The organism is Thermophilibacter immobilis (assembly GCF_015277515.1).
Classification (GTDB): Bacteria; Actinomycetota; Coriobacteriia; order Coriobacteriales; family Atopobiaceae; genus Thermophilibacter; species Thermophilibacter immobilis.
In genome coordinates this window covers 1,551,024-1,666,104 of the sequence record NZ_CP063767.1, presented here as the reverse complement: position 1 = coordinate 1,666,104, position 115,081 = coordinate 1,551,024, and the positions used below count along the sequence as shown (strand labels likewise).

The window sequence follows — 115,081 nt, the reverse complement described above, 5'->3', positions numbered from 1 at the left end:
TCAACTGCCCGCGTGATGCGGCAGGGCTTGGCATTGGCATGGTCCACCAGCACTTCATGCTCGTCGAGGCCATGACAGCCCTCGAGAACGTGGTGCTTGGCGTCAAGGGGGAATCGCCCCTGCTCTCCCGCTCCGCCGATCGTGCGAGAATCGGGGCTCTCTCCGAGCGCTATGGCCTCGACGTCGAGCTTGACTCCCCCGTGCGCGAGCTCTCGATTGGCGCGCAGCAGCGCGTCGAGATCCTCAAGGCCCTCTACCGCGGCGCGGATCTGCTCGTGCTCGACGAGCCAACTGCCGTCCTCACCGACCCCGAGGTCGAGAGGCTGTTCGACGTCATGCGCTCGCTCACCGCCGAGGGCAAGTCCGCCGTCTTCATCTCGCACAAAATGCGCGAGGTCATGAGAATATCCGATCGCATCACCGTCCTGCGCGCGGGCAAGTCCGTCGCCACGGTCGAGGTCGGGCGGGCCTCCGCGCAAAGCCTCGCGAACCTCATGATCGGTCACGAGTTCGTGGAGAGCGTCTACGAGAAGGCGAAGGCCCCGGGCGAGGAGGTCATGAGACTCGCTGACGTGTCCCTGCATCCCTCGCTCAAGCACGGCGGCCTGCGCGACGTGTCCCTCACGCTGCGTCGCGGGGAGATTCTGGGCGTCGCGGGCATCGACGGCAACGGCCAGTCGCAGCTCGCTCGTGTCATCACGGGCCTGGAGGCTCCCGAGGGCGGTACGGTAGTCGCCCCCGACGGCCCGGTATCCGTCTTTAGCCCCGAGGCGTTCATCGAGGCCGGCATGGCCGACATCCCCGAGGATCGCAACGCGATGGGGCTCGTGGGAGACATGTCCGTGGCCGAGAACCTTGTGCTCAAGAAGACGGACAGCAAGCGCTTCTCCTATGCGCGTGGTGCCTGGCTCAAGACCGGCGCGATTCGCGCCTTCGCCGAGGAGATGCGCGAGAAGAACGACATTCGCTGCGTCTCTGTTGGCCAGGCGGCCCGCAGCCTCTCCGGCGGAAACCAGCAAAAGGTCATCCTGGCCCGTGAGCTCTACGGGAATCCCTCGATCCTCGTGGCGGTCTACCCCACACGTGGTCTTGACGTGAGCGCTACGAACTTCGTCCATGACGTCATGATCTCCGAGCGCGACAACGGCTGCGCGATCATCCTCATCAGCGCCGACTTCGACGAGGTTCTCAAGCTCTCCGATCGCATCATCGTTCTGTTCGAGGGACGGGTCATGGGCACGTATCCCGGAAAAGGCGCCCCGGTCAAGGAGATCTCCCTGGCCATGGCCGGCAAGTAGGGGGAAGCATGGTTGAAGAGAAGTTTGCCGAGGGGGCAGGCCAACGCCGCGAGTGCCTGCTCACGGTACTCGTGCCGCTGGGGTCGACGCTCCTGGCATTCGTTGCGTGCGGCATCATCATCGCGTGCCTTGGAAAGAACCCGCTCGAGGGCTACGCGCTGCTGTTCTCGGGGTCCATCGGATCGCCCCAGAAGATTGCGAGCTCTCTCGTGGCGGCGTGTCCCCTCATCTTCACCTCGCTGTGCGCCGCGTTCGCGTATCGTTGCGGCGTGTTCAACCTTGGCGGCGAGGGGCAGTTCATCATCGGCGGCGTGGCCTCCGCCTCGGTGCTCGTCGTCACCGGCTCCACCGGGCCCGCCGGCACCGCTCTGGCAATCGTCTCCGGAATCGCCGCCGGAGCCCTGTGGGCCGCCATCGCGGGGGTCATGAAGATAGCCCGAGGGCTCAACGAGATGATCACCTCGATCATGCTCAACTACGTGGCGACCCTGTTCATGGGGTATGTGTACACGAGCCTCTTTCGCGACGGGGGCAACCCGCAGACCCCCTCCGTCGCAGACTCGGTCATGCTCTGCAAGATTCCCGGCCTACGTATGCATGTTGGCGTCGTCATGGCGATCGCGCTCGGTCTCGTGGTGGCCTACGTGATCACCAGGACCTCGTTCGGCTTTAAGATACGGGCCGTCGGCCTGAACCCGGTGGCCTCGCGTGTCAACGGCTTCCCCGTGAAGAGGCTCGTCATGCTCTCGTTTGTGATCTCCGGCGCTATCGCGGGTATGGGAGGAGCCGTGGAGCTCCTTGGCAAGCAGTATCGGCTCATGAGTGGATTCGGGGCGGGCTTTGGCTTCGATGGCGTGGCAATCGCGTTGATAGCACAGCTCAATCCCATCGCGTCGGTCGTGGTGGCCATCTTCTTCGGCATCCTGCAGACGGGGGCCTCCTCCATGCAGGTGGGCATCTTGGTGCCCACGGCTATCGTCGAGATCATGCGCGCCCTTATCATCATCTTCTCGGTGGCGGGCATGGCCCTGCTCAGGCTCCCCCAGATCAAGCAGCTCCTTTCTCAGGCGCGCTCGTCGAGAAAGAGCTCCGAGAGGGCGGAGGCGAGCGCCTGATGGGAGACCTTGTCTCGATGGGCCCCGACGTCCTCTCCGCGACCATCCGCATGGCCGTCCCGCTTCTGCTCGTGGCCATTGCCGAGCTGTTCAGCGAGCGGGCAGGCCTGGTCAACATAGGCCTCGATGGGCTCATGTCCATCGGCGCGCTCTTTGGCTTCCTCGCGGGATACTACACCGGCAACGCCTGGGTGGGCCTCGCCGTGGGCATGGTTGCCGGTGTCCTCTTCAACCTCATCTACGCGCTCTGCACGGTGACGCTCTGCGTGGATCAGGTGGTCACCGGCATGGCCCTGAATATCCTGGCCCCCGCAGTGGCGACGTTCGTCTACAAGGTTGCGTTCGGCGACTCGTCGACGCTCGTCCAGGGCACGCAGATGGCCGTCGCGGGCATCCCGCTCTTGAGCGGCATTCCGGTCGTCGGTCCTGCGTTCTTTCAGCAGACGCCGCTGGCCTACTTCGCCTATCTGCTCGTGCCCCTCTCGGCCGTCTTCTTTGGTCACTTCCGCGCGGGGCTGTCGTTTCGCTCCGTTGGCGAGAATCCCCATGCGGCCGAGACGCTTGGCATCGATGTCCTCAAGACGAAGTACGTCGCGTGCGTCATCTGCGGCGCCCTCGCCGGTCTCGGTGGTGCGTTCCTGACGCTGTGCTATACGAGTACCTACGCCGAGGGCATCGTGGCCGGTCGCGGCTTCATCGCCCTCTCGGCGGTCATCTTTGGCCGCTGGCGTTCTCCTGGCGTCCTCTGCGCCTGCCTGCTCTTTGGCTTCTGCGACGCCCTACAGATCGTGCTGCAGATTCACGCGCAGGGGATTCCTTACCAGTTCTTTCAGATGATCCCCTATGTGGTCACGCTCGTTGTCCTCGTCTTCTTTGGGAGCGGGCGGGCGGGGCCCAAGGCCAACGGCCGGCCTTACTTCCGCGAGGAGCGCTAGCTCGGCGCGCGGGGATCTGGGAAGCGACACTTCGACGAAGGGATTCACCATGCTTGACAGAAGACAGTTCATTGGCGTCGTGGGCGCCACCGTCCTCGGGCTAGGCCTTGCTGGCTGCGGCTCGGACTCCGGCACGGACGCCCAGGAGGGCACGGGCGCCGCCGACACGACCGCCAAGCGGAAGATCGCGATCTTTCTCGATGGGCCGATCAACGACGGCGGCTGGGGGGCGAGCTGCTACAAGGCCATGGTCGACGGGGCTGCCGAGCTGGGCTGGGACACGGCCTACTCCGAGTCCGTCGCGCAGTCCGACTGGGCCACCACGATGACGAACTACGTCGACCAGGGCTATGACCTCATCTTCGCGCCCGGCAACCAGTACAGCGACACGGTCGAGCAGGTGGCCTCCGACAACCCCGACGCCCGCTTCGTCATTCTGAACGACACCGTCCAGACCGACAACATTGAGAGCCTCATGCCCAACACCGAGCAGATCGGGCTGCTCGCGGGCGCCCTCGCGGGCGTCCTGTCCAAGAAGGAGAGCATAGGTTTTGTGGGCGGAGTCGAGCTTGATACCACGAAGAGCAAGCTCGAGAACTACACGAAGGCTGCGCAGAAGGTCAACGCGGCCATCCAGGTCACAAGCGCCTACGCAGGCTCGTTCTCCGACGCGGCCAAGGGCAAGGAGCTCGGAACCTCGATGGTGACCGGCAGCGGCGTCGACGTCATGTTTGGCGACGCCTCCATCGTGGACACGGGCGTGCGCGAGGCGCTCAGCGGCTTCGACGGCGTCTATGACATCGGCCAGCCGGCCGACCTGGGCGGTCCAGACGACCCGCTAATCGCCAACAGCGTCGTAACGGACAACAAGACTATGCTGCTCCAAGCCATGAAGGACGTTGAGGCCGACTCCTACGGCAACAAGGTTATCAACGGCGACCTCTCCAACGGGGGCGTCTCCGTAGGGACCTTCTCCAGCATCGTGACGACCGACCAGCAGGCCGCCTACAACGGCTACGTCGATCAGATCAAGGCGGGAACCTTCCTGTAGGGAAGGCATTTACGGCCGCCATCCGCCTGGGGTCGCGCCTCAGGCGGCGGCCGACGTAGCCAAGTCAGAGAACGTCGGCGAGAGCGCCGAAAAGAGTGTCTTGAGTGATTTTTCGCGGCTATCCGGTCGCTGAGTCTCGCTCGCCCCGCCGTGGGCACCCGTGTGCGTCGGGTGCCCACGGCGGGGTTTTCTGGAACGGGGGCACCGTCACAAGGGCCACCAAACGCGAGGCGGCGGCTACCCGGTCTTGTCAGACGAGAGATTGAGGACGTCCCAGGCAGGAGTGGCGCGCCTGCCCCGTCCGGGCACAACGTGCGGGAGCAGACCTCGCCAAACAGAAAACTAAAAGCACGTGGATGGCCGTACGCGTTTGTCTCGGGGCTCCCTCGGCCCCGTGCAACGCCTCTGACGGTCGTCGTCTGGGACCGCCCACGGGCGCAAATGTGACGTTTGCCGGGTCAGGGAAATAGGGCTTGCAACAAACAAAAAATGTGCCAACATATGGAGTAACAAACTTTCTGTTTGATAATCAGACAAAAAGTAGGAAACACGCGAGTCGGGGAGGACGCCGTGAGCGAAAAGATCGAGTGGGTCACCAACCACATGCCCAAGAGCGAGGATGAGAAGCTTGCCGTAATGACGACGGACAACGTCGCCAAGGCGCAGGCCTTTCACCGTGGCTTTCCGCAGTACTCGGTGACGCCGCTTGCCAACCTGTCTGGCATGGCCAAGCACGTGGGACTGGGCGGGCTCTTCGTCAAGGACGAGAGCTACCGCTTTGGTCTCAACGCCTTCAAGGTGCTCGGCGGTTCCTTCGCCATGGCGCGCTACATCGCCCAGGAGATGGGCAAGGACGTGTCCGAGATGACCTACGACTATCTCACCTCGCGGCAGTTCCAGGACGACTTCGGCCAGGCGACGTTCTTCACCGCCACCGATGGCAACCACGGGCGCGGCGTCGCCTGGGCGGCCAACAAGCTGCACCAGAGGGCCGTCGTGCACATGCCCAAGGGCTCGACCAAGACGCGCTTCGATAACATCGCCAAGGAGGGCGCCGAGGTCACCATCGAGGACGTCAACTACGACGACTGCGTCCGCATGGCCGCCGCCGAGGCTGCCAAGACCGAGCACGGCGTCGTGGTCCAGGACACCGCCTGGGACGGCTACGAGGAGATTCCCGCCTGGATCATGCAGGGCTACGGCACCATGGCCGCCGAGGCCGCCGAGCAGCTCCGCTCGCTCGAGGTGAACCGCCCCACGCACGTCTTCGTCCAGGCCGGCGTGGGCTCGCTCGCAAGCTCCATGGTGGGCTACTTCACCAACCTCTTCCCCTCCAACCCCCCCAAGTTCGTCATCATGGAGGCCGCCGCGGCCGACTGCCTCTACCAGGGTGCCAAGGCCGCCGACGGCAGCCCCCGCATCGTGGGTGGCGACCTCCAGACCATCATGGCCGGCCTCGCCTGCGGCGAGCCCAACACCATCGGCTGGGACATCCTCAGAAACCACGCCACGGCCTTCCTCTCCTGCCCCGACTGGGTCAGCGCCGAGGGCATGCGCAAGCTCGCCGCTCCCGTGAAGGGCGATCCTGCGGTCACGTCCGGCGAGTCCGGAGCCGTGGGCATGGGGGCCATCAGCGCCCTCATGTGCGACCCCGCCTATGCCGAGCTGCGCGAGGCCCTCGAGCTGGACAAGAACTCCCAGGTTCTGCTCTTCTCGACCGAGGGTGACACCGATCCCGAGCGCTATCGCCAGATCGTCTGGGACGGTGCCTGGGCCAAGTAGGTCAACGTATGCTGCGAGCGAGGCGCCGCCTCGCCTTGCCCGCAGCTCCGCATGACACACATCCGAGGGAGGGGCGAGGCGGTCCCCATCCAACGTTTTACGAGAAAGGACATGAACTATGGCAAGGGAACTGGACTACGAGCTCATCAAGAAGACCGCCGAGGGCTACCGCAAGGACATGACGGCATTCCTGCGTGCGATGATCGCCATTCCGTCCGAGAGCGCCGAGGAGGAGGGCGTCATCCGTCGCATCAAGCAGGAGATGGAGAAGCTCGACTTCGATGAGGTCCAGATCGACGGCCTCGGCAACGTCATCGGCTTCATGGGCACCGGCGACAAGATCATGTGCCTCGACGGCCACATCGACACCGTGGGCATCGGCAACCGCGACAACTGGACGCATGACCCCTACGAGGGCTACGAGACCGACGACCTCATCTACGGCCGCGGTGGCTCCGACCAGGAGGGCGGCCTGTGCGCCTCCGTCTACGCCGCCAAGATGATGAAGGACCTCGACCTCATCCCCGAGGGCTACAAGGTCATGGTCTCCGGCGACGTCATGGAGGAGGACTGCGACGGCCTCTGCTGGCAGTACATCGTCAACAAGGACGGCATCCGCCCCGAGTTCGTCATCTCCACCGAGCCCACCGACGGCGGCATCTACCGTGGTCACCGCGGCCGCATGGAGATCCGCGTCGACGTCCGCGGCGTGTCCTGCCACGGCTCCGCGCCTGAGCGCGGCGACAACGCCATCTACAAGATGGCTGACGTCGTCAACGACGTGCGTGAGCTCAACAACAACGGCTATGCCGAGTCGACCCAGATCAAGGGCCTGGCCAAGATGCTCGACCCCAAGTTCAACCCCGACCACTACGAGGACGCTCGCTTCCTCGGTCGCGGCAGCTGCACCGTCTCGCAGATCTTCTACACGAGCCCGAGCCGCTGTGCCGTGGCCGACTCCTGCGCCATCTCCATCGACCGCCGCATGACCGCCGGCGAGACCTGGGAGGGCTGCCTCGAGGAGGTCAAGAACCTTCCGGCCGTCAAGAAGTACGGTGACGACGTCAAGGTCACCATGTACATGTACGACCGTCCAGCTTGGACCGGTGAGGTCTACGAGACCGAGTGCTACTTCCCGACCTGGATCAACAAGGAGAGCGCGCCGCACGTCAAGGCCCTCGTCGACGCCCACAAGGCCCTCTTCGGCGACAAGCGCATCGGCTGCGAGGCCTCCATGGACCTGCGCAACCGTCCCCTCGTGGACAAGTGGACCTTCTCGACTAACTGCGTCGCCATCCAGGGTCGCTACGGCATCCCCTGCGTGGGCTTTGGTCCTGGCGCCGAGAGCCAGGCGCACGCGCCCAACGAGATTACCTACAAGGACGACCTCGTGACCTCTGCCGCCCTCTACGTGGCCGCGCTCAACCTGTATGACGGCTCCGCCGCCAGCGACGACGACGCGACCGAGTTCCGCGCCGACCTCACGGACAACGACATCAAGTAGTTTCCTAGGGATGCGTCCGGGCGGGGCCCCTCCTTTCAGGGGAGAGGAGCCCCGCCCGGACGCCCCTGCCCTCGGGCGCATGACACCAACCTTGGAGAGGAATCAGACATGAGCAAGTTCCGCACCTATCTTGACCAGCTTTCTGGCCTTGACTTCTCGAACATGTACGAGAACGACTTCCTGCACACGTGGGACAAGACCACCGACGAGCTCCGCGCCCTCTACGCCGTGGCCAACGCCCTGCGCGACCTGCGCGAGCGCAACATCTCCACACGCATCTTCGACTCGGGCCTCGCGGTGTCACTGTTCCGTGACAACTCCACGCGCACGCGCTTCTCGTTCTCCTCGGGCACCAACCTCTTGGGCATGCAGCTCCAGGACCTCGACGAGGGCAAGTCCCAAATCGCCCACGGCGAGACCGTCCGCGAGACCGCCACGATGATCAGCTTCATGTCCGACGTCATCGGCATCCGCGACGACAAGTACATCGGTGCCGGCGACGCGTACATGAAGGAGGTCTCCGAGTCCGTCGCGCAGGCCTACGCCGACGGCGTGCTCGACCACCGTCCCACGCTGGTCTCCCTGCAGTCTGACTCCGACCACCCCACGCAGTCCTCGGCCGACCTGCTCTACCTCATCAACGAGTTCGGCGGCCTCGAGAACCTGCGCGGCAAGAAGGTTGCCGTGACCTGGGCCTACTCCCCCTCCTACGGCAAGCCCCTGTCCTGCCCGCAGTCGCTCATCTCGCTGCTTCCCCGCTTTGGCATGAACGTGACGCTCGCGCACCCCGAGGGCTACGACCTCATGCCCGAGCTCGTCGAGAAGGCCAAGGTCTACTCGACCGAGTCCGGCGCCACCTTCGCGCAGACCAACTCGATGGCCGAGGCCTTCGAGGGCGCTGACATCGTGATTCCTAAGAGCTGGGCCTCATATGCCGCCATGGAGCGTCGTACCAAGCTCTACGCCCAGGGCGACGACGCCGGCATCAACGCGCTCGAGCAGGAGCTTCTCGCCCAGAACGCCACGCACCAGGACTGGTGCTCCACGCAGGAGCTCATGGCCACGACCGCCAAGGGCGACGACACCATCTTCATGCACCCGCTGCCCGCCGACATCTCCGGCGTCTCCTGCGAGCACGGCGAGGTCATGGCCGACGTCTTCGACCTGCACCGCGACGGCATGTACAAGGAGGCCTCCTACAAGCCGTACGCCATCGCGGCCATGGTCTTCCTGCAGAAGGCCAAGGACCCCGCGGCCACGCTCGCTGCCCTCGAGGGGGCTGCGAAGCCTCGCTGGCACCAGGCATAATAGCTAGATTCGTTCGGGTGGTGGCCACCGAGCGTCTCGCGCTCATCTTCGCGCTTTGCGCTCAGAATGTCGCGTGCGATGCTCGGTGGCCCCGCCGTTCACAATCCAGCGGAGAGGAAGTTACATGAGTAGAAGAATCGTGGTTGCACTGGGTGGCAACGCGCTGGGCAAGAACCTACCCGAGCAGATGAAGGCCGTCCAGGTGACCTCCAAGGCCATCGCCGACCTGATCGAGCGGGGCAACGAGGTCATCGTCGTGCACGGCAACGGCCCGCAGGTGGGCATGATCGCCAACGCCATGACCGAGCTCACCCGCTCGGACCCCGAGAAGTACATCCCGTGCCCGCTTTCGGTCTGCGGTGCCATGAGCCAGGGCTACATCGGCTACGACCTGCAGAACGCCCTGCGCGAGGAGATGGAGCGCCGCAGCATCGACCACGGCGTGGCCACGGTCCTCACGCAGGTCGAGGTCGATCCCGAAGACCCCGCGTTCAAGGAGCCGACCAAGCCCATCGGCTCGTTCATGACCAAGGAAGAGGCCGACGTTCTGACCCGCGAGCGCGGCTACGAGTTCATGCACGACGCCAAGCAGGGCTATCGTCGCGTCGTGGCGTCGCCCCTGCCCCAGCGCATCGTCGAGCTCGACACGATCACCTCGCTCGTGGCGGCCGATCACGTGGTCATCGCCTGCGGGGGCGGCGGCATCCCGGTCTATCGCACCGAGGGAACCCACCTCAAGGGCGCTGCGGCCGTTATCGACAAGGACTTCGCGGCCGAGCTTCTCGCCGAGTCGCTTGATGCCGACTACCTCGTGATCCTCACCGCCGTCGAGAAGGTCGCCATCCGCTTTGGCGCCCCCGACCAGGAGTGGCTCTCCGAGCTCGCCCCCGAGCGCGCCCACGAGCTCGCCGCCGCAGGCGAGTTCGGCAAGGGCTCTATGGAGCCCAAGGTCCTCGCCGCTTCCAAGTTCGCCGAGTCCAAGCCCGGGCGCTCCGCGCTCATCACCCTACTCGAGAAGGCCGCCGACGGCCTGGCGGGCAAGACGGGCACGGTCGTGCGTGCCGAAGAGGCATAATGACCTCATGAGACCGTATGTGAGGACATACCTCGTCGACGACAAGGGGGAGCGCGCCTTTGGCTCCGGCCCCGCTGAGCTTCTGCGCCGCATACGCGAGCACGGGAGCCTGCGTGCCGCTGCCCAGTCGATGGGTATGGCCTACACCAAGGCCCTCGCGCTCGTGAAGAACGCTGAGGCCGCCGTCGGCCACCCGCTCACCACGCGCGTCGTGGGAGGGGCGGGCGGCGGCGGCTCCACGCCCACGCCCGAGGCGGACGCGCTCCTGGAGGCCTACGAGCGGTGGACCTCCGTCGTGGAGGCCACGGCCGCCGTGCGCTACGCCTCCGCGTTCGCGGGGCTGGACGACCTGTCTCGCGACGATGCCTCGAAGGAGGCGCGGCGCACCGTGGGCGTGGCGGTCCTTGCGGCCGGTCACGCCACGCGCTTTGGCGCGGACAAGCTCGTGGAGCCCCTTCTTGGCGAGCCCGTGCTCGCCCGTACGCTCGGTTGCGTGCCCAGCGCGTTGCCCCTGGTCGTGACCTCTGTCTCGTCCGAGGTCGACGAGCTCGCTCGCGGGCGCGGCGCGGACGTCGCGCGCCCGGGCGGGCCCGATCAATCGGACTCCACGCGCGCCTTGGCCGCCTATGCGCTCGAGGCAGGCTGGGACGCCTGCCTGTTCGTGCCCGGCGATCAGCCGCTCGTCGAGCCTGCCAGCGTGCGCTCGCTGCTTGGTGCCTCCCGTGCGAACCCGGACGCCTGCGTGCGCCTTGCGTGGCGCGGGCGCGCGGGCTCTCCCATCCTCTTTCCGGCGCGGGTTCTGCCTCGGCTCGAGGCGCTCACGGGCGACGTGGGCGGACGGGCGGCCCTGGGAGACGCCGTGGCGCGCATGAGCGTCGAGGCGACGTGGCCCTGGGAGCTCTGGGACGTTGACACGCCTTCGGACCTGGAGCGCATTCGCGAGGTTATGGAGGCTGGCCTCGGGCGTGCCTGAGGCCCGTTGAAGGGAGACCGCATGGTCATCATTCAAAACGGGGCGCTCGTCTGCCCTGACGGCATGCGCTACGGCGACGTCGCGCTCGAGGGGGGCCACATCGCGCGCATGGCCGCTGCGGTCGAGCCCACGGAGGCGGACGAGGTCTACGATGCCTCGGGCTGTTGGGTGTTCCCGGGTTTCATCGACGCCCACACGCACATGCAGTGCTGGACCGGCATGGACTGGACGGCCGACAGCTTCGAGACGGGCACGCGCGCCGCTGCCTGCGGCGGCACCACGACGATCGTGGACTACGCCACGGCCGACCGTGGCGTGACCATGCCCGACGGCCTCGCCGAGTGGCACCGCCGCGCCGATGGCACCTGCACGGCCAACTACGCCTTTCACATGGCGCTCGCCGAGTGGAACGAGCGCAACCGCGCCGACCTCAAGGTCATGCGCGACGCCGGCGTGGCGAGCTTCAAGGCGTACCTGGCTTACGACCACCTGAAGCTCGAGGACTCCGAGCTCCTCGAGCTCATGGAGGCCCTGAAGCCGCTGGGCGCCACCCTGTGCGTGCACTGCGAGAACGGCAGCATCATCGACGCTATGCAGAAGCGCGTGGTGGCCCGGGGCATCACCGGTCCCGAGGGCCATCCCCTGAGCCGCCCCGTCGAGGCCGAGGCCGACGCCGTCTCGCGCTTTCTCTACCTCGCCCATCTCGCGGGAGACGCGCGCGTGAACGTGGTGCACCTCTCCACCAAGATGGGCCTCGACGCCATCCGCGCGGCCAAGGCGCGCGGCCAGAAGAACATCTTCGTGGAGACCTGCCCGCAGTACCTGCTGCTCGACGACACCTGCTACCTCGAGAGGGGCGCCGATGGCTTCGCGGGCGCCAAATACGTGATGAGCCCCCCTCCGCGCAAGCCCTCCGACCGCGCGGCCCTGCGTGAGGCCGTGCTCACGGGCGAGATCGACACGATCGCGACCGACCACTGCAGCTTCAACCTGCACGGCCAGAAGGATCGCGGCAGGGGCGACTTCAGGAAGATCCCCAACGGTGGCCCCGGCGTCGAGCACCGGCCCGCGCTTATCGCCACGAGCTTCGCCGGTGAGCTTGGCCCCACCGACCTGTGCCGCCTCATGAGCGAGATGCCCGCCAAGGTCTTCGGCATGTGGCCCCAGAAGGGCCAGCTGGCCGAGGGCGCGGACGCCGACGTGTGCGTGTGGGACCCCACCGCCGAGTGGACCATCAACGCGGCCACGCAGCATCAGAACGTGGATCACACGACCTACGAGGGCTTCGAGTGCTGCGGGCGCGCGCACCTCACGTTCGTGAACGGCGTGCTTGCGGCCCAAGACGGCGAGCCCACCGGCGCCCAGCCCGGCCAGTACGTGGCAAGATAGGCATCCCTGCCCGCCGGACGACGGGCAACAAAAGGAGAAGGAGAAACACCATCATGGCAAACGAGGCAATCGTCACCAACAACGCTCCTGCGGCCATCGGCCCCTACTCGGCGGCCATCAAGTCCGGCAACGTCATCAACGTGTCCGGCCAGCTGCCCATCGACCCCGCGACCGGCGAGTTCGCCGGCGACGACATCACGTCGCAGACGCGTCAGAGCCTCACGAACGTGAAGAGCGTCCTCGCGGCCGCCGGTGCCACGATGGCCAACGTGGCCCAGGCCACGGTCCTCCTGGACTCCATCGCGGACTTCGGCGCCATGAACGAGGTCTACGGCGAGTTCTTCTCTGCGCCGTACCCCGCCCGCGCCGCCTTCGAGGTCGCCGCGCTGCCCAAGGGCGCCAAGGTCGAGATCGAGGTCGTCGCGTACCTGTAGCGATCGCTCTGGTCCAGATACGTGGATAAGCCCCCGGGACCTCTAGGCAAGAGAGCTCTTGTCGAGAAAGCTCGGGGGCTTCTGCTCTCTTGGGCACCCCTGAATGACCCGTCTCGGACGAGTTTGCCGTGGGCGCTACCGCCTACGTTGCTCTGTATGCCACAGACGGTTTTTCTCTTGACTAATCGCGATTATCAAACAAGAATGAGCTTTACTCGTACATGAGGGAATTTTAAAAGTGACAGGGGGGCACGTGGGCATCTACGCAGACAACGCATGTACGACGTTCCCCAAGCCTCCCTGTGTTGTCGAGGCCATGACGCGCTTTATGACTGAGGGCGGCTACAACGTTAACCGCGGGAGCTACGGTGGTGCCTTCGACGCGGAGGACGGCGTGCTCGAGTGTCGCGAGCTGCTCTGCGAGCTTCTCGGCGGTCCCGACCCAAGCGACGTTGTGTTCACGCGCTGCATTACCGAGTCCCTCAACCTCGTGCTCAAGGGGCTTCTCACGCCGGGAGACCACGTCGTGGTCTCCTCGATGGAACACAATGCCGTCATGCGCCCGCTCACGCAACTAGCGCAGAGGGGCGTCACTTTTACGCGCATCGCCTGCGCGGCCGATGGCAGTCTGGACCCTGTTGACGTAGTCCAAGCTCTCACGCCCGCCACGCGCATAGTCGTAATGACCCACGCAAGCAACGTCTGCGGAACCATGCTCCCGCTCGCCGAGGTGGGGGCCCTGTGCCAGGAGCGCCACATTGCCTTTATGGTGGACTCCGCTCAGACGGCGGGCTTCGTGCCCACGCGCATGGACGAGCTTCATGCTGACGCCCTTTGCTTCACGGGTCATAAGGGACTCTTGGGTCCTCAGGGGATAGGCGGTGTCGTGCTCTCTCCCGAGCTCGCCGCCACGCTCGAGCCCCTCGTGGTGGGAGGCACCGGATCGGTGAGCGACTCTGAGGAGACCCCTTGCTTCATGCCTGACCGCTTCGAGGCGGGCACCCTCAACCTGCCTGGGATCATGGGCCTGCGCGCGAGTCTCCTGTGGCTGCGCGAGCAGGGGATAAACGCCATCCGCGCTCACGAGCTCGCGCTGACGCAGCGTTTCCTCGACGGGCTCTTCCCGCTCGAGGAAGACGGGCTCGTACGCATCGTGGGAAGGCGCGACACAACCAATCGCACGGGCGTCGTCTCCGTGTGCACGCCTCTTCTCGACGAGGCCGAGGTCGCCCGCCGCCTTGACGTCGACTTTGGCATCCAGACGCGCGTGGGCCTGCATTGCGCCCCGAGTGCCCACAAAACGTTGGGCACCTTCCCCGTGGGGACTATTCGCTTCTCGTTCGGCTTCGCAGGTACCGAGGCTGATGTCGACGCGGTTCTGACCGCGCTTCGAAAAATCTGCTCCCAACTAAACCATCCAATCGATTAGGACGCATCGGCCAAGCGTGTCTTGGCCGTCGGTCGCGTAGGTGGCAATCCTGCCTACGCCCTCGTTGCCTGACGGTGGTCGGGCAATGCGTGCGGCTCCTTGTCGAATCGGGTTTGCAGAGCACGATCACACACCTTCCACGGCTCTTCGAGCGAATACTTTGCTCTTTTTCGTTTGTCTGCGGAACGGTCATGACAGGTCATTGGGAAGCGAAGGGAAGCATGCGATGAACCTCACGAAGGAACGGGCTACGATCATTGGGGGAGGGCTTGTCATCGGCGTCATAGCCGTCATGCTGGTCTTCTTTGGCAACCCCGCCAACATGGGCTTTTGCGTCGCGTGCTTCATCAGGGACACCGTGGGCGGCCTGGGGCTTCATAGGGCCGCAGCCGTACAGTACATCAGACCCGAGATCTTTGGGCTGGTACTTGGGAGCTTTCTTCTCGCCGTGGGCAAGGGCGAGTTCACCGCGCGTGGTGGCTCGGCCCCCATTACTCGTTTCGTGCTCGGCTTCTGCGTCATGGTGGGCTGCCTCATGTTCCTGGGCTGTCCGTTTCGCATGATTCTGCGCCTTGCCGGCGGTGATCTCAACGCCTTGGTGGGCCTCGTGGGCTTCACGGCGGGAATCGCTGCGGGCACCTTCTTCCTCAACAAGGGATACTCGCTTGGTCGCACGTATCGCGCGAGCAAGCTCGAGGGCGTTATCTGGCCCATCATCCAGGTGATTCTGCTCGTGCTCGTCATAGCGGGTCCCGCGTTCATCTTCTTCACCGAGGCCGGTGCCGGTCCCGGCGCCAAGCACGCTGCGATTGCCATTAGCCTTATCGCGGGCCTTATCGTAGGTGCCATCGCCCAGCGCACGCGCCTATGCATGGTGGGGGGCATCCGCGACATGATCCTGTTCCGTGAGAACAAGCTCCTCATGGGCTTCATCGCCATCTTCGTCGCGGCTCTTGTGGGCAACCTCGTGCTCACCGCTGCCACCGGCACCTCGTACTTCAACCTTGGCTTTGAGGGCCAGCCCATCGCTCACGCCGACGGCCTGTGGAACTTTCTGGGCATGTTCCTCGTGGGCTTTGCCTGCGTGCTTCTGGGTGGCTGCCCGCTGCGCCAGCTTGTGCTCTCCGGTGAGGGCAACGGCGACTCGGCCATCGCGATCCTGGGCCTCGCCGTGGGCGCGGCCTTCTGCCATAACTTCGGTCTTGCCTCGAGTGCCGACGGCACCACGATGGCGGGACAGATTGCCGTGGTTCTCGGACTTGTGGTGGTCATTGGCATCGCGTGTGCCAACACCTTCGGAAAGGAGAAGTAGACATGGAAACGCTTGATGCGCGCGGGCTCTCGTGTCCCGAGCCGGTCGTGATGATGAGCCGTGCTTTGGAGAAGAAGCCCGATTTCTGCCGCATGGTGGTCGACGCGCCCGCCCCGCGTGAGAACGTCACCCGCTATGCGGAGCACCAGGGCTATCAGGTGAGCATGAGCGAGTCCGACGGCGAGTGGACCCTCGACGTCACGAAGGCCTAGAGGCGTGATGCGCAACGTTGCCACCTTCTATTCGCACTTTGGGGCGCTGCGGTTTCGCCGCTTCTGTCGGGATCGGGGTGTGGCGTGCGAGCTTGCCCCGGTTCCCCGTTCGCTCTCGAGCAGCTGCGGCACCTGCGCCTTCTTCGAGGCCTCACCGCTCGATGAAGGCGAGGACTGGCCCGAGGGGATAGAGCTCGTGGCCCGTACGGTTGGCGAAGGAGCGGCAGTGACGTACGAAGAGATCTACCGGAAGGGTGGCAGCTAAAAGATAGGAGTGCACTCTGTATAAGTTCAGTCTGTTTAGGGTTCTACCTCTAACAACAGTTGCTATTTTAATTTCTCTTGGGCAAATCGTGCGTGTTTAGTTCGACACCAATTGTCGACGCCTGGGTTTTTACAAGGAGTGTTCATGAGTTATGTAAGCATAGACCACGTTTCATTTTCTTACCCAGGCTCGGAAAAGCTGGTTCTTCGTGATGTGTGCATGGAGGTTGACCAAGGAGACTTCGTCTGTCTTCTGGGGCAGTCGGGTTGTGGCAAGAGCACGCTTCTACGTCTGCTTGCGGGACTTGAGGACCCGACCATTGGATCGCTTTCCGTCGGGGGAGAGTCCATATGCGGGACCAGCTGCCGTGAGCTTGGGAGACCCGGCGAGCCTTATCGAGGTTCCCGCTGGTATGACTCATCATGGTGTACCCGAATCCGTGCGCGAAGAGATGGGAATCACTGACGGACTCATTCGACTCTCGGTGGGTCTCGAGGACGTTAAGGACATCATCGCTGATTTTGATCAGGCATTTTCTGCTTTGACTAAAAAGTAGGTAAGCGTCCGGTGCCTGAGGGGTGGCACCGGACCAGAAGACAGGAGAGAACCATGGCAGAGACACTGGTGGAGAACGAGCAGCAGCCGGCGCAGGAGTACGACTACCATCCCATGTGGAAGTCGCTCGGCATGAACGTGGAGGATCACGACATGCTCCTGGGTGCCGTGGGGCAGATGTACGGTGACATGTTCCTCACGCAGAGTAACCGTCCCAAGGCCACGTCCTACCTGGACTTCGTTGCCTCGAACATCCACTCGGGGCGCATCAGGGAGATGCTGGACAAGAAGGAGAGCGGAGAGGCGACCAAGATCGTGGGGTCGTTCTGTCTCTACGTGCCCGAGGAGGTCGTGACGGCTGCGGGCGGCATTGCCGTGAGCCTGTGCTCCGGCGCGGACTGGGCCACCGACAAGGTCGAGGAGCACCTGCCGCGCAACACCTGCCCCCTCATCAAGAGCTTCACGGGCTTCAAGCTCGGGCACGTCTGCCCCTACATCGAGTCGAGCGACCTCGTGGTGGGCGAGAATACCTGCGATGGCAAGAAGAAGGCCTACGAGTACTTCTCCACGCTCGCCAACATGTACATCGTGGACATCCCCAACGTTCACAACGACGCGACGGTCGAGGTCTGGAAGGGCGAGGTGAAGAAGCTTGCCCATAAGATTGAGGAGTTCTGCGGCCAGCCCATCACGGCCGAGTCCCTGGCCGAGGCCATCCGCATCGCCAACGACAAGCGCCGCGCCCTCCAGCGCCTCTCGGCAACGCGTGCCGCCGACCCCGCGCCCATCTCGGGCCTTGACAGCTTGCTCACGGTACAGGCTGCCCTCATGGATGACCCCGTACGCCTCACCGGCGCCGTCAACGACATGGCCGCCGAGTGCGAGGCACGCGTTGCCGTAGGCGAGGGCGTCGTGCCCAAGGGCACCAAGCGCATCCTCTACACGGGCACGCCCATGGCCGTTCCCAACTGGAAGTTCTTCAACATCATCGAGAAGGCCGGCGGCATCGTGGTGGGCGAGGAGTCCTGCACCGGCTCGCGCTACTACAGGGACCTCGTCGACGAGTCCGGCACCACGGTCGACCAGATGCTCGACGCCATCGCCGAACGCTACTTCAAGATCTCCTGCGCCGTGTTCACCCCAAACGACCAGCGCATGGCGGACATCGTGAACATGGCGCGCGACCTTCACGCCGATGGCATCATCGACTGCTCCCTGCAGTTCTGCACCCTTTACGAGACGGAGGCGTTCACGGTGGAGAAGGCGGCCGAGGAGGCCGGCATCCCCTTCATGCACGTCACCACGGACTACGCCAACGAGGACGCGGGTCAGCTCACCACGCGCGTCGAGGCGTTCCTGGAGACGATCTAACATGCCTGAGGCCCTGACCCGACCTAGGACTACAGCTCTTCCGCCGCTTCCTCGCACCTTCGAGGAGTTCAACGAGCAGCGCAAGGCAAGCTTCATCAAGGTGAAGGACTTCAAGCAGGGTGGCGGCCGACTTATAGGCTACCTCTGCAGCTATACGCCGCTCGAGATCATTGAGGCGGCCGGCGTGAGCGCGGTCGGCCTGTGCGGCACGTCCGACGAGGTGATTCCCGCGGCCGAGGAGGTCCTGCCGGCCAACCTCTGCCCGCTCATCAAGTCTACCTACGGTTTCGCCTACTCGCAGAAGTGCCCGTTCACCTACTTCTCGGATCTCATCGTGGGCGAGACCACCTGCGACGGCAAGAAGAAGATGTACGAGCTCCTGAACGAGCTCAAGCCTACCCACGTTCTGCACCTGCCCCAGAGCCGCGCCCGCACCTACGAGCGCGAGGGCTGGTACGAAGAGTGCAGGCTGCTCAAGGAGCACCTCGAAGAGATCTACGGCATCACCATTACCGACGACGACCTGCGTGTCGCCGCGCGTCAGCGCAACCGCCTGCGCCGCGCCCAGCTCGCCCTCTTCAGCCTGCAGGAGCAGCAGCCGCCTGTGATCAGCGGCGTGGAGCTCATGAGCACGATGTTCGCGGGCACGTTCAACTTTGACGTGGCCGCCTACACGGAAAGCCTCGAGAAGCTCTACGAGGAACGCAGGGCCGAGGCCGTCAAGAACGGTTCTAAGGTCGACCCCACGGCCAAGCGCGTCCTGATCACGGGCTGTCCGGTCGGCGGCGTCATCAACAAGATCGGCCGCACCGTGGAGACTAATGGCGGCGTGATCGTTTGCCAGGATGACTGCGCCGGCGAGCGTACCGCCCGCATGATGGTCGACGAGGATGCCGACGACATCCTGCGCGCCATCGCCGACCGCTACCTGGAGATCAACTGCGCGGTTATGACGCCCAACGAGGGACGCTTCGAGAACACGCTTGGCATGATCGAGAAGTACCACGTCGACGGCGTCATAGAGAGCGTGCTCCAGGCCTGCCACCCCTTCAACGTGGAGTCCTCCAAGATGGAGCGCGCCGTCGAGGGGAAGGGCGTCCCGTACATGAAGATTGAGACCGACTACAGCTCCGGTGACCAGGGCCAGATCGACACGCGCATCGCCGCGTTCATCGAGACGCTGTAGCGGCGCGAAGGGATTATATTCATCATGAAGAGAGTGGACATCAAAGGCCTCGATTTTTCATACGCGGGTAGTAAGTGCGTGCTGAGTGGCATTGACCTAGATGTCGACCCCGGGGAGTTCGTCTGCATCTTAGGCCACTCAGGCTGTGGCAAGTCTACATTGCTACGTCTTATTGCTGGTCTTGAGCAGCCAACGGTTGGATCGATAATGCTTGATGGAAGTCCCGTTATGGGGGCTGGACTCGATCGTGGAGTGGTCTTCCAGGATTATGGACTCTATCCTTGGATGAGCACAGGCAAGAATATCACTCTTGCTCTTGAACAGAGCTCTCCAGAAATGTCCCGAACTGCGTTAAAGATACGTGCTACCGAGATGCTGTTACATGTGGGACTGACTCCGGATGTACTTAACAAACTACCCAAGGAGCTCTCCGGTGGTATGCAGCAGCGATGCGCCATTGCTCAGGCGCTAGCCATTGATCCTCCCGTATTACTTATGGATGAACCGTTTGGCGCGTTGGACTCTATCACACGTGCAAAACTTCAGGATCTCGTTCGCAGGCTGTGGGGGGGATCCGGGGAGCGAAAAACCGTCTTCTTTGTGACACATGACGTCGACGAGGCACTGCTTCTGGGTACGCGCATCGTCGTGCTTGGACAAACGCCCAGTAGCGTGATCTATGACACTCACATTGACGAGGCGAATCGACCTACGCGTCAAACTCTCTTCAGGAATGAACGGTTTCTGGACCTGCGCAATGAACTGCTTGAGAAGATTAACGACAACGTTTCCGAGCGGATGGAATAGGGGGCTGTCTAGCTGGCTGTTCACGAGTGTGCAAAATGTGATCCCACAAAAAGAAGGGCTCTGTATGCTTACCAGAAGGAATTTCGTAAAGGTCGCCCTTGGTTCTATGACGGCGTTACCCCTGGTGGGTTGTAGTTCACAGGCAGCATCAGATTTTGGAACCACTTCTGATGGCGGTTCTTCATCAGACAGGATCGCAACTGTGAACTGGAACGCGGGCACGAGTGGCAATGTCTTGCTCACTATCGCTAACGCCAAGGGTTACTTTGATGAGGCAGGCATAAAGATAAATATGGTACAGGCCAATGCCAACTCAGATGCCCTTACCATGCTCTCAACAGGGAAGACCGATGTTGTCTCCAATGCGGGAACAGCTGCTCCCCTACAGCAAATTGCAGCTGGGCAGGACTTCACTATCTTTGGTGGCCATATGCTCACGGGATGCATGCCCATCATTGCCAAGAAAGGAACAACATGGAATGGGGTCCAGGACTTTATCGGCAAGAAAGTAGCCGCAAATCCCAGCTATTTTGCCCTAACCGGAGCGGTGATGGACTTAGGCTATGACGATCCACTGACGGCTGTGGACTGGCAAACATACACTGACTATACCGAGGCCATGGCTGCTGTGGTGCGGGGCGATGCTGACTATGCACTCATGGGTACTGGACAAGTACAGGCGGTGAAAAATTCCCAAGATGTCGACATTATGTGCTATCAAAGTGACATCATGGCCGATTACTCCTGTTGTCGCATGGAATGCCAAGGCTCTTGGCTTGAAGAAAACAAAGAGACTGCCCAGAAACTCCTGGTCGTTTTACTACGTGCTCAAGCCTACTATGAGGCCAACAAAGAAGAAGCCGTTTCTCTGCATGCTGAAGCAACTGGTACTGATGATGATTACGTCTCTGCCTTCATGCTTGATGACCATTATCAGGTAAATGTTGACCCCCTTAGGGCGTCAGTCAATCGTGCTTGGGATATTCTTGATGAGACAGACTTTCTGGACGAGAAAGCCAAGCAGATGGACATTAATGACCATATCAACACTGAGCTCTACAGGTCGGCTCTCGACGAGGCGAAGCAATCCTATGGTGATGATTACGCCGACTTCTTTACTAAGATGGAGTCCTTCTATACGGAGCAAAATATAGATACTCAGACTACGCAGCCAGCATCTAGCTGCTGTGTCTAAGAGATACATAGAATTATTATGATAAAATTTATAAAAAAGTATTGGATAACTGTAGTCGTAATCGCCGCATTAGTGACCATCTATGTGGTGACTACTGAGACTGGCGTGGCTAACTCGTTCCTTTTCCCAAAAGTCGAGGCAATAGGGGCGGCATTTGCGCAAAACTGGCAGCTCATGATTAGTAACATGTTCTTCTCATTCAGTCTGATTATTCCCGCTATTGCCATATCGCTTCTCATTGCTCTTGCGATTGGGACACTGCTTGGGCTCAATAAGAGACTTCGGGATGCTCTTCATCCAATTATCTATATCTTTAGCGTAATTCCTGCTATCTTGCTTTCACCGTTTGCCTTGCTCCTCTCGCCCAGCTTTACGGTTGCCTCAATTTTTTTGATCGTGTATGGGACGATTTGGTCAACACTGTTCGCCACTATAACAGGTATTATGACAATTGATAAACGTTATCTTGATAAGGCGAAGACGCTCAATCTTACAGGAATAAAGCTGGTTTTTCGGGTTATTCTGCCAGCAGCAAGCCCATCGATCATAGCTGGGTTTGTCAATTCGCTTCGTAGCTCATTTGTCATGCTTGTATTTGCTGAGATGTATGGTGCTCAGCAGGGCATGGGTTTCTTTGTTAAGAAGTACGCCGAGTTTGGCATTTATGCCAATACATGGGCCGGCGTGATTTTTATGGCATTCATACTTGTAATTATTATGCAAATTTTTGAAAATATCAAGACGCATTTGCTGCGTTGGACCATATAGGATGGCATTAAAGAGTCTCAAGTAAGAACATATAGAAGGATTTGCACAACGTAATTACTCGAAAATGCAGAAGCGAAGTTACTAAAGGTGAATTGGTCATGGCAGTAGGCATAGGCATTGACATCGGGTCCACGGCGACGAAGGTCGTGGTGGCGGGGGAGGGCGGTGCGATCAGGCAGCAGCTCCTCATGCCCACGGGCTTCTCGAGCGTCGACGCCGCCGAGCGGGCGCGCGCCGGTCTTGCCAGTAAGGGCATCGAGCTCGGTGAGGACACGCGCGTGGTGGCCACCGGCTACGGTCGTGTAGCCGTGCCGTTCGCCGACAAGGTCGTGACTGAGATCACCTGCCACGGGCGCGGCGCCGTGCGGCTCTTTGGCCCGGACGGCACCGTCATCGACGTGGGCGGCCAGGATACCAAGGTCATCCGCCTCAAGGCCGGGCGCGTCATCAAGTTTGCCATGAACGACAAGTGCGCTGCCGGTACGGGGCGCTTCCTGGAGGTCATGGCCGACCGCTTGGGCGTCTCGCACGACGAGCTCGCCGACCTTGCGCGCTCAGGTGAGCTCACGAAAATCTCCAGCATGTGCACCGTGTTCGCCGAGAGCGAGGTCATCAGCCTCGTGGGTCGTGGCGAGCCGCGGCCCAACATAGCCAACGGCGTGATCGAGAGCGTGATCTCTCGCGTGGCCACGCTCGCCGGGTCGACGGGCGGCAAGGCTCCGTACTATCTCACGGGTGGCCTCTGCGAGAACGACTACGTGGTGGAGCGCCTGGGTGCCGCCCTTGGCTCTCCGGTGACGACGTGCCCCGAGGCACGATACGCTGGGGCTCTCGGGGCGGCGCTCACCGCGCTCGAGCTGCCCTAGCGCATGAACGAGGTGTCTTTTGTCGCGTCGAGGGGTTGCGACAGAGGCGATAGGAGCGTCGCGACACCCAAGCAGTCGCGACCCGAAAAGACAGGAGAAGGCTATGCACGTTACGCAAGAGGTCGATCTGACCAAGCTTCAGAAGGACGCGGAGGACAACTTTCGCGGTGGCTTCTACTGCTGCGAGGCGCTCATGAGCGCCGTCGTCAAGGACCTTGAGCTTGACGTTTCCCCGGAGATCGTGCGCATGACCTCCGGCATGGCCGTGGGCGTGGGCCATTCCGGCTGCCTGTGCGGTGCCCTCAACGGAGGGGTCATGGTGCTCGGCCTGCTCTTCGGGCGCGACGAGCCCAAGGGGCCCAAGGACCCGCAGTCGGTCAAGGTCATGCGGCTCACCAACGAGCTCCACGACTGGTTCCGGAAGGCTACCGGCAAGAACGCCGTATGCTGCCGGATCCTCACCCGTGAGTTCGACATGGGTAAGGGCGAGCACAAGGAGCAGTGCATTCGTTTCACGGGGCTCGCTGCCTGGAAGGTCGGTCAGATCGTGGCGCGCGAGCTCGGCCTCACGGTCGTTAACGGCGCCGAAGACCCGACCCTTCAGCTCCAGAGCGCCTAGACAGATAAGGACAGCGAATGAACCTCATCAAGAAGATTCCCCTTCCCGTCTGCGGCGTGGCCCTGGGGCTGGCCGCCCTCGGGAACCTGCTACAGAGCTACTCCGAGGGGATGCGGGCGGCGTGCGGCGTGATAGCGGGCCTTCTGCTCGTGCTCTTCCTCATCAAGTGCTTGGCTTATCCCAAGACGCTCGCCGACGATCTCAAGAGCCCGATCATGGCGAGCGTGGCGGCGACGTTTCCCATGGCGCTCATGCTCCTCGCCGCCTACCTCAAGTCCGTGCTGGGAGCTGCGGCCCAGGTGCTGTGGTTCATTGCCATTGCGATCCACCTGGCGCTCATCGTGTACTTCACGATTAAGTTCATCCTCAAGCTCGACCTCTCGAAGGTGTTTGCGAGCTACTACATCGTGTATGTGGGCATCGCCGTGGCAGGTGTCTCTGCTCCGGCCTTCGGGCAGGAGGGGGTTGGCGCCCTCTCGTTCTGGTTCGGCCTGATCACGCTCGTGATCCTTCTGGTCCTCGTCACGGTGCGCTACGTCAAGAAGCCCGAGGTTCCCGCGCCCGCAGTACCTCTCATCTGCATCTACGCGGCTCCGACCAGTCTCTGCGTCGCCGCCTACGTGCAGAGCGTCACGCCCAAGTCGATTGGGCTGCTCCTAGTCCTCTACGCGGTGGCGAGCGTCCTGTACGTGTTTGCTCTGGCGCAGGCGGTTGGCGTCTTGAGGGGGAAGTTCTTCCCCAGCTGGGCGTCGCTCACCTTCCCGTTCGTCATCAGCGCCATCGCCTCCAAGCAGACCATGGCCTGCCTGGCCAACTTGGGCTCGCCGCAGGCCTGGCTTGCCCCGGTGGTCCTCGTGGAGACCGTAATCGCGGCCGCACTGGTGATTTACGTGCTCGTGCGCTACGTGATGTTCGTCCGCGCATCCGAGGAGACCTCCAATCCGGTGACAAATCGGGCCTAATCGAGTCGTTTGGAGACTTGTCAGTAGTTTTTGGAGGACAGCCCGAATAGCAGCAAAATCAGCAAAGCGTCTAACTGCAATTTCTTCAGTAATGAAGCGGCCGCTACTCGGGAGGTATTCGAAAATCTATTGACAAGTCCAAAGTTGCTCTGAGACACCCTCGTTCGGATTCAAAATCCTGGGGTTTCGCACATCCCGAAGGTGCTGATGATACGTTACATCAACAAGAGAGGGGAACGTGGTGGCAATGGCGGCAACATTCAAGGTGAGCGTCCGTAAGTGCGTCGAGGGCAAGGACAAGGTCGAGGCCAACGCGCGCGGGCTTCGCATGATCATGGACGAGCCTAAGGAGTCGGACGGCGACAACGAGGGCATGAACCCCGTTGAGGCACTCCTGAGCGCGCTTGGCGGCTGCCAGGTGATAGGCGCGGTCGGCATTGCTCGTGAGATGGGATTTGCCTATGAGGAGTGTCACATCGAGATAGAGGGCGACTTCGACCCGGACGTTCGGCCCGGCATGAAGGAGATTCGCTATGCCTTGCACTTCATGACCGATGAGCCACAGGAGCGTGTCGACGAGCTCGCCGAGCGTGTCGCTAAGCTCTGTCCCGTGGCACTGACGCCCGAAAAAGGCGTCAAGCTCGTGCGCAGCACCGCGGTCAAGGACTAGACTTTCCGGCCGCGTATCATCTGGCATAACAGTTTGGCTCCGCTGGCCCCGAGCAGACCTCGTCTGCTCGGGGCCTTTCTGTGGAAATACCTCCCGAGAATCTGTCGCCATTCGTCCATGCGTTTCTACCGTCTGCCAAATTCATTGGTGAATAAAGCGGTTCTGGCTTGACTAATCACGGTTAGAAAACAAACAATAATCGCGGTTAGAAAAACTGTTGGCCGAAGGGTCAACAGGGAACTGCCATGAGCGATGTCGACTCGAGCTGTCGCGGGGAGACGCGTACGGAGGTTGCTGGCTGTCAAGGGTGTGGCCACGGTCTTCGGCAATCGCGCGCGTGCGGGAGACCACATGCCATGGTCCATTGGGAAGCCGCCCGGTACCGGAGGCTTGGGGCTCGCAACCCCGCATAGAACGTACGTCTCGAGGAGAAGGGAGTGCAATCGGAAGCGCCAGTTCTTAACAAAGAGAGGAGTGCCATCGTATGAAGCTTTCTATTGGAAACATCTATGTCAAGGATGTTGTGCTCGGCGAGGCTAACGGCTTTGCCGGCGGCGTGCTGACTATCGACAAGCAAGCCGCCATCGACTATCTGATGGGCGAGGACGACCACATCACCTCACTAGACATCGTCATCGCCCATCCGGGTGATGACACGCGCATCGTCCCGGTTATCGAGATCGTCGAGCCGCGCGTGCGCACGGACGGGCGTTGCCTGTTCCCCGGCGTCACCGACGAGCTCGTCCCCGCGGGAGACGGTGAGCTCAAGGCCTTCAAGGGCTGCTGCATCACCTCCGTGGGTGGCACCTATGGCTCGTTTGGTGACGGCGTCATCGACATGGGCGGGGAGGGTGCCAAGTTCACCTACTGGTCCCAGCTCATCAACATCTGCCTCGTCGGCGAGACGGACGAGGAATTCGAGTATCACGAGCAGCAGAAGTGCAACCACGCCATGCGCTGGGCGGCTCACCGCCTAGCCGAGTACGTGGGCAAGATTGCCACCGACGTCGAGGTCGAGGACACCGAGACCTACGTGTTCGACCCGGTCCTCAAGCGCTCGGCAGAGCGCAACGCCCTGCCCAACGTGGCCATCGTGCTGCAGCCTCAGTCCCAGATGGAGGCCATGGGCTACAACGACCTCATCTACGGTTGGGACATGAACCACTTCGTGCCGACCTTCGTCAGCCCCACCGAGATTCTCGACGGCTGCCTGATCTCCGGCTCGTTCATGCCCTCTTCCTCCAAGTGGGCCACCTATGAGATGCAGAACTTCCCCACCATCAAGGAGCTCTTCGCCGAGGACGGCAAGACCCTCAACTTCGTGGGCGTCATTCTGTCCAACCTCAACGTGGCGCTGGACCAGAAGGAGCGCTCGGCCATTATGGTGCGCAACATCGCGCTGAACCTGGGCGTCGACTATGCCATCGTGACCGAGGAGGGCTACGGCAACCCCGACGCCGACTACGTGCGTTGCCAGGTCATCCTGGAGGATGCCGGCATCCCCGTCGTGGGCATCTCCAACGAGTGCACCGGCCGCGACGGGATGAGCCAGCCGCTGGTCACCCTGGACGAGAAGATGACCGCGCTCGTCTCCACGGGCAATGTCTCCGAGCTCTGCGAGCTTCCGGCCTGCAAGACCGTCATCGGCAACCTGGAGGCCATGAACCGCGACGGCATGTCCGGCTCCTGGGGCTATGACGAGAAGCTGGGCAAGTCCGGACGCGACGACGGCTCCATCATCATGGAGGACAACAACTGGTTCTGCGGCGATCACATCGCAGGCTATTCCGTCAAGACGATGCTTGAGGTCTAAACAAGCCGAGCTAGCGAAGGAGGTAAGAATCAATATGAAGAGTGTTATCTGCTATCTCAACCAGTTCTTCGGCGGCGTGGGCGGCGAGGACAAGGCCGACACCGAGCCCTATATCGTCGAGGGCGTCGTAGGCCCCTCCATGGCCATCAACGCTGCACTCAAGGACGCCGAGGTCACCTATACGGTCGTCTGCGGCGACAACTTCATGGGCTCCAACACCGAGGAGGCCGTGAGCCGCATTATGAAGATGCTCGAGGGCAAGCCCTGCGACTTCTTCATCGCCGGGCCTGCGTTCCAAGCCGGCCGCTACGGTGTGGCCTGCGGAAACATCTGCAAGGCCGTTCACGAGCAGCTCGGCGTGCCGGTGGTCACCTCCATGAACGAGGAGAACCCCGGCGTCGACATGTTCAAGAAGGACGTCATCATCTTCAAGGGCGGCAACGGCGCCGTGAAGATGCGCAAGGACGTCAAGATCATGATTGGCTACGTGAACAAAGTTCTCGCCGGCGAGCCCACCGGTGGCGCCGAGGCTGAGGGTTACTTCGTCCGCGGCTGTCGCCACCAGGCCTTCCTAGAGAACACGCGCGAGAACACCGCTGCCTATCGCGGCGTTCAGATGCTCATCAAGAAGATGAACAAGCAGCCGTACCAGACTGAGCTCGTCATCCCCAAGAAGGACATCGTGCCCATCGCCGAGCCCGTGGCTGACCTCTCCAAGGCCAACATCGCGCTCGTTACCTCAGGCGGCATCGTCCCCGTGGACAACCCTGACCGCATCCAGTCCGCCTCCGCCACCCGCTGGGGCCGCTACGACATGACCGGTCTGGACAAGCTGCCCAACCGTGCCGCGAACGGCTTTAAGACCATCCACGCCGGCTACGACCCTGCCGCCGCCGACGACGATCCCAACCGCGTCGTGCCGCTCGACGCCATGCGCGCCTACGAGCGCGAGGGCAAGATCGGCAAGCTCCATCCGTACTTCTACTCCACCGTGGGCACGGGAACCACCGAAGCCGAGGCCGCACGCATGGCCACCGAGATGATTCCGTATCTCAAGGAGGATGGTGTCGACGCCATCATAGTCGGCAGCACTTGAGGCACCTGCACTCGTTGCGGCGCAACGATGGTGAAGGTGTTCGAGCGCGCGGGTTACCCCGTCGTGCACATGTGCAACCTCGTCCCCGTCTCCACGACGGTGGGCGCTAACAGGATCGTCCCGACGATCTCCATCCCGTACCCCCTCGGTGACCCTGCCACTCCGATGGAGGAGCAGTGGAAGCTCCGTTACTACCGCGTGGGCGTCGCGCTTGACGCGCTCGCCACTCCGGTGACCGAGCAGACCGTGTTCAAGGTACGCAGATAAAGGAAGAAGAGGGGGGCGTTCCGTGGCTAAGATTTACGACGTTATCATTCTGGGTGCCGGTCCCGCTGGCCTGTCTGCTGGCCTGTACTCCGGGCGAAACCGTCTTGACACGCTCATCATCGAGAAGAGCCAAGACGGCGGCCAGATTGCCATCACGAACGACATCGAGAACTATCCCGGTCAGGAGCTGGAGGGCGAGAGCGGTCCGTCCCTCGTCGCCCGCATGACGCAGCAGGCGGCCAAGTTCGGCTGCGAGCGCGTCAGCGACACCATCAACTCCGTCGAACTTGACGGAGACGTTAAGACGCTCACGGGCTCCAAGGCTACCTACCAGGCAAAGGCCGTGATTCTGGCCACGGGCGCCCACCCACGCTCGATCGGCTGCAAGAACGAGGCGACGTACGTGGGTCGTGGCATCTCGTTTTGTGCCACCTGCGACGCCAACTTCTTCGAAGGCCTTGAGGTCTACGTGGTGGGCGGCGGCGACGCTGCCGTCGAAGAGGCCATGTATCTCACCAAGTTCGCTCGCGAGGTCACCGTCATCCACCGGCGCGACGAGCTGCGCGCCGCCAAGTCCATCCAGGAGAAGGCCTTCAAGGTCAAGAACCTCCACTTCATGTGGAACTCCGTGGTGGACGAGGTCGGCGGCGACGAGATCCTCCAGTGGATGGTCGTTCGCGATACCAAGACCGGCGAGCTGCGCCGGATCGAGGCGGACGAAGATGACGGTCTCTTTGGTTTGTTCGGCTTTATCGGACTGCTCCCGTCCACGACCCTTCTGGACGGCAAGGTGAAGACGGACGAGCGTGCCTACGTCATCACCGATGACGATATGCACACCGACGTCGGCGGCGTGTTTGCTGCAGGCGACATGCGCGTCAAGAGCCTGCGCCAGGTGGTCACGGCGGCCTCCGACGGTGCCATAGCCGCTATGCAGGCCGAGAAGTACCTCTCACGGTAATAACCCTCGCGCGGGCCGCCTGCGGCCCGCGCCCCGGTCGAGAAGAAGGAGGATTTTCATGTCCATGCTCGAAGTTGACAAGAAGACCTTTGAGGATGAGGTCCTCAAGGCAGATGGCAAGGTGCTCGTGGACTACTACGGCGACGGCTGCGTGCCCTGCGCCGCGCTGATGCCGCATGTGCACGAGTTCGCCGAGACCTACGGTGACAAGATTAAGTTCTGCCAGCTCAACACCACCAAGGCACGTCGTTTGGCCATTGGCCAGAAGATCTTGGGCCTGCCGGTCATCGCTATCTACGAGAACGGTGAGAAGGTCGACGAGTGCGTCAAGGATGACGCCACGCCCGAGAACGTCGAGGCCATGATCAAGCGTCACTACGCGTAGGGTGGAACCGCCGCATCTGCGGCGACCACATAGTAAGGTACGTTTTGTTCGATAGAAGAGGGAAGGAGGGTAAAATGGCCATTCTAGCTGGTAAGAAGGTTGTCATTATTGGCGATCGCGATGGTGTGCCCGGTCCTGCGATTGCTGCGTGCGTCGAGAGTGCGGGTGGCGAGCCTGTGTTCTCCTCGACGGAGTGCTTCGTTTGAACGGCCGCCGGTGCAATGGATCTGGAGAACCAGAGGCGAGTTAAGGAGTTCGCCGAGCAGTACGGCCCCGAGAACGTAGTTGTTGTCGTGGGTGCTGCCGAAGGCGAAGCTGCCGGTCTCGCTGCTGAGACGGTCACTAATGGTGACCCGACGTACGCCGGTCCATTGACAGGGGTCCAGTTGGGACTCAGCGTGTATCACGTGTGCGAGCCTGAAATCAAGGCGGAGTTTGATCCTGCCGTCTACGACGATCAGGTAAGCATGATGGAGATGGTCCTGGATGTTGACGACATCGTTTCCGAGATGACGGACATTCGCGACCAGTATTGTAAGTACAACAAGTAGTCGTACTTGCGTCTGGGGGCGGCGGCCTGCGCCGTCGCCCCCTCTGCTAGAGGAAAATCTATGCGTCTCGAGGGAGAGCGTCCAGGCACCTGGGGTTCTCCTCGTTCAGGCACCATCTAATCATCCCAGTTGAAACAAGATGGAGGATTCATGAGGAGCGTCATCAAGGGAGCGGGTTACGTGCTTGTGCACACCCCCGACATGGTGATTCACAACGGCACGACCCAGACCACCGAGCGCATCGTCAATCCCGACGGTGAGTACCTCAAGGAGCTCCCGAGCCATCTGCGCTCCTTCGAGGAGGCGCTCGCGTACTGGCCCAACCAGGTCTACATTGGCAACAAGACGCCCGACGAGCTCGCCGAGGTCGCTGAGCCCTGGTACGACAAGCCCTGTGACGTGACCGGGCGCTACGGCCGCTTCGGCCAGATGATGCCCGAGGACGAGTTCACGCTGCTTCTCGCCGCGTGCGACGTCTTCGAGCTCGTCGAGCTCGGGGCGGACTTCATCGAGGCGACCCTGCCCGCCCTCAAGGCCAACCCCCTGATTGACGAGACCATCGTCGCACGCATCCCCAAGCCCTGTGACGCCGCGCAAATCAAGAAGTTCGTCGACGAGGAGCAGGCCGAGGCCCTCTACTTCAATGACAAGATGGTGGGCTGCGTCAAGCGCGCGCACGAGATCGACGTGAACCTCTCGGCCCACGTGATGCTCGAGAACCTCGTTGCCAAGGCGTCGAGCGTGCTCGCTCTACTCACCGGCGTGAAGAACGCCGGCATCGAGAAGGGCGAGGTCGAGTACGTCATCGACTGCTGCGAGGAGGCCTGCGGCGACATGAACCAGCGCGGCGGCGGCAACTTCGCCAAGGCCGCGGCCGAGGTCGCGGGACTCATGAACGCCACCGGCTCCGACGCGCGCGGCTTCTGCGCCGGCCCCACGCACTCGCTCATCGAGGCGGCCGCCCTCGTGCAGTCCGGCGCCTACAAGTGCGTCGTGGTCACCGCCGGCGGCTGCACCGCCAAGCTCGGCATGAACGGCAAGGACCACGTGAAGAAGGGCCTGCCCATCCTCGAGGACATGCTCGGCGGCTTCTCGGTGGTCGTCACCCAGAACGACGGCGTGAACCCCGAGATCAACCTCGACATCCTCGGTCGTCACACGGTGGGCACCGGATCGGCCCCGCAGGCCGTCATCCAGAGCCTCGTCTACGACCCGCTCGAGCGCGCCGGCCTCAAGGTCACCGACGTCGACCGGTTCTCTCCCGAGATGCAGAACCCCGACATCACCAAGCCCGCAGGCGCCGGTGACGTGCCCCTGGCCAACTACAAGATGATCGCGGCCCTGGGCGTCAAGCGCGGCGAGCTCGCCCGCACGGACATCCCGACGTTCGTTGCCGAGCGCGGCATCAAGGGCTACGCCCCCACGCAGGGCCACATTCCCTCCGGCGTGCCCTCCATCGGCTTTGCCCGTGATCGCATGCTCGACGGCTCCATGAAGCGCGTGATGATCGTGGGCAAGGGCTCCCTGTTCCTGGGGCGTCTCACCAACCTGTTCGACGGCGTCTCCGTGATGATCCAGGCCAACGAGGGCGTCCAGGAGGACAAGTCAGCCGGCGTGAGCGAGGACGAGGTGCGCTCCATGATCGCCTCGACCATGCGCGACTTCGCCGCGTCCCTGCTCGCCTCCGACGCGGACAAGGAGTAGGGGGTAGGCATGAGTAACCTTCAGAAGACCGTTGCCGAGGCCTTCCAGCTCATGGCGGACGGCCTCGAGAGCGGAAAGCTCGTCCCTGCGCCGCGCATCGCCCTCACGGGCATGGGCTCGGAGCACGGCGAGACCAACGCCATCGAGGCCGCGCTCGCGGCCCAGGAGCGTGGCGTGCACGTGGTCTACATCGGGAGCCAGGAGGTCGAGGGCCTCGAGTGCGTTCACGTGGACGACGACGAGGCGGGTCACGCCAAGATGGTCGAGCTTCTCGACGCACACGAGATCGACGGTGCCGTCACGATGCACTTCCCGTTCCCCATCGGCGTCTCCACCGTGGGGCGCGTGGTGACGCCCGCCCGCGGCCGCGAGATGCTCCTGGCCACCACGACCGGCACCTCGAGCGCTGACCTCGTGGAGGGCATGATCTTGAACGCCGTCTACGGCGTCATCGCCGCCAAGGCGTCCGGCATGTCCGACCCCAGCGTGGGCATCCTCAACGTCAACGGGGCACGTCAGTGCGAGATGGCGCTCAAGCAGCTCGCCGACGGCGGCTACCCTCTGCGCTTCGCCGAGTCGAGCCGCGCCGACGGCGGCTGCGTGCTGCGCGGAAACGACGTGCTGCAGGCCACGGCTGACGTCTTGGTCTGCGACTCGCTCACGGGCAACGTGCTCACCAAGATGCTCTCCAGCTGCGCCACCGGCGGGAGCTTCGAGGCCGTGGGCTCCGGTTACGGCCCCGGCATCGGGCGCGGCTACGACAAGCTCGTGCTTATCGTCTCGCGCGCCTCGGGTGCTCCCGTGATCGCCAACGCCCTCGTCTACGCGGGCGATCTCGTGCGCAACCACGTGTTCGACGTGGTCGAGCAGGAGCTCGCCGCCGCCGACGCTGCCGGGCTCCAGGACATCCTGACCGCCCGTCGCGAGGCCTCCAAGCCCGCAGCGACGGCCGAGGAGGTCAGCGCCCCGCCCAAGGAGCCGGTGCCCTCGGGCATCCCCGGCATCGACGTCATGGACCTCGAGGACGCGGTCAAGGTCCTCTGGCGCGAGAAGGTCTACGCCGAGAGCGGCATGGGCTGCACCGGTCCCATCGTCCTCACGTCCGAGGCCAACCACGAGCGCTCAATCGAACTTCTTCGTAAGGCCGGATACGTGGCGTAGAGCCCCACGCATCTTGGTCACCCCCCAACCCCGGGCCGGACGCCCTGCCATGCCGTCCGGCCCGGGGCGTATACTGAACATGTCTATGAGCTGAAATCGAGCAGAGGGAGGAGGTGCCGCATGAGCTCCAAGAAGGTCCGTCTCACCCAGATGACCACCGCCTCCGGTTGAGCCGCCAAGCTGGCCCCCGGGGCCCTCGCTCAGGTTCTGAGCGACTTGCCTAACGTTCAGAGCGACAACCTCCTCATCGGCTTCGACACGGCCGACGACGCCTGCGTCTACCAGGTGGGGGACAACCTCGGCCTCATCGAGACCGTGGACTTCTTTCCGCCGATGGTGGACGACCCGTACCTCTTCGGGCAAATCGCGGCGGCCAACTCGCTCTCAGACGTCTACGCCATGGGCGGCAAGCCGGTTCTGGCCATGAACCTGCTGTGCGTCCCCGACTGCCTGCCCATCGAGGTCGCAGGGCAGATCCTTAAGGGCGGTGCCGACAAGTGCGTGGAGGCGGGCTGCCCGGTCGCCGGGGGCCACACCATCGAGGACAAGGAGCCCAAGTACGGTCTGTGCGTCTCGGGGCTGGTCCCGCTCGACAAGGTGCTCGCCAACGGCGGTGCCCGTTCGGGAGACGTGCTCGTGCTCACCAAGGCTATCGGCACGGGCGTGCTCACCACAGCGGTGAAGGGCGAGCTCATGTCGGAGGCGGAGGCCGCCTACGTCTGGGAGGCCATGCGCACGCTCAACGAGGCGCCCATCCGCCTCGCTGAGGGGCTTGACGTGCACGGGTGCACCGACATCACGGGCTTTGGCCTGGCGGGGCACACCTGCGAGATGGCCGAGGCCAGCGGCGTCACGATCGAGCTCACGGCGAGCTCCGTGCCGCTCCTGGACCAGGCCATGGACTTCGCGCAGATGGGCATCATCCCCGGAGGCACCTATCGCAACCAGGACTACTTCGCCTCGCGCGTGGCCATGGACGAGGGGCTCCCGGACGCCATGCCGGAGCTGCTCTACGACCCCCAAACCGCGGGCGGGCTGCTCGTGTCCTTGCCTGAGGATGACGCGCGCACGCTGTGCGGCCGCCTTGAAGCGGAGGGTCGCCTTGCCGTGGTCATAGGCCGTGTCGAGGAGCTCGGCGCGCATGCGGTGACGGTTCGTCCGTAGAATCCGACCGCTTGCGAGCTTCATTTTCTAATCGCGGTTATTCTATTGACAGGTCACCCGCCTGCGATTAGGGTTTATGAGGTGCCCGCGAGGGATAACCACATATGAGAGTAGAAGGGTAACTGGTGTGCCTTCTGGTCTTCAAAACCAGTGCGGGCAGGACAGCCTGCTCGGGTGGGTTCGATTCCCACCTACTCTCGCCAACTGCTAGGGGGCGCCGGGTGATCGCCCGGCGCCCTTCTTTAATCCGAGACGGAGTGTGTGATGGTAAGCGACGTGCTGCGTCAGATTCCCAAGACCGATGTCGTGCTGGCACTTCCCGAGGTCGCTGCTGCCTGCGATCGCTACACGCGCGCACAGGTGCGCGGCGTGGTCCAGGCCGTTCTCGATGACGCACGCGAGAGCGTTCTTAAACGTGGCCGCACAGATGTGCCCAACCTGGACGAGGCGGGCGCCGAGGTGCTGCGTCGCCTGCGCGACCAGGGGGTCTGGAGCCTGAGGCGCGTGGTGAACGCTACTGGCGTGGTGCTGCACACCAACCTCGGACGCGCCCCCCTGGGTGACGAGGTCGCCGCGCACGTGGCCGAGATCGCGCGCGGCTACTCTAACCTCGAGTACGACCTCGAGGCCGGAGCGCGCGGAAGCCGCTTCACGCATGTCGAGCGCCTTGCCTGCGAGCTCACGGGGGCCGAGGCCGCCATGGTGGTCAACAACAACGCCGGCGCGGTCTTTCTCATGCTCAACACCCTGTGCGCGGGCTCCGAGGTCGCCGTCTCGCGCGGGGAGCTCGTGGAGATCGGCGGATCGTTCAGGGTGCCCGAGGTCATGGCACGCAGCGGTACCTCGCTCGTCGAGGTGGGCACCACCAACAAGACGCACGCCTTCGACTATCGCGAAGTGGTGGGCCGCGAGCAGATGAGCGCCCTGCTCAAGGTGCACACCTCGAACTTTCGCGTCACGGGCTTCGTCGAGGAGGTCGAGCCCACTGAGCTCGTCTCCATTGCCCATGAGGCGGGCGTCTACGCCCTCTATGACATCGGCAGCGCCCTGCCCCTGCCCGCAGAGGCCCTGGGACTCACCGAGGGCCACACGGCGCGCTCCGCCCTCAGGGACGGCGTCGACGTGGCGTGCTTCTCGGGGGACAAGCTCCTCGGCGGCGCGCAGGCGGGCATCCTCGTGGGCCGCAGGGATCTCATCGAGCGCATCAAGAAGAACCAGCTCGCCCGCATCCTGCGCATCGACAAGCTCTCCCTCGCCGCGCTCGAGATGACGCTGGCCTACTGCGTGGATCAGCGTACCGCGCTCGAGCGCATCCCCACGCTTGGCATGCTCGCCATGACGCGTAAGGAGTGTCGCCAGCGCGCAACCGCGCTCGCGCGACGTCTGGCGGGTGCTGCGCCCGGGCTCTCCAGCGAGGTGCTCGACACCGTGGACGAGGCGGGTGGAGGCTCGCTTCCCGGCGTCGAGCTTCCCGGCGCGGCCGTGAGCGTGCGCGTGCGCGGCATGGAGGTGAGCGACCTCGAGCGGGCGCTGCGCGCGTGGAGGACCCCCATCATCTGCCGCGTGCACGAGGGCGCGGTGCTCGTGAGCCCGCGCACGCTGCTCGCTGGCGATGAGGACGTGCTCCTAGAGGCGCTCGTCTCCACGGCTCGAGCCCATGCGGCCGGGGGCGAGGCGACACACTCGTGAGACACGTCGTCATAGGCACCGCAGGCCACGTGGATCATGGTAAGACCTGGCTCACGCGTGCCCTTACGGGCACGGATACCGACCGGCTCAAGGAGGAGCGCGAGCGCGGCATCACTATCGACATCGGCTTCGCGCAGCTCAAGCTTCCGGACGGCCGCAGCGCGGGCATCGTCGACGTGCCCGGCCACGAGCGGCTCATCAAGAACATGCTCGCCGGTGCCACCGGCATCGACATCGCCCTGCTCGTGGTGGCCGCCGACGAGGGCTTCATGCCCCAGACCGTCGAGCATCTGGAAATCCTGCAGCTTTTGGGGGTGCGCCACGGCATCGTGGTGCTCACTAAGGTCGACCTCGTCGAGAGGGAGTGGCTCGAGGTCGTGCGGGAGGACGTGGCCGAGCATGTGGCGGGGACCTTCCTCGAGGGGGCCCCGGTGGTGGCGGTCTCGGCTAAGACGGGGGAGGGCATCGAGGAGCTCAAGGAGCTCATCTCCCGCGCGGTGGCCAAAGACGAGGACAGTCGGGTGGACCTGCCCGCGCGACTGCCCGTGGACCGCGTCTTCACGGTGCGCGGCCACGGCACCGTGGTGACCGGCAGCCTCATCGACGGGCGGGTGAAGACCGGCGACACCCTCATGGCCTATCCGCAGCTCAAGACCGTGCGCGTGCGCGAGCTCCAGAACCACGACGTCACGGTCGACTCCGTGGAGGCGGGCATGCGCGTGGCCATGAACCTCACGGGCATGGAGCGCAAGGAGCTCGAGCGCGGCTGCACGCTCGCGGCCCCCGGCACGCTCGCGCAGGGGCGCTGCGTCAGCGTGCGGCTTCAACTCACCTCCGACGCCCCCTTCTTGGTGCGCAATACCTCCCAGCTGCACTTCTATGCGGGGACCCAGGAGCTCGTCTGTCGTGTGCGCCTGCTCGACGCCGACGTGCTCGAGGCGGGTGAGTCGGGCTTCGCCCAGCTCACGTTCGAGCAGCCGCTCGCGGCACGCAACCTCGACCACTTCGTGGTGCGCTTCCTCTCTCCCATGGTGACCGTGGGCGGCGGCGTGGTGCTGGACATGGGTGCCCACCGCGAGAAGCGCCGCAGCGAGGACGTGCTCTCGCGCCTCTCGGTGCTCGCCGGTCCGCTCGAGGGACGCGTGCGGCAGCTCGCAGAGGACGCCGGCTGTGCCTGCCCGTCGCAGGAGGACCTGGTGGGAGCCAGCGCATGCTCGCCCGTGGACCTCTCGGCGACGGTGGACGTGCTCGTGCGCGCCGGGAGCCTCGTTCACATGGGTCCGGGGCTGGTTGCCCCGAGCGCCCTCGAGCGCACGCGCTCCCTGGCCCAGAAACTCGTGAGGAAGTATCACGCGGAGCGCGGGCTCGAGGAGGGCATGCGCCTGTCCGAGCTGCGCGAGCGCCTTGCGAGCGGGCTTCCCGGGCGCCCCGGCCCTCGTGCGGTTGAGGCCCTCGTGAGCTGGCTTGGCTCGTCGGGCACCCTCGAGACGAGGGGGGACTGCGTGGCGCTTCCGGGCTTCCAGCCCTCTTACGCGCCTGAGCAGGAGCGCATTGCCGCTCGCGTGCGCAAGGAGCTCGCCGCGTCGGGCCTCGAGGCCCGCTCTCCCGACGAGCTCGCGCAGGCTGCGAGCTGCGACGCCCGCACGCTCGCCGGGGTGCTCGCCCGCCTTGCCCGCGATGACGAGATCGTCTCGCTCACGCCGGAGGCGTTCGTGAGCAGGGTTGCCTGCGACGAGGCGCTCGGCGTGTTCACGGATATGTTCGACGACGCCGAGACCGTGACGCTCGGGGACTTCCGCACGCGCGTCGGGGTCTCTCGCAAGTACGCCCAGCTGCTGCTCGATCACTTCGACCACCTGAGGATCTCCAAGCTCGTTGGAGACGCCCGCGTGCTGCTGAGAAGGGAGGGCTCATGACGGACGGTCCGAGCGCTCGCACGGGAGCAGAGTAGAATATAAGAGATTAAGAGGTCGTTCTCACAATCTGAATGGAGCGTGGTGGCAATGGCAGAGAAGATCGAGATCAACGCAATGGGTGACGCGTGTCCCATCCCCGTGGTCAAGACGATGAAGGCACTCAAGGCCCTGGGTGGGGCCGGCACCGTGGTGACCAGCGTGGACAACCAGACGGCCGTCAAGAACGTGACCAGGATGGCCACGGGCAAGGGCTGCGCCATCTCGACCGAGCAGGTGGGCGACAAGGAGTGGCGCCTCACGATCACCGCGGACAAGGCCGTCGACGTCGCCGAGGGCGAGCCCGAGTCCGCGACGTGCGAGGTCGAGCCCACGGGCAAGTTCGTGGTGCAGGTCTCCTCCGAGGTCATGGGCGTGGGCGACGACGCCCTGGGGCACAAGCTCATGAAGAGCTTCTTCTATGCCCTCACGCAGCTCGACGAGCTCCCCCAGACGATACTGCTCTACAACGGCGGCGCGCACCTGACCTGCGAGGGCTCCTCCTGCCTCGATGACATCAAGGGCCTGGCCGACCAGGGCGTTGAGGTTCTCACCTGCGGCACCTGCCTCGACCACTACGGCATTACCGACACGCTGGCCGTGGGCGAGGTCACCAACATGTACGTGATCGCCCAGAAGCTCTCCGATGCGAGCCGCGTCGTGAGGCCGTAGTGCCACGCGTGCGCAAGCCTTCGCTCGTGATGACGTTTCCCACCACGGCAGCAGCCATGAGCTGCGAGGAGCTTTGCGGCAAGCGGGGATTGGGGGGGCGCATGATTCCCGTGCCCGCCCAGATCTCCGCTGGTTGCGGCTTGGCCTGGAAGGCCGCCCCGGAGGACCGGGGGGCCTACGAGGCCGCCTTGTCCGAGGCCGGCGTGCCCTTCGAGGCCATGACCGTAGTCGAGCTGCTCGAGTTCGTTCGGTGAGGCCGATGCGCATCCTCAGCGTGTCCGCGCAGAAGCCGGATGGCACGGGCAGCGGGACCTTCCTCGCCCAGACGGTTGCGGCGCAGGTGGCGGCCGGCCATGAGACGGCCGTCATCTGCGGGGTCTCAAACAGCGACGCGATCGAGAGCCTGCCCGCGCAGACGCGCGTGTTTAGCGTGCGCTTCGACACGTCCGAGCTGCCGTTTCACGTGTGCGGGATGTCGGACGAGATGCCCTATCCGGCCACGCGCTACTGCGACCTCACGCCTGCGATGGAGGCGGCCCTCGAGCGCGCCTTTGGAGCCGCCCTTGACCGGGCCCTTCTCGAGTTTGAGCCCGACCTGGTGATCTGTCACCATCTCTACCTGGTGAGCTCCTTCGTGCGCGAACGGGTGCGCGGCGTTCCCGTGGGGGTGCTCTGCCATGCCACGGACCTGCGGCAGATGGCCCTGCACGGCCTGGAGCACGAGCGCATCGTGCGCGCGATGCGTCGCATGGATGCCGTCTTTGCCCTGCACGAAACCCAGGCTGCCCAGGTCGTGAAGACCTACGGGGTGGATTGGGCGCGCGTTCACATGATGGGTACGGGCTATGACCACCGGATCTTCTGCCCGGGGGACGGGCGCGTGCCCAGAAGGCCGGGCTCCCTTGCGTTCGTGGGCAAGATGAGCTTCAAGAAGGGGGTCGAGTCCCTGATCGCCGCGCTCGACCTCATAGGTCCTGAGGATGTGGGCCTCGAGGGCCTCTCGCTCACGCTCGTGGGCGGCCACGACCCCGCCTCGAGCGACTACGCTCGCATCGAGCGGCGCGCCCGCGCCTGCCGCTGGCCGGTCAGGCTTGCGGGTCGCGTCCCCGAGGAAGAGGTCGTGCGCGCGTATCGCGCGAGCGAGGTCTTCGTGCTGCCCTCCTTCTACGAGGGGATGCCCCTCGTGGGCATCGAGGCCTTGGCCTGTGGGTGCAAGGTGGTCATGACGGACCTGCCCGGCCTTTGCCAGGGGATGGAAGCCCTGCTGCCGAGAAATCCCCTGCGCTGGGTGGCGCCGCCCACCCTGGTGGGCGTGGACACGCCGGATCCCGCTGAGCTGCCCTCCTTCGAGCGGCGTCTCGCCGATGCGATCCTCGACGCCCTGCGCGCGCCGTCCGAGCCCTTCGACACCAGCGCCGCCTCGTGGGCTGCCGTCTCCGCGCGCATCCTTTCGCACCTGAAACCGGGATCTACTCCCGAGTCTGGAGCGCTCCGATGATCTACCTCGACAATGCCGCCACGACCCTGCACAAGCCCCAGAGCGTCATCGACGCCGTGGTCGCGGCCCTGGGCTCGCTCGGAAACGCCGGTCGTGGCGCCACCTCCGAGTCGCTCGACGCCTCGCGCGTGGTGCACGGCTGCCGCGAGCGCGTGGCACGGCTGCTGGGCTGTTCCGTCCCCGACCACGTGGCCTTTGCAGCCAACTCGACCGCCGCGCTCAACTGCGCCATTCGCGGCCTGGTGGGCCCTGGGGACCATGTGGTCACGACCGTGCTCGAGCACAACTCGGTGCTGCGCCCGCTCAACCGCCTCGTCGACGAGAAGGGGGTGCGCGTGGAGCACGCCGGCTGCGACGCGCGGGGTCGGCTTGACATGGGTGAGCTCGAGCGCCTGGTTGCCCCCGACACCCGGGCCGTGGTGGTGACCCACGCCTCCAACGTCACGGGCAACGTGGTGGACGTGGCGCGCGTGGCCCGGATCGCGCACGCGGCGGGGGCCCTGTGCGTGGTGGACGCCTCGCAGACGGCGGGCTGCGTCCCCGTGGACATGAGTGCCATGGGCTTGGACGTGGTCTGCTTCACCGGGCACAAGGGCCTCATGGGACCTCAGGGCACGGGCGGGCTCGCCTGCGCCGAGGGCGTGGACGTGCGGCCGTACAGCGAGGGGGGGACGGGGGTGCACAGCTTCGACCGACGCCAGCCCCTAGGCTGGCCCACGCGCCTCGAGGCGGGAACGCTCAACGCCCACGGCCTCGCCGGCCTCTCGGCCGGCCTGGACTTCATCGAGGGGCGGGGCGGCGTCAATGCCGTGGGTGCTCACGACCGCGCGATGGCACGCCGCCTCTACGAGGGCGTGCGGGACCTGCCGGGCGTCACCGTCTACGGAGACTGGCCCGACGCGGACCCCGCGGCCCCGCGCGCCGGCATCGTGGCGCTCAACGTGGGCGCGCTCGACTCGTCATCCGTCGCCGACATGCTCATGGAGGGCTGGGGCATCGCCTGCAGGCCCGGTGCCCACTGCGCGCCGCTCATGCACGAGGCGCTGGGCACCAAGGAGCAGGGCATCGTGCGCCTGAGCGTGAGCTGGTTCACGACCGAGGCCGAGGTCGACGCCGCCGTGGACGCCGTACGCGAGATCGCCGAGGCGGCGTGAGACTGTCTGGTACGCGGGGTCTTGGCGTGCGAGGCTTGGGCGTCCGCGGTCGCCTCTTGGACGCGGCCCTTCTCGGCACCGTCGTGGTCTGCTGCGCCGTTTTCATCGTGTGGCCCATCGTCTGCATCGTCGCCCAGGGGCTGGTGCCCTCCGAGGGCCTCGCCGGCGTGTGGGGCGTGCTCTCGTCCAGCGCGGGGCTGCTCGCCAACAGCGCCTTCGTGGGCGTGCTCTCGGCCGTGCTGTCCACGGTCGTGGGGCTCGCCGTCGCGCTCGTGATCACCTTTGGCTCGCGCCCCTGGTCCTCGGTGACCTCGGGGCTCGTCGCCGTGAGCATGATCTCCCCGCCGTTCGTGGCCTCGCTCGCCTACATCGAGCTGTTCGGACGGCGCGGTCTCATCACGCACGGGCTGCTCGGGCTCTCGATAAGCCCGTACGGGTGGTGGGGCGTCGTGCTCATGCAGTCGCTGTTCTTCGCGGCCATCAACGTGATGCTGATCACGAGCGTGCTGGGTCGCGTTGACCGCAGCGCCGTCCAGGCCGCCCTGGACCTGGGCGCCCCCATGGGCCACGTCTTCCTGGATGTCATCATGCCGCTTCTGCGGCCGGCCCTGTCTGTGTGCCTCCTGCTCACCTTCGTGCGCTCCATCTCTGACTATGGCACCCCGGTGGTCATCGGAGGCAGCTTCGAGACCATAGCAACCGAGATATACGTGCGCGTAGTCGGCTACGTGGACCTGCGCGCCGCCGCGGTGCTCAACGGGCTCCTGTTCGTGGTCTCGGGCGTCGTGTTCGTCTTCTTTCGCAGGTTCGACGCGCGCGACGGCGCGGCGGGCTCCAAGACGCTCGACGCGGGCGTGCGCCCCCGCGCCGGCGAGGCGGGCTTCGCGCTCAAAGGCCCCCTGGGCGTCTGCGCGCACCTGGTCTGCGCGCTCTTCTCGGGATTCCTTGTTGTGCTCTACCTCACCATCGTGCACTCCGCGTTCACGAAGGGGATGGGGTGGAGCGCCCCCTTCACGCTCGACCAGCTCACCCATCTGGTGAAGTTTGACCTGGGGGCCCTGTGGCACAGCGGGGTCTACGCGCTCGCCGCGGCCGCGATCTCCACGGCGCTCGGGGCCCTGGTCGCCTACTACGCCCATCGCAGGCGCGCGCTCTTCTCGCTGCTGCTCGACTTCGTGGCCACGGTGCCCTACACGCTGCCGGGCATCTGCCTGGGGCTGGGCTACATCCTGGCGTTCAACGCCGCTCCGCTTGAGCTCGTGGGCACCGACGTCATCATCGTGGCGGTGCTCGCCGCGAAGCAGCTGACCATCTCGTCGCGCGCGTTCTCATCCGCCCTGGCGCAGGTACCGGTCGAGCTCGACCTGGCCGCGCGCGACCTGGGAGCCTCGGATCCGCAGGTCCTGGGGGATGTCCTGCTTCCCAACCTGCTGCCGGCCGTGGGGGTGAGCCTCGTGAACGGCTTCTCGAGCGCGATGGTGAGCTACAGCGCGGTGCTCTTTCTTATCACCCCCGGTCACAAGACGGCCGTCTTCCAGCTGTTCGACGCCCTCTCGGGCGGCAAGTACGGTGACGCTGCCATGATCTCGCTTGCGCTCATCGTCGTCACGACGCTCGTCAACGTTATCTTCTACCAGCTCCTGCTTGGAAGGAGGCGCTCGCGTGTTTCTGGAACTCTCGGGGCTCTCTAGGTCCTTCGATGGAACCAAGGTCATCCGCGACCTCACGCTCAATGTGGACCAGGGCGAGGTCGTGTGTCTGCTCGGTTCCTCCGGCTGCGGCAAGACCACCACGCTGCGCCTGGTGGGCGGCTTTCTGGCTCCCGATGTGGGAAGCGTGCGCGTGGACGGTGTCGACGTCACGCGCCTGTCCCCCGAGGTGCGCCCCACGGCGACGGTCTTTCAGTCCTACGCCCTGTTCCCCCACCTCACGGTGGCGGGAAACGTCGCCTACGGCCTCAGGTTCGTGGGCGTCGCACGGCGCGAGGCCGAGGGTCGCGTGTGCGAGATGCTCGACGCCGTGGGCCTGTCCGACCAGGGGGACGCTCACGTGGACGAGCTATCGGGGGGCCAGCAGCAGCGCGTGGCCCTCGCGCGCGCCCTGGTCGTCGGTCCCAAGGTGCTGCTGCTCGACGAGCCGTTCAGCAACCTCGACGCCAACCTGCGCCTGCGCATGCGCGAGGAGGTCCATCAGATCCAGCGGCGCTTCGGCGTGACGATGCTGTTCGTCACGCACGACCGCGAGGAGGCCCTGGCCTTTGGCGACCGCGTGGCCATCATGCGCGAGGGGTCCCTCTCCCAGGTGGGGAACCCGCAGGAGGTGTATCGCCACCCGGCTGACCTCTACTGCGCGCGGTTCCTCGGTCACGTGAACGAGCTGGAGGTCGGCGGCCGCCGTCTGCTGTTTCGCTCCGAGGACGTGCTCCTCGGTCGCGAGGGAGGGCTTACGGGACGCGTCACGGATGCGTCCTATCTGGGGCCGATCTGGGAGTATCGGCTCGACGTGGGCGGCAGCGAGGTCGTGGCCCGCGCGCCGAGGCAGTGCAGGTATACGAGGGGCGACACGGTGCCCCTTGCTATAGCAGAGACGTTCAGCGTATAGGGAAAGGTAAGCAAACATGTCAAAGCACGTATCGAGAAGGGCGTTTGTCCGTCTCATGGGGGCAGCGCTTGGCACGGGCGCGCTCGGCCTGGCCGGGTGCGGCAGCGACCAGGCTACCGACAAGGGCAACGAGGCGGCGACGGACGACGCGGGCCTCGCGTCCACCTCGGGCAAGACCCTCAAGGTCCTGTGCACCAACGAGTCGTACCAGGCGCTCTTCGATGTCTTCACCAAGGAGGTCGGCGCACCGGTAGAGTTCGTCTCGATGTCCTCGGGCGAGGTCCTCTCCAAGCTCAAGGCCGAGGGCGGCAAGCCCTCGGCGGACCTGTGGTTCGGGGGCGGCATCGACTCGTTCATCAGCGCCGCCGACGCGGGCCTGCTCGAGCGGGTCGACTTCGACCGCGCCCAGTCCTTCGCCCCGGGCTTCAAGAGCGACAACAACGACTGGTTCTCCAAGGGCGCCACCGTCGTGGGCTTCATCGCGAACAACGACATCCTCTCTGAGATCGGAGCGTCTGTTCCCAAGAGCTGGGCGGACCTCATCGAACCCTCCTACAAGGACGAGATCATGATGTCGAGCCCCGCGGTCTCCGGGACCAACTACGCCGCCGTGGCCGCGCTGCTCCAGACCATGGGTGAGGACGCGGGCTGGGAGTACCTCAAGGCCCTTAATGAGAACATCCCATTCTACACCAAGCGCGGCAGCGACCCCTCGGTGCGCGTCGCCGCCGGCGAGGCCGCCGTGGGCATCACCTACATCGACAACACGCTTGACGACATCCTGGCCGACAGCGCGCTCGAGCTCGTGTACCCCGAGGAGGGCATGCCCTACATCCCCGACGGCGTGGCCGCCTTCGCCGGGGCCGACGACGTCGGGGACGCCAAGCTCTTCATCGAGTGGCTCTTCTCGAGCGACGACAACCTCAAGGCCCTTGCCGAGATCGACAAGAAGACCACCATGCTCCTGGCCCTTCCCGACGTCCAGGGCCTCGAGCTCGACTTCGATGCCTCGCAGCTCATGGACGAGGACCTGAGCCTGCTGGGCTCCGAGCGCGATGACATCCTGGCCACGTGGGACGAGGTCACGAGTGGCAAGGAGGTCGTGTCGGACTCGTAGGGCACGGCTCCGATTCCGCTGGCATGGTCTCTTCGTGAGAGCGGCTCCCTCGTCCTGTGTGATGGGGGAGCCGTCTTTTGTGAGGGGCGTCTGCGCGAGCAGAGCCTCTAGTGCCGGCCGGCGCCTACTTCACGAGCAGGAAGTGTACGGCCTCCATGAACTTGGCGGTGAGCTCGCTGACGATCTCAACGTCGCAGGTCCCCACGTCCTCGGGGGACTCTCCGGGACCGCCGCTCTTGTCGTGAAGTTGCTTGCAGCGCTGTGCGAGCATCTTTCCGAAGTAAGCGACCGTGAGCTCGTTGATAAGGGCGACGTCGCATGACCTGATGAGGCCCTCCTCGGCGAGGGGCTCGAGCACGCTCAGGTTGCGGTCGTGAAGCTCGCCCGCGTGCAGCATGTCGTTGATCACACCATCGAGGCTGTCAAGAAAGTTGGGATAGATGCGATAGTAGCGGTCTACCGTCTTGTTGAGGTCCACGCTATGCTCGGCAAAGAAGAGGTGGTGGAACACCTCGGGCAGCGAGAAGGCATAGCGACAGAAGACCTCCCAGGTGTGCACGTAGGTCTGCTCGGCGGTCTGCATCTGGTCAGCGGTGTTGGCGAGCTCGTGACAGTAGTCCTTAAGGTAGGTCACGCAGGCGAGCGTGATGAGCTCGTCGAGGTCCTTGAAGTAGAGGTACATGGTTGCGCTGTTGTACCCGGCGTCGGAGGCAACGCGACGGATGGAGATTCCCCCGAAGCCGTCCGTCTCGATGATATGTGCCGCTGCGCGCACGAAGCTCGCTATGATGCGGATGCGCTCTTCGGTCGTGTATTTCTTTCTGCTCAAACCCATACCCCAAGCGTCACGTGGCTTATCGCGTGCCCCCTCATGCCCAAACGCCACAATCATAGTGCTCAAGGCGCATTTTGCAAATTTCCCCCCATAGGACGTATGGGCAGAATAAGTGAGCCGTTCGCGCATGCGGGTGCATCCGCTGGCGGAACGATTCTTGCACTCAAGGCGGAGCGCGATACGATAATCAAGATTAGTAAACGCGATTGGCAAAAGGCTGTCCTATCGCCGTCGCCGGTATCGAGGAAAAAAAAAGGAGCTGGTTCTATGAGTTCGAGCAAAGAAAAAGCTACGAGCCAGAAACCAAACGTCGTATTCGCCGCGGCTGCGGCGCTCGTGCTCGTGGCCGCCGTCTTTGGTCTGGTGGCTCCGGGGACCTTTGCCGCGGTCGCGAACGCGGCCTTCTCGGGAATCACGAATGGCTTCGGGTGGCTGTACCCACTCGCCATGACGCTCTTCGTGGTCTTCTCCATATGGGTGGGTTTCTTTAGCAAGTACAAGAACATGCGCCTGGGTCCGGACGACTCACGTCCCGAGCATAGCACGGGCGCGTGGTTTGCCATGCTGTTCTCCGCTGGCATGGGTGTGGGCCTCGTGTTCTGGGGCGTCGCCGAGCCGCTCGGCTTCTTCGTGAACCCCCTGGGCGCCGAGCCCGGCACGGGTGACGCCATGCGCTTCGCGTTCTCCAAGGACTTCCTGCACTGGGGCCTGCATCCCTGGGCCTGCTACGTGGTGATCGCCCTTGGACTCGCCTACATGCAGTTCCGCAAGAAGCAGCCCACACTCATCAGCTCGCTGTTCACGCCGCTCATCGGAGAGAAGGGCAGCCGCGGTCCCCTGGGCAAGGTCGTGGACGTCTGCGCGCTTTTGGCCTCCGCCGGCGGCGTGTGCACCACGCTCGGCATGGGCGTGCTGCTCATCAACTCCGGCCTCACGTACCTCTTTGGCGTTCCCCAGTCCATGGCGCTCATGATCGGCATCATCGTCGTGTTCTCGGTGGTCTACGTGACGCTCGCGGTCGCCGGCGTGGAGAAGGGCATGGGAAAGATCTCCAACGCCAACATCATCATCGCCGTCGCGGTCGCCGTCGTCTTGTTCCTCGTGGGGCCCACGGTCGACATTCTCAACAATCTCGTCGAGGGCATCGGGGCCTACATCTCGAGCTTCGTGGCGGACTCGTTCAAGATGGGTGCGTTCGGCGACCACGACTGGTACGCGAACTGGACCATCTACTACTGGGCGTGGTGGATTGCGTGGTCCCCGTTCACGGGTGCCTTCATCGCCCGCATCTCGCGCGGGCGTACCGTCAAGGAGTTCGTGGGCGGCGTACTCTTCGTGCCTGCCATCGTCTGCATGGTGTGGTTCGCGATCTTCGGGACGCTTGGCATGAACCTTGGCCTGGACACGGCGGCCGCCGCCCTCGCCGATACGGCGACCTCCCTGTTCTACGTGATTGCTCAGTATCCGCTCGGGCGCATCATCGCCATGGTGATGCTCGTGCTCACCTGCACGTTTTGCCTCGCGAGCGCCACGGGCGCCTGTACTTCCCTGGGCATGTACTCGGAGAACGGTACACTCAATCCCTCCAACCGCACCAAGGTCGTGTGGGGCGTGCTCCTGGCCGTGCTTCTGGCAGCGCTTTTGCTCTCGAGTGACGACGGCCTGGGCATGCTCAAGACGCTCTCCATCGTGGTAGGCTTCCCCTTTGCGATTATCAGCATCGTGGCCATGGTGGCCCTGATCAAGGCGTTCAAGGGCGAGGACACGGTTGCCATCGAAGCCGCGTACAAGGCCTCGCTCACCGAGGGGGACTCCCCGGAGAAGGACGTTCCCGCCTCTGCGGATGCGTCCGCTGTTGCCCAGTCTGCTAACGGAACGGCGGAGGAGAGATAGTCCCATGGGAGTTGTCGCGTGGACGCGCCAAGATGCCGTGGTGATGGACGAGCTCGAGCGTACGGGTCACTACCAGGTGCGCGAGAAGTACGTGCGCATCAAGAATGGCTCCATATCCGACTACTACCTGGGGCTGTATCACTGGCTCACGCAGGGATGCCGCTCTCGCGTCTCCATGCCGTCTGACGCGACCCTGCCCATCTGGCTCGCCCTCACCGAGGCCCAGAAGCTCGGTGCGGCGCCCGGTTGCGTGACGCTCGAGCTTGAGGTGCCCGAGGAGAGCCTCTTCGTGCTCGACTACGACCTCTGGGGCTATCGGGTCAACAACTGGTACATCCCCCGCGACCCTGCCGACGAGAGGGCCTACAACGACGAGCTCGCGCGTATGGGAATCGCCAACGAGGCCCTGCTCGTAATGGGTGGACAGGGTAACTACTACCCCCAGCTGCGCACCAAGCTCACGCGCAGCTGGGGGCGCGTCTTCGAGGGTCCCAACGAGGACATGGACCATAACGTGGGCGTGATATGGGAGATTCGCCCGGAGTGGGTGAGGGACGTGGTGCGCCATGAGTAGCGGCGGCGCGAGGTCATTTGCCCCGGCCTCGGTCGCACGTCCCGACCTTGTGGTCGACGGGCACGTGGAGATGTGGGCCGTTCAGACTCCGGTCGTTCTCGACGCGCTCGAGCGCGACGGGTCGAGCATGGTGCGGATGTCCTACATCGACAAGAAGTACGGCGAGACGGCCTGGTCGTTCAAGACCGCCTACGCGTGGTTCTCGCGTGAGTTTGCGCGTGCGGTCGAGCGTCCCGAGGGCGCTGAGTCGCCCGTGTGGTTGTATCGCGATTCCTCATGGGCCGCAGCCGGACAGGACTGCGTCACCCTGCACCTCCTGATTCCCGCCCAGGAGCTGGTCATGTTCGATTTGCGCCCGTGGACACGCATCCTGAGCCTCGAGTACCTTGGCCAGGACGAGAGGGACGAGGACGCCTTTGCTGCCGAGCTTGCCCGCCAGGGTGTCTCGAGCCCTGCAGAGGCCTTGCGCAGCTCTTTCTATCCGCTGGTCAAGCGGGGCGTCATCGCGTCATGGGAGCGTCTGCTCACCAGCGCGGACGGCTGCCCCGAGACGTATCTCCAGGGCGGCGTCTGGTGCCTCAAGAAGGAGTGGCTTCTGCCGGAGTAGGGGTGCGCCGCGGATTTGGCGGCTGCGTTTTCATCGCTCTTGTGCAGGGCCTTGTCAAGAGCAATTTCAGGTCATGTGCTGGAGCCTTTTTGTTGAGCTGACACCTGCGGAGAAGAACGTCCTCCCTGTGCCGTGTCTTTGTCCGTGGATGCCAATTTGAGATGGGCCGCGATCTTTCTCCGAGAGATGCCCCTAAATCAAAAATCGCACTGCAAAAAATTGCGCGACGAGTGCGTGAGAGGCGCTAAACCTTGGGGATGTGGGGGCCTTGAAGCGTATGCCCCCGGGATCCCAATGAGTGCCCCTGGAAAATCTCGAGCGGCTTATGCGGGCTAGCCAACGCGCTGGAGGTCGTGGTCGCGGATGGAGCCAGCCCAGACGGGGAGCTCGAGGCCCGCTGCGTGCAGCTCGGCTGCTAGGCGGCGCGCTAGGTCAAGGAGCTCGTGGTTCTCGGCCTGGTTGACCACCACGACGTCGGGAGCCAGAAGCCCCTCCTGGCACTCCCGGGCGACGACGCGGGCGACGAGCTCCGGGGTCGCGAGGTCATCTGGCGCGCAGGCGGCCCGTGCGCAGAAGAGCTCCGGACGATGGGCGGACTCGCTCGCGGGGCGCGAAAAACCGCTCGCGCCCACAACGAGCATGCAGCGCGCGCTACAGCTGGGCACGACGGGTTCGTAGGGGGCGTGAGCCTTGATCGGCAGCCGCTTGGAGCCATCGGCTTCGATCAACACGTGATCGGCGAGCTCGGCGAGCCGCTCGACGGGGAGGGGAGAGGGCCCGAACTTGCCATTCTCGCTAAAGGAGCCCACGCAGGCTACGTGTGCCCGGGCCAGCGCGCGGCCGAGCGAGGCCTCGTCGGGTGAGCTCACGAGCTCAATGCCCTCGAAGGGCATGATGTGCGTCGTGGTAGTCAGGATGACCGAGCGCCCGTGCGCGACAAGCTCCTCGGCCAGCGCGCGCAGGAGCGTCGTCTTACCTCCACTCCCCACCACGGACGTGACGCCGACGGGAATTCCGAGAGAATCCATACAATTCATTAGGCAACCTGACTTATAGTATGTGGCGACCTACGACAAACAATTGTGACGGACTCCATAGGGGCATCGTTGTTGTTTTTTAACTATAACGGTAATTGCAGGGAGAGGGAAGCCACGACTATGAGAGGGTTTGGTCACGTAAGCGGGGCGGTATGGTCTCAAAAATAGAATCGTCTGCGAAAGACTCCGTGCGAAGAGACGAGCCCTCGTCCTTCGACGTCCGCCGCTGGTCTCGTTGGGTCATACTCGGGCTCAGCGTCGTGGCGCTTCTCGTCCTCTTCGTTCTGACGCTCGGCATCGGGCGCCTGTCCATCTCGCCCGGCGTGGTCGCCGGCATCCTCGGGCACGACCTGTTGGGCCTTCCCGCCTCCTTCACGGATGCCGAGCACACGGTGGTCATGGTCGTGCGGCTCCCACGTCTGGTCGCGGCGTGCCTCGCCGGCGCGGCGCTTTCTGTGGCTGGGGCGGCCTATCAGGGGCTCTTTCGCAATCCCATGGTCTCGCCGGACATCCTCGGTGCGAGTGCGGGCGCGAGCTTCGGCGCCGCCCTGGCGCTTCTGCTCGGCCTGGGCACGCAGCTCGTGCAGCTCTCGGCCTTTGGCATGGGGTTTCTGGCCGTGGCGCTGACCATGGGGCTGGCGCGCCTCCTTTCTCGGGGACGCTCGAACACGCTCATGCTCGTGCTCTGCGGCCTGGTCGTGGGGACGTTGTTCCAGTCGTTCGTCTCCATCGTGAAGTACACGGCCGACCCGGACTCGAAGCTCCCCGAGATTACGTACTGGCTCATGGGCAGCATCGCCAAGGTCACCTGGGACGACCTCGCCGCGCTTGCCGTCCCGCTCGTGGTGGGGGTCGTGCCCATCCTGGCCGTGCGCTGGCGCCTGAACACGCTTGCGTTCGGCGAGGATGCGGCCGCGTCGCTCGGCGTGAATGTGCGCGTCCTGCGCGGCCTGCTCGTCTTCTGCGCCACGCTGCTCACGGCCTGCGTGGTGGCCATGGCCGGCGTCGTGGGCTGGGTGGGCCTCGTGGTCCCGCACGTGGCGCGCTTTCTGGGTGGCTCGGACAACCGCGTGGCGGTGCCGCTCTCGCTCGTGGTGGGCGCGGCCTTCCTGCTCGTGGTAGACACCGTCTGTCGCACGCTCATGGCTAGCGAGATTCCGCTCGGCATTCTCACTGCGGTTATCGGCGCGCCGTTCTTCGTCCTCGTGCTGGCGCGCACACAGGGGAGGGGGAGCCATGAGTGAGCGGCCCAGGTCCGCCGAGCTTGAGCTGCGGCATGCGGACTGCGGCTATGCGCGCCACGTCGTGCTGCGTGACGTGAGCTTGGGGTTTCGCGCGGGGGAGGCCTGCTGCCTGCTTGGCCCCAACGGCGTGGGAAAGACGACGCTCTTCGGGACCCTGCTCGGCCGGCTTCGCCCGCGCAGTGGGCAGGTTCTCGTGGGCGGGCGTGATCGCGCGACCGTGTCCGACCGGGATTTCGCTCAGATGGTGGCCTACGTGCCCCAGGCGACCGACGTCCCTGCCGACCTCACGGTGCTTGACGTCGCGCTGGCCGGGAGTGCCTCGCGCGTGGGCCCTCTGGGCGCGCCGGGCCGCGAGGAGTACGAGCGCACGGAGGAGGTGCTCTCCCAGCTTGGGATCGAGCGGCTGCGCGATCGCAGCTTTCAGGAGGTCTCGGGCGGAGAGCGACAGATGGCCCTCATCGCCCGCGCGCTCGTGCAGGGCGCGCGCATCGTGCTCATGGATGAGCCCACGGCCTCGCTCGACTTTGGCAACCAGGTGCGCGTGCTCTCGTGCGTGCGCTCCCTCGTGGCCGAGGGGCGCGGCGTCGTGATGACCACGCACAATCCGGAGCACGCCTTTCTGTGCTGCTCACGGGCGGTGCTGCTGTGCTCCGACGGGCATCTCGAGGACGGTCCGGTCGAGGAGATCGTGCGCGAGGAGGCCCTGCGTGCGACCTACGGCGTGGGCGTGCGCATAGGCGAGGTCACCATGGGCGACGGCTCACGCGTGCGCGCCTGCGTGCCGGAGCTGGGCTGAGATCGTAGATCGCTTCTATAACGAGCGCCCGGAAGGCGCTCACAAGAAGAAGGAGCAGGACATGGGTCAGAACCAGAGAAACGCGAACAACGAGATCGGCGAGAACGACGTGCGGCAGGCGTCTGGCCTCTCCCGTCGCGACTTTCTGCGGGGAGGCGGGCTTCTCGGCGGCCTCGCGGCGATGGGTAGCCTCGCGGGCTGCGGCGGCTTGCAGTCGGACTCGACCTCGGACGCGGGTGCTTCCGAGGACGCCTCCACGGCCGCCACGCACACGGTGACGGACATGGGAGGCACCGAGGTCGAGCTTCCCGTGGAGATCACGCAGTACGCGGACGGCTGGTTCGCACACAACGAGGTCTCCATCATGCTCAACCAGGCCCAGGGCATGGTGGCCACGCACTGCGACCCCAAGAGCTTTCCCTGGATGTACCAGGTGGCTCCGAACATGAGCCAGGCCACCACGATGTTCGGCAAGGACTTCAACTACGAGGACCTTGTGGCGCTTGAGCCGCAGGTGGTCTTCGACTCCACCGACGATCTGCGCGACAAGCTCGCGAGCGCCGGAATCCCCCTGGTGAACTGCATGTTCAAGACGTTCGACGAGATGAGGCAGTCCGTCACGCTCACGGCCGAGGTCTTTGGCGGGGACGCTCCCACCATCGCGCAGAACTACGTCGCGGAGCTCGACCAGGCCCTCTCCGATACGAAGGCCCAGACGGACGGGCTCACCGACGACGAGCGCCCGAGCGTGCTGCATGGCAACTCCGTCTACACCCTCACGCTCGACGGCACGGGCACCATCATCGACAACTGGATCGAGGTGGCCGGTGGCAGAAACGCCAATACCGAGTCGACCGTGGGCAACGCCCAGGCCACGTTCTCGCTCGAACAGGTGATTGGCTGGAATCCCGACGTCATCATCACGGGCAAGGCGGACGAGGTCGACCAGATCCTCGCCGACGAGGCGTGGGCCGACATCAGCGCCGTCAAGAGCGGACGGGTCTACGTGAACCCGAAGGGGGTCTTTGGCTGGGATCGCTACGGCGTCGAAGAGCTGCTCCAGATTCAGTGGGCCGCGGCGACCCTGCACCCGGAGCTCTTCTCGGACCTCGACATGCGACAGAAGGTCTCCGACTTCTACGCGACCTACCTCGACTATCAGCTCACCGACGACGAGATCGAGCGCATCCTCACCGCGCAGGACCCGGCATAGGGTCACAGACCGCTGCCCGCCAAGGACGTGACGCCTAGGGGATTCGAGAGAATCCATACAAATTATTTGGTATCATGACTTATAGTGTGAATGGTTCTTGCGAGGCGTTTTATGAGCAGGACCACGGGTTCAAGTGGGAATGCGTTGTTGTTATTTTACTATATCGGCTGAGGCAGGGCAGATGTTCCGTCTCAGCCACGCGCGGCCGCGAGGACGGGCGCGCAGAGGGGAGAGCCTCATGCTCGTCGAGATTCGCGGGGCGGGAGACATTGCCACCGGCGTCGCGCTCAGGCTGCATCGTGCGGGATGCGATATCGTGATGTGCGACCTGGCTGTGCCCACGTCGATTCGCCGCACGGTGAGCTTCTCGGAGGCGATTCGCCTGGGCTCGTGCGAGGTCGAGGACGTGCGGGCCGTGCGGGCCAAGGACGTTGAGGACGCTCGCAAGATCGTGGTGTCCGAAGAGGTGGCGGTGCTCGTGGACCCCGGGGGCTCCTCGGCCGCCGAGCTCGTCCCCGACGCGCTCGTGGACGCGATTCTGGCCAAGAAGAACCTGGGGACCACGCCCGACATGGCGCCCGTGGTCATCGGTGTGGGCCCCGGCTTCACGGCCGGCCGCGACTGCCACGCTGTCGTGGAGACCAAGCGCGGCCACTACCTCGGTCAGGCGATCTACGAGGGCTCCGCGGCTCCCAATACGGGCATCCCCGGCGTTATCGCGGGGCATTCGGCCGACCGCGTGCTGCGCGCCCCCGCCGACGGTATCTTCGAGCCGCGTCTCGCCATCGGCGACGTCGTGCGCGCCGGGCAGGTAGCCGCCGTAGTCTCCGGCGTGCCCATGACCTGCACCATCAACGGTGTTCTCAGAGGGCTCCTCCAGGAGGGCGTCGAGGTCACCTGCGGCATGAAGTCCGGCGATATCGACCCGCGCTGCGAGCGCGCCCACTGCTTCACCTCGTCCGACAAGGCGCGCGCCGTGGGCGGAGGCGTGCTCGAGGCGCTCTGCCACCTGACGGGGGGCCTGAGAGCGTAGGGGCCGCGACGCTCCCTCTGCAAGGACTCTACCTTTTGTCATGCCTAACGTTGAGTTTTTATCAATATAACGGTGTACCTGCACGAAAAGGACTCGTGCTAGAAGAGGACACGTATTCGAACCAAGGGAGAGAAGATGGGAAAGATTAAGGAAGCCGCCCGTAGGATTACCGGCGGGGCTGCGGTCGTCGGCATGGCCGCGGTGCTCGCGGCCTGCGGGGGCAGCGCCGCCCCCACGACCGATACCACTGCGAGTACGGACCAGGCCGCCGAGAAGACCCCGATCGTTGTCTTCGCCGCCGCGTCCATGACCGAGAGCCTGACCGAAGCTGGCGACCAGTTCATGGCTGCCAACCCCGAGTACGAGGTCACCTTCAACTTCGACTCGTCGGGCACCCTCAAGACCCAGATCCAGGAGGGCGCGGACTGCGACGTGTTCATCTCGGCCGGCCAGAAGCAGATGGACCAGCTCGACGCCGCGGCCTCGACGGACGTCAACACCGAGGGCCTCGACCTGATCGACACCGCCACGCGCTTTGACATCCTGGAGAACAAGGTCACGCTCGTCGTGCCCGAGGGCAACCCCAAGGGCATCGAGAGCTTCGACCAGCTCGCCGAGATGCTCCAGTCTGGCGACGTCCTCATGGCCATGGGCAATTCCGACGTCCCCGTGGGCCAGTACACTCAGAAGATCCTGGCCTACTACGACCTCGACGAGGATACGCTCGCCAGCTCCGGGTCCGTCACCTACGGGACCAACGTCAAGGAGGTCACCTCCCAGGTATCCGAGGGCGCGGTCGACTGCGGCATCATCTACCAGACCGATGCCCACTCCGCCGACCTCACGGTCGTGGACTCCGCGACCGCCGAGATGTGCGGCAGGGTCGTCTACCCGGCAGCCGCGACCAAGAACGCGGGCGACCCCGATGGTGCCGCCCAGTTCCTCGAGTTCCTCCAGGGTTCCGAGGCGTCGGCCGACTTCGAGGCGGTCGGGTTCACGCCGCTCGCCAGCAAGTAGCGAGCAGGCGCTCGGTAATCGTGGCCGCCATGCACGCCGGCATCCGTCGACGACGTGGCGGCCTTGTAGGAGGAGGAGCTGTCGAGAGGGACATGGACTGGTATCCGCTCATAAACTCGGTGCGCATCGCGCTTATCTCGACCGTGATCGTGTTCTTCCTGGGCGTCTGGCTCGCCAACGCCGTGGTGCGCGCGCCGCGCGTGGTCAAGGGCGTGCTCGACGTGGTTCTCACGCTGCCGCTCGTCCTGCCCCCGACCGTGGTGGGCTACCTGCTGCTGCTCCTTCTGGGCCCCAAGCGACCCCTGGGCATGCTCGTGGCCCAGCTCCTGAATCTCAAGCTGACCATGGTCTGGTACGCCGCGATCTTCGCCACGGTAGTCGTGAGCTTCCCGCTCATGTACCGCACGACGCGCGGTGCCTTCGAGTCCTTCGACCAGACCCTCGCCGATGCCGCCCTCACCCTGGGCCACTCCGAGCGCTGGGTCTTCTGGCGTGTCAAGATGCCCTCCTGCGCGCAGGGGATCATGGCCGGCGGGGTGCTCGCCTTCGCCCGTGCCCTGGGAGAGTACGGGGCCACGGCCATGATCTGCGGCTACACGCCCGGCTACACGGCCACGGTTTCCACGACGGTCTACCAGCTCTGGCGCACCGGCGACGACGCGGGCGCGCTTACGTGGGTCCTCGTGAACCTGGCCATCTCGGCCGTGGTGCTGCTTGCCATGAACCTCCTGGAGTCCAGGAGCGGACGAGCGCGTGGGAGGGGGGCGAGGGCATGAGCCTCCTGGTCGACATCCGCAAGCGCCTCGGGGACTTCTCGCTCGACGTCTCGTTTGCGACGGACGACGCGCACGAGACGCTCGCCCTCCTGGGTCCCTCGGGCTCGGGGAAGTCCCTGACCCTCAAGTGCATCGCCGGCGTGCTGACCCCCGACGAGGGACGCATCGTCCTCAACGACCGCGTGCTCTTCGACGCGGCGGCGCACGTGAACTTGCCCCCGCAGCGCCGGCGCGTGGGCTACCTCTTCCAGCAGTACGCGCTGTTCCCCACCATGACGGTTGCGACCAACATCGCGGCCGGGGTCCTGGGCGCGAGCCGCGTGGAGCGGGCGCGCCGCGTGGCCGAGCAGGTGCGCGCCTTTCGGCTCGAGGGGCTCGAGAACAAGCGCCCCGCGCAGCTCTCCGGCGGCCAGCAGCAGCGCGTCGCCCTGGCGCGCATCATGGCGGGCACGCCCGAGCTCATCCTGCTCGACGAGCCCTTCTCGGCGCTCGACGGGCATCTGCGCTGGCAGATCGAGCTCGAGCTCACTGACGTCCTGCACGCGTTTCCCGGAGGCACCGTCTACGTGAGCCACAACCGTGACGAGGTCTACCGCATGTGCGACACGGTCTGCGTGGTCTCGCAGGGCCGCTCCGAGGACAAGCTCACGGTGGCCGGGCTCTTCGAGACACCCCGGACGCTCGCGGCGGCGCTCATCAGCGGCTGCAAGAACATCTCGCGCGCGCACGCGGAGGCAGACGGGCAGCTCACGTGCACAGATTGGGGCATCACGCTCGCGGCTGCGCAGCCGGCGGGCGCGGACGTGACGCACGTGGGCGTGCGCGCCCACTACTTCGAGGTCGTGGGGGCGGGCACCTCGGGAGCGTTAACGGGCTCGAGTGATAACCTAGTTCCCTGTCGCGTCGCGCGCGTCATAGACAGCACCTTCTCCACGATCGTGATGCTCCAGACGCCCGGGGCGGCTCAGCTGCGCTACGAGTGCGAGAAGGACGCGTGGGCGGCCCTGGGTGACCCGTCCGAGCTCGTGGTCCGCGTGGCGCCCGCGGACGTGATGCCCCTTCGAGGAGGAAACGATGCGTGACAAAGAGGGGAGGGCCATCGAGTACCTGCGGCTCTCGGTGACGGATCGCTGCAACTGCCGCTGCACCTACTGCATGGCCGCCGACGGCGTGCCGATGCTCTCCCATAGCGACATCTGCTCCTTCGAGGAGTTCGTGCGCATCACGCGCGCTACCTGCGAGCTCGGGGTGAGAAAGGTCCGCCTCACCGGCGGCGAGCCGCTCGCGCGGCTGGGCATCGTGGACCTCGTGGGCATGCTGCGGGCGATTCCGGGCGTCGAGGAGCTCGACATGACCACGAACGCCACGCTGCTCGCGCCGATCGCGTCCGACCTGCGCTCCGCGGGGCTCGACCGCCTGAACGTGAGCCTGGACTCGCTCGACCCCGCCCGCTACGAGAAGATCACGCGCCGGGGGCACCTCGCCGACGCGCTCGCCGGGCTCGAGGCGGCGCGCGCGGCGGGATTCACGGGGACCAAGCTCAACTGCGTGCTCATGGGCGGCGTCAACGACCGGGACGTTCCCCGGCTGGCCGCGCTTGCGCGCGACCACCCCGTTGACGTGCGCTTCATCGAGCTCATGCCCATGGGGCCGGCCGCATGCTGGCCGCGGGCGCGCTTCATGAACGCCGAGACGGTGCTCGAGGCGGTGCCCGAGCTGGTCTGCGTGGACCACGACGGCGTGGCCGAGCTCTTCTCGGCGCCCGGGTGGGCCGGGCGCGTGGGGCTCATCCGTCCCATGAGCTGCCGCTTCTGTGCCGGCTGCACGCGCATCCGCGTGACGGCAGACGGCAGGCTCAAGCCCTGCCTGCACTCCGCGACCGAGGTCAACCTGCGCGGGCTCGACGAGCAGGGGCTGCACGAGGCGCTTCTCGCCGGCATAGCCGCCAAGCCGGCGCATCATAGCATGGACGAAGCCCACGTGAGCGAGTCTCTGCGGGCCATGAACGAAATAGGGGGATGAGCGTGGACGATCTGACGCACGTGAACGAGCAGGGGCGTGCCCGCATGGTGGACGTCTCGGCCAAGGAGAAGGCCGCGCGCACCGCGCGCGCGGCGGGTTTCGTCCGCATGGCACCCTCGACCGTGGAGCTCGTGCGCACGGGAGGCTCCAAGAAGGGCGACGTCCTGGCCGTCGCGCAGGTCGCGGGCATCATGGGCGCCAAGCGCTGCTCCGAGCTCGTGCCCATGTGCCATCCCATCCAGCTCACGGGCGTCGACGTGCGCTTCTCGCTCGAGCCGGGCGGCGTGGGCATAGAGGCGACCTGTCGCTGCTGCGGCGAGACGGGCGTGGAGATGGAGGCCCTCACGGCCGTCTCGGTCGCGGCCCTCACGGTCTACGACATGCTCAAGGCGCACCAGCGCGACATGGTGATCGAGGAGGTGCGTCTGCTCGAGAAGGACGGAGGCAAGTCCGGGCACTTCGTGGCCGGCGGCTCCTCCGCCCCGTGCGGCACGGTCGTGGCCGTGAGCGTGAGCGAGAAGAAGGGTACGCGAAAGCGTCCCGTGGACCAGATTGAGCTCGTCGTGGGCTCGGGCGTGGCCGGGGACGCGCACGCGGGGTCTTGGCACCGCCAGGTGAGCCTTCTGCCCGACGAGGCCGTGGACACGATGCGCTCGACCTTTCCCGACCTGGGGGCCGGCGACTTCGCCGAGAACGTGCTCGTGCGCGGCCTCGACCTCAAGCTCCTGCCGGTGGGCACCGTGCTCGAGGTGGGTACGGCCGAGCTCGCCGTCACGCAGATCGGCAAGACCTGCCACAACGACTGCGAGATCCGCCGGCTCACGGGGACGTGTGTGATGCCCTCCGAGGGCATCTTCGGCGTGGTCACGCGGCCGGGCGTGGTCAAGGCGGGAGATGCCGTGCGCGTGAGGGACGTGTAGGCGCCCCTAGGCTGACGTTCGTTCGTGGGGTCCGAGGGCCGGCAGGGGGTCGGCGGGAGAGGAGAGGTCATGAGGCTCGTGCACACCGAGGAGGCCGTGGGGCAGGTGCTCTGCCACGACATGACGCAGATCATCCCGGGCAAGAGCAAGGGTCCGCGCTTCAAGAAGGGGCACGTGGTCGCGCCCGAGGACGTGGACGTCCTTCTCAGCATGGGCAAGGTGAACCTCTACGTCTGGGAGCTCGAGGAGGGCATGGTCCACGAGGACGACGCCGCGCGCCGCATGGCGGCGCTGCTCCTAGGACCCCACACCAAGGTGGCGGGACCCCCCTCCGAGGGAAAGATCAACGTGGTCGCGACCGCAGACGGCGTCCTGTGCGTGGACTCCGGGCGCCTCGTGGCCGTGAACTCGTCCGACGAGGTGATGGTGGCCACGAGGCGCGGGAACTTCGGCGTGCGCGCGAGGGACGTGCTCGCCGGGACGCGCGTGATCCCGCTCGTGATCGCGGAGGATCGCCTCGCCGCCGCTGAGGCTGCTGCGGGTGCGGAGCCGCTCCTTGCGGTGGCGCCCTACGTGCTGCGGACGGCCGCCGTCATCGCCACGGGTTCCGAGGTGGCCTCGGGCCTCATCGAGGACCGCTTCACGCCCGTGATCGTGGACAAGCTCGCAGGTTACGGGATTGAGGTTGGCTTTCGCGCGACGCCGGGGGATGAGGTGGACTCTGTGGTCGACGCGATCGACGTGGCGCGCGCGTCCGGCGTCGATCTGGTGGTCTGCACGGGCGGTATGAGCGTGGACCCGGACGACAACACCCCTGGTGCTATTCGCCGCGCGGGCGCGCGGGTGGTCACCTACGGCTCGCCCGTGCTCCCGGGCGCGATGCTGCTCGTGGGCTACTTCGACGGGGCCGTCGGCGCGCGTCCGATTCCCGTGCTCGGCGTCCCGGGCTGCGCGATGTACAGCAGGGCCACGGTGCTCGATCTCATCCTGCCGCGCGTGGCGGCCGGGATCGAGCTCGAGCGCCGGGACTTTTCGACGATGGGCGAGGGCGGGCTGTGCCTCGGCTGCAAGCCGTGTACCTACCCAACCTGCCCCTTTGGGAGGTAACCATGGCTTTTGATGCACGCGAGGGTCAGTTCGCGCCCGCTGACGGGAGGGGGCGCGCGGCCGCGGTCATCACCGTGAGCGACCGCGCCGCGCGGGGCACCTACGCCGACGCGTCCGGTCCCGCACTCGCCGACCTCCTCGAGGGGCGCGGCTACGCGGTAGCCCCCGTTCGCGTGGTGCCGGACGAGCGCGCCCTGATCGAGGAGGCGATCAGAGACGCTGTGGCCCAAGACATGGCGCTCGTGCTCACCACGGGCGGCACGGGCTTCTCGTCGCGCGACGTCACGCCCGAGGCCACGACGGCCGTCTGCGAGCGCCTGGCACCCGGCATCCCCGAGGCCATGCGCACCGCATCTGCCGCCATCACCGAGCGCGCCTGCCTCTCGCGCGAGGTCGCGGGCATCTGCGGGCGCACCCTCATCGTGAACCTCCCCGGCAGCCCCAAGGCGGCCGTCGAGAACCTCGAGGCCGTGATCTCTCCGATCGCCCACGGCCTCGAGATCCTGCGCGGGGGGCCTGCCACCTGCGCGCGGTAGGAGCGCACGCGTCTCCTTGCGGGGACTTTTCGCGGGAGCCTCAAGAAAACCTATTAGGCTGCCTAACTTCTGGTTAGCCTATGCTGCCCCTAGAGATGACGCATGCGGAGTCCGTGCCTATCGCCATTCTTTTAAGAATGTAACGACAGCTCGAGGCGAGAAATCAAGTTGACCCATCGAGAAGAGAAGAGGGGACCCATGTCCGGACAGCTTTCTGACGTCATGTTCGCCGCGGCACTGGAGGCCGAGCTCGCAGCGGGTCGGCCCGTGGGCCTCGCGAGCCTCCTGGCCGCGCGAGGCTCGATGCCGCGCCGCGAGGGCTCTCGCCTGGCCGTGCTGGCCGATGGCACGTTTCTGGGGACCGTGGGGGGCGGGCGCATCGAGCAGATCGCCATCGAGCGCGCTCACGAGCTCGTGAGCGACCCCGAGCCCCGCGCACGGCTCGAGTGGGAGACACATGCCAAGACCGGCATGGCGTGCGGTGGCGACGCGCTCCTGGCCACGCGCAGGCTCAACGGGCGTGACCGTGCGGCCCTGTCCGCGCTCCTGGGGCTTCTTCGCGCCCATAAGGCTGGATGGGTCGTGGAGGACTGGCACGACGCAAGCGCTCCCGAGCTCAGGGTCGTGAGCGCCGAGGGCACGGATGCCCCCTCCGAGCCCCTGCCCGACGTCGTGGTCTTCGACGAGCAGACGGCCCGTCTCACGGAGCCCGTGGGACCCGACCCGGTGTGCTACGTCTTTGGCGGTGGACACGTGGGCCAGGCCCTTGTGGGGGTGCTCGCCTCGGTGGGCTTTCGCGTGGTGGTCTACGATGACCGCCCCGAAACGGCGCTGCCCGAGCGCTTTCCCGCCGCCGAGCGGGTCGTCTGCGGTGACTTCCGGTCCCTGACCGACCAGGTGGGCGTCACCGCCCGCGACTACGTGGTGATTCTCACGCACGGCCACGCCGCCGACATCGACGTGCTCGAGCGCGTCCTGCCGACTCGTCCGGCCTACGTGGGCTGCATCGGGAGTCGCGCCAAGGCGGCCCTCGCGCGCAAGGTCCTCATTTCTCGTGAACTCCCCGAGACCCACGTCGATGCCATCCACCTGCCCATCGGCGACAAGATCGGCGCGGTCACCCCAGCCGAGATCGCGGTCTCCATTGCCGCCGAGATGATTCGCTGTCGCGCCGAGAGACGCCCCCACGCCGTGTATGTGCCGTCCGAGCCGCACGTCGGGTAGGCCGGGAGGAGCGCCCCGTGCCCTTCTCGCCCAGACGGACGTCGCGTAGCCGGCGGTTCGACGTGGCCTCGCAAAAAGGGTCCCATCCATTCGGACGGGACCCTGCTGGCTGGGAGGTTTTCCGCGTGCTAGTTCTCGTCTGCGGCGAGTGAGGAGTCGGCCTCGGCGCGCATGCGCTCGATGCGGCGGAAGAGGCTCTCCTTTTGCTCGTAGGTGTGCGAGCGTGCGATGTCACCCGCGTCCTCGGTGATGAAGCGGAAGAAGAAGTGACCGTCGAAATCCTCGTAGATGCGAAACTTGGGGGACTTCTCGCGATCGAAGGCATCGACGGTCGCGTCTTCTATCTCGGCGTCCGGGGCGCTTGCGCGCACGCACTCGATGCCCCTCTCGCACTCCTCCTTGGACGGGAAGATAATCGACGACACCAGGATGTGACCATTGCTCGCGCACAGGTTGAAGCAATAACGTCCCTCGTTTTCAACCACCACGTACTGACCCATGTCCCTCACCACCAAACTTGTTGTTTGAACTGATTACATAATGGTAGGTCGTTCCCGCGCCTGCGGACCCGCGAATACGGTCAACGGCCGCTTTTGTCGGGCGGAGGTGGCAAACGGGGATACGCGGGCCTGATTGCCACTGCGAGGATGGCCCCTGCGCGCCCCCCCCGCACGCGCGTATGCTATCCTCACGCCACGCACGTGAAGAGGGAGGCACCATGAGAAGGCTCCTCGTGATCGAGGACGATGCCCGCATCAGAGACGAGCTCTGCCTCCTTCTGGAGCGCAATGGCTACGAGGCGCTCGCGCCCACGGAGCTCTCCGATGTGGCGACGCAAATCCTCTCGATCGCGCCCGATCTCGTGCTGCTCGACCTCAACCTGCCGGGCGTCGACGGCCAGTACGTCTGTCGCGCGGTCCGCCACAAGAGCCAGGTCCCCATCGTCGTGGTGACGAGTCGCGACAACGACATGGACGAGCTTCTTGCCCTGTCCCTGGGCGCGGACGACTTCGTGGCCAAGCCCTACAACAATCAGGTGCTCCTGGCCCACGTGGCGTCGGTCCTGAAGCGTGGCTACGGGGAGCAGGAGCTCTCCTCCCAGATCACGCACGCCGGCGTCACGCTCGACACCGCGCGTTGCTGCGTGAGCGCTGCGGGGCGCACGGCGGAGCTCACCAAGAACGAGCTGCGCATCCTCGCCCTGCTCATGAGGAGCGCCGGCTCCGTGGTCTCGCGCCAGCGCATCCAGGAGGAGCTTTGGGCCACCGACGAGTTCGTCGATGACAACACCCTCACCGTCAACGTCTCCCACCTGCGCCAGACCCTCTCCCAGATCGGCGTCGAGGGCCTCGTCCGCACCCGGCGCGGCATGGGCTACCTGGTGGAGTAGGGCTATGGGACCGGGGGCCTATCTCAGGGACCGCGCCGCCCCGCTGCTCGTGGGCGCGCTCTCCCTCGCGTTCGTGGCGCTGGCCCTGGTGGCCCATGGGGTCGAGCCGTCCCTCGTCACGTTCGTCTGCGTCACGCTGGGCGTGGCCGTGCTGGTCGCGCTGGCCATGGACTACGCGCACCGGCGCGGCTTCTATCGCGAGCTCACCCAGACGATCGACGCCCTCGACGAGAGCTACCTGGCCACGGAGCTCCTCGAGCGGCCGGGCCCCACCGAGGCCCAGCTCTTCTACGACGCCCTCTCCCACGCGTCGCGCGACATGCGCGGCCGCGTCGCGGACTCCCGGCACCGCCAGCGCGCCTATCGCGAGTACGTGGAGACCTGGGTCCACGAGATCAAGACCCCCATCGCCGCGGCCCGCCTCGTGGCGCACAACAACCCCTCCCCGGCGTGCGAGTCCATCGACGAGGAGCTCGATGTCATCGAGGGCTACGTCGAGCAGGCGCTCTACTACGCGCGCTCCACCTCGCTCGACCGCGACTTCCAGATCAGGGAGGTCGACCTCGGCGAGGCGGTGAGAGACGCCGTTCGCCACAAGGCGCGCACGCTCATCGCTGCGGGCGTGACGCCCGAGCTCGCGAGCCTCGACTTCACGGTGCGCGCGGACCCCAAGTGGCTCTCGTTCGTGGTGGGACAGGTGCTCGCCAACGCCGCCAAGTATCGCAGGCCCGGCGCGGGCGCGGCCCACGTGCGCATCTCTGCCACACGTCGCAAGACGGGCCTCGACGCCTGGGAGACGCAGCTCCGCCTTGCCGACGACGGGATCGGCATTCCGGCCGCCGATGTGGGCCGCGTCTTCGACAAGGGCTTCACCGGCGAGAACGGCCGCCGCTTCGCGCGCTCCACCGGCATAGGGCTCTACCTCGTGCGCGAGCTCTGCGAGAAGATGGACCTCGAGGTCTGGCTCGAGTCTGCCGAGGGGCGGGGCACCACGGTCTTCATCGGCTTCCCGGAGTCAGAGACCCATCGGCCGCGCTAGTCCGCGGCGGGCCTGCGGAAGCCCCTCCTGCCTTGGGTTCTCCAGACGCCCCACCAACCAAGTTAGCCATTCTTTACTTCTGGTGTTAGCACCCCGTGCGAAGGGGTATGTCTTGCCCTGTCCATCAATTACAGAGTGAAAGGAACAACGTCATGGCCGTATACACGCTCCCCGATCTTCCTTACGACTACTCCGCACTTGAGCCCTTCATTTCGGGCAAGATCATGGAACTGCACCACGACAAGCATCACCAGACCTACGTCAACGGTGCCAACGCCGCCCTCGAGCAGCTCGAAGAGGCGCGCGACAAGAACGACTTCGCAAACGTGAGCCGCCTGGAGAAGGACCTCGCCTTCAACCTGGGCGGCCACATCAACCACAGCGTCTTCTGGAAGAACCTCTCACCCGACGGAGGGGGCAAGCCCGACGGCGAGCTCGCGGCCGCCCTCGACGAGCACTTCGGCTCCTTCGAGAAGTTCCAGGCCCACTTCACGGCTGCCGCGACCACGATTCAGGGGTCCGGATGGGCTCTGCTCGGCTGGGACAGCGTCGCCCGTCGCCCGCTCATCTTCCAGCTCTACGATCAGCAGTCCAACGTGCCCGCGGGCATCACGCCGATCATCCAGCTCGACATGTGGGAGCACGCCTACTACCTGGACTACCTTAACGTCAAGGCTGACTACGTCAAGGCCTTCTGGAAGATTGCCAACTGGGCCGACGCCTCCGAGCGCTTCGCCCAGGCGAGCGCCTGATTTTCTCCTCCTCTGGTCTGCTCGTCACTAAGGTGCCCCTGCTCGCACGTCTGCGCGCAGGGGCACTCTTCCGTTGCGGCCTCTTCTCGGCAGGTTCTTCTTGCGGCTCTTCTCGGCGAGCCTGCCGGGGCGCACAGAACGGGCTCTCAAAGGAGCCGTTCCGTGCATAACGGCAGGCTCGGCGGGCCGCGCATGCCCAGGTGACAAAAACGTAAGGGGCCGATAAGCCAGTCCGATGGCGCGCGGACCCGTGCGGGCGCAGTATCGTAGGCGACTGACCATCCCGTCGAAGGGAACCATCGTGGCCTCACACATCGCGCCGGACCCGGCGCCCGCCCACGTCCGCGCCGCCAGCAGCAGGGGCGCGGCCAGGGCGCGCCTGGCGCTGTCCTGCAAGGAAGTCGAGAAGCTCTACGGGAGCCGCTCCAACGTCACCCGCGCCTTGGCCGGCGTGAGCTTCGACGTGGCCGCCGGCGAGTACATCGCCCTTATGGGACCGTCGGGCTCCGGCAAGACGACGCTTTTGAACTGCATCTCCACGATCGACCGACCCACCTCCGGTCAGGTCCTGGTGGACGGCCAGGACGTCTGCGCGCTCAAGTCCGGCCAGCTCTCACGTTTTCGCCGCGAGCGCCTGGGCTTTGTCTTCCAGGACTCCAACCTGCTCGACACCCTGACCGCGCGCGAGAACGTCGCCCTGGCCCTCACCATCAACCGCGTCTCGGCGCGCGGCATCCCCGCGCGCGTGGAGGCCGTGGCTGAGCGCTTGGAGATCTCCGACGTCCTCGACAAGTTCCCGTACCAGATGTCGGGCGGCCAGAGGCAGCGCGTGGCCGTGGCCCGCGCGATCGTGGGCGACCCCACGCTGGTCCTGGCCGACGAGCCCACGGGCTCCCTCGACTCCAAGAACTCGCGCCGCCTCCTGGAGAGCTTCGAGGCCATGAACGAGGACGGCGCCACCATCATCATGGTCACACATGACTCGTCCGCCGCGAGCTACGCCCGGCGCGTCCTGTTCGTCAAGGACGGCCGCCTCTTCAACGAGGTCGTGCGCGGGGACAAGACGCGCAAGCAGTTCTTCGACCAGATCATGGACGTCGTCTCCTTCCTCGGGGGGGAGGACGCCGATGTACGCTAGGATCGCCCTCGGAAACGTCCGCAAGTCCTTCCGGGACTTCTCGGTGTTCTTTTTGACGCTCGCCTTTGGCGTCTGCGTGTTCTACGCCTTCGGCTCGATCACGGAGCAGACCGCCGTGATCGATCTTGCCGCCGACCAGCGCAGGCTCGTCGGGCAGATCGTGGACATTCTCAATGGCGTCTCGGTTTTCGTCCTGGTCATCCTGGGCTTTCTGGTGGTCTACGCCAACCGCTTCCTGATCCGCCGGCGCAAGCGCGAGTTTGGCATCTACCTCACGCTGGGCATGGACCTCTCGCGCGTGTCGCTCATCATCGTGGTGGAAACGCTCGCGGTCGGTGCTGGCGCGCTCGCGGCGGGGCTCGTCCTGGGTGTGGGGCTCTCGCAGCTCATGATGTACGTCACCGCTCGGCTCTTTGAGGCCACGATCTCGGAGTTCGCCTTCGTCTTCTCGTCGGTCGCCTGCGCGCGCACCATCCTCTGCTTCGCGGTGATCTTCCTCGTGACGCTGGTGTTCAACGTGTTCACGGTCTCGCGCTACAAGCTCATCGACCTCATCAACGCCGACAGGGTCACCGAGCGGGTCAAGCTGAGGAGCCTTCCGGTCTCCGTCGTCTTGTTCGTGTGCTCGGTGGCGCTCATCGGCGTGGCCTATCGCACCCTCCTCGATCACGGCATGCTGGAGGAAGGGCCGTACTTTGGCATCGCGACGGGGCTCGTTACGGTGGGCACGCTCCTGTTCTTCTTCTCGCTCTCGGGCTTTCTGCTGCGCCTCGTGCAGTCGAGCAAGCGGGCCTACCTCTCGGGCCTCAACATGTTCACTCTGCGCCAGCTTAACAGTCGCATCAACACGGCATGGCTGTCCATCTCGCTCGTCTGCGCGATGCTCTTCCTGGCCATCTGCAGCGTGTGCACGGGGTTCTCGGTGGCGACGGGTCTCAACGAGTCTGCGCTGCGATCCTCGGTCTATGACGCGAGCCTCTTCACGTATCCCTCGGGCCTCTCCGTGGGCTACACGCAGGGTGCCGCCGCCGACGACGGCTATGACATGGTTGCCGCCCTGCGACGTGACGTGCCCGACTGGGATGCGCTCGTCTCCGCCGCGCAGCAGGTCGACGTCTACGGACGGCCGGAGGATGAGGCGCTGCCCACCATGGGATGGTTCGTGGGCAACACGGACTACGCCTGGGGTGCGACCATGGGCCAGGCGCTCGAGGGTTCGGGAGACACGCACGTCAACGTGGTGCGCGTCTCCCAGTACAACGCCCTGCGCGCGCTCGTGGGGGAGGAGCCGGTCGACTTGGGCGATGATGGCTGCCTCCTGTGGGTTGACACCCTCTCGCTCAAGGACTTCTGGAACGCCGCGACCGAGCAGAACCCCACCGTGAGCGTCTGGGGCCGAGAGCTCGCCTTCACGGGTCCGCGCGTCGTCGACGAGGCCCTCTCCGACGGGAGCGGCGGCACGACTACGGGCGTCCTGGTCGTGCCCGACGACGCGGTCCCCGCGGGCGAGGTTCCGGTCCGATCCCTCCTGAACGTCTCTTACGGCGGCGCGCGCGAGGACGTGGAGCCACGGTTCACCGACGCTCTGGACAAGGACTACGCAGACGTGTTCTACACGCAGGACGACGGCGTCTTCCCCTGGCCCGTCTTTAGCTACACTACGGCCCTGTCCACCCTCGCCGAGGCGAGCGGCACCACGGTCATGGTGAGCTACCTGGCCATCTACATTGGCTTCGTCCTGCTGGTGAGCTGCGCCGCCGTGCTCGCGCTCCAGCAGCTCTCCGAGGCCGCGGACAACGTGGGCCGCTACCGCCTGCTTCTCGAGCTCGGTGCCGAGCGGCGTATGGTCAACCGGGCCCTGCTCGTGCAGATAGGCATCTACTTCCTGTTCCCGCTTGTGGTGGCCGTGGCCCATGCGGCGGTGGCCCTCTCCGTGGTGAACGACATCGTGTTCCTGATGACGGGCTTCCAGATCGGCACGGCGCTCATGGTGACCGTTGGTTTCGTGGTCGTGCTCTACGGGGGCTACTTCCTCGTGACCTACCTCACGTCCAAGGGCATGCTCCTGCGCGGGCACGAGCGGGGGTAGGGGCTGGCGGCTCCCGGCGCGCGGCGCGTCTCTGACTCGGCCGCGCCGCGCGCCGGATTCCGCGTCCTTGTCGTCGGGCTTCTCGGCCCGTTGCCACGCCCCTCTCGTCCCCACCGCCACGATTGGCGCGCTTTTTTGATGCCTGGCACACCTTTTTGGACCGACTCTGACGTTTGGCCAGTTGGCAATCGAATTGAGCCGATACGGTGTACGTACCATGCGCCCCAATATCAAAAATGCTCCACAATCCTGAGTGGAGCCCCTGAGAGGCTCCTTCAAGACGGCGGGGCCCTGTAACAGTCCATACTGAGAAAAAGCGGCTGGCACGCATAGGGTGCCAGCCGCGCTGCTCTTATCACGAAAAAGCCCGCTCAGTCCTTCTCGCCCTTGAGGGAGGCATAGAAGGTGGCGTGCTCGAAGGCGTCCTTGATGGTCTTGCCATGGATGAAGGGGAGGGCGAGGAACTCGTCAACGGTGGGGACGAGCTCGGAGCAGTCCACGAAGTGGTTCTTGTCGTTCCTGCGACTGGTGTCCTGGGCGCGCCAGGCCTCGTAATTGGCGTCGGTGAGGTAGTAGACGGACGAGTCGATCCTCATGTAGACAGAGTGATTGCAGTGGAGGTACTCGGCCAGGTCGGCGTAATTGATGTCGAGGGCCTCGGCAGCCTTCTTTCCCATGGCGGTTCCTTTCTACGGACTACCAGACGGACATTACTGAAGACTATAACCTCCACGGCCACGTGCCATGCGTCGGTTTGGGAAATGGCGGCAAGTGTGGGGGCGGGCGGTCACACAGCGCCGGCGAGAAGAACGCGCTCCAGCTCGGTGGGGGCGTCCACGATTGTGGTGGCGCCTGCGCGCACGAGCCAGCCCCTCTCACGGAAGCCCCACGAGCATGAAAGACAGCTGCACCCGACGTTTTGGGCGGTTTGGACGTCGACCTCTGAGTCGCCTACGTAGACGAGTCCCGCGCGCTCGCCGCCCATGCGCTCGAGCGCCACGTTGACCATGTCGGGCGCGGGCTTCTTGCGGATGCCGGCCTCCTCGCACTCGCCGAGCACACAGTCGAAGGTGCCGGGAAACTGTCGTTCGACGAGCTCCTGCACCGCGAAGTCAGCCTTGTTTGAGACCACGGCCACACGCACGCCGGCGTGCTTCAGGTGGTCGACGAGCTCGATGACGCCGGGGTAGGGAGCCGTGTGGTCCTGGCAGTGCGCGGCGTAGTGGCGCTTGAACTCCTCGAGGACCGCCTCGACGGTCGAGGCGTCTGCGGGGTGCTCGCGATCCTCGTTCACTGAGCGCTCTATGAGCCGACGGATGCCGTTGCCCGTGAAGAGGCGCACCTCGTCGGTCGTGCGCGCGGGAAGGTGCGCCCGCGCGAGCGCATGGTTCACAGATGCCTCGAGGTCGGCCAGAGTGTCAAGCAGTGTCCCGTCGAGGTCGAACACCACCGTCGTGTAGGGATCCATGGCGCCCCTTTCTGTTGGCTGGGCCTAGCGTAGCACGGGGGTTTGGTGCCGAGACCGCGCGCGGCGACGAGCCCGCCGCCCATCACGTTACCGTCTGCTTTCAGCAACCACGCGCTGGGCTCCCGTCTTGCGTTGCGTAGTACAATCGCCCTCACGTGTGACGTGCGCCGTCTACGCCCCGTCACCGTCTGCTGGGAAGCCGCCCGTACGGCACGGGGCGGCAGAGACGAAAGGTCACGGAACATGGATTCTCGCACTATGCACACCCACACCTGCGGAGAGCTGCGTCGCGCCGACATCGGCCAGGAGGTCACGCTATGCGGCTGGGTCTGGCACCGCCGCGACCACGGCGGGCTCATCTTCGTCGACCTGCGCGACCGCGCGGGCGTGACGCAGGTCTCGTTTGACCCGGAACACTCCGGGGGCTCGGCGTTTCACGTCGCCGAGACGATTCGCCCCGAGTGGCCCGTGCGCGTGCGCGGAGTTGTGCGCCAGCGCCCCGAGGGCATGAGCAACCCCAAGCTCGCCACCGGCAACATCGAGGTCCTCGTCTCCCAGATCGACGTCCTCAACACCTCGCGCACCCCCCCCTTCCAGATCGAGGATCACGTGGAGACCTCCGAGGACGTGCGCCTGCGCTATCGCTACCTCGACCTTCGTCGTCCCAAGATGATGGCAAACCTGCGCCTGCGCTCAGACTTTACCTTCGCCATCCGCGAGGCGCTCCATGGTCGTGAGTTCATGGAGGTCGAGACCCCGGCCCTGTTCAAGTCCACGCCCGAGGGCGCCCGCGACTTCCTGGTGCCGAGCCGCACCCAGCCCGGTCACTTCTACGCCCTGCCGCAGTCCCCGCAGCTCCTGAAGCAGCTGCTCATGGTCGGTGGCGTGGAGCGCTACTACCAGGTCGCCAAGTGCTTCCGTGACGAGGACCTGCGCGCCGACCGCCAGCCCGAGTTCACGCAGGTGGACGTCGAGATGAGCTTCGTCGACCAGGACGACGTCATGGGCGCGCTCGAGGACGTGCTCGCAGACGCCTTCTCGCGCGTGGGCGTCACGATGGCCTGTCCGCTGCGCCGCATCTCCTACTGGGACGCGATGGACACCTACGGCACCGACAAGCCCGACACGCGCTACGCCATGGAGCTCCACGACGTGACGCAGCTCTTCTCGGCCTCCAAGTTCAAGCTCTTCTCGGGGGCGGCGGCCACGAAGGGCCAGTTCGTCAAGGCGATAAACGCCAAGGGCGCCGGTACCTGGCCGCGCGCGCAGATTGACAAGCTCGCCGACGTGGCGGCCGGCTTTGGCGCCAAGGGCCTCGCGTGGATCGCCTTTCGCGAGGACGGCTCGATTAATAGTCCAATCGTCAAGTTCTTCTCGGACGACGAGATGTGCGCGCTGCGTGCGGAGATGGGCGTCGAGCACGGCGACCTCGTGATGTTCGCCGTGGCCGACCGCCTCGCCGCCGACCAGATCCTGGGCGGCATGCGAAGCCACATGGCCAACGCGCTGGGCGTCGAGCGCGCGGGCCACGACTTCCTCTGGGTCGTCGACTTCCCGCTGTTCCACTGGGACGCAGACTCCAAGCGCTGCGCCTCCGAGCACCAGCCCTTCACCCAGCCCGACGAGGATCAGCTCGACCTGCTCGAGTCCGATCCCTTGGCGGTGGGTTCCCACACCTACGACTTCGTCATGGACGGCTATGAGGCCGGCGGCGGCGGGATGCGCATCCACGACGCCAAGCTCCAGATGCGGATTCTCAAGCTGCTCGGCTTCACTGAGAAGCGCGCCCAGGAGCAGTTCGGCTTCCTCATGGAGGCGCTCGGCTTTGGCGCGCCCCCCATGGGAGGCTTCGCGCTGGGGCTGGACCGCGTGTGCATGCTGCTCACGGGCTCGGACTCCATCCGCGAGGTCATGGCCTTCCCCAAGACGTCCTCCGGCTCCGACCTCATGAGCGACGCCCCCTCCGAGGTGAGCTCCGCCCAGCTCAAGGAGGTCTCGCTCAGGCTCCTGTAGAGTCGGGCTCCTTCGCATCAGAATAGAGCCGCGGTGGGGGCGCTACCCCTGCCCTCTGTCATTCGTTGAATGTTATCGGCAGTTTGGAGTCGGGTTTCTCGGCGGAAGCTGTCGGTAACGTTCAACGAATGGGGTGCGCCCTGTTTCCCTTGCTCGATCCGCTCGAGGCTTCGATCCTCTGGCAGCGGGTTTGTCACCTACGGCTCTTCGAATCTGATGACGCCAAGGGCGGCGTGAGCTTTGCGAGCCTGTTTGACGGGGCGCCGATTCAAGGCGTGAGGCGCGGAACCGAGATAGCTGACGTGGCGCGGTGGTGCTGCCGAGGAGGGTGGCCCTCCATCATGGGCCTCGAGGACGAGTTCGCCTTGGAGACGCCCGCCGACTACATCAGGAGCGTCAACGAGGTCAATGTTCCCAAACTGGGCAAGGACTCGGCAACCTCGCTTGCCCTCATGCGCTCGCTCGCCTTCGACACGTCCCAGGCAGTGACGTACGCGACGTTGGCAGTCGATATGGGCGAGGACGGCTCACCCGCTCGCACGCGAGGGACCGCGAGCGCCTATCTCCAGATGCTCTCAGATCTTTATCTGACCGAGGACCTGGGTGGCTGGGAGCCGCCCCTGCGTGCAAAGCGCCGCGTCCGCGTGAGGCCGAAGCGGTACCTCATCGATCCCTCGCTTCCCGCCGCCCTGATCGGCGCCTCGCCTTCGACCCTCTTGCGCGACACGCAGACGCTGGGCGGGCTCTTTGAGACACTCTGCCTGCGAGACCTGCGCGTCTACCTCTCCGTCATGCCCGGTGCCGCCAACAAGATCTGTTACTACCGTGACGAGAAGGACCTCGAGGTCGATTTTGTCATCGAGCTCTCCGATGGCCGCTGGGGAGCCCTTGAGGTGAAGCTCTCCGACCTCAAGGTCGACGACGCGGCTGCCGAGCGGCTGCTCGCATTCAAGCGCAAGGTCACCGCCAACGCACGGGCGCAGGCGCGGCAGCCGGAATTCCTCGCGTTTCTCGTGGGCAGGGGAGACTTCGCCTATCGTCGTGACGACGGAATCCTCATCATCCCGATTGCGGCCCTCGAGCCGTAAGGGATTCTCCGCAGATGTGGGCTCAGCCTGGGGGTTTCCGAGTTGGCCACGAGCCCCCAGTCCTTCTCTGCATCGAAAAACATTTATGTGCGAATCGAATCGACATAAAGTAAGAATCTTGGTGAGAAATCCCTGTTGAGGGTCAAAAGGAACCCTCTCAGAAAAGATTTATGTACGACTGGAGACCTGCATAAAAGTTTTCTAGCATGCGGTTGAGGTCGGGTTGGGTGGTAAGGTCGGGTTGGGGCCGGGTAAGGTTTGTCGAATTGGGTTTGATCGGGTCGGGCGGTCAGGTTGGGCCAGGTCGGGTTGGGCGGGGTAAAGTAGAGGTCACCTCGACGAGAAGGCCGTGCCGCCGAAAAGCCCGCACGCCGGGGACGTCAAGCGAGCCTCATCCGACGGTTGACCCTTGGATGATGACCTTGACACCCCCTGCCCGCGTCGTATGATTGTCTTATCAACAGTTGCTATGGCAAGGAGTTCCGTCGCATGTCATCAGAGGAAAGGCCCCGGGGCCGCTCGCTCGCGGACTTCCACATGAGGCTCTATCGAGCCTTCCACGCCCAGCGTGCCTACCTGCGCCCCCGCATCGCGCGGCTGGGGATGGGGCCAGGCCAGCCCAAGCTCCTCACCTACATCGCCGTGTACGGGCCGTCCACCCAGCGCGAGATAGCCGACTTCTTCGAGACCGACCCGGCCACCGTGAGCCGCATGCTCGACTCGCTCGAGCGCGCCGGCTTCGCCCAGAGCGTGCCCACCTCCGACCGGCGTACCAAGTGCCTGCGCCTCACCGATAAGGGCCTCGCCGCCGCGGCGGCATGGGACCTGTGCTGTGACGAGGAGCAGGACGTCATGCTCGAGGGCTTCTCGCCAGACGAGCGGGGGCATTTCGCACGCTACCTCGAGCGCGCCTACGCCAACCTCAGGCGCGCCACGCGAGGCGGTGAGCGTTCGTGAGCGAGCTGCCCGTCATGGGCCGGGCCCTGGGGACATATCGCAGGAGCTTTGTAACCGCCGGCCTGTGTGTCTTCTTTGAGTCGGCGCTCGAGCTCTGCATCCCGCTGCTCATGGCCTCCGTCATCGACCAGGGCATCATGGGACGCGACCTCTCCGTCGTCTGGTCGCGCGGCGCCCTCATGCTGCTCTGCGCGCTGGCCGCCCTGGCCCTGGGCACGGGTTACGCGCACTTCTCGGCGACCGCGGCCATGGGGCTCGGTGCCAACCTGCGCCATGCCGAGTTCGCCCACGTGCAGGGCTTCGCCTTCTCCAACCTGGACGGGTTCGAGGTCTCCTCGCTCGTGACGCGCATGACGGGCGACGTCACGGTGATCCAGAACGCCGTGGTCGCGGGCTTCAGGCCGCTCCTGCGCGGGCCCGTTATGCTCGTGATGGGGCTCGTGCTGGCCGTGGTCATGAGCCCCCCGCTCGCCTTGATCTTTGTCTTCGTCATGCCGGCCCTGGCGGTGGCGCTCTTCCTGATCGTGCGGCACGTGGGCCCCCTCTACCGCGTGATGCAGGGCGTGATGGACCAGCTGAACGACGTGCTCCAGGAGGACCTCGCCGCCATCCGCGCGATCAAGGCCTACGTCCGCGAGGACTACGTCGCCGAGCGCTTCGACGCCGTCAACGCGCACCTGGCCTCGACCGCCACGCGCACCTTCAGGGGTGCGGTGCTCAACACCCCCGTCTTCCAGCTGGCCATGTACACGGCCTGCGTGCTCATCTTGTGGCGCGGCGGCTCCATGATCATGGCGGGGACCCTCATGGTGGGCACCCTCACGGGCTTCATGAGCTACGTCCTGCAGATCGTGAACTCCCTCATGATGATCTCCAACGTCTTTCTGCTCACGGCGCGCGCCCTCACGAGCGTGCGGCGCGTGGGCGAGGTCCTGGCCGAGAAGCCTGCGCTCGTCTCGGCTCCCGTGGCCAAGACGGACGTGCCGGACGGCACCGTCTTGTTCGACCACGTCTCGTTCAAGTATCACCCCGATGCCAAGAAGAACGTGCTCGAGGACGTCAGCCTGCGCTTCGACGCGGGCTCGACGGTGGGGGTCCTGGGCTCCACGGGCTCGGGCAAGACCACGCTCGTGCAGCTCATAGCTCGGCTCTACGACGTGAGCGAGGGCTCGGTGAGCGTCGGCGGCGCCGACGTGCGCGCCTATGACCTCCAGGCGCTGCGCGACGCCGTGGGCATGGTGCTCCAGAAGAACGTGCTCTTCACGGGCACCGTGCGCGAGAACCTCCAGTGGGGGGACGACGACGCGAGCGACGCGGAGCTCCTCGAGGCCTGTCGCATCGCCTGCGCCGACGAGTTCCTCGAGCGCATCGGCGGGCTCGACGGGGACCTGGGCCAGGGGGGCGACAACGTCTCCGGAGGCCAGAAGCAGCGGCTGTGCATCGCCCGCGCGCTGCTCAAGCGCCCGCGCGTCCTGATCTTCGACGACTCGACGAGTGCGGTGGACATGGCGACCGACGCGCGCATCCGCGAGAACCTCGCGGGGCTCACGGACGTCACCAAGATAGTCATCGCCCAGCGCGTGAACTCGGTCATGGACGCCGACCAGATCGTGATACTCGATGACGGGAGGGTCCACGCCGTGGGAACCCACGAGGAGCTTCTCGCAGGTGATCCCATCTACCAGGAGCTCTACGAGTCACAGATCGGCTCGGGCATACACGGGGAGGTGGAGCATGGCCGCTAGGGGACAGACGGGAGCGCGCCCCAAGAACCTGCGCCGCACCCTGCGCGCTCTTCTCTCCTACATGGGTCACGCGCGCTGGCAGCTTCTGGTCGTGGCTCTTCTCGTGTGCGTGAGCGGGTCGGCCAACCTCGTGGGAACCTACATGGTCAAGCCCGTGGTCAACGCCGTGACCACGGGAGACGAGGCGGGCTTCGCGCATGTCGTGGCGCTCACGGCGACCATCTACGCCACGGGTGTGGTGGCCTCGCTCGGCTACACGCAGACGATGGTGCGCGCCGCCCAGCGCGTCGTCTTTGACATCCGTCGCGACCTCATCGCGCGCATCATGCACCTGCCGCTGTCGTTTTTTGACCACACGCGCCACGGGGACGTGATGAGCTACTTCACCAACGACGTGGACACGGTCTCGGAGGCGCTCAACAACAGCTTCGCCAATGCGGTGCAGGCGCTCATCCAGACGGTGGGCACGTTTACGCTGCTCCTTGTCCTGGACTGGCGCCTCACGCTCATCACGGCCGCCTGCGACCTCGCGATCGCGGCCTACGTGCGCTTCTCGGGGCATCGTAGTCATCGCTACTTCGACGCGCAGCAGGTCACGCTCGGCGAGCTCAACGGCTACGTCGAGGAGATGATGGCCGGCCAGAAGGTGGTCAAGGTCTTCAACCGAGAAGGGCAAGCCCTGGGAGGCTTCGACCGCCTCAACGACCGCCTGCGCTCGAGCGGGACCACGGCCCAGTCCTACGCCTCGACGATGGTCCCCGTGACCGTGGCCGTCTCGTACGTGAACTTCGCAGTGGTCACCGTCGTGGGCGCACTCATGGCCATGAGGGGCCTTGTGGACGCGGGTAGCCTCGCCTCCTATCTGGTCTTTGTTCGCCAGGCGGCCATGCCCATCAACCAGCTCACGCAGCAGGGGAACTTCATCCTGACCGCCCTTGCCGGAGCCGAGCGGATCTTTGCGGCCATGGAGCGCGAGCCCGAGGTCGACGAGGGCGCGGTCACGCTCGTGCGCGCGGCCTACGTCGAGGCGAGCCGCGCGGCCTCGGGTGCCGAGGGCTGGGCATGGCGCCACGCCGACGGCTCGCTCACGCCGCTCGCCGGGGACGTGCGCTTCCACGACGTCGACTTTGGCTACGAGAGGGGCCAGACAGTCCTCGCGGGCCTCTCCCTGTTTGCCAAGCCGGGCCAGAAGATCGCCTTCGTGGGCTCCACGGGGGCGGGCAAGACCACGATCACGAACCTCATCAACCGCTTCTACGACGTGCGCGCCGGCTCGATCACCTACGACGGCATCGACGTGCGCGACATCCGGAAGGAGAGTCTGCGCCTCTCCCTGGGCATCGTCTTGCAGGACACGCACCTGTTCGGCGGTACCATCGCCGACAACATCCGCTTCGGCAAGCTCGACGCCACCGACGAGGAGGTCGTGGCCGCCGCGCGCGTGGCCAACGCGGACAGCTTCATCAGCCGCCTGCCGCGCGGCTACGACACGCCGGTCGTCTCGGACGGCTCGAACCTCTCGCAGGGGCAGCGGCAGCTCCTGGCCATCGCCCGTGCCGCGATCGCTGATCCGCCGGTGCTGATCCTGGACGAGGCCACCTCCTCGATCGACACGCGCACCGAGGCCCTCATCGAGCGCGGCATGGACGCCCTCATGCGCGGCCGCACCACGTTCGTGATCGCGCATCGCCTCTCCACGGTGAGAAACGCGAACGCGATCATGGTGCTCGAGCAGGGAAGAATCGTCGAGCGCGGCACGCACGCCGAGCTCCTCGACCAGCGCGGCGAATACTGGCAGCTCTACACGGGCACCCGCGAGCTGGACTAGGCTACGGTCCGCCCCCGCCGCCTCTGGCCCCTCGCCCTCCGGCTCATTTCGCGCATCGTGCACGCTCAAAAGTCGCCTGAGGGCGAGGGCCAGAGGCGGCGGGGGCGGCTGGGTGGCCTGCTCGGGCTCGCGGAGTGCCGCGCGGCGAGCATGGCTCTCGGAGGTCGGTTGGTTCGGGTTCGTTAACTCTGTTTGCGCGGTGGGCGGGGTTGGCAGATAATTTATTGCTCACATAACCTCAGAGCGTGCGAGCTAAGAGGGAGGACCCAATCTATGGCCGACATGATCGAGATCCGAGGTCTCAACAAGTACTTCGGGGACCTGCACGTGCTCAAGGACATCAACCTGAGCGTACACGCGGGCGAGAAGCTCGTCATTATCGGGCCGTCAGGCTCGGGCAAGTCCACGCTCATCCGCTGCGTTGACTACCTCGAGGAGCCCACCTCCGGCGAGGTTCTCATCGACGGAACCCCGCTCACCAGGAAGAACCACCTCGAGATGGCCCGCACGTACTCGAGCATGGTGTTCCAGCAGTTCAACCTCTATCCCAACATGACGGTCCTGGGCAACCTCACGCTCGCGCCGATCAAGCTCCAGAAGAAGAGCAAGGACGAGGCGACTCAGATCGCCCTGGCCGCGCTCAAGCGCGTCGGGCTGGCCAACAAGGCCGGCGAGTACCCCCAGAACCTCTCCGGCGGCCAGCAGCAGCGCGTGGCCATCGCGCGCGCCCTGTGCACTAAACAGCCCATCATCCTGTTCGACGAGCCCACGAGCGCACTGGATCCCGAGATGGTCCAGGAGGTGCTCGACGTCATGGTCGAGCTCGCGCAGGAAAACATCACCATGATGTGCGTCACGCACGAGATGGGCTTCGCGCGCCAGGTGGCCGACCGCGTGATCTTCATGGAGGACGGCCAGATCATGGAGGAGGGGACGCCCGAGCACTTCTTCGAGCACCCCGACAACCCGCGCTGCCGCAGCTTCCTCGCGAAGATCCTGCACTAAGGGGGCACGCCATGACAAGAGGTCTTTCTCGGCGTGACTTTCTGGGCCTGTGCGGCGTGTCCCTGTCCGGCGCGCTCGTCTTGGCACCGCTCGCGGGTTGCTCCGCTGGCTCATCCTCGGGTTCCTCCACAGCCTCGGGCTCCAAGCTCGCCTCGGTGCGGTCCCGCGGTCGACTCAATGCGGGCGTGAAGAAGGACGTGCCCGGCTACGGCTACTTCGATCCCGCGTCCGGCACCTACCAGGGCATGGAGGTCGACCTATGCTACCAGGTCGCCGCCGCGATCTTTGACGTCGACTACGAGACCGCCCGCGCGAACGACCTCGTGTCGTTCACCGACGTCACGCCCAAGACGCGCGGCCCGCTCATCGACAACGACCAGCTCGACATCGTCTGCGCGACCTACACCATCACCGACGCGCGCAAGCAGTCGTGGGACTTCTCGACGCCCTACCGCACCGACTACGTGGGCCTCATGGTGAAGAAGCGCGCCCAGATGACCAAGATTTCCGAGCTCGACGGCAAGATCGTCGGGGTCTCTCAGGGGGCCACCACCCAGAGCCTCGTGGAGCAGATGCTCCAGGACAACGCCATCGACGCCACGCCGGAGTTCCTGGCGTTCTCAGGGTATCCCCTCATCAAGAGCTCGCTCGACGCGGGCAACATCGACTGCTTCGCCATGGACCGCTCCACGCTGTCGGGCTACATGAACGACACCGTCGAGCTCCTGGAGCCGGACGTCAAGTTCGGCGAGCAGAGCTATGGCATCGCGACCAAGAAGGACTCGGACCTCTCCGCCACGGTCGACCAGGCGGTGCAGGACTGCGACGCGAGCGGCTGGCTGGCGGACGAGATTGACGCTTGGGGGCTGGTGTAGATGCTGGCGGGACTTCTTGACGCGGCCAGATGGTCCGCGGCGTTCTCTGAGATGGACACCTTCTGGGCGGGCTTCGCCGTCACGCTCCAGGTGGTCGTGGCGGGCCTCGCGCTCTCGCTCGTGCTCGGCGTGCTCCTGGGCGTCCTGTCCACCACGCGCTCCAAGGTGCTGCGCGGCGTGACCCGCGTGTACGTCGAGTTCTTTCAGAATACGCCCCTGCCGGTGCAGGTGCTGTTCATGTACATGGCCGGCCCGCAGTTCCTGCAGGCCCTGACCGGTGCGGACCAGCCGGTGCGCATCGCCCCGTTCGTGCTAGGCTTTCTGGGCGTAGGCCTCTACCATGCCGCCTACATCGCCGAGGTCATCCGCACGGGCATCGAGGCTGTGCCGCGCGGGCAGATGGAGGCGGCGCGCAGCCAGGGCTTCTCGCGCGTCCAGGCGTACGCGTACGTGATCTTGCCGCAGACGTTCAAGATCATCTTGCCGCCCCTGTGCAACCAGGCGCTCAACCTGGTCAAGAACACCTCGGTCCTGGCCCTGGTGGCCGGCGGCGACCTGATGTATCGCTCCGACAACTTCGTCTCGCTCTACGGCTATCTCCAGGGTTATCTCATCTGCTGCCTTCTGTACTTCATCATCTGCTTCCCCCTGGCCCTGCTCGTGCAGCGGCTCGAGAAGCGCAGCAAGGAGCGTCCGCGCGCCAAGGTCATTCCCGGGATCACCTCCGAGCCCGCTCCCGCGTCCACGAAGGAGGCGTAGCTCATGGAGATCTTCAACGCGACCAACCTCGTCTACATCATGGGCGGCTTTCTCAAGACCATCGAGATCTCGGCTCTGGCCATCGTCTGCTCGATCATCCTGGGCACGGTGCTCGCCCTGGTGAAGAGCTACGCGCCGCGCCCGCTCTCGCTTCTGGTGAGCGCCTACATCGAGCTCTTCCGCTGCACGCCCAACCTCCTGTGGATTCTCTTCATCTACTTCACGGTGCAAGGCTCCGACATCTTGATCTCGGTGTTCGCGTTCACGCTGTTCACCTCCGCCGTCATGGCCGAGATCGTGCGCGGCGGCCTGAACTCGGTCCCGGACGGGCAGTTCGAGGCCGCGCGCAGCCAGGGGTTCGGGTTCTTCTCGTCCACGATCCACATCATCTTGCCGCAGACCTTCAGGGCCATCATCCCGGCGCTGTTCAGCCAGTGCACGACGGTCATCAAGGACAGCTCGTACCTCTCGGGCATCAACGTGGCCGAGTTCATGTACACCACCAACGTGGTCATGGCGCATGCGGTCGAGCTCAGCCAGGTGCTCGCGCTCTACGGCTTCGTGTTCCTGCTCTACTTCGCGCTGAACTTCGGAATCTCGCTTCTGGTGCGCGCCTACCAGCGTCGCATCGTGGCAGCATAAGGGGGAGTCATGGAAGTGATCGAGAAGGTCAACCCGAACGCCGTCGTGGGGCTCGCGGCCGAGCGCGCGGGCCAGCCCGTGGTCATCACCATCGCGCGCGACTTTGGCGCGGAGGGCCACGAGATCGGCAAGCTGCTCGCCGTTGAGCTGGGCATCCCTCTGTACGACAACGAGATCCTGGTGCGCAGCGCCCTGCGCGCCGGCGAGACGGTGGACCAGGTGGCCGCCTACGACGAGCGCATGGCCGCCGAGATCACGGCCTTTCTGCCCGACCGGACCGACTCGCGCACGCTCTCGGACAAGCTCTTTGGTGCCATGTCCGAGGTCATCGTCGACCTGGGGGCCACCGAAAGCTGCATCATCGAGGGCCGCCTCTCCGACTACCTGCTGCGCAGCAACCCCAACATGATCGCGGTGCTCGTGACGGCGCCGCTCGAGGACCGCATCCAGATCGTGAGCGACAAGCGCGGCCTCACCCGTCGCAAGGGCGCGCGGCTCGTGCGTGAGATGCAGAAGTCGCGCGAGCTCTTCTACAAGCGTTACAGCGCCGGCAAGTGGAAGATGACGAGCGGCAAGGACCTCGTGGTCAACCGTGCCAAGCTGGGCAAGCAGGGCTGCGTGGCCGTGATCACGGCGGCGTATCGCGCCAAGCTCGCCGAGCTCGCCGCCGGCGAGAAGAGCGCAGAGCCGAGCGCGTAGGGCGCCCAGGACGCCCAGGACGCCCAGGACGCCCAGGACGCCCAGGACGCGTGGGACGTGCGCCCCCTGCGAGCTTCTCGGTCCAAAGCATGCAACTATAGAGAATGCCCGTCCCATACGCGGCATTTTGCGATGATGAGCGCCCGGTGCGTTGCTTCGGACGCGCTTCCTCGCGGTGCATGGCGCATGGGGCGGACATCCTCGATGTCGCAGACAGCCGCTTGTGTTCACTCTGCTACACGCGCTCGACGGGAAAATCCTCGCGGGTCACGACGTGTGATTGTGTCGAAGAACCCACTGAATGTTACCGGGGATAGATAAAAAGTTTCCACGTACGGCTCTTCTCGGCGTAGTCGTGGTAGGGTTTACAAAAGTACGGCGCTTCTGCGCGAACATCCGAGAGGGGGCACGGGACATTGAGGGGCCTGGATACGCTAATCGTCTATTGCCATCCCTACGATCTAAGCTTCAACCACGCCGTGCTCACGGCCGTCCAAGCCGGGCTCGACCGTGCGAATCGCACCTATGAGGTGTGCGACCTCTACGCGGACGGCTTCAACCCCACGATGAGGGCCGCCGACCTGGCAACCTACAACGAGGGCTCCAGCGCAGACCCGCTCGTGGCGCGCTACCAGTCTCTGATCGAGCGCGCGGAGCGTCTCGTGTTCGTGTATCCCGTCTGGTGGAACGACATGCCCGCCCTGCTCAAGGGCTGGTTCGACAAGGTCATGCTCGTGGGCTTCTCTTGGAAGGCCACGGGTCAGGGACTCGTGGGCACGCTCGGCGGCCGCATCGGACACGTGGACGTCTACACGACCTCCTCCGAGTCGACGGAGCACCTCAGGGAGGCCATCTCGACGGCCTTCACGGATGGAACCCTCGCCCAGCTGGGCATCTCCGAGCGCGCCTGGTACAACTTCGGTGGCTTGGACCAGAGCAACGTCAAGGAGCGCGAGGCCTGGCTCATGCGCGTCGAGGAGCGCGAGGCTGCGCGACGCTAGGACCGGAGGGGGGTCGCATGAAGAGGGTACTGATCGACCGGACGTACTGCCTCTATAACGTGAAGCCTCCCCAATCCCCTCGAGAGCAGGGACTGGTACCTCTTTGTCACGGCGCAAACCACGGTGAGAAAGGACCTCGAGGTGGCGGTGGACAGCTTCAAGGGTTCCTGCGCGACGTGGCATAGAGCACGCTCAGGGGCGTGCTCTATGCCACGGGGATGAGCATCGAGGGTCTGGCCAACGCTGATCGTTACTTCGGCCAAGCGCGAGCGACGGGCATGAACGCCGCCCGGTGAGAGGTATTTCTCGTCTTTTTGCCCTGTGACTTTTGTGAGAGCGACACGCGAGTTTATGCGCCTGGCGAGAAGAACGTGCAGGTGAGCGAGAAGTCGTATGCGTTCTTTGTGGGCGCGCTCTCACAAAAGCCAGAATCTGCGGGGGAGAAGAGCTCGCGGGGCTCCCCAGCCGTTACTTCCGTACGGACACGTGGCTTCCCATGCGCTCCTGCAGCGCGTAGATGGACTTGTCCTGGTTGAAGAGGTAGGCCACGGAGCAGACCAGGAAGAACGCAGGCAGGTACGCGAAACCGAAGACCTCGCCGCCGATGAGGATGGGGGCGAGCAGGGTGTTCGTCGCGCTGCCAAAGACGGCCGCGTAGCCGAGCGCGGCCACGAGGCCCGCGTCCATCCCCAGAGGCCTCGCGAGCGTTGCCCCGAGGGTCGCGCCGATGGCGAACAGTGGCGTGACCTCGCCGCCTTGAAAGCCTGCGGCCAGGGTGGCTATCGTGAGCGCGAGCTTCAGGAGCCAGTCCCACGCCAGGACGCCCGAGCCTTCCTCGGCAAAGCTCGCGGCGATGAGGTTCGTTCCCAGCCCGGCGTAGCGCCCCTGCCCGAGCGCGAGCAGGCACACGGCTACGGCGGCACCCACGCTGACGATGCGGACGATGGGGTTCTCGAGGCGCGCGCCCAGGATGCGCTTGGCACCCCCAAGCAGCCAGGCAAAGCCGCCGCCCACCACGCCAAAGGCCACGCCCAGAACAAGGAGGCATGCGAGCGTGCCCGCGTCAAGCGTGAGTGGGGCGCTGAGCGCCACCTCGAACTTCGCGAGCCCCAGCGCGCCTGACGTCGTGCTCGCGGCCAGCGCCGCCACGAGGGAGGGGAGAAGAGCCCGATACTCCAGGCGTCCGGCCACGAGCACCTCGAGCGCGAAGAGCGTGGCGGCGAGCGGCGTCCCGAAGAGCCCCGCGAAGCCGGCTGCCATGCCCACCACGAGGAAGGTGTTCCCGGGATTCTTGAGGGGCAGGTGCTGCCCGACCCAGTGCGAGAGCGTCGCACCGATCTGGACCGCCACGCCCTCGCGTCCGGCGCTGCCGCCGCACAGGTGCGTGAGCCAGGTCCCGCCCATGATGAGGGGGACGAGCCTCAGGGGGATGGCGTCCTCGTGCCCGTGTCCCACGTCGAAGACGAGCCCCATGCCGCGCCCGGTGTTCTTGCCCAGGCGCAGGTAGGCCCAGGCTATGAGGGCGCCCGCGGCGGGGAGGCAGACGATGAGGGCGGGATGCGTCGCGCGCAGGTCGCCGATGGCGAGCAGCGTCCGCCCGAAGACGGCGTCGACGGCGCCCACGGCCACGCCGATGGGCACGCCCACCGCGCCGAGAAGGGCCACGCTCCCGTATGACCTTGCGACTCGCTCGACCCTCTCGCGCATGTGACGCACCTTTCTCGCTCATAAAAAATGACCTCTGCCCAGACGCCGTGCGTCTCGGACAGAAGTCATCAGCCTCATCGGCGGTTCGGGGCTCGGAGCCCCGCGGAGAACCTCATTCCGCTCGGCTCAGAATAGACGCGCCACGCGGCGCCGTCAAGGGGGGGGTGGCAGCGGCGGCGAAGTCCCCTCGACCCGGCAATCGGCTATGATGCCCGTGGTCGCTGGTTCGCGGAGCTTTTGGGGGAAACGCCATGGGGGTCGTGCTGCTCGTCCGGACCGTCATCGCCATCGCGGCGGTGGTCGTGATCACGGTGGTCGTCACCAGGCACTTCTTGGCCGGAGGATCAAGGTCAGACGAGGCGGTCGCCGCCTCGCTCGCCCAGCTGCGCGCCGACGTGGAGCGCCTCGCGGCTGGGCAGGCGCGTCTGGCAGAGTCGCTCGAGCGCCTCGGTCGCGCTCAGGTTGACGGCGCGGCGGCCACGAGGACCTCCCTGGACGCCGTCTCTCGGCAGATGGCGGGCGTGGCGGGGCGCATGGACCAGCTGCGCCAGGACGTCGCGGGACAGCTCATGACCAGTCGCGACTCCCTCGACAAGCGCCTCGAAGTGGTGGGCCAGACGGTCTCCACGCAGCTCGAGGCCATCAGGACGGACAACGGGGCCCAGCTCGAGCGCATGCGGCGCACCGTGGACGAGCGCCTCACCAAGACGCTGGGCGATAGGCTCTCCGCGTCCTTCTCGACCATCAACACTCAGCTCGAGGCCGTCGACCGCGGGCTCGGGGAGATGCGCGGTCTGGCCAGCGGCGTCGGTGACCTCAAGAAGGTCCTGGCCAACGTGAAGACTCGCGGCACCCTGGGCGAGGTCCAGCTCGGCGCCATCCTCTCCGAGGTGCTCGCGCCCGAGCAGTACAGCGCGCAGGTCGTCGTCAAGCCGGGAAGCTCGGAGCGCGTGGACTTCGCCGTGAGGCTGCCCGTGGATCAGGGGAAGCCAGTCCTGCTGCCCCTCGACGCCAAGTTTCCGGGGGACGCGTACGCAGCCCTGCGCGACGCCGTGGACGCGGGCGACGCCGCCAGCGTGGAGGCCGCGCGTGCCCGCCTGGAGCGTCGCATCAAGGACGAGGCCAAGAGCATCTCCGAGAAGTACCTCTCGGTTCCCGACACCACCAACTTCGCCGTGATGTTTCTGCCCTTCGAGGGGCTCTACGCCGAAGTGGTGAGCATGCCGGGGCTGGTGGAGTGCCTGCAGCGTGACTATCGCGTGAACGTGGCGGGACCTTCCACCATGGCGGCCCTGCTCAACAGCTTGCAGCTCAGCTACCAGACCTTCAGGCTTCAGCGACGCACCGACGAGGTCCTGCGCACCCTGCAGGCCGTCAAGGCGGAGCTCCCTAGGTACCAGGAGGCCCTGCGGCGCGCCAAGAAGCAGATCGACACGGCGGGCAACACGGTCGACAGCATCATCACCACGCGCACCAACGCGATGGAGCGCCGGCTTCGGGGCATCGACCTCGGCGACGCGGACGCCCCCGAGGTCGCGGGCGAGCTCGGACAGGATGACGTGGACGGCGACGAAGACGATAAGCCCCTCGGCTAGCGCTCCTCCGCGCCCGCCGCGTCTGCCTGGGCCTGAACTCAAGGCTATGCGGAACAAAAGCGCTGTATGGGTGTAGACGAGTTAGTTATCCTTAACTAACTTAAGAGGGAAGCTTTCCCTGCACCGCCTCGCGTGGACGTGGACCATCCCAAGAAGGAGTCACCTCATGAGTTCGTCTCTCAACCCCCGGCGCGTCAACGGCAGGGACCTCATCAACGTCGGCATCTTCACGGCCCCTCTCGCCGTGGTGTGCATGGCGGGCGGTCATGCCCCTCGGCTTCATTCCCATCCTCATGCCCCTGCACTGCGTGCTCAAGATGGTGGAGTACCGGCTGGCCCCCATCATGATGTGCCCCCTGCTCATCCTCGTCTGCGTCGCTGCCTTTGTGACCTGGGCGCTGGGAGAGCTGGGGGTTTCGCATGACGCTTATGGTAGAGCTCAGCCACGTGAGCTTCCTCTACGGATCTGAGAGCCAGGAGGTCCTGGCCGGCGAGCAGGGTGCCCGCGAGATAAGCCCGCCTGACGGCAGCGGGGGGCTGCCTGCTCGGCGCGAGCCCGTCGGTGCACGTGGGGAGTTTGTGCTTTTGACGGGTCCCTCAGGGTGCGGGAAGACCACCATCCTGCGTCTGATCAACGGTCTGATTCCCAACTACTACCCGGGAAGGGTGGAGGGGGAGGTCAACGTGGGCGCAGAGCCGGTCGCCAAAAAAGGAGCTCTGGGAGACGGCCCATCGGATGGGGACCGTCTTCCAAAACCCGCGCTCGCAGTCCTTCAACGTGGACACCACAAGCGAGCTGGCCTTTGCCTGCGAGAATCGGGGCATGCCGGTGGACCAGATCAAGGGGTGCCTCGAGGCGACGGTGAACCGCTTCGGGCTTGCCGACCTCATGGGTCGCAGCATCTTCAAGCTCTCGGGCAAAGAGAGGCAAAAGATCGCCTGCGGCTCCGTAGACGCGGCGCATCCGGAGGCCATCCTGCTCGACGAGCCCTCGGCCAACCTGGACTACGACGCGACCCTGCAGCTGCGCGAGCTGATAAGGACGTGGAAGAGCCTGGGCAAGACCATCCTCGCTGCGGAGCCGACCGGCAGATGGTCGCCGTGAAGGCGCTGGAGCTTCTCACGGCTCTGGACGAGCGCGGCGCGGCTTCGCCGAGACGGCCAGGAGCCGTCACCCAAAGAGCCGCCGCTCTTCTCGTAGCCGTCTAGTAGCCGCGCTCCAGGCGTCGCCTGATGGTGGCGTACTCGCTCACGAGCAGCACGAAGAGAATCGCCATCGAGACGAGGCTGGCCACCACGGCCCCGGAGAGCTCCGCAAAGTTGACCAGCAGGAGCGCCACCGGCACGCTGAACGCCAGAGCGACCAGATAGAGCCGCATGACCTGCCTCTGGGCGCGCAGCACGGTGATGATCTGGTAGACGAAGTCGATGCACGCGCAGATGCCGCCCGCGGCCACCATCACGTAGGTCAGGCTCCTGAACTGCTCGAAGTCGATGCCGTACATGAGGCTGAGCAGGGGAATCCCCAACCAGCCCATGAAGACGGCCACGACCACCGTGATGAGCGCGATCGCGGCGAGCATGGCCAGGACCAGAAGGTCGAAGCGCTTGTGCTTGTCGGGGTCGTCCCAGATGCGCGCGAGGCGCACGAGCTGCGGCTTGTACACGAAGCCGGCGATCATGAGGATCGAGTTCGCAGGGAAGAACATGGCGCTGTAGTAGAGCTGGTTGTCGTAGGACAGGGCCCCCTCCATGGCGAACTTGGGCATGGAGTCGATGAGGTTGTAGAAAAACAGCGCCGCGAACAGCGGGAAGCACTCGCGGAAGAGCTCCCCCACGCCGGGGAGGCTGAGCGGCAGGCTGCGCTCGGTCTCGAAGTAGGCGAGGGGCAGGCTGAGCAGGACGAGCGACGCCACGGCCCCCGCCGCCAGGGCGATGCACGCCAGGGCGAGGTCGCGCGTGATCAGGAGCACCATGGTGAAGGCGACGAATCCCAGGACGCAGCGCACGGTCTGCGAGAGCCCCGCGAGGTAGAGCTTGTCCCTCTGCTGCAGGCGGCCCTCGTAGACGTCGGCGAGGCCGTCCGCGCAGCGAAAGACGACCACGCCCATGCAGGTCGAGAACATCAGGGCGTCGTAGCCGCGCACGCGGCACCACAGCCAGCCGAGCGCGAAGGCGAGCGCACAGGTGATCAGGCGATTGACCTGGTAGTCCAGGAAGGAGCGCATCTCGTCGAGGTCCGAGACCTGGTAGGTGCGCACACCGTAGTTGGCAAGGAACAGGAGCAGCGTGCCTACCGTGAACGCCATCGAGAAGAGCCCGGCCTGCTCGGCGCCCACGAACCAGGTGCACACGAGGGTGAGCAGCGGGAAGAGGGCTCCCCAGGCGGTCTGCCCCAGGGTGTTGCAAACGTAGTCGCGCGTGGTCTGGTGCGCGAGATACTGCTCGGTCTCGTCGGAGAGGCGCCCGCCAAAGACGGCACCGATGAGCCGGTTCCACCAGCCGTTCACCACGCGCGCGAGAAGACCCGGCCGCCGGGTCTTCTCGGCGCGCGCGGCCCTGCCCCTCCTCGGACGGCGGGCCTCGACGCCGTAGCGCGGCGTGAGCGGCGCCTGATCGGTGCCCTGCGTCGCATCGCTGCGGCTGGCCCTTCGGTCCCTGAGGCCCCTGATCTTCTTGAGGGGATTTTCTCCCATGCGGCTACCCTCTCTCGCGTCTCTTCGCCTTGATTGTACGGCAGACGCCCGCGCCGCCCGCACGCTCCACCCAAAGCGTGAACGGAGGGTTTCGCTCTCATGGGAAATCCGGAAAACCGCGTGGGCCGCGCTAAGGTGGGGAGCGCGTGCTGTCTACCGTCCGACCGTCAGAGGAGCTATGTTGGCCGAGAAGACCTTCCCTGTTGATACCTCGTCCGCTAAGGGGCCCGCGACCTCGCCGCTCTCCGAGGCCACGCGCGCGGCCATGGACGCCGCGAAGCAGACGCTCTCGGGCGTCGACGTCCCCGAGAGCATCGGGGAGAACATGGCGCTCTTCCTGAGGCTCGTGCGCAAGGTGCTCGAGGAGTGCGACCCCGAAATGCGCTCCACCTTTGACGTCCTGCTCGCCGACGCCATCGAGGCCAACTCCGAGGAGGCCGTGAGCAGCGGACGGGACCGCGAGGCCTTCGAGCGCCTCGAGGCCACGATCGATGACCTCTCGCAGGATCGCTCCACGATGCTCATGCGCGCCTTCGTGGCCTACTTCCACCTCGCCAACATCTGCGAGGAGGAGTACCGCACTTCGTCTCTGCGCGCCCGGGAGAGTGCCGTGCCCACCACGGCCGAGGCCGACCCCATCAACGACCTCACCGTGGCCTACCGCCAGCTCGTCGACGAGTGCGGGCGCGGTAAGGCCATCGCGCTGCTCAACCGCCTGGAGTTCCACCCGGTCTTCACCGCCCACCCCACCGAGGCGCGCCGCAAGGCCGTCGAGGGCAAGATCAATCGCATCGCGGGCCTGCTCGGCGAGCGCCGGAGCCTGGGTGCCATCTCCCTGGCCGAGAACGAGCGCCGCCTGACCCAGGAGATCGAGGCGCTCATCCGCACCTCGCCGATAGCGCACAAGAAGCCGACCCCCGTCGAGGAGTCCGAGACCATCATCGACATCTTCGACCACACCCTCTTCGAGATGATTCCCGAGGTCTACCGCCGCTTCGACGACTGGGAGCTCGGCGACAAGGCCGGCAGCGTCCCGCCCGTCTGCCCCGCGTTCTTCCACCCCGGCAGCTGGATTGGCTCGGACCGCGACGGCAACCCCAACGTCACCGCCAAGGTGAGCCGTCAGGTGGCCGAGAAGTACCGCGTGCACGTGCTGCAGGTCTTGGCCGAGGCCACCCGCGCCGTGGGCAGAAACCTCACGCTCGACACCATCTCGACGACCCCCTCCGACCAGCTCGTGAACCTCTGGGACCACCAGCGCGAGATGAGCGAGGCCCTGACCAAGCGCGCGGCCGGAATCTCGACCCGCGAGATGCACCGCGCCACGATGCTCGTCATCGCCGAGCGCCTCGAGGCCACGGTCGCCCGCACGGCCGACGTCATGTACCCCTCGGTCGACGAGTACCTCGACGACCTGCGCGTCGTCCAGCTCTCGCTTGCTAAGGCGGGCGCGGTGCGCACGGCCTACGGCCCCGTGCAGCGCCTCATCTGGCAGGCCGAGTCCTTTGGCTTCCACCTCGTGGAGATGGAGTTCCGCCAGCACTCGCTCGTGCACACTCGGGCGCTGGCCGACATCCACGAGCACGGCGCCCGCGGCGAGCGCGGCCCGCTCGACCCGATGACGCGCGAGGTGCTCGACACCTTCCGCGCGATCGGCCAGATCCAGCGCAGGAACGGCGTAGACGCCGCGCGGCGCTACATCATCTCGTTCTCCAAGTCGGCCCAGAACGTCGCCGACGTCTACGAGCTGGCGCACCTCGCCTTCGCCCACGAGCAAGACGTCCCCACACTCGACGTGATCCCCCTGTTCGAGCAGGTCGAGGACCTCGAGGGGGCCGTGGGTACCCTCGACGAGATGATCAAGCTCCCCGACGTGCAGCGCCGCCTGTCCGAGACGGGCCGCCGGCTCGAGGTCATGCTCGGCTACTCCGACTCCTCCAAGGACGCCGGTCCCACCTCGGCCACGCTCGTCCTGCACGCCGCCCAGGCCGCCATCGCGCAGTGGGCCGAGGAGAACAGCATCGACCTCATCCTCATGCACGGCCGCGGCGGCGCGGTGGGCCGCGGCGGCGGCCCCGCCAACCGCGCGGTTCTCTCGCAGCCCAAGGGCTCGGTCAACTGCCGCTTCAAGCTCACCGAGCAGGGCGAGGTCATCTTCGCGCGCTACGGCAACCCCACGCTGGCCCGTCGTCACGTGGAGTCCGTCGCCGGGGCCACGCTCCTGCAGAGCGCCCCGTCGATCGAGTGGGTCAACACCGAGTCCACGGACAAGTACGCCGAGCTCGCCGACGAGCTCGACCGCACCTCGCGCGAGCGCTACCTCGACCTGCTCAACACCAAGGGCTTCGCCGGGTGGTTCTCCACGGTCACGCCCCTGACCGAGGTCGGCCTCATGCCCATAGGCTCGCGCCCCGCCAAGCGCGGCCTGGGCGCCAAGTCCCTCGACGACCTGCGCACGATTCCGTGGATCTTCTCGTGGGCGCAGGCGCGCATCAACCTCGCCGCCTGGTACGGCCTGGGCACGGCGTGCGAGAGGCTGGACGACCTCGACAAGCTCCGCGAGGCGTACCGCGAGTGGCCGCTCTTCACGACCTTCATCGACAACATCGAGATGTCGCTCTCCAAGACCGACGAGCGCATCGGCAGGCTCTACCTGGCGCTCGGCGACCGCGAGGATCTCTCGCAGAAGGTCGTCGACGAGATGGGCCTCACGCGGCGCTGGGTGCTCGCCATCGTGGGCGACGAGTGGCCGCTGCAGCACCGTCGCGTGCTCGGGCCCGTCATCCGCATGCGCCTGCCCTTTGTCAACGTGCTCTCGATGACGCAGGTGCAGACCCTCAAGCTCCTGCGCACCACGGGCGACAAGCTCACCCCCGAGGAGCGCGAGCGCTTCATCTACCTCATCTTGTGCACCGTCTCCGGCGTCGCCGCCGGTCTACAGAACACGGGCTGAGGGTGCGGCCGCGATGATCAGGGGAGTCGGCGTCGACACCGTGGACGTGGTCGAGATGGAGCGCCTCTGCGCGGACGCGCAGGGTGCCTTCGTGACGCATACGTTCACGGTCGCCGAGCGCGCGCAGGCGTTCGCGCGGCACCGTCCTTGCGAGCGTCTGGCTGGCAAATTCGCTGTCAAGGAGGCCGTGTTCAAGGCGCTCGCGCCCCTCACACGGGGTGGCTTCGACCTGCGCCTGGTCGAGACGCTCGAGGATGCGAACGGCTGCCCGCACGTCACGACCACGGGACCTCTCGCAGACGTGCTCGATGAGGCGGGTGCGAGCGAGCTGTTGGTCTCCATCACCAACGAATGCGGGCTCGCCACGGCCTTCGTGATCGCCCAGTAGAGAGCGGTGGGCCGTGCGCCCTGGGGCCGGTGTGCCCGGCACCGTAATCGCGCGAAGTGAGCGTGGGTGCCGTAATCCTGAGAAGTGAGCGTGAGCGGCGCTTGAATTATGAGAAGTGAGCATCTCAACGCGCTCACAACCGTCGAATCGGGTGCCGTGCGCGCTCACTTCCGCCAAATCAGGCGCGGCACTCACAACTGTTAGATCAGGCAACTCATTAACTCATCCCCTTGTGCGTGGGCACAAGGGGACCCCTTTCTCCTTGTGTTTTTTGAGGTCCCCCACCGTAGGGGAGTGGCTTCCTCCTTCCTAGCATGATGCGCGCGGGTTATGGCCCGGGCTCGTCCCGGGCGCGGTTCTCACGGTACGTATCGGTTTCCCACACGAACGGAAGGTTTGCACCATGCCCATGAAGAATTCCACTAAGCTCGTCAAGGTCCTGCTCACCAACATCCTCATCGCCATCTCCGTCTCGGTGGTCGCGAGCTACCTGGGAGTGAGCTCCGCGGGGCTGCCCTCCAAGGCGTTCGTGCCGGCGCTTCTCTTCACGACGCTCATGAACATAGGGCTGTCCTACGTCATCTCGTTCTTCGTGGGCTGGTTCATACCGTCCGAGCGACTGGGCTTCTCGTTCGCCCGCGCCTGCGGCTCCAAGCCCTCCGACGGCCTCAAGTTCGGCCTGCTGCTCAACCTGGTGGTCAACACCATCTACGTGGTCGTGAACGTTCTCACTTGACCTACGTCAACGCCATCGTCATGCAAGGGCTGCCCCCTGGCGGCATTTCCTGGGGCGCTTATGGGAAGCTTCCTGCCGTGCTGGGTCGTCGGCTACGTGGTGTCTCTGCTCTGGGCACCACGTGCCGAGGGGATTGCCCGTCGTCTCATGAAGGATCCCGAGCCCAGCCGCGGGCCCGCTTTCTTTTACGAGGGAGATGAGGCATGACGGATCCCATTCAAGTGGACGAGCTCGACCACGGCGTCTTTGCCCTGTCCGACCCGCTGGGCTGTCGCTCCTACCTTGTGGTAGGAGAGCGCCGCGCCGCGCTTGTGGACACCATGTCCGGGGTCGGTGACGTGCGCGCGGTAGCCAAGGCACTCGCAGGAGGCCAGCCCGTGGACGTGCTCCTCACGTACCGACACCCGGACCACGCCTCGGGCGCCTATCGCTTCGAGCGCGTGGCGATGACGGCTGGCGAGGACGGCCACTGGGAAGAGACGGAGAAGAACGCGTCGGCGTTTTGTGTCGCGGCCCTCGACGGTGGACTTATCGAGACGGCAAACGTCTGGCCCGTACGTCCGCAGAGGCGGCCGAGGGTGACCCATGTGGGGGAGAAAGACCGTCTCGACCTCGGGGGCCTGAGCCTCACGCGCGTCCTTCTCCCCGGGCACACGAATGCGTCGGCGGGCTACCTCTGCCCCGAGCGGGCCGTCCTGTTCTCGGGCGATGCCGTTAGGCCCATCATGTGCCTGCGCTTCGAGGAGAGCCTGCCCCTCTCGGCGTGGCGTCGCGCGCTGGCAAAGATGGAGGGGCTCGACTTCGAACGCTTCTACACGGGTCATCACGCGCACGCGTTTTGCAAGGCCGACCTCGCGAGCTTCGACAAGGCGGCGCGCTTTGCCCAGGGCGCCCGGGGCTTTGCGTGGCAGCACGGCATCGTGGACAGCTGGACCGGCATCTGCCACCTGTGCCCCTGCAAAACCTATGACGCGGGCAGCCCCGACTTTCGCGCCGTCATCACAGCGCCCGGCGAGCGAAGCGCGCGCCTCGCTCGCGTGCCATACTAGCGGGTGTCGAAAGGAAGTTAGTCATGTATGACAATGAACCGGTCCCCGGCCGCAACGACGTGTGCTGGTGCGGAAGCGGCAGGAAGTACAAGAAGTGCCACGAGGCCACCGACGAGCGGCTCGAGCGGCTCCACAGCCAGGGCCACGAGGTCCTGCCGCGCAGGCTGCTCAAGACGCCCGCCGACATCGCGGGCATCAAGCACAGCGCCGAGGTGAACATCGGCGTCCTGGACTACGTGGGAGAGCACATCAAGGCCGGCGTCACCACCGCCGAGGTCGACCGCTGGGTGCACGACTACACGGTCGAGCATGGCTCCGTCCCCGCGGACCTAGGCTACGAGGGCTTCCCCAACAGCGAGTGCACCTCGGTCAACAACGTGGTCTGCCACGGCATCCCCAACGAGGACGAGGTCTTGAAGGACGGTGACATCATCAACGTCGACTGCTCGACGATCCGTGACGGCTACTTCTCTGACTCCTCGCGCATGTTCTGCATCGGCGAGGTGGGCGACGAGCGCCGCCGGCTCGTCGAGGTGACGTACGAGGCGGTCAGGCGCGGCCTTGCGGCCGTCAAGCCCTGGGGCTACCTCGGAGACATGTCCCATGCGGTCCAGAGCTGCGTGGAGGAGGCCGGCTTCTCGGTCGTGCGCGAGTTCGGCGGCCACGGCATCGGCCTCGAGTTCCACGAGGACCCGTTCGTGGGCTTCGTGGGCGAGCCGGGGGAGGGCGTCGTGCTCGTGCCCGGCATGTGCTTCACAATCGAGCCCATGGTCAACGCCGGCGCGCCCGACATCGACATGACGGACCCCAACGGGTGGACTGTCCGCACCAAGGACGGCTCCGACACGGCTCAGTGGGAGGTTCAACTCGTGGTTACCGAGACGGGCTACGAGCTTCTGAGCTGGTAGCCTGCGCCGAGCTTTCAGCGTCGAGGACGCGAAAGTCGGGAATCCATCGTGGCATGCGACCGTGCGAGCTTCGCTGGGCTCATGCGATGCTCTTGTGTCTCCGCGCGAAGATCGCCGGTGCCAGGCAGGTAGTCATGCCGTGTAGCCAATCGTGAACGGCAGGGGATAGCTGCCTGCGGGGGTTCGCCATCAGGCTCTGCAGAACTGATGTGATGGTGCTCGTGAGCGAATCTACCATGGAGACACCCGAGCAGATATTGGCGTATTCGGCGTTGTCGAAGACGGCGCGTACTAGAAGCGGCGTCTGCCTCCACTGCAACTGCAACGACTTCTACCTCGTCCCGGGCACCGACAAGGCCATCTGTTGCGCCTGCGGCCTCGAGGGAACGATCTCGGTCGCCGACGGGGCAGTCGAGATCACCTATCCGGAGGATCAGCTCCATCGCGTCCACGACGTCTTGTCCGGCAAGGAGCTCCACGGCAAGGACATCGCCGAGAACGAGGGCAGGCTCGCCCAGATGAAGAAGACCGACGCCTACAAGGCGCGCGTCGCCCACTACCGCGACGCAATCGCACCGACGGCGCCGTCGCGCGCGTAGTCGCTCCGTTTGGCCCCTGCGCACAAACCCGCCGCGTTCTTATCGTCAGGAATAGGGTGGGCGCACATGGCGCCGGGACGCGCGGGGGGCGATGGTAGAGGGGTATCCGCAGGTTTTCAGGAGCGTTCGTCAAGGAGGACTCATGAAGCAACTCGGGACCGACGTCGTTGTCGTTGCGGCAGGCCTTTCCGGCTTGGCCGCGTCCGTCGCTGCCGCAGAGAGCGGCGCGAGGGTTCTCACCCTCGAGAAGTCATCCACCACCGGTGGGGCCGCCAACATGGGCATGGGCCCGGCTGCGGCCGGATCGCCGGTCCAGAAGGCGTCGATGATCGAGGTGACGCCCGGAGAGCTCTTCCGCAAGCACATGTTCTACACGCATTATCAGGTGGATGCCCGCCTCGTGCGCGACTACTACTTCAAGAGCGGCGACACCATCGCGTGGCTGCAGGACATGGGCGTCGTGTTCAACAGCGTCCGCCCGGCCTTCCGCGCTCGCGAGCGCACCCGCGCCTACGCCGACGGCGAGTACACCTGGCACGTCGTCCAGCCCGAGGACGGGTCCGAGCCCGGCCCGCGTGCGGCGACCACCATGACTAAGCGCATGACCGAGCGTGCCCAGGACCTGGGCGTGGAGTTCATGTTCGAGACCCCGGCCACCGGTCTTCTCACCGACGACGGGGGCAAGGTCTGCGGAGTTGCCGCTAAGGACAAGGACGGCGAGGAGTATGAGATCTCCTGCTCGTCGGTCATCGTGGCCACGGGTGGGTTTGGCAACAACGCCAAGCTCATCAAAGAGAACCTGGGCTTCGAGTGGGGCAAGGACCTCTTTAGCTTCGCCGTGCCCGGCATGGACGGCGACGGCATCAACATGTGCCATGCCGTGGGGGGCGGCCACACGCCCGTGAGCATGGAGATGATGTACCAGATTCCGGATAACATGAACCACTTCTACGTTGAGGGGGCCTTCCGCCAGCCCTGCTACTGGTGCGACCGCCTGGGCGAGCGCTTCATGCCCGAAGACGAGATCTTCAACACCACCTTCGTGGGCAACGCGATTAATCACCTCCCCGGCAAGGTCGGCTATGCCATCTTCGATGCCAAGATGCTCAAGCACTGGAAGAAGAGCGGTCCCGACATCGTCTCCCACGTCCACCCGGCCGACCTCTACGAGGGCTTCGACGAGCAGTGGGAGCGCGACCTCGCCGACGGCTACGAGCCCATCTGCCAGGCCGACACGCTCGAGGAGCTCGCCCAGAAGGCCGGCATCGACGCCGACGGACTTCTCGCCAACGTCGAGGAGTACAACCAGATGTGCACCGAGGGCTGGGACTCCCTCTTCGAGAAGGAGCGCGAGTACATGCAGCCGCTCGAGAAGGGCCCGTTCTACTGCTGCAAGCAGTACGTTGGTGCCTACGGCACCCTGGGAGGCGTGCTCATCAACCACAAGATGGAGGTCATGACCGACGACTACAAGGTTGTCGACGGTCTGTACTGCGTGGGCACAGACGCCTGCGCCATCTATGGTGACTCCTACAACTACTGCATCCCGGGCAACACCATGGGCTTCTGCCTCAACTCCGGGCGTATTGCCGGGGAGAACGCGGCGGCAGGCCTGTTCGAGTACTAGGACCTTCGTCATGAGCGAGGCCCCGCCTGGCGGGGCCCCGTGTTGTGTGCCGCGGGGAGAGAGACCCTGTCGCGGCGTGCGTCTCTGAGGGGAGACACGTGAAGCTGACCATAAACGGTCGACAGGTCAACGCGCGCGAGGGGCAGAGCGTCCTCGACGCTGCGCTTGACGCCGGCATCTTCATCCCGCACCTCTGCAAGCATCCCGACCTCGAGGCCGTGGGGGGCTGTCGCCTCTGCATGGTCGAGATCGACGGTGACACGGAACCGGTGTGCGCCTGCAAGACCACCGCCCGCGAGGGCATGCGCGTCGAGGTCGGGGGCGAACATGCGGAGCGCGTGCGCCGCATGGCCATGGAGCTCATCTTGGCGACGCATCCCACCGACTGCACCGGCTGCCTTAAGTACGGAATGTGCGAGCTGCAGTCGATGTACCAGTTCATGGGAGTCTCGCCTACGCGCTGGCACGTCAAGAGCCGCCCGGTGGCCACCGACGACTCCAACCCGCTCATCACGCACATGTTCACGCGCTGCATCCGCTGCGGCCGCTGCGTGCGCGCCTGTCGCGAGCTGCGTGGCGTGGGCGTCCTCGACTATCAGCACACTCCCGACGGCATCCGCATCGGCACCGACGGCGGGGTCTCGCTCGAGAAGGCGGGATGTCGCTTCTGCGGGGCGTGCGTCGAGGTCTGCCCCACAGGCTCCATCGTGGACATCGTCGGGCTCGCGCAGGATGATCGCAGCCGTGCCGACAACGTGGTGCCCTGTCGCTCGGGCTGCCCGGCCCACACGGACGTCCCGCGCTACCTGCGTCACGTCAAGAACGGTGAGTGGGAGCGCGCCACCGCCGTCGTGCGCGAGAAGGTCCCCTTCCCCGAGACGCTCGGATCTATCTGCGTCCATCCGTGCGAGGACTCCTGCAAGCGCAACGGACTCACCGCACCCCTCTCCATCTGCCGCCTCAAGCGCTCCGCCGCCGTGCGCGACACGGGGGAGTGGAAGGCTCGCGTGCGTCACGACCGGCTCACCGGAAGGCGCGTCGCCGTGGTGGGCGCCGGCCCCGCAGGCCTCACCGCGGCGCTCTACCTCGCCGAGAAAGGTCACCGCGTGAGCGTCTTCGAGGCCAACGAGAAGGCCGGCGGACAGATGCGCTACGGCATTCCGGCCTATCGCCTTTCTGATGCGACCGTGGACAACGAGGTTGCTATCATTCGCGAGATCTCGCAGGGATCCGACGATGAGCCTCGTGTTGAGCTCCTCTGCGGGCGCCATGTGGGCGACCCGGCGGGGCTTCTCACTCAGGGCTACGACGCCGTGCTCGTGAGCGTGGGCACCCATGCTGGGGCGCGCCTTCCCATGGAGGGGTCTGACCTCGACGGCGTCTACGTGAACACTGACTTCCTCAAGCGCGCCCGCCTTGGCGAGCCGTTCGACGCCTCCGGTCGCGTGGTCGTGCTCGGGGGCGGAAACGTCGCCTATGACTGCGCACGCACCGCCGTGCGCCTGGGCGCCCAGAAGGTTGACGTGGCCTGCCTCGAGTCGCTCGACAAGATGACCTCCACCGCTGAAGAGCGCGCCGAGGCCTCCGAGGAGGGCGTCGAGCTCCACGACGCCTACTCGTTCGTCTCGCTCAACGAGTCCGAGCCGGGAAGCGGGCGCGTGGGGTCCGTCACGCTCCACAAGATCGCGCGCTTCTACTTTGACGAGAACCACAGGCCGGTGACCGAGCTCGTGGAGGACGGCGAGCTCGCCCTTGCCGCCGACCACGTCATCTTTGCCGTAGGCCAGAGGCCCGAGGGGACCGACCAGATGGGCCTCGAGCTCACCCACGGGCCCTACGTGGCAACCGACGACGAGCTTGCCACGAGCATGGAGGGCGTCTGGGCCGCCGGCGACTGCGTCACCGGCACCAAGTCCGTGGTCGCCGCCATCGAGCAGGGTCGCGAGGCCGCGGTCTCCATCGACCGCTTCCTAGGCGGCGATGGGGACATCACCGAGCAGCTTACCGAGCGCGAGGAGGGCCCCGACCGCCTAGGCCCCGCCCCCCAGAGCTTCTACGAGGGACGCGTCTCTCCGCAGTTCGCGCCCGCAGGTGAGCGCGTGTGCACCTTCGAGGTCTTCGAGTGCCCTTTCTCCGAGGACGAGGCCACGGCTGAGGCATCCCGCTGCCTGCAGTGCGATCTCAGACTCAGGCTCCAGACGCCGCGCCTGTGGACCGACTACGAGGAAGTGAGCGCGCGATGACGACGATTGTCAGCTTCATGCCGACCTACCAGGCGGCCCCGGTCGCTCTGTACCTGCTCAAGTGGGACGTTGCGGGCGCGGCGGCCAAGATTCGCGAGCTCGCCGACGCGGGTGAGGACGTGTCCGCGCTCGTACCTGCGGGAGAGCCTGTGGTCGCGGAGCTCGCCGGCCTTCTCGCCGGACGCGCGCGCGTCGTAGAGACGGACGGCTCTCTGGGCTTCGTCTACGATAACGACACGGCCTGCGCCTGCGTCCTGGCTGGCGAGAAGCCCCTGCCATCGGCGCCCACGGGTACCACGCAAGGCCTGCGGCTGCTTGCGGGCGAGGAGCTCCTCGGCTCGCCCGACATGCGCTGGACGTGGCTCGAGGGCGCGGACGCCCCCGTGGAGATGCCGCGAAGGACGACGGTCACGGCACTCGTGGAGGCCTCGGGCGTCACGGACGCCAAGGCCGTCTACGTAGGGTATCCGAACGGGGCGCTCTACGTGGCCGGCGATGGCGCGGCCCCCGTCGAGCTGGGTTCCGACTACGTGCGCGTCTTTGGGGCCACGTCCTGTATGGCCCACGCGCTCGAGGAGATCCTCTCCCTCTACCGTCACGAGAGCTGCGGGCGCTGCGTCTTTGGCTACGAGGGCAGCTACCAGGCTCACGTCACGCTCGCAGATGTCTGCTCCAAGCGCGGCAAGGCCGCTGACGTGGCCCTTCTGCGCGACCTCTGTCCCGTGATGAAGACCCAGAGCCTCTGTGAGCAGGGCCGCATCATGGCGGCTACCACCATGGGGTTCCTAGACGGCTTTGGTAGCGAGATCGAGCAGCACTTTACCAAGAAGGTCTGTCCGGCCAGCGAGTGCGCCGCGTACATGACCTATCACATCCTTCCCAGCCTCTGCGTGGGCTGCGGGGACTGTCTGGACGCCTGCGAGGACGAGGCCATTCTCGGCAAACCCCGCTTCGTCCACGTGATCGACCAGCGCGCCTGTACGCAGTGCGGCGCGTGTGTCTCCGTCTGCGAAGAGAAGGCCATCGTGAGGGCCGGTGCCGATAAGCCCCGCACGCCTCCGCGCCCCATCCCCATTCGCTGTCGGTAGGGTGGCGCGACCTGTGCGGGTTTCCCGGGAAGTGAGCGGGGTGCGGCAGGGGCGCGCGATTCGACGGAAGTGAGTGCCCGGCGCACCTGGATAGCGGGAAGTGAGCGCCCCCCGACGCTCACTTCCCTCTAGTCCCGCGCGTACCGCGCTCACTTCCCGGGAAACCTGCACTCCGGGCGTATCGCTGGTTCACTCCGCGCTCACTTCTCCTGAATCCCGCGTAGACAAGATCGTTGGTAGCATGGACCCCAAGAAGGCCCTTTTCGTAAGGCAACGGTAAGCCAGCGAAGAGATCCGGAGAGGGATTTCTGAGAAAGTCCCCCGGGACCTGTCCGCGTGCTTCTACCCTCGTGCCATGGACATCGTGCTCTCACATACCACGGCCCTCGAGGTGATGAGAAGACCCTACTTCCCTCGTCACCTCGCTATGGCCGCCTCATGCCCCACGGATATCCCGGGTCGCATGCCCTCGCCCGAGGAACTGGAGCGGGCGAGGGCATGCTGCCCACAGCTCGCCGCCCTTGACGGACCCGTGGACGTTCTCGTCTCGGAGCGCGCCGGCCGCCACGTCTCGCGCTCGGTGCGGCCACACCTTTTGACCGGATCCCTTCCTGCAGGCGCGCTCGTCCAGCTCGCGCCCGGCGTCCGCAGCGCCTCTCCGCTCCTGCTGTGCGCCCAGATGTCCGAGGGTCTCACGCACCTCGAACTTGTGATGCTCCTTGACGAGCTCTGTGGGCTCTATGCCATCGACCCCTCTGTGGAGAAGGGGCTCGTGCAAAGGGCCCGTCCCCTGGTGACGCCCGAGAAGGTGGGCGTCTTCCTCGACCTGCTCGGGCCGGCACGGGGAACCCGTCCGGTCCGCCGTGCCCTGGCTGATATCTGCGAGCAGGCGGCCTCTCCAATGGAGGCACGGCTCTTCCTGCGTGCGACGCGGGGCTTCTCCCAGGGTGGCTACCGGCTGGGCGAGGTCGTGCTCAACAGCCCCCTTGAGCTGGAATGCATATCGGCCGAGGTGCGTCAGCTGCGGACCCGCAAGCCCGACCTCCTGCTTCTGGGATCGCGGAGCGAGCCTGGCGTGCGCATGCCGTTCAGGGGCATCGCCCTTGACTACAAGGGGCGCTGGCATGATGACGAGGATCACGCGGACGAGGATGACCTGCGAAGAAACGAACTGGAGGCGCACGGCTACAAGGACTACACCATTCGCAAGGCTCAATACGACGACCTGGACTTCATGGACGGGCTCTTCTCGATCATAAGAGATGACCTGGGGCTGGCCGTGCGCAGGCTCTCGCGTGAGCGCGCCCGGCTCGAGTGCTCCGCCCGCGCTGCCCTGTGGAACGAGCTTGAGCGTATAGACACGACGTTCGTACGGTGACCTCCGTGGCGAGAAAGCGCTTGACACGGGGTTTCATGGAAGTGAGTGCCGTGCGGGTTTCTCGGGAAGTAAGTGCCCGGCGCACCTGAATAGCGGGAAGTGAGCGCCCCCCGACGCTCACTTCCCTTCAGTCCCGCGCGCGTCACGCTCACTTCTCGAGAAACCCGCGCAGCTGCCGCACCACGCTCACTTCCCGAGAAACCCGTGCGCCCCACTTTGTCCGTGTGCACGAAGCGGGGCGTTCCCATGCCCCAAGCGTCGTCTCCGCAAACGGTGAACGCCCATCTGCTCCGTCCTAGCATCAATAGTGTGTGCGGAGGGTCCGTGCCAGATGCTCGGGAGAGGGGCGACGATGTCTTTCAAGGTTATGGCAGTCTGTGCGGGGCGTCATGGGGGCAACGGGGAGATCCTGGCCAAGGAGGCGCTCTGCGCGGTCCAAGAGGCCGGCGGCGAGGTCGAGCTCGTCAATCTCTTTGACTACAACATACTTCCCTGCACCGGTTGCGAGGGATGCACGATGCAGATGGGCAAGGTGGGCGCCGGTCTGCAGAAGGAGTATCACGGCTGCGTCCTCAAGGACAAGGACGACGTGGACGCCCTCGTCTCCGAGATGCAAACCTGTCAGGGCATCATTTTTGCGGCTCCCACCTACGATCTCGTCCCCAGCTCGCTGTACATACGCTTCGCTCAGCGCTTCCTCGCCTACGAGCTTTCGTTCCTGCTTGCCATCGGAGCAGTCGAGGAGAATCCCCACACCGTGGCGGGGCTCATCTCCGTGGGCGGCTCCATGCACGACTGGCAGTCGCTCGCCCTTGAGAGCCTGCAGGCCACGATGTTCACCATGTCTCTCACGGTGGTCGACCGCTTTCTCGCGCAGCGCAACGGTCGGCCAGGTAACGTCCTTGTCTGGGAGGACCAGCTTCCGCGCGCCCGCAAGATGGGCGAGAACATCGTGCGCGCCATCCAGACGCCGGTCGAGGAGCGTGGCTGGCTCGGGGATGCGGACGACGGCGTGTGCCCCAACTGCCACAGCTCACTCATCTATCCGGGAGACAAGCACTGGGACGGGATCGAGTTCCCCTGGGAGTGCGCCGTGTGCGGTGCCGGCGGCGACCTTGCGATCGATGAGACGACCGGTCGTCCCAAGCTCAAGGTCGCGGAGAACGGCCTGATACGTGACCGCAACAATGACGCCGCTCGCGCCGAGCACCTCAACGAGATCAACAAGACGCGCGACGATTTCTTCTTGCATCTTGACGAGGTCAAGCCTCTCATGGAGCGCTATGCGAAGATGGAGTTCCCCACGCTCGAGATCGAGCGTGCCTAGGAGCGGTCCTCAGAGGACGTGAGCGCGGGGAAGTAAGGCGAGGTGCGCTAACGACTTGCGTGCTTGTCTTTAGGGGCAGCGCGCAAGTCCCCGCTCGTGCGTGGGCGTGTTCGGGGCTCGAGCAGATCGAGGAAGATCAGGACGCGAATCGAGAGCTGGAACAAGAAGAGGTCCTCACCAGAGGTCAGGTCATTGTGGGTTATTTCACGGATGCGACCAAGACGATAGAGCAGCGTGTTCTTGTGGATGCTCAGCAGGAGTGCCGTGCGGGCGGTGTTGCATCCGTTCTGCAGATAGGCGAAGAGCGTCTCCACGAGCTCGCTGCCATGCTCGCTGTCGTGTCTCCAGAGCGTCTCGATTGCGGGGTGGCAGTAGTCGAGCAGGTTCTTGTGCTCGCTGCACAGGTCAAGCATCTCCAGATAGTTATACTCGCAGAAGTGATAGACCCCGTCGTCGTCAAGAACCTTGGGAAAGGTCGAGCCATAGCGGGACGCCGCCCGCGCCTGAGAGAGGTAGCGTCGCGCCTCGCAGATGTCGGCGAAGGCGTTGCTTACCCCTACGAGAAGGTCATTGGTCGTTGCCACGGCGCGCAGGGTCCTCTTGTCCAGGGTCGTGAGGGAGGGACCGCTGCTGCGGCTGACAAGAACCACAAGACTCCCCTCGTGCAAGGTGACGAGGCTGTGTACGAGCAAGGGCTGGAGCTGCTGCTCGATGCTCGATGTCGTGCAGGTGTCGAGCGTGCCGACGCGGGGACGCAGACAGAGCATGAAGAGCGTGGAAAGAGGCTTGAAGCTCAGGAGCTCGAGGTGCCTTTGGGTCGCAGACGCACTGGGATGCGCATCATCGAGGAGGCGACTCAGAAAGTAGGCGCCCATCTGCGTGCTCCCCGCAGTAAAGACCTCGCCCTTTTGGAGCTCCTGCCCTATCAGGGGTACAAGACGGGAGAAGACCAGGCTGTCCACGGGGCTCAGAGTTCGGGTGCGCGCGAGCAGGATTACGCGTGCGAGGCAGACGCCGTGCACCATTACCTGCTGCATCAAGGTGTCCATATCCAGAAGCTCGTTGCGATGCGCGATGGATCCCCGCGTGCGCGCAAGCTCATCATCGATGCCCGCCCCCGAGATGTAGTCCACGCCGTCCTCGAGGATGGTTCCGTAGCGCAGCTCCTCGCGCGTGACGCGCGCGAAGGGGGAGTTATCGTCGGGGGAGACCTCGAAGCCAGCCCGGGCAACGTAGTGGTAGCTCGGGTCTACGACTGCGAGCGGGTTGCCCAGCACCGTGGCGGCCTCCTCAACCAGGTACTGCAAGCCCCGGTCGGAGGTGAGCGCAGCTACGAGCCGCTCCGTGGCCCGGCAGACGGCATCGTCTGTGGCAAGCAGGTCCTGGAGCCGCTCGTAGAGCTCGCTGGGGTCGGTCAAGGTGCGAGAGTGCAGCAGGTTCAGGCGTTCGGGAGCGACGGTATCGGGAGCCATCGACCCAGGCCCCACCAGCACGCAGTTGAGCACCGGCTGCCCGGGGGTGAGGTCCAGGGGCTCCGTGGCGGGAAGGAGGTAGAGCACGTCGGGGCGGGTCATGCTCCTCGCGCGCTCGACGAGCTCGACGCTGTGAACATGCGCACCCGGCTCGAGGTCGCACAGGGGGCCGACGGCTCCCTCGGGCAGACGTGCGATGAGCTCGCGAACCTCCACAACGCCACCTTTCCCTTCCAAGCACGCCAACGCTCTTCTCGGTTGGCCGGGTATCCGACAATGGTAGACGAAACAAGAGAGGTGGACACACGATGACGGCATGGGGCCACGACGACAGGCGAGACGCCGTCGACGTGCGCGTCGAGGACGCGGTCTTCTCGCTCATGGAGAGCACTGACATCCCCGACATCCGCATGGCGGCCGTCACGCGATTGGCGGGAATCTCCCGCTCGACCTTCTATCGACGCTTTGATAGCGTTGACGCCGTGGTCAAGGGGTTCGAGACGGACCTTCTGGCCAATATGCACGACATCAACAGCTATGCGCTCAAAGCGCGCTTCAGCCAGTCCGAGCTCGACCCCACCCCCACGATGGTCCGTCGCATGGAGCTGCTCCACGAGCGTCGCGACAAGGTCGTGGCTCTGAACGGTCCCCACGGAGATCCGCAGTTCGTGCACAAGGCCACAATCCTCATGCACGACCACTTCCGTGAGCGGCTCTGCGAGGTTCAGGGGTCGGAGGTCTATCGCGACTTCTATCTTGCCTTCGTGCTGGCGGGCCACCACAACACGATCCAGTACTGGCTCGAGAAGCGCCCCGACGTGGCCCCGGAGGTCGTGGCGGGAATTCTGAATCGCCTCTTCTACGCCCCGTTCTTCCTCGACGAGGAGAACGTGCGCACGCATCCCGTCTCTCCCTTTGGCGACGAGGGTCACGACTGGGCCGAGCGGTAGGGTTCTTGCCGCAAGCGGCATGCGCCCCCTCGCATCATCATGTGCTTCTCAGAGCGTTCACCTGCGATAAGAAACAATCATTGTCAATTTGTCTCACTCGAGGACACGCAAGGGTCGCTGGTGTTCTTCCGGGACGCGGACGCTTTTCCTAGCATCTTGTGAGAGATCTAATCCGTTCGAAAAAGGATGTGATGCTATGGTCAAGCTTGGAAGGAACATGCGCTCCGTCTCCATCGTGGGGGTGGGCTGCACCCCGTTCAAGGACTTCGAGGAGCACCCCGAGACCCAGGGCATGGGGGAGGGAGAGGCCTTTGGCTACGCCGCCCTCGAGGCGATCTCCGACGCTGGCCTGGAGCCACGTGACGTGGACTTCTTCTACCATGGCGCTGCAAATCCCTATCTCATCAGCGATTCCATCACACCTAACATGCAGGTTGCCGACTGGTTCGGCATGCGGGGGAAGGGCTCCGTCCACCACTCCGAGGCGTGCTGCACCGGTTACGTGGCACTCGAACAAGCCGTCATGGCCGTGGCGTCCGGCACCTACGACGTGGTGCTGTCCGGTGCCGTCGATCTGGCCTCGACGCTGCCCGTCGAGCACATGCCGTCTCACGTTCGTCAGGACTTTCCGCTTGAGGTCATGATTCCTTCGCTGGACAAGATCTACGACCGCGCGTACGGCCGTCCCCTCGACGGTGCCTTCGGCGTGTCTTTCGACAACTGGATCAACGAGTACTCCATGCAGTACGACCTCGCGCCCGAGCAGATAGACGAGGCGCTGAACGGTCTTACCAAGTCGCTGCGACGTGGTGCCGTGGCCAACCCGCTCGGCTGGTACGACACCACGATCGAGCAGGACGCCGCAGCCGTTGGGATGGACTCGGCCGACGAGTACCTCAAGAGTGTCTACAACCCGCGCGTCACGCAGTATCTGCGCGTCACCGGCTTCGAGAAGAAGTGCGACGGCGCGGCCGCTCTCGTGGTCATGCCCACCGAGAAGGCCCGCGCCCTAGGCGTCCCTCACGCTTTGGTGGAGGTTCTGGGCACCGGGGCCTCCGCCGTCGAGGCCGGGCTCGTGCACAACGAGCACTGGGCGACCTCGATCGCCTCGAAGCAGGTCTACAAGCTTACGGGCGTCTCGCCGGACGAGATTGACCTCTTCATGTGCAACGACTTCTTTCTCGCCTCTGAGATAGCCTCCGCCGAGGAGTGCGGCTACCTCCCGCGCGGCGAGGCCTGGCGCTATGCCATCGACGGCCGCACGGCCTATGACGGCGACAAGCCCATCAATCCGCACGGCGGTCGATGCAACTTCGGTCATGCGCATGGGGCTTCGGGACTCGCCGATATTTACGAGGCCGTCAAGCAGATGCGCGGCGCGGCGGGCGCCACTCAGATGGCCCAGATTCCCCAGACCACGTTCCTGAGGGGATTCGGTGGCTCGCAGAACGTGCGCTGCCAGATCCTGCGCACCGTTGAGGCCTAGAGGAGGCACAGCATGAGACTTGATCAGATGGAGCCCATCGTCAAGAGGTTCTACGAGGGACTCGAAGAGAACAAGTTCTACGGGCGTCGGTGCAAGGAGTGCGGGGCCATCGAGTTCCCTCCGCACCTGGCCTGCAACGCCTGTGGGTATCACGAGACCGAGTGGTGCGAGGTCTCGGGCCACGGGCGTCTCATCGACTTCATGGTGCCGGGCCCTCAAAACGACAAGCCCTATCTCAGGGAGGTCGGCAAGTATGCCTACGGGGCGGTCGAGCTCGACGAGGGGCCCCAGTACACGTACGTGATCTTTGGCATCAGCAAGAAGAGCGCCCCCCAGATTCGCGCGCGCCTCATGGCGCACGAGACCGTGGGCGTCCACGCTCGCGTCATTGACCGTCCTAGCTATAAGGAACTCTGCTTCGAGCTCGACTAGGGGCTCATGGTCCTGGCGCGTCACATTATATTTCAAATGAGAAGGGAACCGCCATGTCCCACGATGAGATTCTTTCCAAGGTCGCCGAGTTTGCGGCCTCCGCCTATCACTACGACGGCGGCATCACCGTCCAGACCACCTTCGAGGAGCTCGGCAAGGGCTCTATGAAGATGATCGCGCTCACGTCGATGATTGAGAACGAGCTCGACGCCGAGGTCCCCATCCGTGAGGTCATGACCATGAAGACCGTCGGGGAGCTCGTCGAGCGCGTCGCCGACGAGATGGAGTAGTCCCGTGGACCTCATGCAGACCCTGCGCGAGCGAGCGGCCTGGCGCCCGCAGCGCGTCGCCTTTCCCGAGGCCGACAACGAGACGATGATGCGTGCCGTGGCCGAGCTCACGTCTGCCGGCCTCGCCGAGTGCATGCTCGTGGGCAAGGGCGAGGTCCTGCGCGGACTGGCCGAGGAGCGCGGCATCTCGCTTGCGGGCGTCGAGGTGATCGACGTGTCCGACGAGGAAGAGAACGCACGCGTCGCCGCGCGCTACCTCGCGCGACCCGACTGCCCCTATAAGGCCAAGGGCGTCGCTCGCCGCATGACGCGCCCCCTCGAGCACGCGCTCATCATGCAGGTGCTCGGTGACGTGGACGTGACCTTTGCCGGCATCTCCTCGGCCACGGGCGACATCATCCTCGCTGCCCAGACGATCGTAGGCCTGGATCTTGGAGTGGATGTCGTGAGCTCCTGCGGCATTGCCGACGTCCCCGGATGGGAGGGAGGCGAGGGAGGCCTTCTCGCCTTTGGCGACTCTGCCGTGTGCGTGGACCCCGATCCCTCCGAGCTCGCCTCCATAGCCATCGCTACCTGCGACACCGTGGAGGCCCTCACGGGCTGGGAGCCGCGCTGCGCCTTGCTCAGCCACTCCACCGACGGCTCCGAGGAGTCCAATCTCGTGGACAAGGTCCGTGCTGCTCGCGACCTTGCCCAGGGGCGCCGGCCGGACCTCAAGATCGACGGGGAGCTTCAGTTCGACGCGGCCGTTCGTCCAGACGTGGCCGCCAAGAAGGTTCGCCGCGCAAGCGACGTCGCCGGACGCGCCAATATCGTGATTTGGCCGGACATCAACGTTGGCAACATCGGAGTCAAAATCATCCAGAACCTCGCCCGCGCCGACGCCTACGGACCCATGCTCCAGGGCTTTAAGAAGATAGTCTGCGACTGCTCGCGTTCCGCCCCGGTCTCCGAAATCGTGGGCAACGTGGTCATGAGCTGCGTGCGCGCCCAGGCCCGGGGAGCGCGGTAGCCGTGGCAGGCAAGGGGACGGAACGCGCGTGGCGCGTACTCGCTGTCAACCCCGGCTCCACCTCGACCAAGGTCGGTCTCTTCGAGGGGGACGCGTGCGTCTTCTCGGAGAACGTCTCGCACTCCGCCGCACGCCTCGCGGAGTTCGAGAGCATCTCGGCGCAGCTGCCCTACCGGCGGGAGACTATTCTGTCGGCGCTCGACGCTCATGAGATCGAGCTCTTCTCGATTGACGCCTTCGTGGGGCGCGGAGGGGGATTGGTATCGATCGAGGGCGGTACGTATGTCGTGGATGCCCTCCTGCTGCGCGACGCGCGCATGGGTGTCAACGGCGTCCAGCATCCCGCTCAGCTTGGCAGCCAGCTCGCTCACGAGCTCGCGGAGCGGGCGGGGGGACGCTCGGCCTTCGTGGTGAACCCACCGGACACCGACGAACTCTGCGACCTCGCACGCATGACGGGCATACGGGGTGTGTACCGCCACGTGCACCTTCATGCGCTCAACCTCAAGGAGACCGCTGTTCGCCACGCGTGCACGCTCGGTCGTCCCTACGAGGAGTGCAACCTCGTCATCTGTCACATCGGGGGCGGGATATCGATCTCGGCGCATCGGCACGGCCGGATGATGGACGGCTACGACATCGTGGGTGGCGAAGGGCCCATGGCGCCGACGCGTTGCGGAGCGGTGCCCGTGGTCGACCTTCTCGACTACCTTGGCGAGCACGACGCGGCTGACGTGCGCGCTCTCTGCACCCGAGCGGGCGGCTTTGTTGATCTGCTCGGCACGTCGGACGCACTTGAGGTGAGTGAGCGCGCCGCCATGGGTGACGTCCCCGCCCGTCGCGCGTGGGACGCCATGGTCTACCAGATCTGCAAGGGGATTGGCTCGATGGCCTGTGCGCTTGAAGGTCGGGTGGACGGGATTCTCCTGGGAGGCGGCATGGTGAGGAACAAGGGCCTGGTCGCTGACATCAGACGCAGATGTGACTGGATAGCGCCGGTCACGGCCTATCCTGGTGAGTTCGAGCTTGAGGCAATGGCTGCGGGTGCCTGTCGCGTGCTGGACGGGGAGGAGCAGGCACGTGTCTACACGGGGATTCCGGTGTTTACGGGATTCGCTGACGAAGTCTGAGAACCAGAGCGAGACCGAGAGGGGGAGTGCCGAGGCTACTTGAGCTCGGTGCTCCTCGTTTTTTCGTACGTCGTGCTGCGCGGCTTGAACGCCAGATAGAGTATGACGGAGGTCACGTAGCCGATGAGCACGAGCCAGAGGTAGGTCGGCCACCACGCATCGAGCATGCCCGCGACACCCACCTGTGTGAACGCCTCCATAAGAGAGATGATCGTGACGAAGACGAGGTTCTCCAAGAATATCTGGGCATAGATCCGCCAGCTTGCATTTCCCAAGGCAGAGGTAAGCGTGTGGGCCCAGGAGCCCGCAGGCAAAAGCAGCTGGGCAATGACGTTAGTCATGAAGGCGACGCAGGTGAAGGGGTACCACGTGGACCATGCGAGTGGAGTTCCCGTGAGCAGCGTCGCGCTCGTGTTGATGACCAGGGCCAAGATGACATCCTGCAGAATAAGCTGACGGCTCCACGTGCACATGTGCGGCTCCCTTGCCAAAGAGGGTTGTGTCGCACGTATCCTAGAACGCGCACCTGGCCTTTGCCACGTGAGGAACCTCAAAATAGCGCGCCGGATGCGACGTCAGCTTGTGTGGGCGGCACATGATTCGGAAAAATCCCCTCCGAAGGGCCCGTCTCAGGGGCAAAGGGGGACTTGTCAATAGATTTGACGGGGTATCTCAAGTAGCGGCGTTTCCTGAAAGGAGAACACGCAGGCTAGAGGCCTGGCCTTTTTCTGCTACTCGGGGTGTCGCCAGAAATCTATTGACAAGTCCAAGTTGCCCTACTCGTCGCCGAAGCTGATGCCCAAAAGCTTGGCCTCGCGGACCAAATCGCTCTTGGGATCGACGTACTTGAGCTTGCCGGCGACGTCTTCGAGCGGCACGAGGCGCATCTCGCCGTTGTGCTGGGAGACCATGACGCCAAACTCGCCGTCGAGGCACGCTCGCGCCGCCTCGACGCCGCACTGGGTCGCGAAGATCCGGTCCTGAGCGTCGGGGGCGCCGCCGCGCTGCGTGTGGCCGGGGACGGCGACGCGGATCTCGCGGCCGGTGCGCGCGGCGATCTCCTCGGCGATGTCGTAGGCCACGGAGGGCTTCACGCGCTCGGCGACCTTCTTCTTGTAGGCCTTCTTGGACAGGGCCGCCTCTTCGCGCGAGATCGCTCCCTCGGCCACCACGACGATGGCGAAGCGCCCGCCGCTCTTCTCGCGCTCCTCGATGGCGGCTACCACGTTGTCCATGTCGTAGGGAATCTCGGGGATGAGAATGACGTCAGCGCCGCCGGCCACGCCTGCGTACAGGGGAATCCATCCGACCTTGTGGCCCATGATCTCGATGACGAAGACGCGCCCGTGCGAGCTCGCCGTGGTGTGGATGTCGTCGATGCAGCGGGTGGCCACGTCGATGGCGCTGGGGAAGCCGAAGGTCATGTCCGTGCCCCAGGTGTCGTTGTCGATCGTCTTGGGCAGCGCTATGACGTTGAGCCCCTCCTCGGCGAGGCGGTTGGCCGTCTTGGTAGAGCCGTTGCCTCCCAGCATGAAGAGGCAGTCGAGCTTGAGCTTGTGATAGGTGTGCTTCATGGCCTCGACCTTGTTCACGCCGTCGGCCTCGGGAACGTCGAGCAGCTTGAATGGCGTGCGGCTCGTGCCCAGGATTGTGCCGCCCTGCGTGAGGACGCCTGAGAAGTCCGCCCAGTCCATCAGGCGGTAGCGTTCGTAGATGAGCCCCTGGTAGCCGTCCTCGAACCCGTAGACCTCGACGGGCTCGGAGGCGTTCTTGTAGAGCATCTTGACGATGCCGCGCATCGTGGCATTGAGCGCCTGGCAGTCGCCGCCGCTCGTGAGCAGGCCTATTCTGAGCATGGGTACCCCTCTCGCTTTGACATGAGAGACTCCATTATCGCGCGCGGGCTTCGGCGCAGGTGCCGGAATCGAAAGAGGTGCGCACCGAAGCGCTGTGCGCGCCCGCTCCGTGTGCTTGAATAGTAGGAAGTGAGCGCCTGACGCACCGGATTTCTCGGTTGTGAGTGCGGAGAAGCACCCACTTCTCGCAAATCTCGCGCCCTTCTCGCTCACTTCCCACGAATCTCGCGGCGCGCTCACCTCGGGTGAATCCGGCGCAGGCACGTGCGCGATCGTTAGCGCAGCCGACGTTCCAGCGCGCGCCCGAGCGCGGCGAGCGCCATCACGATGACGTAGTAGATGACGGCGGCCACGGCGAACGGCTCAAAGGCGCGATAGGTGATCGCCTGGATGCCCTGGGCGGTGCGCATCACGTCCGCCAGTCCGATCACGGCGACGAGCGACGTGCCCTTGAGCAGCGTGATGACCTCGTTCACCAGGGCGGGGGCCACCGAGCGCAGCGCCTGTGGGATGATGACGCGCACCATCATGGCAGGGTAGGTGAGCCCGATCGCGCGCGCGGCGTCGTATTGCCCCCGGTCGACCCCCTCGATGCCGCCGCGCAGCGTCTCGGAGACGGTGGCCGAGCCATTGAGTCCCAGCGTGAGCACGCTGGCGGCGAACATCGAGATCTTGTAGCCCGTGAGCTGCGGCGTGGCGAAGTACGCCATGAAGAGCAAGACGATGAGCGGAATCCCGCGGAAGAGCGAGGTGTAGAGGCCCAGGATGAGGCTCAGCGCGCGCACGTGCAGCACCTTGAGCACCGCGATGAGCGCGCCGAGGGCGAACGCCAGGACGAGCGAGGCACCGGTGACCTCGAGCGTCACGACCACGCCTCCCCTAAACAGGGGCAGGTAGGGCTCTATCAGCGAGAAGCTCATGCTCATGGCGGCTAGCTCGCGCTCACCGTGCTCGTGCCCGCGTCTGCGGTGGAGCCGCCCCAGACGAAGTCCTCGCCCACCCACTGGGCGATGAGGGCGTCGAGGGTGCCGTCGTCGAGCATCTCGCCCACGCAGGCGTCGAACGCGGAGACGAAGGGGGCGCCCTTCTTGGCCATGATGCGATAGACGCCCACGTAGTCACTTGTCTGTGTGCGGGGAAGAAAGCCGATCGTGGTGTCCGGGTTGGCCGCCTGCATGGCGATGCCCTCGGCACCGTCGCAGACGTAGGCTTGGATGCGTCCGGCGAGCACCTCCTGGAGGCACTGGTCGCCGCCGTCGTAGGTGTGGATGTCGGCGTTCGGAGCCACGGAGAGAACGAACTTGTTCTGGACTGTGCCGGTGGTGCAGGCGATGGAGAGGTCCGCGAGGGCGTCGGCGCTCTCGATCTTGTCGCCCAGGGTCAAGACACCCACGAGGGGCTGATAGTAGCCGCGCGTGAAGTCGTAGGTCTGCTCGCGCTCGGGGTTGGAGGACATGGCCATGGTGAACGACGTGTCGCTGCCCTGAAGTGACGCGAGGGTCGCCGAGAAGTCCTGCGGCTCGAAGTCGTAGGTGAAGCCGAGGCGGCTGGCCATCTCGTCCGCGACCGCGACGTCGAGCCCCACGACCTTCTGGCTGCCGTCATCGGCGACCTCGACAAAGCGGTAGGGCGCGAAGGCGTCGTCGCCCACGAAGGTGAGCTTGGCGCCGGAGAGGTCGCCCGAGGCGGCGTCGGTGGTGCCGGTGTCCCCGGAGGGCTCGGAGTCCTTCTCGCACCCCAGGAGCGCGAGCGCGGACGCCGTTCCCGCGAGCGTCAGGAAGCCCCGGCGGGTCATCGCCTGGTGCCCGGCGGGGCTGGATGTGAAGGGAACCTGCTTGTTGCGGTGGCTCATGGCGCGCGCTCTCCTCCTGTGATCGGGGTACCTTACCGCATTCTAGCTCCCGCGCACGCCCCGCGCGCGGCAATGCGGGCGTGTTAGCATGGCAGAAAACAAGGCAGGTGGCATCAGGGGAGGCCCGCATGTACGAGAGAAGCCGAGAAGTGGCCGAGGCCCTTTCTGCGGGGCGCCGTGCGCTCGCGGCGCTCGAGGAGGCGGAGGAGTCGCTCGACTCGGCGAAGCGCTGGGGCGTCTGGGACATCCTCGGCGGCGGGCTCATCTCGAGCGCCGTCAAGCACGCGCGGCTGAGCGACGCCCGCAGGGACCTCGCCGCAGCCCGCGAGGAGCTTGCCGCCTTCTCGCGCGAGCTTGGGGACGTGCGTGAGATTCATGGTTTCGACCTGGGAATCTCCGACCTTGCGGCTCTCTTCGACATCGCCTTCGACAACGTCCTCACCGACCTTCTGGTCCAGTCTCAGATCGATGACGCTGCAGATCGCGTGGAAGAGACCACGCGGCGGGTGCGCGTGGCCGTCGACAAGCTCGAGACGCTGCGGTAGGGGTGTTGTGAAAGCCACGTTCCCCTGCTCATACAGGGGGACGTCTATGTATCATGTCATCATAGTATAAGACGGTACGGGCGCGGGACGCCCTTGCGAGAGGGAGCCCATATGATTTCGAATGATGACACGCATCCTGACCTGCTCTACTCACAGGTCGAAACGGGGTTACGACAGCAGATTATCTCGGGTGCCCTTGGCGTTGGTGACAAGCTTCCCACCGAGTTTGAGTTGTGCGAGCTCTATGATGTGAGCCGCATTACCGTGCGCAGGGCCGTTCAGAATCTCGTTGACGAGGGGCTGGTCTATCGCCTGCGCGGCCGTGGGACGTTCGTCTCTGCTCCCAAGCGTGTCATAAAAAAAGGGTCACCCAACAACTTTGGCTATCATGCCTTCTCTGACCTGGGTGGGAAGAGCCCCCGACGCGTGCTCGAGCGCAGCAGGCTCGCGGCGGACGCAAAGCTCTCCTCATTGCTCGAAGTTGACGAGGGGGCTCCCGTCTCGCTGGTCAAGCGCCTCGTGTTTGAGGAGACCATCCCCATCGCAATCGACTTTGTCTACGTGTCTGGCCAACTCTTTCCCACGTTTCTTGAGGACCTGGGCGAGGACATGAGTCTCTATCAGCTGCTCTCTGAGCACTATGGGCTCAAGCTTGGGGTCGAGGAGCTTACCATCGATGTCTCTACGGCGCGAGAGGACGAGGCACGCCTGCTCTCATGCATCGTGGGATCTCCACTCTACATTCTCTATAAGATAACAAGAGACAAGGCCGGGACGCCCCTTCACTACTCGAAGTCAGTGATGAGGGGCGACCGGGCCTCGTTTAGGTTCGTCATCTCTCAGGACGGTCGAATCGTCACGCAGTAGGCCAGGACGGAGCCGGACCTACGCGCCCATCTCCTTTCGGACACTCCATCCGAGCGCGTCGGTCGCTTTCATGAGGTCCACAACCTCGCCACGGCGCAGATGCACGGGGCTCGCTCCCCACGATTCTGCGGCGAGGGCGGCATCGGCAATCATCTCCAGGTCCTGCTCGCTGGGGTTTAGGTTGAGCTCCTCGAACGTTGTGGGCACGCCGCAGGACACGCAGAGCCTGGCCACCCTCTCGATGTGCTCTGAGGAATAGTCCTCCGCAACGAGCAGGCTCAGCGTCGAGAACCCCACACGCTCGCCGTGCAGGGATCGCACGCCTTGAGCAACGACTGTCATGGCGTTGCCGAGGCCGTGCGCGAGCGAACAGCCCACGTTCTCGAAGCCGATTCCGCTCATGAGAACGTTCGCCTCCACAACGTTTTCGAGGGCGGGGGTCACGAGATTCTCTCGGCAGGCCTGGACGGCCGACGCGCCATCGCGCTCGAGCGTGGCGGCGCACTGCTGCGCTATAGCGCGGCCGGCCAGGGTCTGAGTCCCCGACTCAGTATCGCACCAGACGTAGTTGGCATGGCCCGTCTTCTCGTTCGAGAGGCCCTCGTAGTAGGTTGAGAGCGCGTCGCCGATTCCCGCCGAGAGAAACCTCACGGGTGCATTGGCAATGACCCTAGTGTCAACAAGGACAAGATCAGGGTTCTTGGTGT

General features: G+C 65.2%; 109 protein-coding genes, 1 tRNA gene and 1 riboswitch (2 of these 111 only partly in view). Of the genes, 97 read left to right on the top strand and 13 right to left on the bottom strand.

Features of this window, described 5'->3' with window-relative positions:
- From INP52_RS07515 to INP52_RS07305, 44 genes are all read left to right on the top strand, one after another.
- On the top strand, nt 1-1,298 hold the 3' portion of the coding sequence (locus INP52_RS07515; RefSeq protein WP_228478435.1) for an ABC transporter ATP-binding protein. It extends 199 nt beyond the left edge of the window; only the last 1,298 of its 1,497 coding nucleotides appear in the window; its start codon lies off the left edge, out of view; the stop codon is at nt 1,296-1,298.
- Between the two features lie 8 nt (nt 1,299-1,306).
- Nucleotides 1,307-2,413: an ABC transporter permease gene (locus INP52_RS07510; RefSeq protein ID WP_194370498.1), complete on the top strand. Its 1,107-nt coding sequence runs from the start codon at nt 1,307-1,309 to the stop codon at nt 2,411-2,413.
- Nucleotides 2,413-3,348, top strand: a complete 936-nt coding sequence (locus INP52_RS07505; RefSeq protein WP_194370496.1) for an ABC transporter permease — start codon at nt 2,413-2,415, stop codon at nt 3,346-3,348. Before INP52_RS07510 ends, INP52_RS07505 begins: the two co-directional genes overlap by 1 nt.
- 49 nt (nt 3,349-3,397) lie before the next feature.
- On the top strand, nt 3,398-4,399 hold the full coding sequence (locus tag INP52_RS07500) for a BMP family protein (RefSeq protein WP_194370494.1): 1,002 nt from the start codon (nt 3,398-3,400) through the stop codon (nt 4,397-4,399).
- A 570-nt stretch (nt 4,400-4,969) separates the two neighbouring features.
- A complete protein-coding gene (dpaL, locus tag INP52_RS07495; RefSeq protein ID WP_194370492.1) occupies nt 4,970-6,181 on the top strand; it encodes a diaminopropionate ammonia-lyase in 1,212 nt (403 codons plus the stop codon).
- A 118-nt stretch (nt 6,182-6,299) separates the two neighbouring features.
- Nucleotides 6,300-7,685 carry a YgeY family selenium metabolism-linked hydrolase gene (locus INP52_RS07490; protein WP_194370490.1) on the top strand — a complete coding sequence of 462 codons (1,386 nt, stop codon included), beginning with the start codon at nt 6,300-6,302 and terminating at the stop codon, nt 7,683-7,685.
- Nucleotides 7,686-7,793: 108 nt separating this feature from the next.
- A complete protein-coding gene (gene ygeW, locus INP52_RS07485; RefSeq protein ID WP_194370488.1) occupies nt 7,794-8,993 on the top strand; it encodes a knotted carbamoyltransferase YgeW in 1,200 nt (399 codons plus the stop codon).
- A 124-nt stretch (nt 8,994-9,117) separates the two neighbouring features.
- The gene (gene arcC, locus INP52_RS07480; protein WP_194370486.1) at nt 9,118-10,068 is read left to right on the top strand and encodes a carbamate kinase; all 951 of its coding nucleotides are present in this window, start codon (nt 9,118-9,120) and stop codon (nt 10,066-10,068) included.
- 7 nt (nt 10,069-10,075) lie between these two features.
- The gene (locus INP52_RS07475) at nt 10,076-11,041 is read left to right on the top strand and encodes an NTP transferase domain-containing protein (protein ID WP_194370484.1); all 966 of its coding nucleotides are present in this window, start codon (nt 10,076-10,078) and stop codon (nt 11,039-11,041) included.
- Nucleotides 11,042-11,062: 21 nt separating this feature from the next.
- The gene (gene hydA / locus INP52_RS07470) at nt 11,063-12,430 is read left to right on the top strand and encodes a dihydropyrimidinase (RefSeq protein WP_194370482.1); all 1,368 of its coding nucleotides are present in this window, start codon (nt 11,063-11,065) and stop codon (nt 12,428-12,430) included.
- A gap of 53 nt (nt 12,431-12,483) precedes the next feature.
- A complete protein-coding gene (locus tag INP52_RS07465; RefSeq protein ID WP_194370480.1) occupies nt 12,484-12,864 on the top strand; it encodes a Rid family detoxifying hydrolase in 381 nt (126 codons plus the stop codon).
- Between the two features lie 253 nt (nt 12,865-13,117).
- Nucleotides 13,118-14,293, top strand: a complete 1,176-nt coding sequence (locus tag INP52_RS07460) for an aminotransferase class V-fold PLP-dependent enzyme (RefSeq protein ID WP_194370478.1) — start codon at nt 13,118-13,120, stop codon at nt 14,291-14,293.
- Nucleotides 14,294-14,519: 226 nt separating this feature from the next.
- The gene (yedE, locus tag INP52_RS07455) at nt 14,520-15,605 is read left to right on the top strand and encodes a YedE family putative selenium transporter (RefSeq protein ID WP_194370476.1); all 1,086 of its coding nucleotides are present in this window, start codon (nt 14,520-14,522) and stop codon (nt 15,603-15,605) included.
- A gap of 2 nt (nt 15,606-15,607) precedes the next feature.
- Nucleotides 15,608-15,817: a sulfurtransferase TusA family protein gene (locus tag INP52_RS07450; protein WP_194370475.1), complete on the top strand. Its 210-nt coding sequence runs from the start codon at nt 15,608-15,610 to the stop codon at nt 15,815-15,817.
- Nucleotides 15,818-15,824: 7 nt separating this feature from the next.
- On the top strand, nt 15,825-16,082 hold the full coding sequence (locus INP52_RS07445) for a DUF3343 domain-containing protein (protein WP_194372909.1): 258 nt from the start codon (nt 15,825-15,827) through the stop codon (nt 16,080-16,082).
- 144 nt (nt 16,083-16,226) lie between these two features.
- Nucleotides 16,227-16,547 (top strand): ATP-binding cassette domain-containing protein, encoded by a 321-nt coding sequence (locus tag INP52_RS10165; protein WP_408647668.1) that lies wholly within the window; start codon nt 16,227-16,229, stop codon nt 16,545-16,547.
- Complete coding sequence (locus INP52_RS10160; RefSeq protein ID WP_408647667.1) at nt 16,495-16,638, top strand: PLP-dependent transferase; 144 nt, start codon at nt 16,495-16,497, stop codon at nt 16,636-16,638. The genes INP52_RS10165 and INP52_RS10160 overlap by 53 nt, the downstream gene beginning before the upstream one ends.
- Before the next feature lie 53 nt (nt 16,639-16,691).
- A complete protein-coding gene (locus tag INP52_RS07435) occupies nt 16,692-18,008 on the top strand; it encodes a double-cubane-cluster-containing anaerobic reductase (protein WP_194370473.1) in 1,317 nt (438 codons plus the stop codon).
- A 1-nt stretch (nt 18,009) separates the two neighbouring features.
- On the top strand, nt 18,010-19,194 hold the full coding sequence (locus INP52_RS07430) for a double-cubane-cluster-containing anaerobic reductase (RefSeq protein ID WP_194370471.1): 1,185 nt from the start codon (nt 18,010-18,012) through the stop codon (nt 19,192-19,194).
- 24 nt (nt 19,195-19,218) lie between these two features.
- The gene (locus INP52_RS07425; protein ID WP_194370469.1) at nt 19,219-20,001 is read left to right on the top strand and encodes an ABC transporter ATP-binding protein; all 783 of its coding nucleotides are present in this window, start codon (nt 19,219-19,221) and stop codon (nt 19,999-20,001) included.
- 64 nt (nt 20,002-20,065) lie between these two features.
- Entirely contained in the window at nt 20,066-21,196 is a 1,131-nt protein-coding gene (locus tag INP52_RS07420; RefSeq protein ID WP_228478299.1) for an ABC transporter substrate-binding protein, read from the top strand.
- Nucleotides 21,197-21,301: 105 nt separating this feature from the next.
- On the top strand, nt 21,302-21,964 hold the full coding sequence (locus INP52_RS07415) for an ABC transporter permease (RefSeq protein WP_228478298.1): 663 nt from the start codon (nt 21,302-21,304) through the stop codon (nt 21,962-21,964).
- Between the two features lie 98 nt (nt 21,965-22,062).
- Complete coding sequence (locus INP52_RS07410) at nt 22,063-22,830, top strand: acyl-CoA dehydratase activase (protein ID WP_194370463.1); 768 nt, start codon at nt 22,063-22,065, stop codon at nt 22,828-22,830.
- 103 nt (nt 22,831-22,933) lie between these two features.
- Nucleotides 22,934-23,449, top strand: coding sequence for a C-GCAxxG-C-C family protein (locus tag INP52_RS07405; RefSeq protein WP_194370461.1), 516 nt, complete (start codon nt 22,934-22,936; stop codon nt 23,447-23,449).
- Between the two features lie 17 nt (nt 23,450-23,466).
- Entirely contained in the window at nt 23,467-24,411 is a 945-nt protein-coding gene (locus tag INP52_RS07400; RefSeq protein WP_194370459.1) for a TDT family transporter, read from the top strand.
- A gap of 247 nt (nt 24,412-24,658) precedes the next feature.
- Nucleotides 24,659-25,081, top strand: coding sequence for an OsmC family protein (locus INP52_RS07395; protein WP_194370458.1), 423 nt, complete (start codon nt 24,659-24,661; stop codon nt 25,079-25,081).
- A gap of 484 nt (nt 25,082-25,565) precedes the next feature.
- Nucleotides 25,566-26,894 (top strand): glycine/sarcosine/betaine reductase component B subunit, encoded by a 1,329-nt coding sequence (locus INP52_RS07390; RefSeq protein ID WP_194370456.1) that lies wholly within the window; start codon nt 25,566-25,568, stop codon nt 26,892-26,894.
- A 34-nt stretch (nt 26,895-26,928) separates the two neighbouring features.
- Nucleotides 26,929-28,257 carry a glycine/betaine/sarcosine/D-proline family reductase selenoprotein B gene (locus tag INP52_RS07385; RefSeq protein WP_194370454.1) on the top strand — a complete coding sequence of 443 codons (1,329 nt, stop codon included), beginning with the start codon at nt 26,929-26,931 and terminating at the stop codon, nt 28,255-28,257.
- Between the two features lie 22 nt (nt 28,258-28,279).
- Complete coding sequence (gene trxB / locus INP52_RS07380) at nt 28,280-29,218, top strand: thioredoxin-disulfide reductase (protein ID WP_194370452.1); 939 nt, start codon at nt 28,280-28,282, stop codon at nt 29,216-29,218.
- A gap of 58 nt (nt 29,219-29,276) precedes the next feature.
- Nucleotides 29,277-29,603, top strand: a complete 327-nt coding sequence (trxA, locus tag INP52_RS07375; RefSeq protein WP_228478297.1) for a thioredoxin TrxA — start codon at nt 29,277-29,279, stop codon at nt 29,601-29,603.
- A gap of 74 nt (nt 29,604-29,677) precedes the next feature.
- Nucleotides 29,678-30,154: a glycine/sarcosine/betaine reductase complex selenoprotein A gene (gene grdA / locus INP52_RS07370; RefSeq protein ID WP_194370451.1), complete on the top strand. Its 477-nt coding sequence runs from the start codon at nt 29,678-29,680 to the stop codon at nt 30,152-30,154.
- 150 nt (nt 30,155-30,304) lie between these two features.
- Entirely contained in the window at nt 30,305-31,858 is a 1,554-nt protein-coding gene (grdC, locus tag INP52_RS07365; protein ID WP_194370449.1) for a glycine/sarcosine/betaine reductase complex component C subunit beta, read from the top strand.
- 9 nt (nt 31,859-31,867) lie between these two features.
- Entirely contained in the window at nt 31,868-33,019 is a 1,152-nt protein-coding gene (gene grdD, locus INP52_RS07360; RefSeq protein WP_194370447.1) for a glycine/sarcosine/betaine reductase complex component C subunit alpha, read from the top strand.
- A gap of 120 nt (nt 33,020-33,139) precedes the next feature.
- Nucleotides 33,140-34,183 carry a selenide, water dikinase SelD gene (gene selD / locus INP52_RS07355; RefSeq protein WP_194370445.1) on the top strand — a complete coding sequence of 348 codons (1,044 nt, stop codon included), beginning with the start codon at nt 33,140-33,142 and terminating at the stop codon, nt 34,181-34,183.
- Between the two features lie 106 nt (nt 34,184-34,289).
- A tRNA-Sec gene (locus INP52_RS07350) sits at nt 34,290-34,386 on the top strand.
- Nucleotides 34,387-34,447: 61 nt separating this feature from the next.
- Nucleotides 34,448-35,872, top strand: coding sequence for an L-seryl-tRNA(Sec) selenium transferase (gene selA / locus INP52_RS07345; RefSeq protein WP_194370443.1), 1,425 nt, complete (start codon nt 34,448-34,450; stop codon nt 35,870-35,872).
- Nucleotides 35,869-37,788 carry a selenocysteine-specific translation elongation factor gene (selB, locus tag INP52_RS07340; RefSeq protein WP_194370441.1) on the top strand — a complete coding sequence of 640 codons (1,920 nt, stop codon included), beginning with the start codon at nt 35,869-35,871 and terminating at the stop codon, nt 37,786-37,788. Before selA ends, selB begins: the two co-directional genes overlap by 4 nt.
- An 87-nt stretch (nt 37,789-37,875) precedes the next feature.
- Nucleotides 37,876-38,496 carry a sulfurtransferase-like selenium metabolism protein YedF gene (yedF, locus tag INP52_RS07335; protein ID WP_194370440.1) on the top strand — a complete coding sequence of 207 codons (621 nt, stop codon included), beginning with the start codon at nt 37,876-37,878 and terminating at the stop codon, nt 38,494-38,496.
- 8 nt (nt 38,497-38,504) lie between these two features.
- Nucleotides 38,505-38,750 carry a DUF3343 domain-containing protein gene (locus INP52_RS07330; protein WP_228478296.1) on the top strand — a complete coding sequence of 82 codons (246 nt, stop codon included), beginning with the start codon at nt 38,505-38,507 and terminating at the stop codon, nt 38,748-38,750.
- Between the two features lie 5 nt (nt 38,751-38,755).
- Nucleotides 38,756-39,994: a glycosyltransferase family 4 protein gene (locus INP52_RS07325; protein WP_194370438.1), complete on the top strand. Its 1,239-nt coding sequence runs from the start codon at nt 38,756-38,758 to the stop codon at nt 39,992-39,994.
- Entirely contained in the window at nt 39,991-41,148 is a 1,158-nt protein-coding gene (locus tag INP52_RS07320) for an aminotransferase class V-fold PLP-dependent enzyme (protein WP_194370436.1), read from the top strand. Before INP52_RS07325 ends, INP52_RS07320 begins: the two co-directional genes overlap by 4 nt.
- Nucleotides 41,149-41,174: 26 nt before the next feature.
- The gene (locus INP52_RS07315) at nt 41,175-42,839 is read left to right on the top strand and encodes an ABC transporter permease (RefSeq protein ID WP_194370434.1); all 1,665 of its coding nucleotides are present in this window, start codon (nt 41,175-41,177) and stop codon (nt 42,837-42,839) included.
- A complete protein-coding gene (locus INP52_RS07310; protein WP_194370432.1) occupies nt 42,811-43,749 on the top strand; it encodes an ABC transporter ATP-binding protein in 939 nt (312 codons plus the stop codon). The genes INP52_RS07315 and INP52_RS07310 overlap by 29 nt, the downstream gene beginning before the upstream one ends.
- Nucleotides 43,750-43,765: 16 nt before the next feature.
- Nucleotides 43,766-44,866 carry an ABC transporter substrate-binding protein gene (locus INP52_RS07305; protein WP_194370430.1) on the top strand — a complete coding sequence of 367 codons (1,101 nt, stop codon included), beginning with the start codon at nt 43,766-43,768 and terminating at the stop codon, nt 44,864-44,866.
- 124 nt (nt 44,867-44,990) lie between these two features.
- Here INP52_RS07305 and INP52_RS07300 read toward each other — a convergent pair whose 3' ends face one another.
- Entirely contained in the window at nt 44,991-45,695 is a 705-nt protein-coding gene (locus tag INP52_RS07300) for a TetR/AcrR family transcriptional regulator (protein WP_194370429.1), read from the bottom strand.
- A 273-nt stretch (nt 45,696-45,968) separates the two neighbouring features.
- Between INP52_RS07300 and INP52_RS07295 the strand changes: the two genes are divergently transcribed.
- The 3 genes from INP52_RS07295 to INP52_RS07285 are packed head-to-tail and all read left to right on the top strand — an operon-like array spanning nt 45,969 to nt 48,775.
- Nucleotides 45,969-47,594, top strand: a complete 1,626-nt coding sequence (locus INP52_RS07295) for a BCCT family transporter (protein ID WP_194370427.1) — start codon at nt 45,969-45,971, stop codon at nt 47,592-47,594.
- Between the two features lie 4 nt (nt 47,595-47,598).
- Nucleotides 47,599-48,168, top strand: coding sequence for a DUF3841 domain-containing protein (locus INP52_RS07290; protein ID WP_194370425.1), 570 nt, complete (start codon nt 47,599-47,601; stop codon nt 48,166-48,168).
- Nucleotides 48,161-48,775 (top strand): DUF3841 domain-containing protein, encoded by a 615-nt coding sequence (locus tag INP52_RS07285; RefSeq protein ID WP_194370423.1) that lies wholly within the window; start codon nt 48,161-48,163, stop codon nt 48,773-48,775. Before INP52_RS07290 ends, INP52_RS07285 begins: the two co-directional genes overlap by 8 nt.
- Nucleotides 48,776-49,107: 332 nt before the next feature.
- On the opposite strand, the gene yqeC is transcribed toward INP52_RS07285, so the two are convergent.
- Nucleotides 49,108-49,803, bottom strand: coding sequence for a selenium cofactor biosynthesis protein YqeC (gene yqeC / locus INP52_RS07280; RefSeq protein ID WP_194370422.1), 696 nt, complete (start codon nt 49,801-49,803; stop codon nt 49,108-49,110).
- 197 nt (nt 49,804-50,000) lie between these two features.
- Between yqeC and INP52_RS07275 the strand changes: the two genes are divergently transcribed.
- From INP52_RS07275 to INP52_RS07220, 12 genes are all read left to right on the top strand, one after another.
- Complete coding sequence (locus tag INP52_RS07275; RefSeq protein ID WP_228478295.1) at nt 50,001-51,056, top strand: FecCD family ABC transporter permease; 1,056 nt, start codon at nt 50,001-50,003, stop codon at nt 51,054-51,056.
- Entirely contained in the window at nt 51,049-51,852 is an 804-nt protein-coding gene (locus tag INP52_RS07270) for an ABC transporter ATP-binding protein (protein WP_194370418.1), read from the top strand. Before INP52_RS07275 ends, INP52_RS07270 begins: the two co-directional genes overlap by 8 nt.
- Nucleotides 51,853-51,913: 61 nt before the next feature.
- Nucleotides 51,914-53,065, top strand: a complete 1,152-nt coding sequence (locus INP52_RS07265; protein ID WP_194370416.1) for an ABC transporter substrate-binding protein — start codon at nt 51,914-51,916, stop codon at nt 53,063-53,065.
- Between the two features lie 238 nt (nt 53,066-53,303).
- A complete protein-coding gene (yqeB, locus tag INP52_RS07260; RefSeq protein WP_194370414.1) occupies nt 53,304-54,098 on the top strand; it encodes a selenium-dependent molybdenum cofactor biosynthesis protein YqeB in 795 nt (264 codons plus the stop codon).
- Nucleotides 54,099-54,233: 135 nt separating this feature from the next.
- A complete protein-coding gene (gene modA, locus INP52_RS07255) occupies nt 54,234-55,115 on the top strand; it encodes a molybdate ABC transporter substrate-binding protein (protein WP_194370412.1) in 882 nt (293 codons plus the stop codon).
- A 92-nt stretch (nt 55,116-55,207) separates the two neighbouring features.
- Nucleotides 55,208-55,891, top strand: coding sequence for a molybdate ABC transporter permease subunit (gene modB / locus INP52_RS07250; protein ID WP_194370410.1), 684 nt, complete (start codon nt 55,208-55,210; stop codon nt 55,889-55,891).
- Nucleotides 55,888-56,973: a sulfate/molybdate ABC transporter ATP-binding protein gene (locus INP52_RS07245; RefSeq protein WP_194370408.1), complete on the top strand. Its 1,086-nt coding sequence runs from the start codon at nt 55,888-55,890 to the stop codon at nt 56,971-56,973. Before modB ends, INP52_RS07245 begins: the two co-directional genes overlap by 4 nt.
- On the top strand, nt 56,966-57,913 hold the full coding sequence (gene moaA, locus INP52_RS07240) for a GTP 3',8-cyclase MoaA (protein ID WP_194370405.1): 948 nt from the start codon (nt 56,966-56,968) through the stop codon (nt 57,911-57,913). The genes INP52_RS07245 and moaA overlap by 8 nt, the downstream gene beginning before the upstream one ends.
- A gap of 2 nt (nt 57,914-57,915) precedes the next feature.
- Complete coding sequence (gene moaC / locus INP52_RS10155; RefSeq protein ID WP_194370404.1) at nt 57,916-58,833, top strand: cyclic pyranopterin monophosphate synthase MoaC; 918 nt, start codon at nt 57,916-57,918, stop codon at nt 58,831-58,833.
- A gap of 69 nt (nt 58,834-58,902) precedes the next feature.
- Nucleotides 58,903-59,940 carry a molybdopterin-binding protein gene (locus INP52_RS07230; RefSeq protein ID WP_194370402.1) on the top strand — a complete coding sequence of 346 codons (1,038 nt, stop codon included), beginning with the start codon at nt 58,903-58,905 and terminating at the stop codon, nt 59,938-59,940.
- A 2-nt stretch (nt 59,941-59,942) separates the two neighbouring features.
- Nucleotides 59,943-60,476, top strand: a complete 534-nt coding sequence (locus INP52_RS07225; RefSeq protein WP_194370400.1) for a MogA/MoaB family molybdenum cofactor biosynthesis protein — start codon at nt 59,943-59,945, stop codon at nt 60,474-60,476.
- Between the two features lie 198 nt (nt 60,477-60,674).
- A complete protein-coding gene (locus INP52_RS07220) occupies nt 60,675-61,700 on the top strand; it encodes an XdhC family protein (protein WP_194370398.1) in 1,026 nt (341 codons plus the stop codon).
- A gap of 128 nt (nt 61,701-61,828) precedes the next feature.
- On the opposite strand, the gene INP52_RS07215 is transcribed toward INP52_RS07220, so the two are convergent.
- Nucleotides 61,829-62,200, bottom strand: a complete 372-nt coding sequence (locus INP52_RS07215) for a YegP family protein (protein WP_194370396.1) — start codon at nt 62,198-62,200, stop codon at nt 61,829-61,831.
- A 218-nt stretch (nt 62,201-62,418) separates the two neighbouring features.
- Here INP52_RS07215 and INP52_RS07210 point away from each other — a divergent pair, with 218 nt between their 5' ends.
- From INP52_RS07210 to INP52_RS07190, 5 genes are all read left to right on the top strand, one after another.
- Nucleotides 62,419-63,090, top strand: coding sequence for a response regulator transcription factor (locus tag INP52_RS07210; RefSeq protein ID WP_194370394.1), 672 nt, complete (start codon nt 62,419-62,421; stop codon nt 63,088-63,090).
- A 4-nt stretch (nt 63,091-63,094) separates the two neighbouring features.
- The gene (locus tag INP52_RS07205) at nt 63,095-64,129 is read left to right on the top strand and encodes a sensor histidine kinase (RefSeq protein WP_194370392.1); all 1,035 of its coding nucleotides are present in this window, start codon (nt 63,095-63,097) and stop codon (nt 64,127-64,129) included.
- A 152-nt stretch (nt 64,130-64,281) separates the two neighbouring features.
- Nucleotides 64,282-64,881 (top strand): superoxide dismutase, encoded by a 600-nt coding sequence (locus INP52_RS07200; RefSeq protein WP_194370390.1) that lies wholly within the window; start codon nt 64,282-64,284, stop codon nt 64,879-64,881.
- A 301-nt stretch (nt 64,882-65,182) separates the two neighbouring features.
- On the top strand, nt 65,183-66,019 hold the full coding sequence (locus INP52_RS07195) for an ABC transporter ATP-binding protein (protein ID WP_228478294.1): 837 nt from the start codon (nt 65,183-65,185) through the stop codon (nt 66,017-66,019).
- Nucleotides 66,009-68,108 carry an FtsX-like permease family protein gene (locus INP52_RS07190; protein ID WP_194370386.1) on the top strand — a complete coding sequence of 700 codons (2,100 nt, stop codon included), beginning with the start codon at nt 66,009-66,011 and terminating at the stop codon, nt 68,106-68,108. Before INP52_RS07195 ends, INP52_RS07190 begins: the two co-directional genes overlap by 11 nt.
- A 371-nt stretch (nt 68,109-68,479) precedes the next feature.
- Here INP52_RS07190 and INP52_RS07185 read toward each other — a convergent pair whose 3' ends face one another.
- Both INP52_RS07185 and INP52_RS07180 read right to left on the bottom strand, forming a co-directional pair.
- A complete protein-coding gene (locus INP52_RS07185; RefSeq protein WP_194370384.1) occupies nt 68,480-68,785 on the bottom strand; it encodes a CDP-alcohol phosphatidyltransferase in 306 nt (101 codons plus the stop codon).
- A 110-nt stretch (nt 68,786-68,895) separates the two neighbouring features.
- Nucleotides 68,896-69,576: an HAD family hydrolase gene (locus tag INP52_RS07180; protein WP_194370382.1), complete on the bottom strand. Its 681-nt coding sequence runs from the start codon at nt 69,574-69,576 to the stop codon at nt 68,896-68,898.
- A gap of 243 nt (nt 69,577-69,819) precedes the next feature.
- Here INP52_RS07180 and aspS point away from each other — a divergent pair, with 243 nt between their 5' ends.
- The 11 genes from aspS (at nt 69,820) to INP52_RS07125 (ending at nt 82,188) form a co-directional block, all read left to right on the top strand.
- Nucleotides 69,820-71,589: an aspartate--tRNA ligase gene (gene aspS, locus INP52_RS07175; RefSeq protein ID WP_194370380.1), complete on the top strand. Its 1,770-nt coding sequence runs from the start codon at nt 69,820-69,822 to the stop codon at nt 71,587-71,589.
- Between the two features lie 341 nt (nt 71,590-71,930).
- The gene (locus tag INP52_RS07170) at nt 71,931-72,677 is read left to right on the top strand and encodes a DUF4143 domain-containing protein (protein ID WP_228478293.1); all 747 of its coding nucleotides are present in this window, start codon (nt 71,931-71,933) and stop codon (nt 72,675-72,677) included.
- Between the two features lie 489 nt (nt 72,678-73,166).
- The gene (locus INP52_RS07165) at nt 73,167-73,634 is read left to right on the top strand and encodes a MarR family winged helix-turn-helix transcriptional regulator (protein ID WP_228478292.1); all 468 of its coding nucleotides are present in this window, start codon (nt 73,167-73,169) and stop codon (nt 73,632-73,634) included.
- Between the two features lie 14 nt (nt 73,635-73,648).
- Complete coding sequence (locus INP52_RS07160) at nt 73,649-75,379, top strand: ABC transporter ATP-binding protein (RefSeq protein WP_194372904.1); 1,731 nt, start codon at nt 73,649-73,651, stop codon at nt 75,377-75,379.
- Complete coding sequence (locus INP52_RS07155) at nt 75,369-77,207, top strand: ABC transporter ATP-binding protein (RefSeq protein WP_194370376.1); 1,839 nt, start codon at nt 75,369-75,371, stop codon at nt 77,205-77,207. Before INP52_RS07160 ends, INP52_RS07155 begins: the two co-directional genes overlap by 11 nt.
- 273 nt (nt 77,208-77,480) lie before the next feature.
- Nucleotides 77,481-78,212: an amino acid ABC transporter ATP-binding protein gene (locus tag INP52_RS07150; RefSeq protein ID WP_269747162.1), complete on the top strand. Its 732-nt coding sequence runs from the start codon at nt 77,481-77,483 to the stop codon at nt 78,210-78,212.
- An 11-nt stretch (nt 78,213-78,223) separates the two neighbouring features.
- Complete coding sequence (locus INP52_RS07145) at nt 78,224-79,087, top strand: transporter substrate-binding domain-containing protein (protein ID WP_194370374.1); 864 nt, start codon at nt 78,224-78,226, stop codon at nt 79,085-79,087.
- A complete protein-coding gene (locus INP52_RS07140; protein ID WP_194370372.1) occupies nt 79,088-79,846 on the top strand; it encodes an amino acid ABC transporter permease in 759 nt (252 codons plus the stop codon).
- 3 nt (nt 79,847-79,849) lie between these two features.
- Nucleotides 79,850-80,488: an amino acid ABC transporter permease gene (locus tag INP52_RS07135; protein ID WP_194370370.1), complete on the top strand. Its 639-nt coding sequence runs from the start codon at nt 79,850-79,852 to the stop codon at nt 80,486-80,488.
- Nucleotides 80,489-80,497: 9 nt separating this feature from the next.
- On the top strand, nt 80,498-81,187 hold the full coding sequence (locus tag INP52_RS07130) for a cytidylate kinase-like family protein (protein ID WP_194370368.1): 690 nt from the start codon (nt 80,498-80,500) through the stop codon (nt 81,185-81,187).
- Between the two features lie 416 nt (nt 81,188-81,603).
- A complete protein-coding gene (locus INP52_RS07125; RefSeq protein ID WP_194370366.1) occupies nt 81,604-82,188 on the top strand; it encodes an NAD(P)H-dependent oxidoreductase in 585 nt (194 codons plus the stop codon).
- Between the two features lie 468 nt (nt 82,189-82,656).
- Here INP52_RS07125 and INP52_RS07120 read toward each other — a convergent pair whose 3' ends face one another.
- A complete protein-coding gene (locus INP52_RS07120) occupies nt 82,657-83,895 on the bottom strand; it encodes a chloride channel protein (protein ID WP_194370364.1) in 1,239 nt (412 codons plus the stop codon).
- Nucleotides 83,896-83,947: 52 nt separating this feature from the next.
- Nucleotides 83,948-84,024: riboswitch (Fluoride riboswitch) on the bottom strand.
- A gap of 122 nt (nt 84,025-84,146) precedes the next feature.
- Between INP52_RS07120 and INP52_RS07115 the strand changes: the two genes are divergently transcribed.
- The 3 genes from INP52_RS07115 (at nt 84,147) to INP52_RS09920 (ending at nt 86,595) form a co-directional block, all read left to right on the top strand.
- Nucleotides 84,147-85,490: a DNA recombination protein RmuC gene (locus INP52_RS07115; RefSeq protein ID WP_194370362.1), complete on the top strand. Its 1,344-nt coding sequence runs from the start codon at nt 84,147-84,149 to the stop codon at nt 85,488-85,490.
- A 266-nt stretch (nt 85,491-85,756) separates the two neighbouring features.
- Entirely contained in the window at nt 85,757-85,960 is a 204-nt protein-coding gene (locus tag INP52_RS07110) for a hypothetical protein (protein WP_194370360.1), read from the top strand.
- A gap of 266 nt (nt 85,961-86,226) precedes the next feature.
- Complete coding sequence (locus tag INP52_RS09920) at nt 86,227-86,595, top strand: ABC transporter ATP-binding protein (RefSeq protein ID WP_228478290.1); 369 nt, start codon at nt 86,227-86,229, stop codon at nt 86,593-86,595.
- 100 nt (nt 86,596-86,695) lie between these two features.
- Here the strand turns inward: INP52_RS09920 and INP52_RS07100 are convergent, their stop codons facing one another.
- Nucleotides 86,696-88,186 (bottom strand): lipopolysaccharide biosynthesis protein, encoded by a 1,491-nt coding sequence (locus INP52_RS07100; protein ID WP_194370358.1) that lies wholly within the window; start codon nt 88,184-88,186, stop codon nt 86,696-86,698.
- Nucleotides 88,187-88,451: 265 nt separating this feature from the next.
- On the opposite strand from INP52_RS07100, the gene INP52_RS07095 reads away from it, so the two are divergent.
- The 11 genes from INP52_RS07095 to INP52_RS07045 all read left to right on the top strand — a co-directional run bounded on the left by INP52_RS07095 (nt 88,452) and on the right by INP52_RS07045 (nt 102,482).
- On the top strand, nt 88,452-91,139 hold the full coding sequence (locus INP52_RS07095; RefSeq protein WP_228478432.1) for a phosphoenolpyruvate carboxylase: 2,688 nt from the start codon (nt 88,452-88,454) through the stop codon (nt 91,137-91,139).
- Nucleotides 91,140-91,152: 13 nt separating this feature from the next.
- On the top strand, nt 91,153-91,527 hold the full coding sequence (locus tag INP52_RS07090) for a holo-ACP synthase (protein WP_194370354.1): 375 nt from the start codon (nt 91,153-91,155) through the stop codon (nt 91,525-91,527).
- Between the two features lie 403 nt (nt 91,528-91,930).
- Complete coding sequence (locus INP52_RS07085) at nt 91,931-92,263, top strand: hypothetical protein (protein WP_194370352.1); 333 nt, start codon at nt 91,931-91,933, stop codon at nt 92,261-92,263.
- Between the two features lie 203 nt (nt 92,264-92,466).
- Nucleotides 92,467-93,312 carry an MBL fold metallo-hydrolase gene (locus INP52_RS07080; RefSeq protein ID WP_194370350.1) on the top strand — a complete coding sequence of 282 codons (846 nt, stop codon included), beginning with the start codon at nt 92,467-92,469 and terminating at the stop codon, nt 93,310-93,312.
- Between the two features lie 23 nt (nt 93,313-93,335).
- A complete protein-coding gene (locus INP52_RS07075) occupies nt 93,336-94,220 on the top strand; it encodes a methionyl aminopeptidase (protein WP_194370348.1) in 885 nt (294 codons plus the stop codon).
- A 236-nt stretch (nt 94,221-94,456) separates the two neighbouring features.
- Complete coding sequence (locus tag INP52_RS07070) at nt 94,457-94,819, top strand: hypothetical protein (protein WP_194370346.1); 363 nt, start codon at nt 94,457-94,459, stop codon at nt 94,817-94,819.
- A gap of 142 nt (nt 94,820-94,961) precedes the next feature.
- Complete coding sequence (locus INP52_RS07065) at nt 94,962-96,446, top strand: FAD-dependent oxidoreductase (RefSeq protein ID WP_194370344.1); 1,485 nt, start codon at nt 94,962-94,964, stop codon at nt 96,444-96,446.
- Between the two features lie 98 nt (nt 96,447-96,544).
- A complete protein-coding gene (locus tag INP52_RS07060; RefSeq protein WP_194370342.1) occupies nt 96,545-98,689 on the top strand; it encodes an FAD-dependent oxidoreductase in 2,145 nt (714 codons plus the stop codon).
- Nucleotides 98,686-99,777, top strand: coding sequence for an NADH-ubiquinone oxidoreductase-F iron-sulfur binding region domain-containing protein (locus tag INP52_RS07055; protein WP_194370340.1), 1,092 nt, complete (start codon nt 98,686-98,688; stop codon nt 99,775-99,777). The genes INP52_RS07060 and INP52_RS07055 overlap by 4 nt, the downstream gene beginning before the upstream one ends.
- A 463-nt stretch (nt 99,778-100,240) precedes the next feature.
- Nucleotides 100,241-101,155, top strand: a complete 915-nt coding sequence (locus tag INP52_RS07050; protein ID WP_194370338.1) for a hypothetical protein — start codon at nt 100,241-100,243, stop codon at nt 101,153-101,155.
- A gap of 352 nt (nt 101,156-101,507) precedes the next feature.
- Complete coding sequence (locus INP52_RS07045; RefSeq protein WP_194370337.1) at nt 101,508-102,482, top strand: flavodoxin family protein; 975 nt, start codon at nt 101,508-101,510, stop codon at nt 102,480-102,482.
- Nucleotides 102,483-102,529: 47 nt separating this feature from the next.
- Here the strand turns inward: INP52_RS07045 and INP52_RS07040 are convergent, their stop codons facing one another.
- A complete protein-coding gene (locus INP52_RS07040) occupies nt 102,530-104,170 on the bottom strand; it encodes a PucR family transcriptional regulator (protein WP_194370335.1) in 1,641 nt (546 codons plus the stop codon).
- 92 nt (nt 104,171-104,262) lie between these two features.
- Here INP52_RS07040 and INP52_RS07035 point away from each other — a divergent pair, with 92 nt between their 5' ends.
- From INP52_RS07035 to buk, 6 genes are all read left to right on the top strand, one after another.
- Nucleotides 104,263-104,904 (top strand): TetR-like C-terminal domain-containing protein, encoded by a 642-nt coding sequence (locus INP52_RS07035; protein WP_194370333.1) that lies wholly within the window; start codon nt 104,263-104,265, stop codon nt 104,902-104,904.
- A gap of 196 nt (nt 104,905-105,100) precedes the next feature.
- A complete protein-coding gene (locus tag INP52_RS07030) occupies nt 105,101-106,390 on the top strand; it encodes a thiolase family protein (RefSeq protein ID WP_194370331.1) in 1,290 nt (429 codons plus the stop codon).
- Nucleotides 106,391-106,402: 12 nt separating this feature from the next.
- Complete coding sequence (locus INP52_RS07025) at nt 106,403-106,822, top strand: Zn-ribbon domain-containing OB-fold protein (protein ID WP_194370329.1); 420 nt, start codon at nt 106,403-106,405, stop codon at nt 106,820-106,822.
- Nucleotides 106,823-106,875: 53 nt separating this feature from the next.
- Nucleotides 106,876-107,112: an acyl carrier protein gene (locus INP52_RS07020; RefSeq protein WP_194370327.1), complete on the top strand. Its 237-nt coding sequence runs from the start codon at nt 106,876-106,878 to the stop codon at nt 107,110-107,112.
- Between the two features lie 13 nt (nt 107,113-107,125).
- A complete protein-coding gene (locus INP52_RS07015; protein ID WP_228478431.1) occupies nt 107,126-108,124 on the top strand; it encodes a phosphate acyltransferase in 999 nt (332 codons plus the stop codon).
- A gap of 2 nt (nt 108,125-108,126) precedes the next feature.
- A complete protein-coding gene (gene buk / locus INP52_RS07010) occupies nt 108,127-109,254 on the top strand; it encodes a butyrate kinase (RefSeq protein ID WP_194370324.1) in 1,128 nt (375 codons plus the stop codon).
- Between the two features lie 35 nt (nt 109,255-109,289).
- Here buk and INP52_RS07005 read toward each other — a convergent pair whose 3' ends face one another.
- The 4 genes from INP52_RS07005 to INP52_RS06990 all read right to left on the bottom strand — a co-directional run bounded on the left by INP52_RS07005 (nt 109,290) and on the right by INP52_RS06990 (nt 112,962).
- The gene (locus INP52_RS07005) at nt 109,290-109,727 is read right to left on the bottom strand and encodes an ABC transporter ATPase (protein ID WP_194370322.1); all 438 of its coding nucleotides are present in this window, start codon (nt 109,725-109,727) and stop codon (nt 109,290-109,292) included.
- Between the two features lie 303 nt (nt 109,728-110,030).
- The gene (locus INP52_RS07000; protein ID WP_194370320.1) at nt 110,031-111,110 is read right to left on the bottom strand and encodes a 6-phosphofructokinase; all 1,080 of its coding nucleotides are present in this window, start codon (nt 111,108-111,110) and stop codon (nt 110,031-110,033) included.
- 275 nt (nt 111,111-111,385) lie between these two features.
- A complete protein-coding gene (locus INP52_RS06995; protein WP_194370318.1) occupies nt 111,386-112,036 on the bottom strand; it encodes an amino acid ABC transporter permease in 651 nt (216 codons plus the stop codon).
- A gap of 5 nt (nt 112,037-112,041) precedes the next feature.
- The gene (locus INP52_RS06990) at nt 112,042-112,962 is read right to left on the bottom strand and encodes a substrate-binding periplasmic protein (RefSeq protein ID WP_194370316.1); all 921 of its coding nucleotides are present in this window, start codon (nt 112,960-112,962) and stop codon (nt 112,042-112,044) included.
- Between the two features lie 128 nt (nt 112,963-113,090).
- Here INP52_RS06990 and INP52_RS06985 point away from each other — a divergent pair, with 128 nt between their 5' ends.
- Nucleotides 113,091-113,507, top strand: a complete 417-nt coding sequence (locus tag INP52_RS06985; RefSeq protein WP_194370314.1) for a hypothetical protein — start codon at nt 113,091-113,093, stop codon at nt 113,505-113,507.
- Between the two features lie 111 nt (nt 113,508-113,618).
- On the top strand, nt 113,619-114,374 hold the full coding sequence (locus tag INP52_RS06980) for a GntR family transcriptional regulator (protein ID WP_194370313.1): 756 nt from the start codon (nt 113,619-113,621) through the stop codon (nt 114,372-114,374).
- A gap of 18 nt (nt 114,375-114,392) precedes the next feature.
- On the opposite strand, the gene INP52_RS06975 is transcribed toward INP52_RS06980, so the two are convergent.
- A protein-coding gene (locus INP52_RS06975; RefSeq protein WP_194370311.1) for a glycerol dehydrogenase crosses the window boundary here: on the bottom strand, nt 114,393-115,081 show its 3' portion. 424 nt of this gene lie beyond the right edge of the window; the window shows 689 of its 1,113 coding nt (coding positions 425-1,113); the start codon falls outside the window, past its right edge; it ends in the stop codon at nt 114,393-114,395.

Coding starts and splice junctions, on each gene's coding strand:
- INP52_RS07510 (WP_194370498.1), top strand. CDS start 1,307: ATGGTTGAAGAGAAGTTTGCCGAGGGGGCAGGCCAACGCCGCGAGTGC.
- INP52_RS07505 (WP_194370496.1), top strand. CDS start 2,413: ATGGGAGACCTTGTCTCGATGGGCCCCGACGTCCTCTCCGCGACCATC.
- INP52_RS07500 (WP_194370494.1), top strand. CDS start 3,398: ATGCTTGACAGAAGACAGTTCATTGGCGTCGTGGGCGCCACCGTCCTC.
- INP52_RS07490 (WP_194370490.1), top strand. CDS start 6,300: ATGGCAAGGGAACTGGACTACGAGCTCATCAAGAAGACCGCCGAGGGC.
- ygeW (WP_194370488.1), top strand. CDS start 7,794: ATGAGCAAGTTCCGCACCTATCTTGACCAGCTTTCTGGCCTTGACTTC.
- arcC (WP_194370486.1), top strand. CDS start 9,118: ATGAGTAGAAGAATCGTGGTTGCACTGGGTGGCAACGCGCTGGGCAAG.
- INP52_RS07475 (WP_194370484.1), top strand. CDS start 10,076: ATGAGACCGTATGTGAGGACATACCTCGTCGACGACAAGGGGGAGCGC.
- hydA (WP_194370482.1), top strand. CDS start 11,063: ATGGTCATCATTCAAAACGGGGCGCTCGTCTGCCCTGACGGCATGCGC.
- INP52_RS07465 (WP_194370480.1), top strand. CDS start 12,484: ATGGCAAACGAGGCAATCGTCACCAACAACGCTCCTGCGGCCATCGGC.
- yedE (WP_194370476.1), top strand. CDS start 14,520: ATGAACCTCACGAAGGAACGGGCTACGATCATTGGGGGAGGGCTTGTC.
- INP52_RS07450 (WP_194370475.1), top strand. CDS start 15,608: ATGGAAACGCTTGATGCGCGCGGGCTCTCGTGTCCCGAGCCGGTCGTG.
- INP52_RS07445 (WP_194372909.1), top strand. CDS start 15,825: ATGCGCAACGTTGCCACCTTCTATTCGCACTTTGGGGCGCTGCGGTTT.
- INP52_RS10165 (WP_408647668.1), top strand. CDS start 16,227: ATGAGTTATGTAAGCATAGACCACGTTTCATTTTCTTACCCAGGCTCG.
- INP52_RS10160 (WP_408647667.1), top strand. CDS start 16,495: ATGACTCATCATGGTGTACCCGAATCCGTGCGCGAAGAGATGGGAATC.
- INP52_RS07435 (WP_194370473.1), top strand. CDS start 16,692: ATGGCAGAGACACTGGTGGAGAACGAGCAGCAGCCGGCGCAGGAGTAC.
- INP52_RS07430 (WP_194370471.1), top strand. CDS start 18,010: ATGCCTGAGGCCCTGACCCGACCTAGGACTACAGCTCTTCCGCCGCTT.
- INP52_RS07425 (WP_194370469.1), top strand. CDS start 19,219: ATGAAGAGAGTGGACATCAAAGGCCTCGATTTTTCATACGCGGGTAGT.
- INP52_RS07420 (WP_228478299.1), top strand. CDS start 20,066: ATGCTTACCAGAAGGAATTTCGTAAAGGTCGCCCTTGGTTCTATGACG.
- INP52_RS07410 (WP_194370463.1), top strand. CDS start 22,063: ATGGCAGTAGGCATAGGCATTGACATCGGGTCCACGGCGACGAAGGTC.
- INP52_RS07405 (WP_194370461.1), top strand. CDS start 22,934: ATGCACGTTACGCAAGAGGTCGATCTGACCAAGCTTCAGAAGGACGCG.
- INP52_RS07400 (WP_194370459.1), top strand. CDS start 23,467: ATGAACCTCATCAAGAAGATTCCCCTTCCCGTCTGCGGCGTGGCCCTG.
- INP52_RS07395 (WP_194370458.1), top strand. CDS start 24,659: ATGGCGGCAACATTCAAGGTGAGCGTCCGTAAGTGCGTCGAGGGCAAG.
- INP52_RS07390 (WP_194370456.1), top strand. CDS start 25,566: ATGAAGCTTTCTATTGGAAACATCTATGTCAAGGATGTTGTGCTCGGC.
- trxA (WP_228478297.1), top strand. CDS start 29,277: ATGTCCATGCTCGAAGTTGACAAGAAGACCTTTGAGGATGAGGTCCTC.
- grdC (WP_194370449.1), top strand. CDS start 30,305: ATGAGGAGCGTCATCAAGGGAGCGGGTTACGTGCTTGTGCACACCCCC.
- grdD (WP_194370447.1), top strand. CDS start 31,868: ATGAGTAACCTTCAGAAGACCGTTGCCGAGGCCTTCCAGCTCATGGCG.
- selA (WP_194370443.1), top strand. CDS start 34,448: ATGGTAAGCGACGTGCTGCGTCAGATTCCCAAGACCGATGTCGTGCTG.
- yedF (WP_194370440.1), top strand. CDS start 37,876: ATGGCAGAGAAGATCGAGATCAACGCAATGGGTGACGCGTGTCCCATC.
- INP52_RS07325 (WP_194370438.1), top strand. CDS start 38,756: ATGCGCATCCTCAGCGTGTCCGCGCAGAAGCCGGATGGCACGGGCAGC.
- INP52_RS07320 (WP_194370436.1), top strand. CDS start 39,991: ATGATCTACCTCGACAATGCCGCCACGACCCTGCACAAGCCCCAGAGC.
- INP52_RS07305 (WP_194370430.1), top strand. CDS start 43,766: ATGTCAAAGCACGTATCGAGAAGGGCGTTTGTCCGTCTCATGGGGGCA.
- INP52_RS07295 (WP_194370427.1), top strand. CDS start 45,969: ATGAGTTCGAGCAAAGAAAAAGCTACGAGCCAGAAACCAAACGTCGTA.
- INP52_RS07290 (WP_194370425.1), top strand. CDS start 47,599: ATGGGAGTTGTCGCGTGGACGCGCCAAGATGCCGTGGTGATGGACGAG.
- INP52_RS07285 (WP_194370423.1), top strand. CDS start 48,161: ATGAGTAGCGGCGGCGCGAGGTCATTTGCCCCGGCCTCGGTCGCACGT.
- yqeC (WP_194370422.1), bottom strand. CDS start 49,803: ATGGATTCTCTCGGAATTCCCGTCGGCGTCACGTCCGTGGTGGGGAGT.
- INP52_RS07270 (WP_194370418.1), top strand. CDS start 51,049: ATGAGTGAGCGGCCCAGGTCCGCCGAGCTTGAGCTGCGGCATGCGGAC.
- INP52_RS07265 (WP_194370416.1), top strand. CDS start 51,914: ATGGGTCAGAACCAGAGAAACGCGAACAACGAGATCGGCGAGAACGAC.
- yqeB (WP_194370414.1), top strand. CDS start 53,304: ATGCTCGTCGAGATTCGCGGGGCGGGAGACATTGCCACCGGCGTCGCG.
- modA (WP_194370412.1), top strand. CDS start 54,234: ATGGGAAAGATTAAGGAAGCCGCCCGTAGGATTACCGGCGGGGCTGCG.
- modB (WP_194370410.1), top strand. CDS start 55,208: ATGGACTGGTATCCGCTCATAAACTCGGTGCGCATCGCGCTTATCTCG.
- INP52_RS07245 (WP_194370408.1), top strand. CDS start 55,888: ATGAGCCTCCTGGTCGACATCCGCAAGCGCCTCGGGGACTTCTCGCTC.
- moaA (WP_194370405.1), top strand. CDS start 56,966: ATGCGTGACAAAGAGGGGAGGGCCATCGAGTACCTGCGGCTCTCGGTG.
- INP52_RS07230 (WP_194370402.1), top strand. CDS start 58,903: ATGAGGCTCGTGCACACCGAGGAGGCCGTGGGGCAGGTGCTCTGCCAC.
- INP52_RS07225 (WP_194370400.1), top strand. CDS start 59,943: ATGGCTTTTGATGCACGCGAGGGTCAGTTCGCGCCCGCTGACGGGAGG.
- INP52_RS07220 (WP_194370398.1), top strand. CDS start 60,675: ATGTCCGGACAGCTTTCTGACGTCATGTTCGCCGCGGCACTGGAGGCC.
- INP52_RS07215 (WP_194370396.1), bottom strand. CDS start 62,200: ATGGGTCAGTACGTGGTGGTTGAAAACGAGGGACGTTATTGCTTCAAC.
- INP52_RS07210 (WP_194370394.1), top strand. CDS start 62,419: ATGAGAAGGCTCCTCGTGATCGAGGACGATGCCCGCATCAGAGACGAG.
- INP52_RS07205 (WP_194370392.1), top strand. CDS start 63,095: ATGGGACCGGGGGCCTATCTCAGGGACCGCGCCGCCCCGCTGCTCGTG.
- INP52_RS07200 (WP_194370390.1), top strand. CDS start 64,282: ATGGCCGTATACACGCTCCCCGATCTTCCTTACGACTACTCCGCACTT.
- INP52_RS07190 (WP_194370386.1), top strand. CDS start 66,009: ATGTACGCTAGGATCGCCCTCGGAAACGTCCGCAAGTCCTTCCGGGAC.
- INP52_RS07185 (WP_194370384.1), bottom strand. CDS start 68,785: ATGGGAAAGAAGGCTGCCGAGGCCCTCGACATCAATTACGCCGACCTG.
- INP52_RS07180 (WP_194370382.1), bottom strand. CDS start 69,576: ATGGATCCCTACACGACGGTGGTGTTCGACCTCGACGGGACACTGCTT.
- aspS (WP_194370380.1), top strand. CDS start 69,820: ATGGATTCTCGCACTATGCACACCCACACCTGCGGAGAGCTGCGTCGC.
- INP52_RS07170 (WP_228478293.1), top strand. CDS start 71,931: ATGGGCCTCGAGGACGAGTTCGCCTTGGAGACGCCCGCCGACTACATC.
- INP52_RS07165 (WP_228478292.1), top strand. CDS start 73,167: ATGTCATCAGAGGAAAGGCCCCGGGGCCGCTCGCTCGCGGACTTCCAC.
- INP52_RS07160 (WP_194372904.1), top strand. CDS start 73,649: ATGGGCCGGGCCCTGGGGACATATCGCAGGAGCTTTGTAACCGCCGGC.
- INP52_RS07155 (WP_194370376.1), top strand. CDS start 75,369: ATGGCCGCTAGGGGACAGACGGGAGCGCGCCCCAAGAACCTGCGCCGC.
- INP52_RS07150 (WP_269747162.1), top strand. CDS start 77,481: ATGGCCGACATGATCGAGATCCGAGGTCTCAACAAGTACTTCGGGGAC.
- INP52_RS07145 (WP_194370374.1), top strand. CDS start 78,224: ATGACAAGAGGTCTTTCTCGGCGTGACTTTCTGGGCCTGTGCGGCGTG.
- INP52_RS07140 (WP_194370372.1), top strand. CDS start 79,088: ATGCTGGCGGGACTTCTTGACGCGGCCAGATGGTCCGCGGCGTTCTCT.
- INP52_RS07135 (WP_194370370.1), top strand. CDS start 79,850: ATGGAGATCTTCAACGCGACCAACCTCGTCTACATCATGGGCGGCTTT.
- INP52_RS07130 (WP_194370368.1), top strand. CDS start 80,498: ATGGAAGTGATCGAGAAGGTCAACCCGAACGCCGTCGTGGGGCTCGCG.
- INP52_RS07120 (WP_194370364.1), bottom strand. CDS start 83,895: ATGCGCGAGAGGGTCGAGCGAGTCGCAAGGTCATACGGGAGCGTGGCC.
- INP52_RS07115 (WP_194370362.1), top strand. CDS start 84,147: ATGGGGGTCGTGCTGCTCGTCCGGACCGTCATCGCCATCGCGGCGGTG.
- INP52_RS07110 (WP_194370360.1), top strand. CDS start 85,757: ATGCCCCTCGGCTTCATTCCCATCCTCATGCCCCTGCACTGCGTGCTC.
- INP52_RS09920 (WP_228478290.1), top strand. CDS start 86,227: ATGGGGACCGTCTTCCAAAACCCGCGCTCGCAGTCCTTCAACGTGGAC.
- INP52_RS07100 (WP_194370358.1), bottom strand. CDS start 88,186: ATGGGAGAAAATCCCCTCAAGAAGATCAGGGGCCTCAGGGACCGAAGG.
- INP52_RS07095 (WP_228478432.1), top strand. CDS start 88,452: ATGGACGCCGCGAAGCAGACGCTCTCGGGCGTCGACGTCCCCGAGAGC.
- INP52_RS07090 (WP_194370354.1), top strand. CDS start 91,153: ATGATCAGGGGAGTCGGCGTCGACACCGTGGACGTGGTCGAGATGGAG.
- INP52_RS07085 (WP_194370352.1), top strand. CDS start 91,931: ATGCCCATGAAGAATTCCACTAAGCTCGTCAAGGTCCTGCTCACCAAC.
- INP52_RS07080 (WP_194370350.1), top strand. CDS start 92,467: ATGACGGATCCCATTCAAGTGGACGAGCTCGACCACGGCGTCTTTGCC.
- INP52_RS07075 (WP_194370348.1), top strand. CDS start 93,336: ATGTATGACAATGAACCGGTCCCCGGCCGCAACGACGTGTGCTGGTGC.
- INP52_RS07070 (WP_194370346.1), top strand. CDS start 94,457: ATGGAGACACCCGAGCAGATATTGGCGTATTCGGCGTTGTCGAAGACG.
- INP52_RS07065 (WP_194370344.1), top strand. CDS start 94,962: ATGAAGCAACTCGGGACCGACGTCGTTGTCGTTGCGGCAGGCCTTTCC.
- INP52_RS07055 (WP_194370340.1), top strand. CDS start 98,686: ATGACGACGATTGTCAGCTTCATGCCGACCTACCAGGCGGCCCCGGTC.
- INP52_RS07050 (WP_194370338.1), top strand. CDS start 100,241: ATGCCCTCGCCCGAGGAACTGGAGCGGGCGAGGGCATGCTGCCCACAG.
- INP52_RS07045 (WP_194370337.1), top strand. CDS start 101,508: ATGTCTTTCAAGGTTATGGCAGTCTGTGCGGGGCGTCATGGGGGCAAC.
- INP52_RS07035 (WP_194370333.1), top strand. CDS start 104,263: ATGACGGCATGGGGCCACGACGACAGGCGAGACGCCGTCGACGTGCGC.
- INP52_RS07030 (WP_194370331.1), top strand. CDS start 105,101: ATGGTCAAGCTTGGAAGGAACATGCGCTCCGTCTCCATCGTGGGGGTG.
- INP52_RS07025 (WP_194370329.1), top strand. CDS start 106,403: ATGAGACTTGATCAGATGGAGCCCATCGTCAAGAGGTTCTACGAGGGA.
- INP52_RS07020 (WP_194370327.1), top strand. CDS start 106,876: ATGTCCCACGATGAGATTCTTTCCAAGGTCGCCGAGTTTGCGGCCTCC.
- INP52_RS07015 (WP_228478431.1), top strand. CDS start 107,126: ATGCAGACCCTGCGCGAGCGAGCGGCCTGGCGCCCGCAGCGCGTCGCC.
- INP52_RS07005 (WP_194370322.1), bottom strand. CDS start 109,727: ATGTGCACGTGGAGCCGTCAGCTTATTCTGCAGGATGTCATCTTGGCC.
- INP52_RS07000 (WP_194370320.1), bottom strand. CDS start 111,110: ATGCTCAGAATAGGCCTGCTCACGAGCGGCGGCGACTGCCAGGCGCTC.
- INP52_RS06995 (WP_194370318.1), bottom strand. CDS start 112,036: ATGAGCATGAGCTTCTCGCTGATAGAGCCCTACCTGCCCCTGTTTAGG.
- INP52_RS06990 (WP_194370316.1), bottom strand. CDS start 112,962: ATGAGCCACCGCAACAAGCAGGTTCCCTTCACATCCAGCCCCGCCGGG.
- INP52_RS06985 (WP_194370314.1), top strand. CDS start 113,091: ATGTACGAGAGAAGCCGAGAAGTGGCCGAGGCCCTTTCTGCGGGGCGC.
- INP52_RS06980 (WP_194370313.1), top strand. CDS start 113,619: ATGATTTCGAATGATGACACGCATCCTGACCTGCTCTACTCACAGGTC.